Genomic DNA, 115,343 nt, shown 5'->3' with positions numbered 1-115,343 from the left:
TACGGATAATGGACCACTGCAGATCGGGTTTCAGCGTATTCGTGTATCCGCCTCCAACCCGCATCAGCTGTTGGTGCTGATGGTGGCAGTGGGCCTGCTGATGACGGCGGTGGCCTATTTGTTCTTGCGCAATCAGCTGCGCCCCATTCGGCGCTTGGCTTTGGCGGCGGACGCCTTTGGTAAGGGCCGCTCCATCCCATATCGGGTGGCTGGCGCCAGTGAGGTTCGTTCTGCAGGCGCAGCCTTTCTGGACATGCGCAACCGAATTGATCGCCATATTGAACAGCGCACCATGATGTTATCGGCCATCAGCCATGACTTGCGTACACCGTTGACGCGGTTGCGACTGGGCCTGTCGATGTTACCTGTTGATCAAGATGGCCAAGACGATGTCGCGGAAATGGAGCGCGACGTGGATGAAATGGGGCGGTTGATTGACGCATTTCTGGATTTTGCCCACCGTGATGCAACGGCGGCCCCCGCCGAACGCACGGACCTGGCGGAGTTGGTGCGCGCGCAGGTGATACAGGGTGAACGCGTGGGGCAGGCGGTTCAACTGGGGCCATGCCCGGATGCGGGGCTTGTTGTCATACAGTTGCGCCCTGACGATATTCGTCGCGCTGTATCCAACCTGATCGGCAATGCGATCCGTTATGGCTCTCAGGCTGAGGTCTCGGTTTTTCCGGCCGGGCGCACGGTTCGGATCGTGGTGGAGGATGCCGGCCCAGGCATCGCCCCAGAGCGACGTGAAGAAGCAATGCGCCCCTTTACACGGCTGGACCCTGCCCGAAATCAAGATCGGGGGCAGGGCGTTGGGTTGGGTTTGTCGATTTGTGCTGATATCGCGCGCAGCCATGGTGGGCGGCTGCAATTGGGTCAAAGCCCCAGCCTTGGGGGGCTGAAAGCGGAACTTATTTTACCACGGTAAGAACGCGCCTGTCAGCGTAGCAAAGACACCACCGTCATAATCACCGCGACATCTAAAAGAAGTACGGGAGCAATCCACCATCCCGGCGGCAATTGTTGTAATGACTTAGAAACTGAGACCTGACGGGACCCACAAACAGGAATACGCAAGACAGACTGATACCCATCGTTCGATTGAGCGATACGCGAATTTTGATTCTGTTGCATGTCACTTCCTCCCAAGTGTGTGGTCTTTATAGCAGGCTTGTGACGTTTACGCGAAACAATATTGCGCAGTAAAGGAATATTTGCGCATTTTACGAAACGAAGTGACATTTTTGTAAATTATTTCCGGCAGCATCAGCTGGGAATTTTTCCTCTTTCCTCGGTTGTTGGTGATGTTTCCAGGGGGTTAGGCCATACGGCGCTTTAATATGTTCAAGGCTAGATGGTTGAAGCAGCGGCTTTGACCGCCTAAATATTGGTGCATAGGGAAGGGCGAAGCTGCCGAGATCGGGGCCAGCCCCTTTTGCCAAATAAGGAACGAGTATGACCGAAATGTCCCCCAAAACCCATCCGGTCTTGCCATTGCGCGATATCGTCGTATTCCCGCATATGATTGTGCCGCTGTTTGTAGGGCGCGAAAAATCGGTGCGGGCGCTAGAAGAGGTGATGTCAGAGGATCGGCAGATCCTGTTGGCCAGCCAAATTGATCCCTCGGTTGATGAACCCGAAGCAGAGGGCATTTTCCGCACTGGTGTGCTGGCGAATGTGCTGCAATTGCTGAAGCTGCCCGATGGCACTGTAAAGGTGCTCGTCGAGGGTAAGACCCGTGTGCGCATCAGCGAGTTTGTTGAAAATCTTGAATTCTTCGAAGCTCAGGCGATTGAGTTGGAAGAAACCGTCGGTGACGAAGACACGATCCGCGCCTTGTTGCGTTCGGTCGCGGATGAGTTCGAGCGCTACGCAAAGATCAAAAAGAATGTTCCCGAAGAGGCCATGACCGCCATCGCGGAAACGCGCGCGCCAGAAGAGCTGGCCGATTTGGTCTCCGGTCACTTGGGATTGGAAGTCGACCAAAAGCAAGAGCTGCTAGAGACGCTGGACGTGTCCGAACGTCTGGAAAAAGTCTACGGCCTCATGCAGGGCGAAGTTTCGGTTCTGCAGGTCGAGAAAAAGATTAAATCGCGTGTAAAAACGCAGATGGAAAAGACCCAGCGCGAATATTATTTGAATGAGCAGATGAAGGCCATTCAAAAGGAACTTGGCGATGGTGAGGATGGCTCGAATGAGCTGGCCGAGCTGGAGCAAAAGATCGCGGCCACAGACCTGTCAAAAGAGGCCAAGGAAAAGGCCGAAGCCGAGCTGAAAAAGCTCAAGAACATGTCGCCCATGTCCGCTGAAGCCAGCGTTGTGCGCAACTATCTTGACTGGATGCTGTCGATCCCGTGGGGCAAAAAATCCCGCGTGAAGAAAGATCTGGAACGTGCCGAGGCGATCTTGGACGCCGATCACTATGGCCTGGAAAAGGTCAAGGAGCGGATTGTCGAATATCTTGCGGTGCAAGCGCGCAGCCAGAAGCTGAAAGGCCCGATCATGTGCCTTGTTGGCCCGCCCGGTGTTGGTAAAACCTCGCTTGGTCGGTCTGTGGCTAAGGCGACAGGACGTGAATTCATCCGTATCTCACTTGGTGGTGTACGCGACGAATCCGAAATTCGCGGCCACCGCCGCACCTATATCGGATCCATGCCGGGTAAGATTATCCAGGCGTTGAAAAAAGCGAAAACAACCAACCCATTGATTTTGCTTGATGAAATCGACAAGATGGGACAAGATTTCCGTGGCGATCCGGCCTCGGCAATGTTGGAGGTCCTGGACCCAGAGCAAAACGGCACTTTTGTTGATCACTATCTTGAGGTCGAATATGACCTGTCGAACGTGATGTTTTTGACAACGGCCAACAGCTATAACATGCCCGGCCCGTTGCTGGATCGGATGGAGATCATCTCATTGTCGGGCTATACCGAGGATGAGAAAACCGAAATCGCGCGTCAGCATCTGATCACCAAACAGATGAAGGCGCATGGGTTGAAGAAATCCGAATTCGACATCACGGATGAGGCAATTTCGGACGTGCTGCGCTACTACACCCGCGAAGCCGGTGTTCGTAACCTTGAACGGGAATTGGCGAAACTGTCGCGTAAGGCCGTGACAGAGATCATCAAATCCAAAGGTCAGGTGAAGCATATCACGGTGGATTCCGCCAAGGTGAACGAATATCTGGGTGTGAAACGCCACCGTTATGGTCTGGCCGAGATGGAAGATCAGGTCGGTGTGGTCACGGGGCTTGCCTGGACCCAGGTTGGCGGGGATTTGCTGCATATCGAAGCATTGCGTTTGCCGGGCAAGGGCCGGATGAAAACCACCGGGAAACTGGGCGATGTGATGAAAGAATCCATCGACGCAGCTTCCAGCTATGTGCGGTCAGTCGCGCCAGAGATCGGAGTGAAGCCCCCTCGGTTTGAGAAGTGGGACATTCACGTTCACGTCCCCGATGGGGCGACCCCCAAGGACGGGCCTTCAGCCGGTCTTGCGATGGTCACATCCATCGTGTCGGTCCTGACCGGGATTCCGGTGCGCAAAGATATCGCAATGACGGGCGAAGTTTCGTTGCGCGGAAATGCGATGCCGATCGGTGGATTGAAAGAAAAGCTGCTTGCAGCGCTGCGTGGTGGCATCAAGACGGTGTTCATTCCTCAAGAGAATGAAAAGGACTTGTCCGAGATTCCGGACAATGTGAAACAAGGTCTTGAAATCGTTCCTGTCACCCATGTGACCGATGTTCTTAAACGCGCACTTGTGCGGCAGCCAGAGCCGATCGAATGGGATGAAGAGGCAGAAGAGGCTGCCGCCGCAGCCGCAGCGGCCAAAAAATCTGAAGGGCTTGGTGCAACCGCACATTAATGCCCTTGGGCCAATCAACGAAAAGGCGCGCCTTCGGGGGCGCCTTTTTTGCGTTTTTGACGGGGATGTGGTGATTTTTTGCACAACCGACGCGTGCTACGCGTAAATTACCTTCATATCCAATCGTGAACGGGTCATCAGCACGATATGGCAAAACGACGCTTTCACGCGATACGGTGTCGGCATAGTCTGGTGGTAACGTTTCCCTTTGTCATAAGGGGAAATATCTATGAACAAGGGATTATACATGACCACCTCTATACATGCCGACACAGCCACTGATTTAACCGACGCACCGGTGGATGAGGCGGCAATGGTCCCGCCTGACGCCAAGCTGATCACGCGCAAGAAAGACTTTCTGGACCGTGCGACGGCACGCTCTAGCCTGAAACGCTCAGAGATGAAGCAGGCGCTCGACGCGATACTGGAGGAGCTGGGCGAAGCGCTTTCAGCAGAGGAATCTCTGGCTTTGCCGCCTTTGGGCAAGCTTCGTGTGGGACGCCGGGAAGAAAAGCCTGATGGGGAGCTGCTGATCGTACGGATGCGCCGCAAGACACCCTCTGCCAATGCGCCCGACGCGGCGGCTGATACGCCCGCAGAAGACGAGTATGACGAGAACTAAACCCGTTTTTATGCCCAATTAGGGCCGATGATCACGTTCAGAATGGGCGGGGGCGCAGTTCGCTGCATATCCGCCCGTTTTGCAGGAATAATCTTTGATAAAATGTGTTTGCCCCCTTGAACGCCTTGAACAGCAAAGCTACAAGGCACGCCATGGAAGGGCGATTAGCTCAGTGGTAGAGCGCATCGTTCACATCGATGATGTCGGGGGTTCAAATCCCTCATCGCCCACCATAAACTTTTACATGAAATTCGCCTTCCAACAAATTGATATTACGTCATAATTTCAAATATAAACGTGATCAATTTCGCATACGCCTTGGCCAGACATAAATCAGCCCAAGCGCCAAAGGTGCAAACGCGATACTGTCATGGAACATCCCCTTATCGCGCCATGTCAGCGCCACTAACACCATCCACAGCAATGGCACGATCATAAATTTCCAAACGCGCGACCGACAAATTTGCAGCAAGACTCCGATGGTGAACATCATCGTCGGAACAGGTTGAATACCCAAAAACGCGATCCGCGGCCAATGGTAGCCTGCCCAGCTGCCCAAAAAAGGATACAGGCACAGCACCACAAGCATGATCGTCAATCCCGCTATGGAATACCAACTGCTTGAAAAACGCGGTTGCGGCGGCGGATCGCAGCCTACTGCGACCAGCAAAAACGCGGTGCCTTGTATGACCGACATCAATGTCAGAAAGGGGGCTAGCGCTAAGGCCCCATGTAACTGCGAAGTGAAAATCGCGGATACCATACACATCCCGGCCAAAATCCCGAAAATCAGCCGTGCGGTTTGAAAGCGATGCGCGATACAGGCGACAACAACAACCAGCCCCGCCACATTGGTCACCAGCGGCAGTGGCCAAGACATCAGGTTAAACGCCCCCATCGCATCAAGCAGAATTTTTTGATCGGGCTCCATTCGCACGTCTCATCGAAAGGTCAGCTAAAAAACACGGGGAAACTCATTACGGCCCGCAGAAAACATTACGGCCTCTCCTGGTGTTATTTAGTAAATCCTTTGATAAATCAAGGAATTTAGGAAGAGGTATTGTAAACGCACAGGCTTTGGCCGGGAATATCTTCGACAGGTTGCGCCAAACGATCCAGCTTGATCGGGTCACGGCTGGTATCAATGATCTGATGCCAGGCTACCCCCGATGGGATCTTATCGGCGGCGGCTGGTGCCTGTGCCGGGGCCATTGGGTCGGCCGGAGGCAGGGTAAATTGCCCATCGTCGGCGGCGTTCAAAACGATCAATAATTGTGTTGTGGGGTCTTTGCCATCGGGCGAGGGCGCGTCCTTAGAGAATGGCGCAATCCGCAAACCAATGCAGCCCAATGCCGCGTCAGACCATTCCTCTTCGGTCATGGGGTGGCCTGCAGGATGCCACCATTCGATCTGCGTACGTTGTGGCCCAGCGCCGTCACCTGGCGCACGCGAAAACCGCAGCGGCGCAAGCCAATCACGCCAGTCCCGGCGCAGCTGCGACAAGGCGGACACTGCGTCGATCAGGGTTGGGTCAGCCGTATCCCAATCAATCCAGCTGACCTCATTATCTTGACAATAGGCGTTGTTATTTCCGTTTTGTGTATTGCCCAGTTCATCACCGGCCAGCATCATCGGCACGCCTTGGCTGACAAATAAAGAGCCCAGCATCGCCTTGATACGGCGTGCGCGCGCGGCAGTGATCTGCCTATCCTGCGTGTTCCCCTCGGCCCCCATATTATCCGAGATATTATGATCATGACCGTCGCGACCATCTTCGCCATTGGCCATATTATGTTTGTCATTATAGCTGACCGTATCCATCAGCGTGAACCCATCATGCGCGGCCAGAAAATTGACCGAGCTGGTCGCAGGGCGCCGTGAATGGTCAAACTGCGTCGGAGAGCCCAAAAGTCGCTGACTCACCCGACCAATTTGCCCCGGATCGCGGCGCCAAAACGCGCGCAAATCATCGCGAAACTTGTCGTTCCATTCACGGAAGGGCCAGGGGAATCCCCCCACCTGATACCCACCATCGCCAACATCCCAGGGCTCTGCGATCAATTTCACAGCCGATAAAACCGGATCCTGACGCAGCGCGTTGAAAAAGGCGCCTTCGCGTTCAAAACCATCAGGTTCACGCCCCAAGGTGGATGCCAGATCAAAGCGAAACCCGTCGACATGCATCGCCTCGACCCAGTAACGAAGCGAATCCATCACCATGCGCAATACCATCGGATGCGCCATATTCAACGTGTTCCCTGTGCCGGTTGTATCATAGCCATAGCGTGGGTTTTCCGCACTCAGCAAATAATAAGACGCGTTGTCGATGCCTTTGAACGACAGGGTCGGGCCCATATGGTTCCCCTCGGCCGTGTGGTTATACACCACATCCAAGATCACCTCGATCCCGGCTTTGTGCAGCCGTTTGATCACCTGTTTCAGCTCTGCGATTTTTTCACCGCGAAGATAGGCACGATTGGGGGCGAAAAATCCTATAGAATTATATCCCCAGTAATTGGACAGGCCCTTTTCGGTCAGGTGGTTGTCATGAACCATCGCATGAATTGGCAGCAGCTCTATCGCCGTTACCCCGATTTTTAACAGGTGCTCAATCACGGCCTCAGATCCCAACCCCGCAAATGTGCCACGATCAGCTTGTGCAACCCCGGGGTGGCGTTGGGTCAGCCCTTTCACATGCGCCTCATAGATAAGGGTGGATGACCAACCCGTGTCCAAGGCACGATCTGCATCCCAATCAAAGGTCGGGTCCGTTACCACGGCTTTGGGCACAAAAGGGGCGGAATCGCGCGTATCCATCACCAGATCATCGCCGCCCATGGGATAGCCAAAGACCGCTTCGTTCCAATTCCAATACCCACGCATTTCCATCGCATAGGGATCAAGAAGCAATTTGGATGGGTTAAACCGGTGGCCCTGTTCGGGCGCCCAGGGGCCATGCACACGGTAGCCATAGGCCTGACCGGGGCGCAGCCCGGGCAAATAGCCATACCAAATACCGCCCTCCATCTGCGGCAAGGCCATGCGGGCCGTTTCATTCTGCCCGCTATCGTCAAACAAACACAGCTCTACCCGTGTGGCATGATCTGAGAAGAGCGCGAAATTCGTGCCCTCCCCATCATAGCGCGCGCCCAATTGGGTGGGGCGCGCGGCGGTCAGGTCAAACTGGCCATGGGTGACGGTATTTCTGGGCATGGGAAAACGCCTTATTGAGGGGAATACGGCAGTCAGATCAGTGGATTACAAAACAACCCGCAACGGCCAATGAGCACGGGTGGCTACCCCGACACAGGGAAAATCAGTTGTGGTTTGGTAGCGGCACTCAGGTCTTTGGTCATCGGTGCCTCGACCAGATCAAACGGATAGTGATGCCCTGCTGGCAAAAGGCTTGTGCCCGAGATGGGCTGAGGTGCAGACGCAAGGTTTGGGCTGAACCGCAGTTTAATGACATGATCATCCGCCCCACGCTGGCGGGTCAGAACCATGTGATCGGGCGCATCCTGATCCACAGTGATCGACACGTTTGCCATGTCAAAAAACGCCGCCCGGTCGGCACGCAATTGCAGCAGATGGGCGGTCAAAGCCGCCTTTGCACCATCATACCCCGAAAGGGCGGCACCCTGACGCAAACGCGCAAAATCAATCGTTTCGCGGTTGTCAGGATCCGTCAATTGATATGCGCCCAGCTCACACCCCTGATACAGATCTGGCACGCCCGGCATCAGATGTTTCAATGCAACCTGTAACAGGCCCAAGGACTGTGCCAGATCCGTGATCTTTTGCACCTGCGTCGGGACCTGTTTTTGCCACCGCGCAATCAGCGCACGCGCCCCATCAAATACAGCGGTTTCGGCGGTCAGATCAGGATGCATCCAATTGCTGATTTGTTTGCCTTCACGCAGCGCCTTTTCCATATGGGCCGCCAAACGGTCGGCCATGTCATCGCGGCGCGGATCAAACAGCCCCAAAGCCGACTGCACCACATACCAGCCAATATTGGCCTGAACCCCCGGCATTTGCACAAATTCCGCATCAAACAGCTGTGCAAACTCTGCTGGGCAATGCGCTATCGCCAATATACGCATACGTGCATCCTCCGCCCGTTTGGTGTCATGAGAAGAGGTCAATGTCAGCGCGCGTGGCCATTGCGCTTGTCGTGATTGCAGCCAGTTGTTAAATTGCGGCACATCAAGCGTAGCTGCATCAGGTTCTGCACCCACCTCATTGGCGGCCAGAAAGAGGTTGTAACGAAAGAATGCGGTATCCTCTTGGCTTTTGGCAATCAGCGCCCCGGTCACCTGTTCAAATCGCAGCACAAAGGCGCGGCCTGGATCGTCATTGGGGGCAGTCAGGATTGCACCCAACGCCCGCACCACACGGTCAGAACGCACAGCGGCAGCGGCCTGTTGCGTGACATGTTGCATCAGATCGTGATCTCCGGCGATTTCGGGATATTTACTCCCGATATACAACCGATACCGCGGAAAGTGCTGTAAAAGCGCAAGGATAGCTTCGCGCATCGCCTCCGGACCGACCTGATCACCCCATTGCGCGGCAAGGGCCTGATGCCCCAGCGCAATCAGTTGATGCAGCTCTGCCGCCAGTTCCTGCACGATGATTTCGGACTTTGCCTGCATGACGGCGGTATGGAAATCCCCAGTTTCCCCGGTTGCCGCCCGCCAAGCCAAATCAAGGCGCTGCAAGCCGGCCACGGGGGTTAAAATACGGGCGATCTGACGTCCGGCTTCATATCCGGTGGTGCCGTCCACCGGCCATTCTTGTGGTAAGGGTTCATCATCGGTCAGGATCTTTTCAACCCAGATCGGCACATGTTCCCCAACCCGTTCGCGCAGCTTAACGCAATAGGCAGTCGGATCTGCCAGACCGTCGATATGATCCACCCGTAGCCCATGCACCAGCCCTGCATCAATTAGATCAAACGTCAGCGCATGGGCATCGGCGAACACCTGATCATCTTCAACCCGTAGCCCGATCAGCCCGGTGATGTTGAAAAAGCGCCGGTGACTGATCGCGTCACGCTCTTGCTCCCAATATGACAGCTGCCAAATCTGGCGCTGCAATACCGCCAGGATCTGTGACGGGTCGGTCACGGGAGAGGTTGCCAATTGAGGCGCCTCGCACAGCGGCACATCAAAGCCGCCGCCATCCCATACGACACGTAAAACGGGGTGATGATCTGGTGCCATGGTCACAGAAAAATTGCCGCCATGCAGCATATCTTCAAATGGCATCGGCAAGAATGGCAGCACAAGCTTACGCGACCAATCAATATCAAAATGCCTGTAGTAGCGCGAGGCAGCGCCATTGCGTAGCACATCGTGCAACCAAGGCGTCTGCAAACCAAAGGCCATGTGATTGGGCACGATGTCGATAATCACCGATAGGCCAAGCCGTTGTGCATGTTGCGACAGCTGCGTGAACCCCGCGCGCCCACCCAAGCTGGGATCGATCTGCGCCGGGTCGGTCACATCATACCCATGGGTTGACCCGGTCTGCGCAGTGAAAATCGGGGATAGATACAGATGTGACACACCCAAGCCGGCAATATAATCAAGCTGCTGACAGGCGGCAGAAAAATCCATCCCATTCCGCAGTTGCAACCGATATGTTCCCGTCAATGGACGCAGGCCAGATAAGATCATTCGCAAGGCTCCAGATAAACGGCTAAGGCATAGAGATTGCGTTGAAAATCCCCAATCGAAAGGGCCGGCACACAGCGGCTGATTGGGTCAGGCAGGTAGGTTAGGGAATCCTGTGCCTCTTCACCATTGGTCAGCTGCGCCAATTTCATCGCAATGATCAACTGCTCGGACACGCCTGACCAACGCGCAATCACAGTCTGAGCATCTGGCCGCGTCACGCTGGCATTCGTCAGACCTGAGCGGATCAAGGGAAGGATGCGCGTGCGCCGCAGGGTCAGCGCGCGCCGTGTCAGCTCTTGCATTCGTCCTGCGCGTTCGGGCGATTGGCCGCGGAACGGATGGCACAGGGCCATCACATCTGCCGCATTTGGATCGGAGATCTGGTCGGGTGGAATGCCGATCAGGCCCAGCTCTCTTTTACGGCCCTCTCGGATGGCTTCAGCCAGATCGCCTGAAAAATCACAAAAGAATTGGAATGGCGCGGTGGAGCCGACCTCTTCGCCCATGAACAGCATCGGGATAAATGGCGCACATAAAAGCGCAGCATGGATCACCGGGATGGATTGGGCGGGGGCCAGACAGGTCAGCCGGTCACCCAGCGCACGATTGCCAATTTGGTCATGTGTCTGGTTGGAGTTCACGAAACAGCTGGGCGGCAGATGCCCGCTGGGCGCTCCGCGCGGTGTGGCGCCTGCAGGGCGCGGCTGTCCCTGATCAACATGTCCCTGCGCCCAGGATTTCGCCAGATCGCCAAGCGGATCAACTGCATAGGGCGCGTAATAGCCCTGATTTTCCCCGGTGAGCGCACAATGAATCGCATGGTGATAATCATCGTTCCATTCGGCATCAAACCCGGCTTCGCGCAGATCGGGCAGGTTGCGTTCATCTTCGGTGATCAGATGGATCGGCCGGCCCCAATCAATCGAGCGGCTCGTCTCACACAGGTCGATAAGGAAATGGTGCGGCGATGGATCGCAAATCTGATGCACCGCATCCAGGCGCAGCCCATCAAAGCCATAATCCGCGATCCAACCCAGCGCAGCCTGCATGAAAAACGCCCGAACCTGCGGGGCCGAAAAATCAATCGCTGCCCCCCACGGGGTTTGCCGATCGGGTTCAAAAAACTCCTGGCAATAGGAGGGCAGGTAATTCCCGTCAGGGCCAAAATGGTTCATCACCAGGTCCAAAATGACGGATATACCCAGGCGATGCGCCTGTGCGATCAGGGCGCGCAGCTCCTCCGGGGTGCCATAGGAAGGATGAGGGGCTGCGATTAACACCCCATCATAGCCCCATCCACGTGCCCCTGCGAATTGCGAAAGCGGCATAAGCTCTATCGCGGTGATGCCCAGATCCGCCAAACGGGGCAATTCACGCGCACAGGCAGCATAGGTTCCCTCCGCCGTGAAGCTGCCAATATGAAGTTCATAAATTACTGTTTCTTGCCATGACCTTCCGCCCCAATCTTGAACCATTTTTGCAGGTGGAAGGAGCTTTGATGGGCCATGAACATCGCCCATTTGCGCCCGTGCCGCCGGATCAGGGCGGCGCACGCCGTCGATCTCAAAACAATAGGGCATGCGGGGCTCTGCTGCGGTGACCAAGGTAAACCAACCATCGGCGCATGTCATCTCAAACACGGCATCTGCAAGCCACAGCCGAACCAATGCGGCATTGGGCGCCCAGATTGAAAACTGCACGATACCGGGGGTGTCGGGCAACCAACGCGCCCCCCAGTGCGGCGGGTTAGGCAGGTTCGGCACGGCAGGCGGACGCTGAGGCATAGCAATGTCTTTCGGGCGGACATCGTTAAAACGTCTAACTATTTTAACGGTTCCCGGTCATCAGACGCATATTTTTCTGCATGTGCAAGATAAACCAATTTTACCAGCACGGATAATCATTACAATCTGGCCAAAGTCCTGCGGTCTAACGCTGCTCAACGACGGTATCTGACCATAGCAAGCAGCCTTGCCTTCGCTGCCGTTGCATCGTTAATGTGTGACCAATTCACATGGGGGGATAGGATGACTGGGTTGACAGTGGCCTGTATTGGCGAAGCGATGATCGAATTGAACGTTGATCGCGCGGACCAACAGATTGGTTTTGCAGGCGATACATTCAACACGGCAGTATATTTGGCGCGTGCGCTAGGGCAGGCTGGAACGGTCGAATTCGTCACGGTGCTGGGGCAAGACGGGCTGTCGGATCGGATGATCAACTTTTTCAACACGCAATCCGTCGCAACCGCGCGCATCACACGTCATGACACACGACTGCCCGGAATTTACGCAATTTCGGTCGATGATATGGGGGAGCGGAGCTTTTCTTATTGGCGCGACCAATCGGCGGCGCGCATGTTGTTTGAGCATGGCTTTGATCAGCTTGATGGCTGTGACGTGCTATATTTCTCAGGCATCACATTGGCGATCTTGCCGCCGGCTGTGCGTCAGGCGTTTTTGGATTACGCGGCAAAATCTTCGGCCAAGGTGGTATTTGACAGCAATTACCGCCCGCGGCTTTGGGAAGATCAGGCGACCGCCCAAAAGGTGATGGAGGCCGCCTGGCGTATCACCGATATCGGTCTGCCATCCGTGGATGATGAAATGATGCTATTTGGCGACGCAACGGTGCAAGATGTGTTGGCGCGGTTGCGCGGCTGGGGACTGCGCGACGGTGCATTGAAACAAGGGGCCGGCGGGCCACTTCCTTTGGATCCAGATGTACCGCTGGGCCAATTTCAGGCTGTGGACAAGGTTGTGGACACAACCGCTGCAGGCGATAGTTTTAACGGCGGGTATCTGGGCGCAGCGCTGACCGGGCAGGGCACGCCAGCAGCGATGGCGGCAGGCCACGCGCAGGCCAGTAAAGTAATCTGTCATCCAGGTGCCATCATTCCAGCATAAGCTGAACGCATCGTCGCAGATTTGCTTGGGCCGAGCAGATCTTGCACGACAGAAGGGATGTCGGGGGGCGTAAGATCTAACGTTTTCCCCGACCTCCTTCGATCTTCAACCCATCCCCAATCCGCATTTTCTGCCGCAATCCGCGTGACAGCGTATCTACGACCCATGTCAGCAAGATCGATACGATCAGCAACATCACAACTCGATCAAGCCGCAGCTCTTGCACATTTTTTTGAATGTAAAACCCTAATGTGCCGAGGCCGAGCATCCCCATAATTGCGCTTTCACGTAAAATGATTTCCCATCGATACAGGCATAGGGCCCAGAAATTTCCGGCCAATCGCGGCATCAGCTCCCACCCCCATAGGGTCAGGCCGCGTGGCGCATCATGGCGCAGGCGAATATCGTGCGCGTGACGGCCCAAAAGATGCGCAACAATGGCGCCGTTATGCACTGCCAGCGCTAATATGGCGGGCAACATCGACGGGCCCAGCCACTGCAACAGAATAAATGCCAGCATATATTCCGGCGTGGACCGTATCATAACCAAAACACCATGGCCCAAAAGGGCGCCGATCCGGCCCGCAACGCGTGGTACGATCATCGGAAAGGCTAAGGCCGCAAACACTGTCGCCACCGCCAGTGCCACCTGTGACATGATGATCGTGCTCCACACACCCGGGGCGGCCTGTTCAATAAAGATTTTGCTTAGCCAACTGCTCCACTGGGCGTCGGTTCGCATGGGGGCGGGCACAATATCGTGTATAAACCGCCAGACCGCGCCGCCCCCCATTGGCGGCACCGTGATCTGTGCCAGTATCACCACGCTTGCGATCCAAAACAGTGGCACCAGCCGCCAACGCATCCAATATCGCATTGGCAAGATCAGTGCGAAAAACAAGGCCAGCACAACAACAGCCTGATCGTAATGGGCTTGTTTGAAGCTGCTTTCCAATTGAAATCCCAGCGTCGGAAGACCGATGAACCCCAATACAGCCGAGGACCGAATGCCGCATTCCAGACGATATAACAGATAGCTGCGGATCTGCGGAACGCATTGCGGCAATCGCATCCATATCAGCTGCGTCACAGGGCTAAGGCCCTGCGGCAGCGCGCGTATGGGGCTTGGGTCTGTTTCTTCAAGATATTCTGCAAAGACCTTGGCGAAGATCCCGGCATAGGGCAGGCCAATCGACAGAACACCTGTAAGGGGTGACAGACCTGTCAGGTTCAACAAAACAAGCGCCCAAAATAGTTCATGCACCGCACGCAAAGATACACACAGCGCGCGTATGATGGCCAACCGATAAAATGGCGCAAGAAACAGCCCGATCAGTGCGCCTAAACTGACGCCGGCAAAGGCAAACGCCAGCGTCAGCGCGGTTGCATAAAGCAGGCCGGGCAGGACGCTGAAATCAGGTGACATAATCCCAGAGGCCATCGCCTGCATCATGACCCATGGATCCGGGCGCGGCGCAGACAGATCAGCACATATCATGGCTGCAACGCTTATGCTTGCGAAGCCGATGAATGCCATTGAACGGCTGAGCTTCATTCGTAAAGGCGCATCAATTGCGCGGTATCGGTTTGGTCAACAGAACAATCCAGCACGATCTGCCCTTGTTTCAGCCCGATTATTCGTGTGGCGAAGGCCTACGCCTGCGATACATCATGTAAGGCCAGAATGCAGGTGTGAAACCGGGTTTGCAGCGCAGCCAGCAAATTACGTCCCTGGCTTGGATCCAAGGCGGAGACGGGTTCATCCGCCAACACAACATCGCCGCCCCGCATCAAGGCGCGCGCCAAGGCGACACGTTGCTTTTGTCCCCCGGAGAGGTCTTGAACCTTTTTCTTTGAAATACCGGTCAAGCCTACGGAATTTAAATAATTTTCGGCTCGTTCGCGTTCACGCCGCAAAGGCCACAATAGCACCCGAAGATTATGACATGTGCCGTGACGATCCAGCTGCCCCATCCAAGTATTGTGAAAGGCAGATAGCGGACCAACCAGTCCATGATCTTGGGCGACAACACTTATTGTATTGGGTGTAAAACATCCAATAAATGACTGTAAAAGTGTTGATTTTCCTGCTCCAGACCGCCCCAAAAACACAATACGTTCGCCCGGTGATATCGTCAGATTAATATTGGACAGGACATGCGTATCCCCCCAACCCAATTGCGTCTGACGCAATGTCACCGGTGCGCGCATCAATCGATCAGATCCAATTCGCGGGCTGTATCCGCAATCGGTTGATACAGCGCGTTATCGGCTTCGATAAAGGCCGAGCGTGGAAAGCTGTCCAACAACGCCGGGTCGGTCATTCCGATCAATGCAGCTTGAACCTTTTGCGTGAAACCCTCACCGAAACGCGCATCAACATCGCCGCGGATCGTCCAGTTGTAATCGGGATAGGGCGGCGTTTTCCAGATGACGACCGCCGTATCAACCTCTGGCGCGCCATCGGCCTTGGCCATATCATAAACGGTATAGTTCAACGCACCAACCTGATAGGCACCCGACGCGACGAGGCGCAGTGTTTGCCCGTGATCGCCCGAAAACCCAACATCCGAGAACAGCTCTCGTGGGGTTTGCCCTGTTTTTTCGTGAATCCAATATTCCGGCATCAAACGGCCAGAGGTTGAAGTCTGCGCCCCGAAGGTGAAACTGTAACCCGACAGATCCGGAAACTCAGTGGACAAGGTCAGGCCGGTGTCGCTATTGGCGATGAAATAGGTGATAAAATTTTCATCTTCGGCCCCTTGTGCGATGGCCTGCGAGCTAGGCACCAACATCCGCGCCTGAACACCGGACAGCCCGCCAAACCATGCCAACTGGATCTGATCGTTGCGAAAAGCGGTGACGGCGGCGGCATAATCCTTGACCGGGATATATTTGACATCCGTTTCAAGGACGTCCGACAGATACTGCGCCACATTGCCGAACCGTTCCACCAGCTTGGTTTCATCATCATCAGGGATGGCGCTGAAATATAATGTCTCGGCCCAGGTTGGTGTGGCCGTCAGAAGAAGCGCGGTTAAGATTGGGCGGAGCATGAAATGACCTTGCAAAGAGGGTGTCTGGCTTGACTTTAACCTGTATTAAATGCTGGTTCCAGATATGACGGCGGGCTTGGTTCCCTTTGCTGTGCGCTTGGCGTATTGCAAGGGGGCGCGTGCCACAGGAGGGATTTCATGCAAGCCTCAGTGCCCTTGGTCAAAGATATAGTGCTGATCGGGGGCGGTCATACCCATGTGCTGGTCGCGCAGATGTGGGGCATGTTGCCGGTGCACGGTGCGCGACTAACCTTGATCAATCCCGGCCCCTGCGCGGCCTATTCCGGGATGCTGCCCGGGCATGTTGCAGGGCATTACAGCCGTGAAACGCTGGATATTGATCTGGTGCGGCTGGCCCAATTTGCCAAAGCGCGGCTAATACTGGGCGCGATGGAGGGGCTGGATCCCGTCGCGCAGACGGTGACGGTTAATGGGCGTAAAATCGCCTATGATTTCGCGTCAATCGACATTGGCATCCATTCGCAAATGAATGAGCTAGAGGGATTTTCTGAATTTGGCGTTGCGGTGAAACCCCTTGATAGTTTCGCCGATCGCTGGGCATCATTTCGGGCAGATGTGGGTGCCGGCACCGCTCCGGTTGCCGTGATTGGCGCAGGTGTCGCGGGGGTAGAGCTTGCCTTGGCGATGGATCACGCTCTGCGCCACCAAGGGGCAACGCCAAAAATCACCGTGCTAGAACGCGGTCCAAAGATTGTCGCAGCAACACCTAATGCCCATGCAACGCTGTCACATGCGTTGCGTGCAGCCCGAATAGATATTGTGACCAATGCCAATGTCGTCAAGGTGCGGCCAGACGCCGTGCACCTGTCTAATGGGCAGCGCATTGAAAGCCGGTTCACACTGGGGGTTACAGGTGCACGTGCGCATCACATATTACGCGACTGCGCGCTGCCGCTGACTGATGATGGTTTTATCCGCACCCAGCCCAACCTGATGGTGGAGGGATTTTCGACCCTATTCGCCGTGGGGGATTGCGCGCATCTGTCACATGCCCCGCGCCCAAAGGCGGGCGTATTTGCTGTGCGCGCAGCGCCGATCTTGTTGGCCAATCTGCAGGCGTCACTGTCAGGCGGCAAACCGCGCCGTTTTGATCCGCAAGGAGATTACCTAAAGCTGATCACTTTGGGGGGCAAACGCGCGGTGGCGCAAAAATGGGGACACAGCATTGCAGGCCCAGGGCTATGGCGCTGGAAAGACCGTATTGACCGCAAGTTCATGCGCAAATTCACCCACCTACCGCAGATGCCTGTGGCGACGCCTAAGGGATTGATAGCCGATGGCGCGTTGAACGTCACGAAAGGCGGGGCGCAACCTTTATGCGGCGGGTGCGGGTCCAAAGTGGGGGCGGGGGCCTTGTCCGCGGCACTCGCCGGCTTGCCCATGATCAGGCGACCGGATGTGCTGGCTGGGGCGGGCGATGATGCGGCGGTATTGCGCATTGGTGGTCACACGCAGGTTCTGACCACTGATCACCTGCGCGCCTTTTGGGATGATCCTATGCTTATGACACGGATCACGGCCGTGCATGCGCTTGGCGATATCTGGGCAATGGGTGCCAAACCCCAATCGGTGCTGGTGCAAGTGATCTTACCAAGGATGAGCGCGCAGCTTCAGGAACGCACAATGACCGAGATCATGACCGAGGCCGCATGTGTTTTTGGCCGCCATGGCTGCGAGATTGTGGGGGGTCATACCACGATGGGGGCAGAGTTCACGCTTGGGTTCACGGTAACAGGTTTGGCGCAGGGGCGGGTGATCTCTCTTCGTGGCGCTCAGCCCGGCGATAGCTTGGTTTTGACCAAACCGATTGGGACGGGAACGATTATGGCGGCGCAGATGCAAGGCCGCGCCCAAGGCTGCGACGTGGCTGCGATGCTGGACATCATGGCACAGCCCCAAGCCGAGGCTGCCGAAATATTGAACCATGCCAACGCGATGACCGATGTAACCGGGTTTGGTCTGGCAGGGCACCTTATGGCGATGTGCCGATCCTCTGGGGTAGGTGCGGAACTGGCGCTGGCGAAAGTGCCGCTGTATTCAGGTGCGTTGGGATTGGCGCAAAGCGGCCTGCATTCAACAATTTATCCCGACAATATGCGCGCCCATCCGTTAGAGGACATGCCACATGATCAGTGCGACGCGGCGCGCGCGGCCCTGATGCATGATCCACAAACCGCCGGTGGCCTACTGGCAGCCATTGCCCCGCACAGCGCCAAGGACGTGGTGAGCGCATTGCGCATTGCAGGGTTTCACGCCGCTGTCATTGGCAAAATCACCAAGGGCCTGCCCGCAATCCATTGCGTTTAATGTGGGATATACCCGTCGGCCTGCTGGATCAAGTTCAGGGCGCAGCTGCGAAGGGTTGCATCCTCCAGATCGGGCAGGGCGATCGGCGCACCCTCCGATTTTGAAACACGCTCATAGCGCGGATCATAATGCACATTGATCAGCTCTTGTGTCAGCTGCGCAAAAGCACCTGCCCCCGCCAATGCACGCCAGGAATTCACCTGCTCATGCCCGTGATAGCGCACCAATTTCGACAAAAGCACATCGAGGCGCGCAGGGTCTGCGATCAGGTCGGCATAGTCATCAAGCAGATGGTCGACCCGTGCCGAAATCGGTGCGGTAATGAAAACACGCGATGCGACGATCATCTTCTGCCAAAGCGACGGCGGCACGATCAGCCGACCGATTTTTGAGCATTCGGCCTCAACAAACACAGGGCGTGCCGGATCAAGGCGCACAACGTCATGGGCCAACCTGCTTTCAAACATCTTTTGTTTCGGCTGGCGCGTATTGGTCGGGCCAAAGATGGACCCGCGATGCTCTGCCAAACCTTCAAGGTCCAACACCTGCGCACCGCATTCTTTCAGATGATACAATAGCCGGGTTTTCGCCGTGCCGGTATTCCCGTCGATTAAAACAACTTTGGGCAAAAATTCTGTTTTATACAAGAGATTTGCAACCATTTCACGGTAGCTTTTGTAGCCGCCTTCGACAGTCTCGGCGCGCCACCCGATCTGCTGTAAGATCACATTGAATGAGCCTGACCGCTGCCCGCCGCGCCAGCAATAAACCAAAGGCTTCCAGCTGCCGGGCTTATCGGCCAGGGTGGTTTGCAATGCGGTTGCAGCATTTTGAGCAACATATGCCGCACCGATTTTGCGCGCCTTGAAACGGTCTTCTTGCACATAGATCGTGCCAACTTCGGCGCGTTGGGCATTGTTCAGCGCCGGACAATTGATCGCACCGGGAATGTGATCCTCTGCAAATTCCGCCGGAGATCGCACGTCAATCAGCGTATCAAACGGCAGGTCAGCAAGCTGGTCAACAGAGGTCAGCGTGAAGGGCATTGGTTCCATTCCAGATCAGCGGCCCTGGGGCATCAAGGCCGTGCATCATCTAACCTGCCACGCCAAAGGGGTCCAGCCCTGCGCGATGCGATGACCCTATGCGCTGGCGCGGCCTGACTGTTGAAACGGTGCAATATGTGGTATCACATGGCTGGATTTCTGCGCCGTGGGCGTCACTGCGCATCGTAGATCAAGCATGTCGACACAACTTACAACTGTCTCACGCGCCTGCGCCCATCTCTGATTTGCCGGACCAATGAGTTGACGATCTAATGCGCACATGATCGCACCATGCACCGTAAACCACATCAAACGCGCCAATTGATGCACTGACCCGCGTATGGTCTGATTGGTACAATCCAAAGCCGCCAATTCATGCGAAATAGCGGCCAACAGGCTGGCATTGAGATCAATCTTTGGTTCAGGAATGTCATGCTCTGGCGCGAAAATAAGCCGATACAGAGCGGGCCGATCTTCGGCAAAATCCACCATCGCCAGCCCGGCCCGATGCAGTCGGGTTAACGGATTTTGTGCGCCGTCATCCATTTTCTCCAGGTACTGCGCGATCAAATCGGCATAGGCGCGAGCGCGCAATTGTTCCAGCAAATCATCGCGCCCATTGAAATACGCATAAAGGGCAGGGGCAGAGCATCCGATCCGTCGTGCAAGCTCCAGCAAGGACAAACGATCGGGCGAGGTACTAAGCATATCCATCGCGATTTCCATCGCACGCCCTTTGATATCAATAGCATTCTCTTTGCGCGGTCTGGCCATGCTGCTCTCCGAATAAATGTCTTTAACAAAAAAGTTTTAAAATTGGACAGGCAGACCTGTCTAAAAGTTAGGTTACTGTGGTTGTAAAAGCTGTGTCAATCAACCCCTGCGCATACTTATTCCATTCCAGCAAAAGGCGACTGGGACTGCGAACTTATGTGGCATAAATGTTGAAGCTTTCAGCGGATATGAGGCGACATCACCGGAAATAAAAAAGCCTGACACGCGAAATATGCGCATCAGGCCCACGCCGGCATCCCGGCAAGAGGGGAGGCATCACCGGAAGAATAGTCGGGTCAACCTATGTCTCTGTGTTCCTGGCCAAAGCCACCACTCACGGAACAGTTGTAGAAAACTTAATTTCAGTAGATTCTGCCAGTAGGGAATTCCTGACCTTTTAGACATGTTCTGCGATTCGAAATCTAAATACTGTTAATATTGTCGCGAAAATTTCAAAAAGTTGATGCATTACGTAATATTACGAGGCCTTCGCGGCCTGCGTACTTAGAAAGATTTGCTTCTGTAGTGACGCCTTCAAAACGGCTTGCGCGGTGGTTTCAACCTCCAAGGCCTCACGCGCCAGCCGCAGGTGTTTTTCCACCGTTGCGACGGTCAATCCCATCAACATCGCAACATCAGCGGTTGTTTTCCCATCAGCCACCCATTCAAGCGATTCCCGCTGGCGCGGTGTCAACGCCCGCCGTGATGTCGCATGGGGCATTTGAGAGATGCGCATATGAGCCAATGAATTTAAAATCATCAGCTCACGTCCATTGCGCTCCCATATATCGTCAACTTCTGCTTGTGAAATGCCGGCAGCAGCGCATAGACCAATGCCACCACGCGCACGGCTGGATGCATCAGGAAAAGAGATCGAGACACCGGCCAAAACTCCGTGTTGGCGATTGATTTCCCAAACACGTTTCGCACCGGGGCCCATTTTTCCTTCGGTTGCAAGCGTGCTGACCGTCCCCCAGGAACAAGCGCCTTCATGATCAAGCATCCATTTCACCATAGGCGCATCATGGTATAGCCCGTTAATGAATTGATCCAAATAGGCTTTGCTGTGGTTGGACAACAACATGATGTCATCAATGCTACCAATGCTGTGCACCGTGGAAAATCGGCTAAACCCGTACAACAAGCGATCAAACCCGAATTCCGCCATTTTGACGCAATGCAGGTCCCACACTTCTTCCACTGTAGGCGCGTTCACCAATTTCTCAAGATAACTAATCATAATACCTTATAGGCACCGTCCCGAATGGTTATCCGGACGCCTTGCCAACCCTAGATCACAGATAGTTTACTTCTTTTTTGTGCTATTAATCAAGTTAAGCACTACATGAAAAATCTTTGATTTTAGGATAGGCAGTAATAAATTTCGTTCAAAGTTTTGATTAATGTGAAATATGCATCACACCTTAATTAAGTATTTGAATTAATTTATTTATTTTTGGTTACTTTTGCTTATGTGCGGCGTAGCTGGTCAACAACGGCGCCATCGGTGCAAGGTCATATCCGACGGCCGCGCCCGCAGCGACAATGCTTTCAATCGGATCCGTGCCTGCGCGACTCATCGCCCACAGATGTGAACTGCGTGTGCCTGAGCGACAATAGGCGAAGATTGGCGTCTGCGCCTGGGCGACAACAGCTTCAAAAGCTTGCACAAGATCTTGCGTCATTTCACCAGGGTAAAACGGCAGGTAATGCACGGATAAACCCGCGGACTTGGCAGCATCCGCAACCGCATCGCATTGCTGATCAGGCAGGATTTCTTCGTCGGGACGATTGATGATGACAGTCCGAAACCCTTCAGACACCAATCTATCAATATCGCTCGGATCGATCTGCGGTGACACCGCGAATTGTGACGAAAGATACCGGATGTCCATCTTCTACTCCTACGTGCGCCGCGATGACACGACGGGCCGGGCAGGGGCCCGGTCTGGCAAATTTGGCCGACGCCCTGCGACAATCGGCCTCTTATTTGGCCCAAGCGAGGGGGGCGCTGCAAGCGTGGAATGTGACTTTCCGTGAAAACTTACATGGCTTTGACCATATGATCGATGATGCCGGGGAACATCCGCCAATCCGAAAAGGCCACATCGTGGGGCAGATCATGAACCGGTCTGTGGCAGTAGCCCTCGGTATACAGAACAAAGGGGCAGCCTGCGGCTTGCGCAGTTTGTGCATCCACCTCGGAATCGCCAATATAAATCAGCGAGCCACCGCCAAGATCCGTATGCGCCTTACGCAATATTGCAGGATCGGGTTTGCGGGTTTGTAAACTATCGCCACCGATCACCACATCAAATACATCCAATAACCCAACATGTTCCAGTGCAGCCATCGCCGGCACATAGGGTTTATTGGTGCAAATCGCCATGCGATAGCCCTGCATCACAAGCGCATCTAATGCGGTGCGCACATGCGGATATTGATGATTTCCGTCCAAATCAATCGCATAGCGTTCTACGAAACGGGAGTGCATCTTATCAAATAATACGCCATCAGTGGGTTGGCCTGCCGTTTTCAGCACACATGCCACAAGATGCCCGGTCCCACGCCCAATGAAACTGCGCGTCTGGGACAAGGTGATCATGGGATACCCCATTTCACCCAAAACGTAATTTGTCACCGAATGAATGGCAGGTGCGGAATCGATCAAGGTACCGTCCAGATCAAAAATCAATGCAGGTTTCATACGGTTTTCCATTTGATTGAACATCCCATCGACGCGATCTGATTGCGGGGGCCTTGCCCGGTCGTGGCCACCAAAACCATCGCTTCAAACAGCTCTCGCTTCGCGTTCGCTGGGCCGGGCGCACGTCCAGATGCGTCCAGACGCCCCCGATATTGCAACTGATCTTGCGCGTTAAAACCGAAAAAATCCGGTGTGCACGCCGCGTCATAAGCCTGTGCAACCGTTTGGCTTTCATCGTGAAGATAGGGAAAGTTGAACCCTTTATCCTGGGCCAAGATTTTCATATTTGCAAAACTATCGTCAGGATAGCGATCCGCATCATTTGCACAGATCGCGGCAACACCAATACCCGCATCCATCAACGCGTTCGCATCGCGCAAGATCCGGTCGAGCACCGACAAAACATAAGGGCAATGATTACAGATAAACATTATCAACGTCCCATTCGGACCGCGGATCGCGTCCAATGTCCACATCTGATCATCTGTTCCGGGCAGGGCGAAAGGCGGTGCCTTCCAGCCGAACTCACATACCGGAGGTGTCACTGCCATCGTTAGCCCCTGTCATGTCGTGATTCAAAGCAACCTCTGGTAGTTTTAGTGAAAAAACAAGAGGAAACCCAAGATAGCGAAATAGAATTGATCCACTGTGAACGGAAATAAACAAGCCCCTCCAATATGTTGAAGGGACTTGTTCAAATTCAGCATGGGCTTTTGCCCTTATTGTGCGTCTTGTGCGTCTTGTGCGGCCTTGCGGATCGCGGCGATATTCTGCCCATAGACGTCGGGTTGCGACACCGAGCCACCTTTGAACACGGCCGATCCGGCAACCAAGACATCCGCGCCAGCCGCCGCCATCAACGGGGCTGTTTCCGGCGTCATGCCACCATCAATCTCAATATGGATTTCACGATCACCAATCATTGCGCGCAGCTTGCGCACTTTGTCGATCTGGCTGGCAATGAATTTCTGCCCGCCAAAGCCTGGGTTTACAGTCATGACACAAATCAGATCCAACTGATCCATAAGATATTCGATTTGGTCAAGGCCCGTGCCGGGATTCAACGCCAAGCCGGCCTTGCAACCCGCGCCACGAATGGCCTGTAACGTACGGTGAATATGCGGGCCGGCCTCCAAATGCGCCGTGATCACATCCGCGCCTGCATCAGCATAGGCGTCAATATAGGCATCCACCGGAGAGATCATCAGATGCACATCCATCACCGTTTTAATATGCGGACGGATCGCTTTGCACAAAGGTGGACCAAATGTCAGGTTCGGAACGAAATGCCCATCCATCACATCAACATGCACCCAGTCGGCGCCTTGATCTTCGATCGCACGAATTTCTTGGCCAAAATTGGCGAAATCTGCCGAAAGGATGGACGGGGCGATTTTGATGCTGCGGTCAAAGGTCATATAGTAAGTCCTATGCGTGAGATGGCTGACCCCGTCATACGCAAAGCCAACGCAGCGGTCCACAGCACAGTGCCAAGCCATGCCAATTTTTGACAACCTATTTGCATTACATAATCATGGTTATTGGATATAATTTTAGGTGCTAAATTGGCGCCTAATTTTAAAAATAACAATTAAAATACAGTACATTACAGAGAGTTCTTACGGATCTTGTGAAGATGGCGTATCGCGGGGAATACGCCATGCCTTCGTTATTCAGCAACACGCAGCGCGGGGGTTGGACGTGTTTCTTTTGGAACCTTACGGCGCACGTCTTCAACCAAGGCCGTTCCCACCTCTGCCAAGATCGTTGCAACCTTAGCAAACCATTCACTGTCATCAGCGACGTCTTTGCGCCGAACCAGACGAATTTGGCGCGAAGGTTCCTCGTTAAAGCGCGCCAGCGCCATAGTCGGTGCCGCCAATGTTTCGGTCAGCGTCGCAAGCTCTGGCACCAAGGTCAGACCCATTCCTTCGCCAACCAGCCCACACAGGGTTGCCAATGAAGAAGCGCCAAGATCGACGGATTGCGTTGCGCGTGTCGTGCCGCATAGCGCAAGCGCCTGATCTGCAAGGCAATGCCCTTCGTCCAACAACAGTAAATCACCAGGGTCCAGCGCATCTGGCGCCAGACCATAATTGGCCGCAAGCGCCTGCTGCGTGCCCGCCAAAAGGAACCTGTCTTCAAATAACAACCGGGTTTCCATATCCGCCGCAGGTGTTGCAATAACAACCGCGTCCAGTTTGCCCGACATCAGCTCTTCCAGAAGCACCTCAGTGCGGGCTTCGCGCAGGCGCAAACCCGATTGCAATTCACGCAAACGTGGCAAGGCACGCGGCATTAAATATGGCGCAATGGTGGGAATGACACCCAAATTGATCTGTCCCTGACCCCGGCGCAGCTCTGCCTCAAGCGATTTTAGCTCGGCTTGGATACGGCGCGCATGTTCCAGCACCATCCGCCCTGCCCGCGTCAATCGAATATCGCGCGGGCGTCGTTCAATCAACGTCAGTCCAAGGCTTTGTTCTAGCTCACGTATTTGCATGGACAAAGCAGGCTGGGTCACATGAACCGCTTCGGCAGCACGCGAAAAATTACGGTGCTGTTCCAGCGACAGGAGGTAGGTCAATTGACGGAGTGTGATATTCATAAGACCAGCTTATCCCAATGGTAAATATTTACGATTTCCTTTTATTACGGATGTCCTAGATATTTCCGTCGAAAGCAATCCAGCAATCCATGCCAGATGGAGGAACACTATGGCTGATAAAACCACACTGACGACGAGCGCCGGCGCACCGGTGCCCAGCAACAATACATCCGAAACTGCGGGTGCCCGCGGTCCGGTCCTGCTGCAAGATTATCAGCTGCTAGAGAAATTGGCGCATCAAAACCGTGAACGGATTCCAGAACGTACGGTTCACGCCAAAGGCTGGGGTGCGCAGGGTAAATTTACCGTAACCCATGATATCAGCGAATATACCTGTGCTGATTTGTTCTCAAAAGTTGGCAATACATGCGAGATTTTGTCGCGCTGGTCCACCGTTGCGGGTGAACTGGGTGCCGCCGATGCGGAACGCGACGTGCGCGGTTTCTCCATTAAATTCTACACGGACCAAGGCAATTGGGATGTCGTCGGTAATAATACACCGATCTTCTTCGTCCGCGACGCATATAAATTCCCGGATTTCATCCATACTCAAAAACGCCACCCAAAGACCAATCTGCGTTCCCCTGAAGCGATGTTCGATTTCTGGGCGGCACAGCCCGAATGCGTTCATCAGGTGACGATTTTGATGTCAGATCGCGGCATTCCGGTGAACCCGATGCATATGCATGGCTACGGCAGCCATACATATTCAATGTGGAACGCAAAGGGCGAACGCGTCTGGGTGAAATTCCACTTCCGTTGCCAGCAAGACATTAAGAACTATACCAATGATCAGGCCGAAGAACTGATCGGCAAATCGCGCGAAACATACCAAGAAGATCTATATTCCGCGATCGAAAATGGTGACTTCCCGAAATGGGAGCTAAACATTCAGGTCATGCCCGAAGCCGATGCAGAAGGACTGGACTTTAATCCGTTCGATCTGACCAAAGTCTGGTCGCACAAGGATTACCCGCTGATCCCCGTTGGTATGCTAGAGTTCAACAAGAATCCTGAAAACTACTTTCAGATGATTGAAAACGCAGCATTTTCACCGTCAAACAAAGTTCCGGGTATCGGGTTCTCTCCGGATAAGATGTTGCAAGCACGGGTGTTTTCCTATGCGGATGCGCACCGCTACCGTTTGGGCACCCATTACGAGGCCCTGCCCGCCAACGCGCCAAAATGCCCAGTGCATCACTATCACAAAGATGGTGGCATGCGCTTCTTCCCACAAGAAACCGGTCATCCCGACGCCTATTACGAGCCCAACCAATATGGCGACAGTGCGAAGGCAGATCCATCGGTTGCTGAGCCTCCGCTGAAAATTAACGGCGACGCAGATCGCTATGTTCAAGAGAATGCGGACGCGGATTACGTTCAGCCGCGCGCGCTGTATACTCAAGTGTTTGGCGATGCCGAACGTGACCGCTTGCACCATAACATGGCCGCGGCGATGGGCCCATGCTCTTCCTCCGTGACGGAGCGTTGGCTCGCCGTATTACACCGTGTCCACCCTGATTATGCTGCAGGCGTGCGCGCGGCATTGGCTGAAGGATCCGACGTCAACGCGGTTCCGGTCACAGATGACACGCCGGTTCCAACGAAATAATCGCTTGATAAAAGTTGGGGTTGCGATCACGCCGGGAACCTGATCGCAGCTTTGGGTCGCCAAGGGTTAACCCCTTTGGCGACCTGTTTATATTCACCTTGGTTTCGGAAATATTTCAGCCGATCAACGGATGCTCGCCACCGTATTTTTCCTGATAGTGCCGATGCAACCGCTGCAAGGCGATGCGCAGCACAATCTTTCCCGAGCGCGCGGACCACCCCAGTCGTTTTTCGGCCGCCTCCAGGCCCTCTAGATAGCAACAGCAGCGTAGCGCCATATCGCCTAGCCCCGGCCCCAGATCCGCAAGCGCCGCAGCAACCCGTTCGCGCGCATGTTCTGACCCGCCACCAAGCGACGCATTTGGGTTATAGCCACTGCGATCACCCACGGTCAAAAAACGATCCCAATTCTGCGTGACACGCGGCCCCATCTGCGCCAGTTCAAAATCCTCGCGCAGCCGTTCGCCCGCGGTGACCATTGCCGGTGTTAGAAAGGGGTCGCCATTTTTGTCACGACGCCGCGACAACACACCAATTGGGCTTTCATACAGGTTGTTGCGCGGCCCATGTGGCTTTTGGGGTGATACCTTATCAAAAGCGCGATGCTGGTCGGCAAATCTCTTTTTTGTCCCTTCGGGCGTTTGCGCGGCAACCAATCGTTTCAGCGCTGCACGCCCCGCCATCGTGATTTCATAGCTGACAACGCGGCCCGTATGTTTGACCGAGATCCAATCCTGAACAGCAAAGGCCTGCGCCACATCGCGTTCCAAAACCGCAATTCGCACGGTGCCGCGCAAAATCACTGCCTTATCCATATCGGTGGCGACGATCATCAACGCCCCCGGTTCAATCAATCGGCGCAGAATACGGCGGGCTTCTTGCTGCAGTCGTGCCTCGGTAATCGTTATCTGCGCACCCTGCCCCAGCTCCCCTTGCCTGTGCATTGCCCCGGCGGAGTGTTTTGGCGCATTTGGTCGGCGCAGTTTTTCCAACATCTGATCCACTAAAGGATCATCGCGCTGTTCCTCGATCCGGCGTATCCGGCGTAATATGGTGGAGGGATGGCAGCCCTCATCTCGGGCCAGCGCGCGTAACGACACGCCCTCATCGATGTGACGAACATATAACCGTGCGTGACCGGGCAGCCAGGTCGGCAGTATCTCCTTCGTCAGAATTGTAGTCATGGATCTCTCCTGATGGCAGCGATCAAAATCGCATGAATGGCGTCCCCTTGGGATCAGCCGTGGGTTGCTTTGGTTACCCGAAAATTAACAAGAAACTGTGGATAGAATTTGGCCATCATCGCTAAACAAATGAAATCGCAACGTTCGCGCCTGTGGATAAAAGCGCAACACCCGCAAGAGTTGTGATACGGCCTGCATCGGGATGCCCTGAAGGCCCCATGCAAAATGCATTTTACGGACCTGTTCGCCCGCAAAATATTTGACAAAAATTTAGACTTCGATGCGACGAGTCAGCGCGATTTAAACAGCGACCCCAAAACGCCGCGCACCAAGGCTTGGCCGGTTTTCGTGCCCAATTGTCGGGCGAAACTTTTGCCAAAAGCCTGCATAACGCTGTCAGACCGACTGCTCCGGCTTTTGCTCGTTTTGACCTTTGATGCGGAAACCGTGTTGGGCTCAAACCTGCGCGCGCGGTTGAATTCGCGTAGCTTTAACGAACGCTCGGGCATTTCGGCTGCATCTTGTTCAACACGCGCAACCTCTGCTGCGGCCATATCAGCCCGTTTTTGCAAGATTTCTTGTGCGGATTCGCGATCAACACGCAGGTTGTATTTTGCACCCATCGCATTGTCTTGCATGATCTTCTGGCGCTCTGCCAAAGTGATCGGCCCCAACTGTGAACATGGTGGGCGGATCAATGTACGTTCAACCATTCCTGGCACGCCTTTGCGCTCAAGGAATGATGTTACCGCCTCCCCCGTGCCGACTTCTTTGATCGCATCTTCTGTCGCGAAACGGGGATTGGGCCGATAGTTTTCCGCCGCGCGTTTCAGATCGCGTTGATCACGCGCAGTAAAGGCCCGCAACGCATGCTGCACCCGGTTGCCCAACTGCCCCAGGATATCATCAGGCACATCCGCCGGGTTTTGCGTGATAAAGTAGATCCCCACACCTTTGGACCGGATCAACCTCGCCACCTGCTCCACTTTGTTCAACAATGCTTTGGGCGCGTCCTCAAACAGCAGATGGGCCTCATCAAAGAAAAATACGAATTTCGGCCTGTCGGGGTTGCCCACCTCTGGCAAGGTCTCGAACAATTCAGACATTAGCCACAACAAGAATGTTGCATATAGGCGCGGGCTGTTCATCAGCACATTGGCCGCCAGGATGTTGATTTGCCCCTGCCCATTCGCATCAACAGACATCATGTCGATCAGATCCAACGCCGGTTCCCCAAAGAAATCCGCCGCACCCTGATTTTCCAACACTAATAACGCGCGCTGAATGGCCCCGATAGAGCGCGCATCGACATTCCCATAGCGCAACGACAGTTCGTCGGCGCGCTCCCCTACATGTACCAGCATCGCACGTAGGTCACCAAGGTCCAACAGTGCCAAACCTTCACTATCAGCCAGATGGAACGCGATATTCAACACGCCTTCTTGCGCATCGGTCAGCTCTAGCAACCGCGCCAAAAGCAGCGGACCCATTTCAGAAATCGTGGTGCGTACCGGATGGCCTTGCTGCCCGAATACATCCCAAAATGTAACAGGAAAGGCGCGATAGCTTAGATCAAAACCAATGGTTTGTGACCTTTTGTTAAACGCATCATGCAACTTTCCTTCGGCACTGCCAGCTTTGGCCAAACCTGATAGATCGCCTTTGATATCGGCCATGAACACCGGCACGCCCGCCGCCGAGAATGCCTCGGCCATGATCTGCAATGTTACGGTTTTTCCTGTGCCGGTGGCGCCGGCGATCAACCCATGACGATTAGCGTATTCCAACAACATGTTTTGCGCGACATCATAGCCGTCATCACCGCCGCCGATAAAGATGCCGCTCTCGCTCAACACGCCTGTCATGTTCCTGCCCCTGTCTTGTTCAATTCCGGGTTAATTGCACCGACCTGAGCGAACAATAACTATTTAACCATTTGCTGCAATTGTAGATCATATTCAACCCGAGCGGGTAGCCCAGGTTGAAACTTCCTCCCTGTTGAACTTGCCGCATCCTTCGGGGTGCGGCATTTTTTCTGCCCTCATCACAGCCATGATCACTAGAATATGTCGCAAAGCGCGGGAACTTTTTGCCTGCTATCTCCTTAGTTTCCCATAAGATCGGGCAGCACAGCGTTTCACCTGCCCAACACGAACAGCGCGACAGCGAAGCGCGTGATATAAAGGAGGGCTACACGATGAAGTGGCAGCATATTGAACAAAATTGGTCAGCTTTCTACGAAGCGATTTTGGAACGCTGGGACGGCACCGATGCTGACGGCCTGGACGATGTTGATGGTGATCAAAAAGCCTTTATCGCCTATATTGCCAAAGTCACAGAGATCGAACCAATTGATGCGCGCGATGAAATCCGCGACTGGATGGCCGGCGAACTCCCCTCCGATGTCGTGATGGACCCATCGCATGACGATCATTCGCTCCAAAATAGCGCAAAATATGTGAACGAGGGCGAAGATGAATATGATGACGATGCGGCGTTTGGCGACGACAATGCAGCCGAAAACCCTGTTGGCCGCGAAGCCTCTTGATCGTAAAGGCTGCATTGCATACTCCGGTCGGACAGGGGAGAACCATCCATGTCCGACCATTTCAACCTGACCGCCCATGTTTTGGCACGCGCCGTAGATCTGGAAGATAAATCTGCGTTACAGATCCTGAAACCCTCCGGTGCGGAGCGGTGGCAATATGGTCGCCTATTGTCCGCCGTACGCGGTGCAGGCGCTGGTTTTCTTGCAGCGGGTTTGATGCCGGGCGACAGGGTGCTTTTGCGTCTTGGTAATACAACTGATTTTCCTATCGCATTTTTGGGCGCCATCGCCGTCGGGATAATTCCGGTTCCAACATCTGCGCAGTTGACCGGACCAGAAATCACCAAGATGGCGCAGCAGCTGGATATCACGGCCACGGTCGCCCAGGACGGAGTCGCCCTGCCCGACCAGCCCGGAATTCTGATTTCGACCGAAGAGTTGCGCGGGTTCGAGGCACTGCCGCCTTGCGATTATGCCTATGGCTCATCAGACCGGCTTGCCTATATCATCTTTACATCCGGGTCGGCCGGCTTGCCACGCGCCGTATGCCACGCACACCGCGCCATTTTGGCCCGGCACGCGATGTATGATGGCTGGTATGGATTGCGCGAAACAGACAGGCTTCTTCACGCCGGTGCGTTCAATTGGACCTATACTCTGGGCACGGGATTGTTGGACCCATGGACGATGGGTGCGACCGCACTAATCCCATCTGCCGCCGTTCGTCCAGATCAAATTCCACTCTTGCTTAAGCGCGTAGACGCCACGATTTTTGCAGCTGTTCCAGGTGTTTATCGGCAGATATTAAAAGCACACAGCAGCTTGGCCTTGCCTAAATTACGCCACGGGCTGTCAGCTGGAGAAAAATTGCCAACTGCACTGCGCAGCGCATGGCACGATGCCACCGGAACGCCGATACACGAGGCGTTTGGCATGTCCGAATGTTCGACATTCATTTCGGGTTCTCCCATACGGCCATCCCCAGAAGATACATTGGGTTTCATTCAGCCAGATCGCAAAGTCAGGATTGCACCGCAAGGATCTGACAACGATGGTGAAATTCAAATTCACCGCGACGAGCCGGGGCTATTTCTTGGATATTGGGGTGCAAAAGACGAGACCACTGCCCGCTTCGACGGTGATTGGTTTCGCACTGGGGATATGGCGCGCATGGATGCCGCTGGCGCTGTGCACTATCTTGGCCGCAATGATGATATGATGAATGCAGGCGGGTTCCGTGTGTCACCAATTGAGGTTGAGAACGCGCTCCAACACATTGACGACATTGGTGATATTGCTGCAATTGAAGTGCCGGTTAAACCCGGTGTAACCGTGATCGCCTTGGCCTACAGTGGTGGGGTTGACGAGACTGTTTTGATCGCCCATGCACAAGAAACCTTGGCACGTTATAAACAGCCGCGGATCTATCGCCAAATCTTGACCCTGCCGCGCAATGCAAACGGGAAGATAGACCGGCGAAAACTGCGTCAGGATTGGGCCGCAAGCCACTGATTGGAAACAGATATGACCACACTTGATATTTTTGCTGATCCCGTTTGCCCATGGTGTCTGATCGGTTGGGCGCGGTTGGAAAAAGCCTTGGCAAAACGGCCTGATCATCCCTTCCAATTGGCCTGGCAACCGTTTCAACTGAACCCGACACTGCCGCGCGAAGGAATGTCGCGTGCTGATTACCTGCAGGCCAAATTCGGCCAGGATGGCGCTGTAAAGATGATGACGCAAATTCTTGAAATCACACAAGAAGAAGGGATCGAATTCGATCCAATGTCCGCATTACATCAGCCCAACACATTGGACGCGCATCGGCTTGTCCACTGGGCAGGATTAGAGGAATGCGCGACCCCTGTGATGATGGCACTGCTGCGCGCTCATTGGGTAGAAGCGCGCGATATTGGCGATGGTAAGACCCTGACAGACATCGCCGCACAGGCAGGCATGTCGCGTGAAGCGGTGCAGCGCCTATTGGCAACCGATGCCGACCGCGATACCGTCTTGCAACGTGACGCCCACGCGCGTGAACGCGGCATCACCGCCGTTCCCACCTATGTAATCGGCAATCTTCACGCTGTATCTGGCGCCCAGCCCACTCAGCTGTGGCTAGATGTTATTGATGAGCTGTTGGCCGGCCCTCCTAAAGATACACTACATTAATGCCCACAGAACAATCGGACTGAGCGTCACTGCACATACCCTTGTGCTGGTGTTTTAAACCGTTCTGTCTGTTTTTTTCCTGGTATGACTGGCCAAATAAGCCAGCTTACTATTATCTGCTGCAAAATCCCTTTTAGACTCTTGGAAGCCTGATGTCTCAAACAGACCATATTGACCCGGTCCATACCGAGTCCCTCTCGCTAAGAGAGTTCACGATTATGCTGGCGTCGTTAATCGCGACGGTAGCATTTTCCATTGACGCAATGCTGCCCGCCCTTCCGGAAATCGCCCGCACAATGAGCCCCGGCGATGTAAATAAGGCACAGCTGGTCCTGACCTCATTCGTATTTGGCATGGGCGCCGGTACATTATTCGTCGGCCCGATTTCCGATGCGATTGGCCGTAAAATGACGATCTTGTATGGGGTTGGCATCTACATGATTGGCTCGTTCATCGCCGCCCATGCGCAATCGCTTGAAATGTTGTTGATTTCACGTTTCATTCAGGGCTTGGGGGCCGCCTCGCCACGGATCATCCCGATGGCGATGGTGCGTGACAAATATGCCGGTCGCGAAATGGCGAAGGTCACCTCTATTATCATGATGATCTTTATCATCGTTCCGGCAATGGCCCCATCCATCGGTGCTGTGATCATTGATATCGCCGGATGGCGCGGTGTGTTCTATGCGTTCATCTTGTTCGGTACGATCGGCGTGACATGGATGTTCTTACGGCAGCCAGAAACCTTAACGGCAGACAAGCGGCGCCCGCTGCAATTTGCGCGGCTGTGGAATGGCGTGAAAGAGGTACTGTCGGATCGTCAGGTGCTTTTGTATATTGTCATCATCACGCTTGGATTTGGGCAAATGTTTGCCGCGCTCAGCTCTGCGCAGCAGCTTTATGAAACCTATGGTGTCACCGATAATTTCCCGAAATGGTTTGCAGGTGGCGCACTTTTGGCCGGTGCTGCCTCCTTCTTGAACTCACGAATTGTGGTTCGGTATGGCATGCGCCGTATCGTCATCGCCTCTTACCTAATGCAGGTCATCGCCTCGATCCTGGTACTTGGGTTGATGTTTGCAGGCATGCCACAATCGGGGTGGGGGTTTGCTGTGTTCTTTTTATGGTTCGTGTCAATCTTCTCTATGGCCGGCCTGACCTTCGGCAATTTGAACGCACTTGCGATGCAGAAAATGGGCCATATGGCAGGGCTTGCAGCGTCGATCATCACGGCCATCTCAACCGTTGGGTCGGTGATGTTGGCCGCTCCCGTCGGTCTGGCATTCAATGGCACGGCCTTGCCATTGGCCTTTACCACACTGACCTGCTCTGCCGTTGCCTATGTGTTGATGCGCGGCACACTAAAAGAAGAATAAGATCGAAACAAAACGACGAAGGGCCGGTATGTTACCGGCCCTTTTTCATGTCTTTCTTCGCATCCAGCACCTTGGCTGCCAAATCCCGGGCGATGGCAAAAGCCCCTTTGACCTTGTCAGAATCCCTGGCCCAATCGCGGCGAATAATCAGCTTATTATCCTTCACCTTCGCCAGATCGCGTTCGGCAGTCAGATAATCAACCAACCCTGCTGGGTTGGGGAATTTATCATCATGGAATTGCACGGTTGCCCCTTTGGGACCCGCATCCAAACGCGAGATATGCGCACGTTTGCACATCGCTTTGATGCGAACAACAAGCAGCAATGAATTGATTTCTTTTGGCAATTGGCCAAAGCGATCGATCAGCTCTGCGGCAAAGCCTTCCAATTCCACCTTTGTGGTCAAGCTGGACAAACGCCGATACAACCCAAGCCGCAAGTCCAGATCCGGGACATAGCTTTCTGGAATGATGACTGGGACGCCCAGATTGATCTGCGGCGACCATTCACCATCCGAGACATCTTCACCCAGCTCCCCTGACTTCAGCTTGGCAATCGTTTCCTCAAGCATCGCTTGATACAGCTCATATCCGACCTCTTTAACATGGCCTGATTGCTCCTCACCCAGCAAGTTACCAGCGCCGCGTAAGTCCATATCATGGCTAGCCAAATTGAATCCAGCACCAAGGCTGTCCATACTGCCAAGCAACCGCAAGCGCTTGGTGGCCTGCGCGGTCAGCGGCGCGCGTGGCTTCGTCGTCAAATAGCAATATGCCCGCATCTTGGACCGCCCCACGCGCCCGCGGATCTGATACAGTTGGCTAAGCCCGAACATGTCGGCCCGGTGGATCACCATCGTATTCGCCGTGGGAATATCCAGACCAGATTCCACGATTGTTGTTGCCAAAAGCACATCGAACTTACCATCGTAAAACGCGTTCATCCGATCGTCCAACTCGCCCGCGGCCATCTGTCCATGAGCGGTCAAAAAACTGACCTCTGGCACGTGTTCGCGCAGGAAGCTCTCAATCTCGGGCAGGTCCGTGATGCGCGGAACAACGTAGAAACTTTGCCCCCCGCGATAATGTTCGCGCAGCAGCGCCTCTCGAATGGTCACTGCATCAAACTCTGACACATAGGTGCGGATTGCCAGACGGTCGACTGGCGGTGTACCAATTATCGAGAGATCCCGGACACCTGTAAGCGAAAGTTGAAGTGTTCTGGGAATGGGCGTAGCCGTCAATGTCAGCACATGGATGTCAGAGCGCATCTGCTTTAGCCGCTCTTTATGCTGCACCCCAAAATGTTGCTCTTCATCAATCACCAACAACCCCAGATTGGCAAAACGCACCGTCTTTGCCAGCACAGCATGGGTGCCAATCACGATATCAACCGTCCCGTCCGCCAAACCTTGCCGCGTGGCCGATGCCTCTTTCGCCGAGACAAATCGCGACAAGGGCCGCACATTGATTGCCGTGCCACGGAAACGGTCTTCAAAGGTCTTGTAATGTTGCCGCGCCAAAAGCGTCGTTGGCGCAATGACTGCAACCTGCACACCAGAAGCGGCCGCTACAAAGGCGGCGCGCATTGCAACCTCGGTCTTGCCAAAGCCCACATCGCCAACCACCAGGCGGTCCATCGGGGTGCCCGACTTCAGATCGCCAATAGCATCGTCAATCGCCGCCATCTGGTCGTCGGTTTCCGAATACGGGAAACGCGCGGCAAAGCTCTCCCATTCATGATGCTCCACCTCCAATATCGGTGCTTTGCGCAAATATCGTTCTGCAGCGACGCGCATCAACTTATCCGCAATTTGGCGAATACGTTCTTTCAGCTTGGCCTTCTTCGCCTGCCATGCCCCACCGCCCAGCTTATCCAACAGCCCGTCTTCATGGCCATAGCGGCTAAGCAATTCGATATTGACCACCGGTAGGAATAACCGATCACCACCGGCATATTCCAACAACACGCAATCCAATGGTTTTCCTTGGGCTTCAAGGGTTTGCAGCCCTTTGTATCGCCCGACCCCATGGTCGACATGCACAACCAAATCCCCCGGGGACAGTGATTGCGCTTCGGTCAGGAAATTGTCGGCCTTCCGCTTTTTCTTCGGTTTCCGGATCAGCCGATCACCCAAAACATCTTGTTCTGAGATGACGGTGATCGCGGGATCATCGCCCTTTGCTAGCGCCTCGAACCCCTGATCCAACATCCAGATTGTTAGGTTCAACCCCGGCCCAATGTCGCGCGCGTCACCAATCAACCGTGCGCCCGTAAGGCCCTCATCTTCCATCAGGCCTTTAAGCCGTTCACGCGCCCCTTCCGACCAGGACGCAATCACCACAGGTCCAACCTTCAACCGGGCCTGAACATGATCTTTTAATGAACTGAAAAGGCTTACGTTTTCTTGTTGGCGCTCAGGCGCAAAACTACGTCCCAACCGCGCCTGCGCATCCAAAATTCCCGGACCGGGTGGTGCCGATAGCACCTGCAGATTGACAACACGCCGGGTGTTTAATGCCGCAGCCCATGCGGCTGTGTCCAAATACATCAACCTCGGCGCTGCCGGTTTATAAACGCTATCCACGCGATCGCGGCGGGACATTGCTTCGCGCCGGGTGTCATATTGGTCTGCGATCTGCACCCATCGCGCTTCGCGCTGCGGTTCGATCTGATCATCCAACATGACAGAAGATGTTGGCATATAATCAAAAATTGTCTCAAGATCGGTTTGGAAAAATCCCAGCCAATGCTCCATACCCGCATGTTTACGCCCGGCAGATACGGCCTCATACAGCGGGTCTTCGGCACCGCCTGCACCAAATTCAATGCGGTAATTTTGCCGAAATCGTGTGATCGACTCCTCATCCAAAATCACTTCGGACACGGGTGCCAGATCAATTATCTTTAGCGTTTCATTGGTACGCTGTGTTGCGGGATCAAATCGACGCGCCCCATCCAAAACATCCCCAAACAGATCCAAACGCACCGGACCGGATTCGCCGGGCGGATAGATGTCAATAATACCACCACGCACGGCATAATCGCCCGGCTCTCGCACCGTTGAAACAAGCGAAAATCCCATCCGCGCCAAGAAATTCCGCAGTTGGTCTTCATGTATCCGACCACCCACTTTGGCGGTGAAGGAACTCTTCGCAAGCAGCTGACGAGAAGGCACTTTCTGCATTGCTGCCGATAGGGTCGTCAGCAAAACAAAAGGCCCCGAAAGCCCGGCCTGTAAGGTGGCCAATGTCGCCATGCGTGCGGCGGAAATCTCTGGGTTGGGCGACACCCGGTCATAGGGCAAGCAATCCCATGACGGGAATTCCAGGACCACTGCAGCAGGGGCAAAAAACGCCAACGCCGCGCGCATCGCCTCCAACCTGCGCCCGTCACGCGCCACATGAATAACCGATTGGCCACGCGCCAATTCGCGGGCCAACAGTTTTGCGTCATAGCCCTCGGGGGCACCAGAAAGAAGGAAATGTTCCATAAGTTATGGAGGTAAAGACCGCACCGCCGGTGTCAAGCCTTGGCGTTGCGCAATCAGAAGCCAATCACAAATTGCGTCTTAAAGTTAAACAACATTCCCCAAAGTGCGGTCACCAACATAGCGAAAATGCCGATCGCCTGCACCTTTAGACGGTGCTTCGACAGGGCACGCGCCACTTGTTCGGGATCCGATGTTTCGATCACTGGCCAAATTCGGGCGGCTGCGCGCAGTGTCATTATCATAGTAAGCACAAGTGGAAAGGCTACCAGAAACACGGCCTGCGCCAGTTCATAGCCATAGCCGAATCCCAAAACCGCCAGCATGGTCAGTCCAAACGGCACGATCACCGCCAGAACCACCCCTGCATCCTGTCCTATCATCCGATAGCGATGCACATTCACCCGTGCCAAAAGCACTAGGTTTTCAGCGGCTTCGTCCTTATTTCGACGCGCGCGTAACACTGCATCATAGGGCACCCCAATCACCCAATGCGACACAGATGACCAGATCGCTGCAAGCGCCACCCAATACCACAGGCTGGAAAAGCTGCGCACGGAAATCGTGCTAAAGATCAGGTCGGTTACCGTCACACAGGGCCTCTTTGGCTGTTGTTGCCCGGAAAATCCGAGCTCAATTTTGCGCGACGATAGGCCCAAACAACAGCAGAGAAAACCATCTTTCCCACAAACAAAGCGTTTCTGACCTTTTCGGACCTATTGCCTTGGGGCTATAGGTCATGTCAGGTCAGAATAAGCCAAGTGGAGAGCCGCCATGACCCCGATCCTTCCGCCGTTTCCAACCACCCGCATGCGTCGCCTGCGCCGGACAAGCGCACTGCGTGATCTGGCCCAGGAATATCGGCTTAGCGTGAAGGATCTGATCTGGCCGATTTTTATCACTGACGTGCCGGGCGCAGATGTAGAGGTATCGTCCATGCCCGGGGTGTTTCGGCGCACTTTGGACGGCGCGATCGCCGCCGCGGAAGAGGCCGCAAGCCTTGGCATTCCGGCCCTTTGCCTGTTCCCCTTTACCGATCCTTCGGTAAAAACCGTGGCCTGCCAAGAAGCCTGGAACCCTGACAACATCACAAATCGCGTGATCCGCGCGATCAAGGAACGCGTGCCTGAAATCGCGATCATGACTGATATCGCCTTGGATCCCTATAATGCCAATGGGCACGATGGGTTGGTAAGAGATGGGATTATTCTCAACGACGAAACCGTTGAATGTCTTGTGAAAATGGCAATCGCACAGGCTGATGCCGGAGCCGATATTTTGGGTCCATCCGATATGATGGACGGACGTATCGGCGCGATGCGCACGGCGCTTGAGGCACAGGGGCACGGACAAGTGTCAATTCTGAGCTACTCTGCGAAATACGCTAGTGGGTTTTACAGCCCGTTTCGCGATGCCGTTGGCGCGTCTGGCGCACTTAAGGGTGATAAGAAAACCTATCAGATGGATCCTGGAAACTCCGAAGAAGCGTTGCGTCTGGTTGCGCGCGATCTGCATGAGGGGGCCGATATGGTCATGGTCAAACCCGGCATGCCCTATCTGGATATTTGCCGCCGTGTCAAAGATGCATTTGGCGTTCCTACTTATGCGTATCAGGTTTCAGGCGAATATGCGATGGCGATGGCGGCTGTACAAAATGGCTGGCTGGATCATGAAAAAGTTATGCTTGAAAGTCTAATGGCGTTTCGCCGTTCCGGGTGTGATGGGGTCTTGACCTACTTTGCCCCCGCTGCCGCACGGGCCTTGGCGGCAGGTTAAGATCGGCGTGTTTCTGCTTGTCTTTGTTGGACTTTCTGAATAGATTCATCAGCAGGTGACAAAGGGTTCCATCTGCCGTAAACTTACAGAAAATGGGTCAGAACCTAACTGGCCGTTGATCTGAGCAAGAGGCAGTAAACATGATTTCCCGACGGACTCTTTTGGCGATGGGTGGGGCCGGCCTTGGGCTGGCGGCCTGTGGAAACGGTGTTGGATCCAACGGCGGCGCACAGCTTGATGCCCGCGTGGATGCAACCGAAAACTATCTGGTTCGCACCTATCCCGGCACACAAGATTTGATCAACAAGGCCGTCGGCGTTCTATATATGCCCCTGATGACAGAGGCAGGTTTTGGAATCGGCGGGTCCTTCGGGCGCGGTGCACTTCGGATCAACAATGTTACAGTAGATTACTACGCGGCCACCTCTGCCTCCGTCGGTTTCCAGATTGGTGCGCAGCAATATGCCCATGCCTTGTTCTTTATGACACAAGAAGCCCTGTCGGATTTCCGTCACGCCGATGGCTGGCAAATGGGCGCGGATGCGCGCTATGCGTTGCCCGATCGTGGTGGCTCACTTGGGACCGATACGCTGACATCACGAGAACCGGTCATTGCATTGGTCTTCGGCCAGGCTGGATTGATCGCCGGTGCCACCTTGGCGGGCACGAAATACACGCGTATCATTCCGTGACATACCCTCGGCAAAGCGTAATTTATGCGCTTTGCCAACACCCTATAGAACGATCTTAATGTTGCGCCTTAGCCGCCCAAAATTACTTTGACGTAATTTTTTGTCTCAGCATAGGGTGGAACGCCACCATATTTTTGCACTGCACCCGGCCCGGCATTATAGGCGGCCAACGCATGACGCCAGTTCCCGAACTGATCATACATCATACGCAAATACCGCGCGCCACCTTCCAGGTTCTGACCCGGATCATTGGGATTAACACCCAGCTTCGCCGCTGTCGCAGGCATCAGCTGCGCCAAGCCTTGTGCCCCGGCATGGCTGACAGCCGACGGGTTCCAGCCGCTTTCTTGTTGCACCAACCGTAAGAACAGGTCCTGTGGGACGCCATGTTTGGTGGCTGCGGCCCGTGCAACGGGTAAATATTTGCCTTTGTAATTTCCACGATACCGCGGAATGGCGCCTGTGTTGTCAAATGTGGCCACATCAGATTTTGGCCGCAACCGGGTTGAATTGGAATATTGCGACGAAGCGCGGCTATCTAACAAGCGGGTCTGATTACGAAACAACTGACTGCGATTGGACGAAGACGCCCCCGACAGGGACAGGCCATCGCCAAAGGCCATCGTTGCCTGCCCGGATGTCAGCCCAAGTGCTGCGATCAAAATCGCTGTGCCTGTGATGTTTTGCATCCATTATCCTAAATATTCGTCCAACCGTCGGGACTATAGCCAGAGAAAAAATATCTGAAAACCCATTCAATTTTACCATTCGGGCGCTATCGGCGGGATATGCCACCATCCTGACCCGATAAAAAATTAACTATAATCGCCAAAGCCAAATAAATCCTTACCTGAAATGCGGTAAATCCGCCTGACCGTTGAGCTGAAGCGGCGCGCGCCCTATCCTCCACGCTGGTGCTGGTTTATAGAAGCCAAACCCCGGTCAGAATCAGACCTTGGGACAGGAATTATCGGAGGTCACATGGCAGGTAGTGTCAACAAAGTCATCATTGTGGGCAATTTGGGCCGTGATCCCGAAGTGCGCACTTTCGCGAACGGCGGCAAGGTGTGTAACCTGCGCATTGCCACATCTGAAACATGGCGCGATCGCAATTCGGGGGAGCGAAAAGAGCGCACCGAATGGCATTCGGTTGCGATTTTCTCAGAACCCTTGGCGAAAATTGCCGAGCAATATCTACGCAAAGGCTCCACTGTTTATATTGAGGGCCAATTAGAGACCCGCAAATGGCAGGATCAATCCGGTCAGGACCGGTATTCGACCGAGGTCGTTTTGCGTCCTTACCGCAGCGAACTGACCCTGTTGGGCGGTCGCAATGATGGTGGCAATAGCGGCACCGGCTATGCAGGTGGTCAATCATCCGGCGGCACTTACGGTGGTCCATCGGGCGGCTATGATGATGGCGGCGCCGGTGGTGGCTATGGCGGCGGATCCTCTTCTGGTGGTGGGGCCCCATCGGGTGGTGGCCGCCCGGATTTTGATGACGAAATCCCGTTCTGATCGTCACTAAAGACAATGCCATAATGATTGAAGGGGACGCATCTACGCGCCCCCTTTTTTATGGACTGGCGGCGCGAAATGCCACCAGCACATTGCTACGGTTTCGGGGTGTTTGGGAAAAGCAATGTCGCACGCAGCCCCGGCCCACCGTCACGCAACATCAGCCGCGCGCCATGCATCTGCGCAATCGCGGTGACCAGTGCCAAGCCCAGCCCGGTGCCCTTTGTGCCACGGCTTTTGTCCAGCCGAACGAACCGTTCGCATACCCGCTCGCGTTGTGCGATGGGAATGCCCGGTCCGGTGTCGCGCACCTCCAGCACCGCGCCTTCGGGTTGGACCGAGGCCATTAGGGTGACAACCGTTCCGCTGGGCGAATGGCGCAGTGCATTTTCCAGCAAATTGACACAGGCTTGTTGAATGAGCTGCGGATCCGCATCGATCATCACCGGCCCATCAAACGCTGCCAACACCAGCTGATGGCCTGAATCCTCTGCCACGGGCATAAAAATCTCATGCAACGACTGCGCAAGCGCGGTCAGGTCCACAGGTTTCGCGCACAGCTCAACCATCCCTGCTTGCAGCCGCGATAAGCGCAAGATCGCATCAAATGTTGCAGAGATCCCATCCAGCTCTGCCAACGCCGCCCCCACCGATTGCCGTTGCGCATCGCTAAGGTTAAAATCCAGTGCCAGCGGCTCTAGCTTTAGGCGTAACCGCGACAGCGGCGCCCGCAGGTCATGGGCGACATCGGTCGACACTTGCCGGATCGCGGTTATCCCTGTTTCTAGCTGCTCTAATGTGGCATCCATTTGGCCTGCCAAGCGCGCCAAATCGTCGTGGCCATCTTCGCCTATACGCAAAGCGTGATCGCCGCGTCCAACGGTTTCCAACACCTGTTCCATCCGCGCGATACGGCGATCTGTGCGTTTGGCAATCCACAACGCGATGCCAATTGACAGCAACAACGCCAGTCCCAGCCCGACCGACATTGAACTGAACAAGATCTCTTGCGTTTCCACCATCCATTCATTGTCACGGGCCACCACCAGCCACCCGCTGTCCACCTGCGCCATTTCCACCCAATATGCATGTGGTTCATCGTCGTCACGATGCTTGGCGGGCGCATCAGCAGGCGTCAGCCAGCGCGCCCCCTCATCCAAATGCCTGGGGGCAAAATTCCCCGCCAAAATCGCGCCGTCCTGATCCAGATATCCCACCAGAACAGAACCATCCTTGGATGCATCCGCCATAGCATTGGCCTGGTCGCGCACATCTTGCAAATCGCCTTGCCCCTCAATCTGCAACAGACTTTCTAGGCTATGGGTGACATCGGTGCGCAGCCTTTCACCCATCTCTTGCGATTGCAAAACATAGGACAGCACACCCGCCAAACACGCCGCCAGCGTGAACACGGCCGACACACCGATCGCCAAGCGAATAGAGGAGGAAATATTACGAAACATCTGTGCGTTCCCTAGGGTTGAAACACATATCCAACGCCGTGCAATGTTCGCAGATATTGGGTTTTGAATGGTTTGTCGATCTTGCCACGTAACCGGCTGATATGGGTTTCTACAACGCTGGTTTTGGGATCAAAATGCACATCCCAAATAGATTCCAGTAAAATCGTGCGGGTTTGCACGCGGCCCGGACGCTCCATAAAATGACGCAACAGCATAAATTCGCGTGGTTGCAGATCGATACGTTGGCCATCGCGCCAAACCTCCCGGGTTAGAAGATCCAACCTGATCTCCCCTAGGGTGATTTCTGTCACCTCATCTTTCAGCGCGGGTCTGCGTGCGATCGTGTCAATACGTGCCAGAAGCTCCACGAATGCGAAGGGTTTGACCATGTAATCATCCGCGCCCGCCCGCAACCCGGCCACTTTGTCTTCCACACTGCCCATTGCTGTCAGCAAAATCGCCGGCGTATGAATTTGTGCGGTGCGCAACGCCTTGAGGATCGATAGCCCATCCAAGCCCGGCATCATCCGATCAAGGATCAGCAGATCATAGGTTTGCATCGTGCCTTGTGTCAGCGCCTCACGGCCATTTTTGAACAGATCAACGCTATGGCCCTCGGTTATCAAGCTACGACTTAGATAGTCGCCGGTTTCTACATCATCTTCTGCAATCAAGATCTTCATCGCATTGTCCTTTGGCTGTGGTCTGTGATGTGCCACAGGCGACCGTGCCGTCAATTGCGCCGATGTTACGAATTTGTAAGAAAGCCACAAACTCGGTCCTGTGCACCCTATGTAGGGGTGTCAGTGCCAAATCTGGCACAGTATCGATATGTAAGAGGCCCATTTTATGACCACAATTCTCAGCCAAGTTCTTCCTGCCCTATCGTCCTTGGGCGTGGTTGGGTATTGGATCATCGGGGCCTGCGCTGCATTAGAGGCATTTGCCCCCACTGGTGTCTTTTTCCCAGGCACACTGATTGTCGATGCAGGCGGTGTGCTGGTCCATCAAGGGCTACTGGATTTCTTTGATCTGGTCTGGTTTGTGGCCTTTGGTGCCATATTGGGCGGTGAAGCCACATTTGCCTTGGGACGTGCAATTGGTCATGGTCGGCATATGCGCAGTTTTCAGGGCAGCCGCGCCTATACCAAGGCAGAGCGGCTGTTTGCACGCTATGGCGGGTTGGCGCTGGTATTCGGGCGGTTCTTGGGTCCCGTGTCATCGCTGGCCCCATTGGCCGCTGCGCTGGCCAACATGCCACCGCGCCTGTTTCGGATCTGGAACTTTCTCAGCGCATTCCCTTTCGCGCTGGTGCATGTGTCCATTGGATATAGCGTTGCTAATATCCTCCGCAGGCTAAGCCCGGATTTAACGAAAGAGGTCCTGGTCAGCGCCGGCATTGCATTGATCATCGGTGTGTTCTTCCTGATCGCGCGGCGGGTGGAACGCTATTTGCCATTCTTGGGGCAGTTGACCCAACGTGTCATCGCGGCGGTGCTGGCCCATCCAAAGGCTGCGACTTGGCTGGCCCACCATCCCAAAATCACATCAGCACTCGCGCGCCGCTTTGATCGCACTGTCCTATCAGGATGGCCCGCCACGGTGTTGATCTGCGCGGCAAGCGCATTGCTGATCACCATGTTCGTCCTCAGCTTTGATGTGCTGCGCTCTGCCCCGATTGTGGGGCTGGATATGCGACTGGCGGCGATATTGCATGTAGTCTGGAGCCCGGCACTGCTGACCGCATTTTCGCATCTGACGGCATTGGGTGACCCGCGTGCCATCGCTTGTTTTGCCGCTGCCGCATTGGCCGCATTTTGGGCGTTGGGACGGCGCGATCTGTGTTTGGGAATTGTGGTGGCCTTGATCACAGATATCATGGTGGTTGCCACGCTGAAGGCGGCCTTCGGACGGCCACGCTCGCTCTATGGTTATTTCACAGAAACCTCAGGCAGCTTCCCTTCGGGCCATGCGGCGATCTCTATCGCGTTTTGGGGCATGCTGGCCTATGCGCTGTGGCGGATTGGACGGCTTGGGCCATTGGTGGCCACATGGCTAGCCTGTGTGATGGCAGCGGGGATTGGTGGCAGCCGGATCTATCTGGTCGAACATTACCTAAGTGACGTTCTAGGGGGCTGGATCATCGGCGCCTTGGCGATGCTGGCCGGAGTTACCTTTGCGGAATGGTCCTATCGCACCCATATTGCGCGACCCGCGCGCCCGAAGCTGCAACGCATGACGGCAGGCCTTTGTGCGGTGCTTGTCGGTTTGGCCTTGCTGCGGGTCGTGCAATATGATCATCCGCGCAATCTGGCCCCTGTCGCCGGTGCAGATAGTCAGATCGCGCAGCCCCTGGATAAGTTTGCAACGGCCGATCTGCCCACAGCGGTGACCGATATCACCGGAGAGATCGACGCCAAGCTCTCTTTTGTGATCCTTTCACCCGATGCGAAAACCCTGCAGGACGCGCTGCAAAAGCAGGGCTGGACCAAAGTTCCACAGATGTCACCAATGCAGTTGTTGGATATTGGTGCAACGCGCCTGTTGAACCGCGCCCGTGCGCAACCATCCGCCGTGCCGCTGTTTTGGTCGGGCGTGCCAAATGATATGATTTTCACCCGCCCCGCCACGGATAGCGGACAAGATCAGTCGGCGCACGCGATGGCGCAACATTTGCGGCTATGGCGCAGCACACGTGTCACACCACAAGGTCAGCGTTTATGGTTGGCCAATCTACGCATAGATCGCGGCCTGGACCCGGAGAAATCCATATCCGCCAGATCTGCGATCACTGCCTTTGTTAATCAGCAATCTGATCAGTCGGGTGCGGACCTCAAGATCCCAGTGATCACCCTGCCCTAATGCCACGGCCCGTGCCGGCTTTTACAAACTGACACGGGCCGGCGACGGCAGATCACCCGCAAGATTTTTGGTGATCTGGCCAAATATTACAACAATTTAAAACCTCTGCGAAGCAAGCGACAAACACAAACGCGATCTTCCCCCTATGCATAGCGCCGCGTGGTGTTGCGGCCTTACTGGAGGGATCGTTTTGATCTTATTTAAGAAATTTTCGCCTGACTCCCAAAATCCCTGCCAAGCCGATCTGCAAGATGGTCACGCCAGCCGCTTTGGCAAATGGCAAGCCACCTCCGCGCAATGCCGCAATGTAATTTGGGTCAGCCTGTATCTGACCTTGATCTTCGTTGCCCTCTTTAGCGCCTTTCCACGGCTGGACCTTACGATCAATGCGATGTTCGTTTCCGCCCAACATCCGTTTGCCATTCAATTCAACCCGTATTGGAAAGCCGTGCGCGCCACCATGATTGCCCTGACCGATGGCGTGATGACCTGTCTGCTGATGTGGTGGATCGCTGGTATGATCTGGCCCAGGGTGCAACGCGTTCGGCAATCGGTTTTGGGCTTTATGATCGGCTGCTACATCGCCGTTCCGGGGCTGATCGTAAACCTTGGCCTGAAACATCATTGGGGCCGTGCACGTCCGCGCAATATCACGGAATATGGCGGTGGTGCATCTTTCACACCGCCGCTGCAATTGGCCGATCAATGTCACGGCAGCTGTAGCTTTGTATCAGGCGAGGCAAGCGCGCTTTTCACTGTTGGCACTTTGGTGATTTTACTTGTGGTCCCGGCCTTGGCTCCGCGCCTTCGCCTGCCTGCAATCTGCGCGACCGTCGCCATTGCCGTGTTTGGATCAGCCCTGCGCGTCGCATTTGGTGGCCATTTCGCAAGCGATGTGATCTTTGCCGCCTTGCTGTCCGTGTGCTTGACTGTCGGGCTGTATCAACTGTCCGGGCTGGGCCAGCGGGCCCCTTCGCTTCCACTGCGTCGCCCGATCGCCCGAAAATCCACCACAGCTACAGTTTTCGATTAAATAACGGCATCAAGATGCAACTTTAAGTTGCCAACCGCTTAGCCTCCTCTCCCATTAACCAAGTTTTAATGCTTTGGCGCGCCAACATTAAAAATCACATCTGCACGCAATGCACAGGGGTAGGAGAAACACATATGGATGGTGATTTTAATGCCTTCGGGGACACCCAGTTGAAGGCAATATCGCTTGCAGGGTTTTGTAACGGGCTGCGCGCAGTGGAAGCGGCCTATGGCCCGCTGCAAAACCACTTGGCCGAAGACGGCTTCAAATCGCTTCTGCGCCAACTGTCTTACAGTATCAATGACCTACGCGATAAACGCCCCAACCCTACACGACTGCCGATTGATTGCGATCTGTATTCGCAGCTTGCAACGCTGCGCAGCTATCTCCGGTTCTATGCCCGCTATATGCCACGCAACACAGGCACAAATCTACTGCCCGCGCTTTCGCACGGATCAGAGGCTGGGCGCGCGATCGCCGGTCTGACGCTACAGGCACAGCCAACGCTTTATATTCCGGGGATGGAAGCCCTGCGCCTGTCCGCCCAAACCGCAACCGGGCACAGCGCACTGATCTATTGCAAAACCACACCTGCCATTCACGTGGATCTGTTCCACATCACCCGCGATGTAAAAACAGTGGCAACAGCAGCGCAGCAAATGCCGGAATCGATTGTGATCGCCCCCGGCTTTGACGCCCGCCTTGTGGCACAATCACGGCTGGTGTTAGGCTTGGCATTGAAACGCAGCCAACCACAGGACTTCTCATGCCCGTCCACCTTAGCGGCATATTGATTTGTCAGACCAAGGAAGATGCTGCCCGCGTGCGCGTGATGTTGCCCGACCATATCCGCGCGACATTGGCAGAGCCGGGCTGCTTGATGTTTGAGGTCACGCAAATGCCGGACGCACCGCTGCAGTTTCGCGTCACCGAAAGCTTTCTGGATGAGGCAAGCTTTCAAGCCCATCAACAACGCACCCACAACAGCCCATGGGGTCAATCGACCGCGCATATGGAACGCCGATATCATATCACCCAAAGCGACGTTCTGGTCTGACCACCCGCCCGTATCTGCGAAAATTCAAGATGGAATTACACCGGTTGTCACCCCCGGTATCATGATCCAAAAAAACCTTAGAAAAATTTGATTTTTGGGCTTGCCCTTACTGCGTTCTCGCCATATTAGATCCCGCGATGGGGGCGGTTAGCTCAGTTGGTAGAGCGTTTCGTTTACACCGAAAATGTCGGGGGTTCGAGCCCCTCACCGCCCACCATCCTAATTTCAAAACAACAGAATATCATTTAAATGTGGCGCCTTAAGCGCCTAACTTCATATGCGATATGAAGTTTACTTCGTATAAATTCGCCGTAGCATCCTATCTGGTCCCCGTGTCAGAATATGATGTCAGATCATGAAAAAGGCGCCATCCGAAGATGACGCCCAATTCGTAAATTTCTGGCAGAAAATTATGCGCCAGCTGCGGTCTTTGCGACCTCGGCTGCGAAATCTTCTTCTTTCTTTTCTATGCCTTCGCCGACTTCGACGCGTGCAAAGGACAGAATCTCAACGCCAGCATCTTTCGCGGCCTGACCAACGGTCACATCCGGGTTGATGACGAATGCTTGGTTGACCAGCGTGATCTCTTGCAGGAATTTCTTCATGCGGCCGACGATCATCTTGTCAATCACAGCATCCGGCTTGCCGGATTCTTTTGCGATATCAATCTGCACTTGCTTTTCTTTTTCAACGATGGATTGATCAAGATCAGCTTCCGACAGCGATGCCGGGTTTGTCGCCGCGATATGCATCGCGATCTGTTTACCCAGGGCCTCGTTGTCGCCTTTCAGTGCAACCAGAACACCGATCTTGCCCATGCCCTCTGCCGCAGCATTGTGGACATAAGACACAACCGTGTCACCAGTAACCGATTGCATACGGCGGATCGTCATGTTCTCACCGATTTTCGCAATCGCGTTGGTGACAACTTCGGACACTTTCTTGCCGTTGATTTCGGCGTCATTCAACGCTTCAACCGTGTCGACCGTCAAAGCCGTTGTTGCAATACCCGACACCATCGCTTGGAATTCGGCGTTTTTACCAACAAAGTCGGTTTCCGAGTTCACCTCAACGGCAACGCCTTTGCCTGCCTCTACGGCAACAGCAACAAGACCTTCGGCAGCCACACGGCCCGATTTCTTGGCCGCTTTCGCCAAACCTTTGGTACGCAGCCAATCAACAGCGGCTTCCATATCACCATCGGTTTCGGTCAGCGCTTTTTTCGCGTCCATCATGCCTGCGCCAGTGCTTTCGCGCAGTTCTTTCACCATTGCTGCGGTGATCGCCATGGTCGGATCTCCTGTCAAATTGTGTCAGGGCGGGGTTACCCCCGCCCGATGTCATTTTAATGACGAAACTTACGCTTCGGCTTCGGCTTCTGCGACGGCGTCTTCCATTGGAACATCTTCCAATGCACCCAGATCAACGCCAGCGGCGCCCATCTGTGCGGTCATACCGTCGAGTGCCGCGCGCGACACCAGGTCACAATACAGCGTGATGGCGCGGGCCGCGTCATCGTTGCCAGGAATGATGTAATCAATCCCTTTGGGCGAGCAGTTCGTGTCAACAACGCCAACAACCGGGATACCCAGCTTTTTCGCTTCAAGGATCGCCAGATCTTCTTTTTTCACGTCGATGACGAACAGCAGGTCTGGCAGGCCGCCCATTTCGCGGATACCGCCCAGCGATGCTTGCAGTTTTGTCTGCTCGCGTTCCATGCCCAGACGCTCTTTCTTGGTCAGGCCTTCTGCGCCTGCGCCAAGCTGCTCGTCAATGGCGTTCAAACGCTGGATCGACTGGGAAACAGTTTTCCAGTTGGTCAGCGTGCCACCCAACCAACGGTGGTTCATGTAATACTGTGCGCATTTTTCTGCAGCATCTGCGACAGGTTTTGCAGCCTGACGCTTGGTGCCGACGAACAACACACGGCCGCCTTTTGCAACGGTGTCACGAACAACCTGCAAAGCCGCGTCCAACATCGGAACGGTTTGGGTCAAATCCATGATGTGGATGCCGTTACGCTCACCGTAGATGAACTCGCCCATACGGGGGTTCCAACGCTGAGTTTGGTGACCAAAGTGAACGCCAGCTTCTAGCAGCTGACGCATTGAAAAATCGGGAAGCGCCATGTCCATTTCCTTTTCCGGTTTGCGCCTGAGCGAAGGTTTCGAGATCCGGGCAAACGCCCGTCCCAACCGGTGGACCTGTCCGGGATGTCTCCCCGGTAGGCCCGCCTTCGCCTGTGAAGTGCGCGCCTCATAACCGGAAAAACCAAACCGCACAAGGATGAACTTCACAAAAACGCCAGCCGGATCTGTTTGGTCCGTTCTATAAGGCAATTGCGCGCCTTACTTGGCTGGAACACAGGACATACGCGGATATTTTTGTTCGACTGGTCAAATCGTCTGTAGAATGTGAAAAGATAGCGCGGCATGCGACTCGCCGCGATGTCACCTGTAATGTGAGGGCTTGGTTTGGCACATTCTGATATCTTATGCATTGGTTCGGTGCTGTGGGACATTATCGGACGTGCACCGGTGCATGTGCGCATGGGTGCGGATGTGCCCGGGCGGATCACCCGCATTCCGGGCGGCGTTGCTATGAATATCGCCATGGTGCTGCGCCGCTTTGGCTTGACACCCGCGGTTCTGACCGCCGTCGGATCCGACACCCAAGGCGATGAATTGATCGCCGATGCACAGCGTCTGGGCATCAATTGCGACTATCTTTACCGGTCCAGAGATCTGCCGACCGATCGTTATATGGCGATTGAAGGGGCGAATGGTTTGGTGGCTGCCGTGGCAGATGCACATTCACTTGAGGCCGCGGGTGATAAAATTCTGCGCCCATTATACGATGGGCGCTTGGGTCACAGCGATGCGCCCTGGACCGGCTGTATCGCGCTGGACGGCAATCTGACCGAGCAGTTGCTAAGCGAGATCGCGCGCGCCCCCGCCTTTGCCAAGGCCGATCTGCGGGTTGCGCCTGCCAGCCCAGGCAAGGCAGAGCGCCTGCGCCCCTTGTTGGGACATCACGGTGCAACGCTTTATGTGAATTTGGAAGAAGCTGGTATTTTATGCCAGTCGCAGTTTACCGATGCTGCAACCGCCGCGCATGCGCTGCTGGAACGCGGGGCACAGCGCGTGCTTGTCACCGCAGGCGGTGACGCCGCAGCCGACGCAATGGCCGGACAACCGGTTCTACAACGCCAACCGCCACAGGTTCTGGTCACACGCGTGACCGGAGCAGGTGATACGTTTCTTGCGGCCCATCTGGTCGCTGAACGCCGATCTGCGTCACGTCAAGACGCGCTTGATGCCGCCCTAACTGCCGCAGCCCGGCACGTCTCAGGAGATATTCCCGCATGACCACCCTGCCCCTTTGCATGACAGCCGAGGTCCAAACCGCTTTGGATACCCGCCAGCCCGTTGTTGCGCTGGAATCCACGATCATCACGCATGGCATGCCTTTTCCGCAAAATATTGAAACCGCCCGCCGGGTTGAGGCCGAGATCCGCGCCGCCGGTGCAGTGCCTGCAACTATCGCCGTGATGGATGGGGTGATCCATATCGGTTTGAATGACGCGGATCTGGATCGTCTGGCACAGGCGAAAGACGTGATGAAAGTCAGCCGCGCGGATTTGCCCGTGTGTCTGGCGCGTGGGGCCTTTGGCGCCACCACGGTGGCTGCAACAATGATCTGCGCATCTCTGGCGGGCATTCGCACATTTGCCACCGGCGGGATCGGCGGCGTGCATCGTGGTGCCGAAGACAGTTTCGACATTTCCGCCGATCTGGCGGAGCTGGGCCAGACCCCCGTAACCGTGGTTGCTGCGGGGGCAAAAGCCATCCTTGATTTGCCGAAAACATTTGAGGTTCTGGAAACCTCCGGTGTGCCTGTCTTTGCCTATGGTCAAGATGAGCTACCGGCGTTTTGGTCGCGCCAAAGCGGTTTGAAAGCGCCGCTGCGCGCCGATACCGCAGCAGAGATCGCCGCGGCGGGCTTGATGCGCGCACAAATGGGCCTGACCGGTGGCCAGCTGGTCGCCAATCCGATCCCTGTCGAATTTGAAATCCCCAGCCAGGTCATCACCCCAGTGATTGAACAGGCGCTGACAGAGGCACAAGAAGCAAAGATCGCCGCGAAAGAGGTCACGCCTTTCTTGCTGCAGCGGATTTTTGAACTGACCGAAGGGCGCTCGCTTGAGGCAAATATCGCCCTGGTGTTGAACAATGCGCGGCTGGCATCCCAAATTGCCACACAATTCGTCACGCAATCGGCGTAGTAGATATTGTGACCGGCGCGTTGTCTGCCTAACTACAAGGCAACCGCCCCTTACCTCCGGACCATTGCGTATGACCGATCAGCCACCGTCCACCCGCCGCCGTCCGTTTGCGGCGCTGCGGGCCTCATTTTTGACCGGACTGGTCGTCGTGGCCCCGATTGGATTGACCGCCTATTTGATTTGGACGGTCGCCGGTTGGGTCGATGGCTGGGTCTTGCCAATGGTCCCACATGAATTGCGGCCAGAGCATTATATCGGCGTGAACCTGCGCGGCATCGGTGTGCTGATTTTTTTGCTGTTTACGCTGATCGTTGGCTGGCTGGCCAAAGGATTCTTTGGCCGCGCCTTGCTGCGTATGGGCGAGGCGATCGTGGACCGAATGCCCATCGTGCGTTCAATCTATTCCGGCATCAAGCAGATTGCAGAAACGGTATTTTCTCAAGGCGAAGACAAATTTGACCGCGCCTGTATGATCGAATATCCACGGCCCGGGCTACAGGCCATTGCGTTCATTTCTTCCACCGCCAAAGGGGAAATTGCCGCGCAAGGCGATGCCGATGATCCGCTAATTTCGGTGTTCCTGCCCACAACACCTAATCCGACCTCTGGTTTTTTGCTGTTCGTTCCACGCTCGCAGATCACCTATCTGGACATGTCGGTAGAAGATGCCGCCAAGCTGATCATCTCGGCCGGTTTGGTCTATCCGGCGGATAAAACCAAATCGCCCGGCACCGCGCCTGCCTCCTTGCGCGCAGCGCGCTAAATGCGGCTGCGTGAAAGGAACAAAGCAGTTCAGCCACAAGCTTGCACTTACTGAAACAACGTTCGCAGATCGACAGAAGACCGGTGGCCCAGATCTCCACCTGAATTGTCCAGGAAAGTTTGTGCCGCAACCCGTCCAGCCTGTTTCAGCATGGCCAGCGTACCCTTGCCCGGCGTTACCTTTGACGCAGCCCCCAATTCCAGCATCACCTTGTCATCTGCCACCATATGGATCAGCACATCCTTCATAGATCCTTCAGGCAGACGTTTTTTAGAAATCAGATCACGTACGAATTGAATGGCGCGCAATTCCCGCAGCAATGAAGAGTTGAACGAGATTTCATTGATCCGCTCTTCGATCTGATCGGGAGTGTGGGGCACGTCATCACGCAGAAGCGGGTTGATATTGACGATAACCACATCACGCGGGAATTGCGGCTCAAACAATGGGAACAACGCAGGATTGCCGGTGTAGCCGCCATCCCAAAATGCCTCTAGCTTGCCAGTTTTTGGATCCTCGAATTCGATCGCACGAAACAGATTGGGCAAACAGGCGGAGGCCAGGATTGCCTGTGGCGTGACCTCGTCCCCCGCAAAGACACGGATTTTACCACTGCGCACATTGGTAGCAGAAACGAAAAACGCCGGGCCATCTTGTGCGCAAATATCGTTATATTCAAACCGGTTCACGATCCGCTCTAGGGGGTTGGTGTAGAATGGACCGGTGTCATAGGGGGACACAAGACGCGTCCATTGTTCAACCATTGCCGCAGGGGTGAAGGCTTCGACCCAGCGGTTTATCGTATCGGGAACAGGAAAAAGCGAAGAGACCCAGCGGCTGAGCCTGAGGTCGTTGACCTCGGACACTTGGGACCAAAGCCAATCCAGATTTTCCTTTGCTGCCTCGCGCCCGATGTGCCCTGCCCCTTTGGCCAGCCCCGATTTCAGCGCAGCGCCATTGAGTGCGCCGGCGGATGTGCCTGAGACCGCAGCAATCTCTAACCCGTCTTCTTCCAGAAATCGATCAAGAACGCCCCATGTGAAAGCGCCATGTGCGCCACCGCCTTGCAGGGCCAGGTTTATCCGTTTGGGCGTCATACAATGTCCTTTCACGCGGGGAGCGTGGGAAAGAGGGGCTCTGCCCCCGCCTCCCGAATGGGAGGCGTCCCCGGGATATTTCATGCAAGATGAAACTGTTGTGAACTTTCGTTCAAGTTATGGCGAATTGGGACTAGGTCAACGGGGTGGAGGTATGTCACGCATGGATGTGAACGGGCGCGATGGGATATTCCTCTAGATTTGGGCCAGCGCCAATCCTGTCGACCACGGCAAAAAGGCCAGGGTCGGCAAGCGGGGTCAGCACGCCGTGCCAGATATTGCGGTGAAAGTTAATCGCTTGATGGCCATTGGTGAGGAAAGCCTGCGGCGTGCCGGGAGTGTTTGCACTGTCAGGGGCGACGATGATCAAGAATGGGTCATTGCTCATGGGGATAAAGGCCTGACTGCCATTGGGATGGCGTTCGAGCAAAGTGCAGCTGTACGGCAGGCTGCGCGCATCGGCTTTGAACAAAGAAATTCCGAGGCGGCCGTCTTGCGCGCTGAGCTGCGCGAGATCATGAAACCGGCCACATTTCCCCTGATTGATGATTTTATCGGGATCGCCGCGGACCTCTAACACATCGCCAAAAGGTGCGAATGCGGTGGCGGTGAGGGGAGAGGCTGTAATATCCATGGGCAAGTCTTGTGCTAAGGCGGTGAACCCTATCAAGACCCCAGCACGGCAGGCCGTGCAAGACCCAAGGTGGTGATTGAACCGAATAATCCCTGTATTATCCTTGGCCTGACAAGAAACGCGACAAATCATCCGCTGGGATCGGTTTATGTAGTACATTGATCTGATGGGTGGCCGCCAGAAGGTGCAGAGCCTCGCTGCGGTTGGCGGTGACCAGACGCACACTGACATCCCCCATCGTCACGCGCAGTTTCAAGATCAGTTCGATACCATCCATCCCATCGCCCAGCTGATAATCGACGAGATAGAAATCTGGCTCGATTCCAGTTTCGCTAAGCAGCTCCAGCGCGTCTTCGGCGGAGGGGACATCGAACACATCAAGCCCCCATTTCTCTAGGAGCTGTACCATCGCGCGCGACAGGTCGGAATCATTTTCCACCAAAAGCACGGTACGATCATGGGTTTGCGGCTCGGTTGATGGGGGGTGGCCGATGTCATCAAAGGGAACAGCGGGCAGACGTGGTGCAGGCTGCAGACCCACGCTGAATGTGGAGCCCCGCCCGGGCGCGGAACGCAATTCCAGTGGGTGGTTCAGCACGGCCGCCGCGCGTTCAACAATGGCAAGACCCAGCCCCATCCCCTCGGACGCGGAGGCGCGGGCATTGACCCGGTGAAATTCGCGGAAAATCAGGTCTTGGTCCTCTTCGGCAATGCCGGGGCCACTATCACGTACCTGCAACGTCAGCCGCCCGGCACGTTTGCGCAACACCACAAGAATGCGCCCGGTCTGGGTGTAGCGAATTGCGTTTGAGATCAGGTTTTGCAAGATCCGGCGCAGATAGCTGCGATCAGAAACAACCACCTCGTCACATGGTTTTACGCATAGTTGCAACCCTTTAAGCCGTGCGATGGGGGTGAATTCATCGCGCAATGCCGCCAGCATCGGCGCCAGGGCGACAGGGCCGGGTTCTACCGAAACCTTACCCGATTCAAGGCGCGAAATATCGAGCAATGCGCCCAAAATCCCTTCGACCGAGCCAAGCGCATTTTGCGCCTTTTCCAATGTTGTGGCGGCCTGCGGACTTGTGACCTCATCAGACAGGGAAGCCATATAAAGCTTGGCGGCGGAAAGCGGCTGCAACAGATCATGACTGGCGGCTGCCACGAAGCGCGCCCGGGACGCATTGGCGCGTTCGGCCCGGGCCAGCGCATCTTCCAGCTCTAATGTGCGGTCCAGAACGCGTGCCTCCAGCGTGTCTTTGGCGCGCGACAGTTCCATCATCGCATGACGTTCAGACGTGACATCGGAAAGCGACATGACAAAGCCGCCGTCAGGCAGCTCTTGTGCGAAGATTTCGTAAATTTGACCGCCTTCGCGGCTGACTTCCATCTGGAAATTATCGCGCCGGCGCACGCGGCGCACCCAATCTGCCAACCGATAGGCCGATAGGCCATGCGGAAAGACGAATTGATCGCGCACCTGCTCCAGCAACGCATCAAAATGCATCCCCATCCGCAACCGGTTGCGCGGCAGCAGCAAGAAATCCGACAGGAGCGCATTCCAACCCAGCAATTGCAACCGGGCATCAAAAATACAGACGCCCAATTTCAAATGTTCCAATGTAGCGCGCAAGATCTTGGCCTGATCATCGAGCAGCCGACCACGCTCTTCGCGTTCCCGGCGCAAAAGATCCGTGACCTCGGTTTGCAAGATCACCGTGCCGCCGTCTTGGGTGCGATGTTCCGAGACCTGAATCCAGCGATCATCGCCCATATGCTGATTGAAGATGAAATGATGCTCTTCATGGCGGCGTTTGCGCATATCCACCCAATCAGCGCGCGACATCCCTTCAGGCATATGCAAGAAATCCGATTGCGACACGCATTGCAGATAGGCCGCAAAGCTGAGGCCCGGTTGTAATTGTGCGCGCACGTCGGTCAGCAAGGCATTAAAGCGCGAATTGCACATCACCAGCACGTCATTGGCATCAAATAAGGCAAAGCCTTCGCGCACCGTTTCAATCGCAGAGGCCAGGTTCTGTCGCGCTGTTTCCGTTTCACGCGATGCATCGGCAAGTCGGGCGTTGGACGCGTTAAGCAGATCAAGCGCGCGTTCCAGATCGCGGGTGCGTTCGCGCACCTGTTCTTCCAGCATCGCAGCGCGCTGAAACTGTGCGTAGCCCTCTGCCCCTTCGGTTGAGAGCGATTCCGAATGCCGGATCAGCGAGCTGGCAATCGCCAGCAGCTTTTCGTTTTGTCGTTCCAGACTGTCTTCAGGGGCCAGAAAAGACCGCATCAGCTCATTGCGAAATTGCATTATGCCTCCTGCTCAGGCGGGTAAAAGGCGATGCCGGTCAGGGTTTGGTTGACATGCATCGCGCCGATCTGTTCGCCATAGGTGGAAAAACCTCGAACATTGTGATGGGCTAAAATTTCGGACACTTCGCGGGATTTTTGCCGGCCTTCGGCCTCTATCCTGCGGAAAATACAATCAAATCCCAAGATCGCGGTCGGCGGCACCGGGCGCGACAACCGTGTCAGTTCGGATTCTAGATGTGCGGCCATATCCTGGGGCTCTGACAGGGTCAGGATCAGCCCTTCGTCGATCACTGCGAAAAAGATCAGCGATTCATCCGGCCCAACCTCCCGGATTGCACGGGCATGATGGCGCCCCCCTGCCTGCACCAATAACGGTCGGGACGCAAAGGTGAATGACGTCAGCTCGGACACCGTCATGCCAAGCTGGCGGGCATATTCACGCGCTGCGGGTTCGTCATTTATCCGCAGCGCCGCCCGCGCCGCGGTATCTGCGCGTGTCACGACCATGCGCTGTTTTGACGGGCGCATATGATCCAAAGAGAAGATCCGCACCGGGCAGCTGGATCGGACCAATGTCACAATCGCCGCGCGCTCCGATACCCGGCCATCCAACGACACCTGCGCATTGCGAAACCGTTCTCCATCCCCCGCTGATCCGCCAAAAACCGGCATTGGGCCAAGCCCACCTGCAATCGCCGCCACCAGCGCATCTTCTTGCCCAGACAGCCCATCGGCCATCAGAATGGCAAATTCCTGCTCCATCGTTCCGGCCCTCCGCGCAAGGGCCTGTCTTGAATGCACAAGCCGTTCGATCAGCCGGCGCGCATTCAGACGATCAATGTTTTCTATCAGCACAGTTTCGGTTTCAAACCCTGCAACGGGTAAGGCAAAGGCCACAACGCTGCCCTGTGCATATCCGTTGCTGCCGATTTCCCCCGCCGTCGAACATCCCGCGATCACTGCACCGGGGCAATGCCGCCGCAAGGTTCGTGTTAAAATGCCCAAATCCAGATCTGGGCTGGCAAATACAAAAACCTGCGCAAACAGGTCTTTACCAAGCTGCTCGGCCAATGCCGCCGCAGGGTTGGCAACATCACCCGTAACGCTTGCGCTGGCAGGGCTGCACGCACCTTGGCGCGCCGCACGAAGATCCGGCTCGTTCATTGTCATCTCACTCCTCCCGGAGCGATCTTAGCTTGGTCGCCAGCCCTCCGGCAATGGCGTTGTGGATTGCGCTTCACGGGCCAAAAGCACGGCCTGCGTGCGCGAATACACACCAAGTTTGCGCATGATTGCCGTGACATGCGCCTTCACTGTTGTTTCTGCGATCGACAAATCATAGGCGATTTGCTTATTCATCTTTCCTTCGCAGATCTGCTCCAAGATCCGCGCCTGCTGCCGCGTCAACTGACTAAGGCGGCGAATGGCCTCATCTTGCGGATTCAAGTTTGGACTTTCGTTCAATGCCTCTTCCCCCGTGGATTCAGGCATGAATGTCTCACCACGGGAGATGGTGTTAAACGCCACACGGAACAGCTCTCGTCTGGAGTGTTTGGGAACAAACCCAGCCGCCCCGGCAAGGATGGTAGAGCGGATCACGCGCGGCTCATCAATCGAAGACACAACGACAATCGGCAGATCCGGCGCGGCCTGTCGCAGGCGCATCAACCCGTCCAACCCATTCACATCAGGTAGATTCAGATCTAAAACGATCACGTCGGGCCGAGGGCTGCGAGATAAATTGTCCAAAGCAGCGGCGATGGTTTCGGCATGCACAACGGTTTCAATTCCGGCAACCGATTGCAACGTCATCGCCAGCGCATCACAAAACAGCGGATGGTCTTCGACAATCATGGCCGATCGAAAGTCGGCTTTGGAACAAGCCGGTCTAGGGTCGGGCATAAGGGTCATCACATTACTCTCCGCTAAGGGCTCAGCCCAACCCTAGCAGGGGAGCACTGGACCGCACTACTGCCAAAAGGTCTTGGTTTGCGAAAAGGCCCTGCGCCCGGCATAATACACCATACCGGGCGCAAGCTTTATCTTAGACCCAGCCGCCATTGCGGAACACCGCGACACGGGTTCCATCTGCGCGAATGCCGTCAATATCCGTCTGTGGGCCGCCGATCATCCAATCCACATGGATCATAGAGGTATTGCCACCTTTTTCCGCGATCTCTTCTTCGCTTAGGCTGGCACCGTTCAGGAAGCATTTTGAATAACATTGCCCCAGGGCGATATGGCACGCGGCATTTTCGTCAAACAATGTGTTGAAAAACAACAACCCGGAATCCGAGATCGGAGAGCGATGCGGCACCAAAGCCACCTCCCCCAGCCGGTTCGCGCCCGGATCGGTCTTGATCAGCTCTTGCAATACGGCCTCGCCACGGGTTGCGCGTGCCTCTATCGCCTGCCCATCCTTAAAGGTCATTTCGATATTCTCGATCAAGCTCCCCTGATGGGACAATGGCTTGGTCGCACGCACCGTGCCATTGATCCTGACTGCATGGGGGGTGGTGAACACTTCTTCTGTGGGCATATTCGGATTGCAGGTCACACCGTTTTGCGCCATCGATGCGCCGCCGTGCCATTCGTGATCATCCGCCAAGCCAACGGTCAAATCTGTGCCCGGGCCGGTGAAATGCAATGCCGAGAAGCGCTCATCATTGAGCCATCTTGCCTTGGCATGCAGTGTCGCGTTATGCTCTGCCCAGGCGGCAACAGGATCAGGCGTATCAACCCGGCTTGCCGAGAAAATCGCATCAGCCAGCTTTTTGACCGCGGCGGTATCGTCCAACTCCGGAAACATACGCTTGGCCCAGGCCACTGTAGGATAGCTGACGATGGTCCAATTGATCTGGAATGTCGAAATCTTCTCCAACGCGGGTTTATAGGCAATGGAATTCGCCTTCCCTGCCCGCGCGACCTTTGCCGGATCGCACTCAGACAACAGCATCGGATCTTCGCCCACGATGGCCATGCGCGCGGCATTGCCCTCATAGGCTTTGGCCATGCCCTGATACAGCCAATCCGCAGCCTTATCAAAGCTGTCATCGTTGGCGTTTTCATAACGTGCAATCGCGCATTGCCCATCCGACAGAAGCGGCGTGACAAGTCCCGCCCCCGCGCGATAAGCCACGGCCACAATGCGGCGTACCAGCGGCAACGCCTCTACTGGGGCGGTGATGATCAGATCCTGACCAGGTTGCAAATTGACCCCGGTTTTCACAGCCGCCTCCGCAAGGCGGTCAAGATGGGCGCTATCAAATGGCAAATCGGTCATCGGCTTCTCCTTTGGTCTTTGCGCGCCACGTTCTGCTTTGGCACCAAAACAGTCAAGCCGATGAGAAACGTTATCCGTAAGAATGTTACCGCCTTTTTCATGCATCTCTGCCGAAATGGCGCAACCTAACGGACGCCACAATCGCGTTTGGCGTCCATTCCGGTATGATCAGGCTGTCACTGACGGCATTAATATATAGCCATTTCCGGTATACGCCGCCCGGCAGCGCCGGGGGCGAACACAGGGTCCTATGTCAACGGAAAACACCCTATCATAGGGATGTCAGGATTTGTCAGACAACGCCACCTTGCGCCGCGATTTTCGCGAGGACATCCATACCCCACACAGCAACGCCCCGCCCAGCAATGGCAAGGTTGCCGGCACTGGCACAGGTGGTAATGGCGAATAATCGGGATCAGAGGTAATCACTAATTTGGCGTAATCAATCGCATAACCATCTGATCCACTTGTGGTGTCGGGCATATAGGTCAAAAGAAAGCTATCTGATCCCCCCAGATATGACAGGTCGACATCGAAACGGTTCAATGCCGTTGTGAAAACCGCATCCAGCGGAGAGGTGATCGACCCGATCGAGGCCCCGTTCACCCCAACATCCCATCGTCCAAACCCATCTGCCATGCCACTTGTCATGATCTCAAAATATGCCGAGGTCGCGTCAGTTGGTAAAAGATTCCCAAACCCGAAAGATAGCGCGGATGTGGAGGCCCCTGGGGTGTTGGTGATGAGCCATTGATCCGTATAGGCCGGGTCAGACGCCGATGCGGCATTGAAAGAATACCCGGTGCTTTCGCCCACGGCGCCGGGCACCGTGCGCCCACCAAACCCATCAATATCACCATATAGATAGCTGACCATCGTGGCCGATTGCGCTGCAGTTACTGACATTACAAAACACGTCACACAGGCCGAAACTTTCACCAAGTTGTTCATTATGTCTCTCCCTAACGCGATTCACGTTGAGGTTGAGCATTCTCCTAACAAGGTTAATTTAATGATAATTATTCCTGATTGAGCCGGGAAATTTCTCGCCCGTTGCCGCCCACAGACCCCAGTGGATACGCAAGGTTGCCAACGGTCAAAGGCGCAGGCCACACAGGACCACGCCTGGATACCTCGATAGGAACAAGTTTCCCTACACCCTGTCGGGCAAACAGGTTAGGAATGGCAATCAAATGGCCATCACCTTTAAATTGCTGCACAAAACATTCTTCAGCCAACCACAAAAGCCCGTTCGATCAAGAAAGACTGAACCATGCGCGCATTGCACACAGCCGACTGGCATATTGGCCAGACCCTAAATGGTTGGTCCCGCGAGGCGGAGCACAGCCGGTTTTTCACCGCGTTGACGCAGGTGTTGGTAGATGAACACATTGACCTGATGCTGGTCGCTGGCGATATTTTCGACACAACCAACCCATCGGGCGAAAGCCAGCGGCTGTTTTATCGCACGATGGCCGCAATCAAGACGCGGCTTCCGAAATTGAAGATCATTTTGACCGGAGGAAATCACGATCCTGCGCTGCGCCTGGAAGCGCCCAGTGACCTGTTAGACAGTTTTGATATCCATACCATCGGCACGGTACATCGCCGCGACGGGCTGCCCGACCTTGACCGTCATCTGATCCCCGTGCCCGGCCCCGATGGGGCGCCCGCGCTTTATGTCCTTGCCATACCGTTCTTACGTGCCGCGGATCTGACCGGCCTGCGCTTTACCAATGACGCAGGCGATGGAACTGTGATTGATGCCGCGCGCCAGTTCCATACACAGCTGACAGCTGCAGCACTGGCGCGTGTGGGAGCGTTGCCGCTGATCGCAATGGGGCATTTGCATTGCACGGGCGGGCTGGAATCAGAAGGGGCAGAACGGCGCATCCTGATCGGGGGATCCCATGCTGTGCCGCCCGATATCTATCCGCCACGCATTGATTATGTGGCGCTGGGCCATCTGCATGGGCCGCAATCGCTTGATGGCGGTCGTGTGCGTTACAGCGGGTCATGTTTCCCGCTATCAGCATCGGAAATTCGCTATGACCATGGGGTGACGATCCTTGATATCGATGGGCGCTCGCTTTGTGCCACGCATCATCCCATGCCTCTGCCTGCGCCGGTGCTGCGCCTCCCTACCAATGGGGCGATGACGCTTGCGCAGCTACACACCGCCTTAGCGCAGATTGAACCGGTTGAAGATGTCAATCTGCGCCCGCTTGTCTATGTGGAGCTGCTGGCAGAAGACGCTCCGGCGGTGATGATGGGGCGCGCAGAAGCTGCTTTGCGCGACGCGCCGGTACGCACGGCTGGGATCCGCATTCACCGCCCTACAGGTGACGACACCGACGCCACACCCGCCCCGTGCATGTCGCTGGCACAGACTACGCCAGAGGCGTTGTTCACCCGTGCCTTTGAAACAAAAAACGGTTTTCCCCCCGAAGATCGCCACCTTGCGGCCTTTCGCGATGTTCTGGCAGAGGTGTAACTGATGCAAATCCTGACCATTCGGGGCGAAAATATCGCCAGCCTTGCAAAGCCCTTTGAAATTCAACTGGATGAAGGACCGCTTGCAAGTGCCGGTTTTTTCGCAATTACCGGTGAAACCGGCGCAGGGAAATCCAGCCTTTTGGACGCGATGTGCCTGGCGCTTTATGGCGATTGTCCGCGCCTGTCGGGCAGTGGCACCCGCGAGGCAGTGGACGATATAGACGGCACGGCGCTGCGTGCAACCGATGCGCGGATGGTTCTGCGCCGTGGGGCTGCGCGGGGCATGGCCGAAGTGCGTTTTCGCGCGGTCGATGGGCAGATCTATACTGCGGGCTGGGCCGCCCGGCGCGCCCGAGACCGAATTGATGGGCGCCTGCAGGCGGTGGATCGCAGCCTGATCCGCGACAGCGACGGCGCAGTGTTGGAAAGCCAATTGTCCAGGGTCAATGACCGCGTGACCGAGCTGACCGGCCTGACCTATGACGAATTTCGTCGCACAGTATTGCTGGCCCAAGGGGATTTTGACGCCTTCCTATCCGCCCAGACAGGTGAACGTGCGGCGATCTTAGAGAAAGTGACCGGCACCCAGATCTATCGCGACATTTCACGCCGGATTTATGACCGCAACGCCGCCGCGCAAACCGCGCTGACCACGTTAGAAACCCGACACGGCGAACATCGCCTGCTGACACCGCAAGAACGCGAAGTCCTCAGCCATGACACCGAAACGCTGCGCCAAGATCAGACCCATGTGGCCACAGATATGACACAGGTGGCTGCGGACCTGGCCTGTTACACTGCGCAAGACGCTGCCCGCATGGCCCATGAGCGTGCACAGGCACGGGTTATACAGGCCAAGGCCACGGTGGATGGGCTGGCGGATCAGCAGACCTGGCTGGCCGAATGGGACCGCGCCCAGACCCTGCGCGGAGAGCTGCGCGAAGATCACGCAGCCAAAACGGCCTTGCAGGAGGCAACCCAGGCCTACGCCAGTCAAGCCGCATCCCATAATCGGCAGCACGAAACACAACAGGCTATGGCGGAACAAGCCCGCATAGCGCAGCTTCGGCTGGATCAACTGGAAGAACAGTTCAAGGCGCTCGGCCCCGATTGGACCAAGGCAGAACAGCTTGACAGTCAGTTGAGCGTCGCAAATGACGAGGTCTTGCGCGCAAAGAACGATGTCGCCCAGTGCAAACTGACAGCGCAAAAATCACAAGGCGCGCTAAACACACTGGAGGCCGAAAACAGTGAACTGGATAACACTGTGCGTCGCGCGCGGCAGAATTTGCACAGCATCCCAGGTTACGATGTCTTATTGTCAACATGGAACACGTTAGAAGACAGGTTAACAACCCGTATTGACGCCATCGACCGGCGTGACCATGCCATGAAACAGCGTACGACACTGTTGGCCGACAATGATACCCAAAGCCGCGCGCGCGATCAGGCCCAAAAAGAGGTCGAAGACATTAAACAGCGCCGGGAAGGTTTTCGGCGCCAACTGGCTAGGCAACAACCGGAACGTCTGCGACTACAGGCGAGCGCACCGGCGCAGGCTCTGGCGGCCCTGACGCAGCAGATGATGGATCTGCGCAGCCTGAAACAAACCGTCGACCAACTGCGCGCGGCCGATCGCGACTTGGCTGACAGCACGCAGCGCCAAACCGCCGCACAGCAGGCACGGGCAGCAGCCGAAGCAGATCACCAACGCCAGACCACCGCATTCAATCGCTCCGAGCACCAGATTGAGGCGCTGACCCAACCGGTTGCCTCTGCTGACGCCGCAGTGAGCCAAGAGGCCGACCGGCTGCGTCAACATCTGCATCCCGGCGCCCCCTGCCCGGTTTGCCACGCGACCGACCATCCCGTTCAAGATGATACCGCGCTGTCGCGCCTTGCCCAAGAGCTGCGCGATAAGATGCAGGCGGCCAAAACAGCGCAGAACATGGCGCAAAACGCGTTACATGACGCCCATGCACGGTGCCAAGAGGCTGCAACCATTTTGTCGCGCGAACAGGCGCTGTTACCAGAGCTGAAGGCAAAAATCACTGCCCTTGAACAAGAGCACGCCGACCAAATTGAACAGCTTCGAGGCGTGGCGCTGTCCGATTTGCCGCGGGATCCGCGCGTCCCTGATGCGGCCTTCACAGCCTTGTTTGCCGCTCTGCAACACCGACGCCCCGCGCTGGAGGCCGATCTTGATCTCTTGAATCAGCTGGACGCGGCCCATCACGAACTGAACGCCAAGAATGACACCGCGGCCGCACGACAAGCGGAACTCGCAGATCAAATTACTTCATTGACCGCGAAACTGGCTGAATATGAGGCGCAAGCCGACACATTGGCGCGTGACCGTGACACGGCCGAACGTGACATTCAGGCGCAAACACCCCGTCTGACCCCCGACCTAAAAGCACTTGGCTTGACCCCACAGGCCTTTGATGCCGATGGGACCGCTCATCTTGACGCGCTGCGCAAAACTGCCCGTAAAGCCGTGCATTTGCAGCGTGAGATCACCCAGACCGAACAGGCGCGCACTGATCTTTTGCCACAGCTTAGTCAGGCCCGAAGCAACGCCCAGACATTGGCCGAACAGGTGCACCAGGCACAGGAATTGCGCGACGCGCGCGCCGCCGCCCGTGACGATGTGCGAGACCAACGCACCGTATTACTGGATGGGGAGGCAACCGGGCCACATCGCACCCGCCATAACGAGGCCCGCAAAACCGCCCAGAGCGAAAATGCGCAAGCGCAGAAAAACCATGCGCAGGCACAGGCTGACCTGGCGCAATTGGCGGGCGGGCTGACGGCTGCGCAAACCACATTGACCCGCTCCACCAAGCGCCAAACTGATGCCGCGGCCGCTCTGTCACACGCCTGCTCTGGTGCCGGGTTAGAGCTGGCGAACGTTCTTGCATTGCACAGTATAGATGCTGATGTCGTCACCAGCCGCCGCAACGCATTGAAGGCCGCAGAAAGCGAGTATGTCGCAGCCCGTGGCGCCCAAGACGAAAGACAGCAAGAGCTTACGGCCCTTCAGGACGCCGGCCTTCCACAGATCCCGCGCGACGACCTGATCACGCGGAAAGCTGAATTGGAACAGCACGCCGCTGATTTGAACCAAAAGCTGGGCCGCTTAACAGAGCGACGCGAGGCAGATGAACACGCGCGCAAGGCACTGTCCGGTTTGGAAGAGCAGATTGATGCGGCGCGCAAGCTGGCCGACACCTGGACCGCGATCAATGACTCTATCGGCTCTGCCCGCGGGGACCGTTTTGCGCAGATCGCCCAAGCCGTCACACTGTCGATGCTGGTGGAACGGGCCAACCTCCATCTTGACCAGTTAAAGCCGCGATATCAGCTTGCCGTTGCCGATCAGGATTTGGCCCTTCATGTGATTGACCGCGATATGGCGGGCGATATCCGCCCCAGTCGATTGCTCTCCGGCGGGGAACGGTTCCTTGTGTCCTTATCGCTTGCACTGGCGTTATCGGGCATGGGCACGCGCGGTGCACTGGCTGGCACATTGTTCATCGATGAAGGGTTTGGCAGCCTTGATGCGGAATCGCTCGATCTGGCGATTGACGCGCTGGAACGGCTGCAGGCACAAGGCCGCACAATCGGCGTGATTAGCCATGTTCAGGCGATGAAAGACCGGATCCCGGTGCAACTGCAAGTTACTAAATCCGGTGGTGGCGCAAGTGAAATCGCACTTCGTATCGTTTAGACGCCAACGGCCCTATCTGGGCCAAACTTAGGTATGTAAAGATTGTTGACGCTTCTGTGAAACCGGATTAGCATTTGTTCCAATAATGATCGGCAAGTCCGACAGGGGTAATACAGGAAAAGCTGCGCCAACGCGCGGCTTTTTCTTTGCACAGCGAGTTATTTTTTGCCTGCTATCGCGCCATGATGCCCAGGATATGCGAGACAGCTTTCACAAAAAATTGGGTACTGGCCCGGCGAAACTACGCATGAACAAAGGTTTTCGCCGCTGACACGCGCTGTGCCGCATGTTAAACGTTGCCGCGACGGCCCCATTTCGGGCCATAGAAGGACAAAGGTGCCATGACTGATCTGACGAAACCTCTTTCCCTCGTGTTAGCCCTCGGCCTGACAGCCAGCACGGCCTTTGCGCAAGATAGCGCGACCCCTGACGCCCCGGCAGCGCAAGCCCCAGCGGCCGAAGCTCCAGCACCTGCAGATGATGCGGCGCAGGCAACATCTGGCGAAACACCCGCCGCAGATACGAATACGCCGACTGAGGATGGTCCTGGAACCACTTATGAAGGTGAGACATTTGGCGATTGGGGCCTGCAATGCATGCGCACCGAAGGCGGGACCGATCCGTGCCAAATGTATCAGCTTTTGAAAGATCAGAACGGCAATAGCATCGCAGATATCTCGTTGTTCCCACTGCCCGAAGGTGGCCAGGCCGTGACCGGAGCAACGGTGATGGTGCCGCTTGAAACGCTGTTGACGCAGAACCTTGTGATGCAGGTCGATAGCTCTGAGCCGCGCATCTACCCCTATACATTCTGTGCACGCAACGGCTGCTACGCCCGTATCGGCCTAACCGCAGCAGAGCTGGCCGGGCTGAAACGTGGAAATAAAGCAACGTTGACATTGGTTCCCGTGCAAGCGCCTGACCAAAAAGTCACCGCGACTGTGTCACTGACCGGGTTTACGGCAGCTTATGATGCCGTCACCGCTTCAGCGGCAAAATAATCATAGTATAATGCAAAAAGCCGCCCTGAATTAAGGGCGGCTTTTCAGTGTCTTATGACCCGTATCTAATGTCAGATATCACCCAAAACGACGCAGGGCCAAAACAGCATTCATCCCGCCAAAAGCAAAGGCATTGGACAAAACCACATCTACCTTTGCGTCACGCGCCGTATTGGGAACCACATCCAGATTACATTCCGGATCCGCCAAGTCATAGCCGATTGTCGGCGCAATAACCCCATCACGCAACGCCATGATGCATGCCAGCAGCTCCACCGCGCCTGTGCCACCAATACAATGCCCATGCATCGCCTTGGTTGAGGACACCATCACATGATCGGCTGCGCCGCCCAATGCACTGCGAATTGCAGCACATTCGGTGCGATCATTCGCAGCCGTCGCCGTGCCATGTGCGTTGATATAGCCCACCTGATCGGGCGAGACGCCGCCATCGCCCATCGCCCCGATCATAGCACGCGCCGCACCATCCGCGGATGGCATCACAATGTCACCTGCGTCAGAGCTCATTGAAAAACCAATGATTTCGGCAAGAATTTCGGCCCCGCGCGCGGTCGCATGCTCCAAGGTTTCCAGCACAAAAACACCAGCGCCCTCGCCCTGAACCATCCCATCACGGGATTTGGCAAAGGGACGACAGCCGGTTTTGGACATCACACGCAGCCCTTCCCAGGCCTTTAGCCCGCCAAAGTTGAGCATAGAGTCCGATCCGCCTGTCAGCATCCCATCCGCCATGCCAGAACGGATCATCTGAAACGCCAACCCAATCGCATGGTTAGAGCTGGCACAGGCGGTCGCCACTGCAAAGCTGGGCCCCTGCAACCCCCATTCCATAGACAGATGCGACGCGGCCGCATTGTTCATCAACCGCGGAACCGTGAACGGGTGAACCCGGTTTTTCCCGTCTTCGAACACCGTCTTAAACGCATCATTTATCGTGCTATTTCCGCCGCCCGCTGTGCCCATAATGGCGCCCCAGCGGGTCGGATCGCCCGGTATCTGGGTCATGCCGGCCTGCGCCATCGCTTGGCGCCCGGCGACCAGCGCGAATTGCGCGAACGGGTCCAGCAAAGGCAATTTTCCACGCTCAAAATGTGCGGCCGCTTCAAAGCCATGCACCTGCCCGCCGATCCCAATCTGCAACCGGTCAGCGTCTGGAAAGGTCAATGGGGTCAGCCCGCAAACACCATTGGCCATCGCAGTCAACGTCGAAGCCACATCGGCACCTAGCGCATTGACCGTTCCTGCCCCGGTGATGACAACGCGCCGCATAGGTTAAGCTAATGCCTCGCGTGGTTCGCCGCAAATCATCCGCTCTACCGCGCGCACAATTGCGCCCACGGAAGAGGTATCGAAATCCGTCTGTGTCGGCTCATTTGCATTGAAAGGCACTGAAATATCAAAGGCTTCTTCGATGGCAAAGATCATCTCGACAAGCCCAAGACTGTCCAGCCCCAGCTCATCAAGTGTCATATCCGGTGTCACTTCACCCGGTTCAAGAACCGCCTCACGGGCGATGATCGAAATGATTTGTTCCTGCACGTCCAACCTCATCGGTCTATTGCTCCGTGCCATCCTTTTGCGCCAACTCTGCAACAGTTTTACGAAGCTCTGCAAGTTGTGCAAACATTCTTGGAAGGCGACGAATATTTTTTCGCGCTTCGACCTCGGTCTCCATTTTCACGGCCGGGCTCCCCCAAACCGTGCGCCCATCGGGAACGCGCGAATAGATATTGGTCCCACCTGCGGCAATCACATCATTGCCCACGGTGATGTTGTCGCTCACGCCCACCTTGCCCGCCAATACAACGCGGTCACCAATCACAGAGGAGCCGGCCACACCGGATTGACCGCATAGCAGGCAATCCTCGCCAATGCGTACATTATGTCCGATATGTACCAGATTGTCGATTTTCGTGCCACGTCCAACCTGCGTGGCCCGCACGGTGCCCCGGTCAACCGTGGCATTCGCACCGATTTCCACGTCATCTGCAATTTCCACGGTGCCCAAAGAGTGAATTCGCACCCATGATTGTTCACGGATTTCTTCACGTTTCCCAAGACTTGCACGGATTTCTTCTACCCCGGACTGCTCGGGCGTGACATAGGAGAACCCGTCGGCACCAATGACCGCATTCGCATGGCATGTGAACCGATCACCGATCACCACGCCCGCGCCAATCCGCGCCCCTTGATAGATCAGGGCATCGGCCCCAATGTGCGCGCCTTCTGCGATAGAAACATGTGATAAAACACGGGCTTGCGGGCCTATCTTTACATCACGTCCGATGATCACAAACGGACCGATCGCTGCCCCATCACCCAATATGGCGCTGGGGTCAACGATTGCTGTCGGATGAATGCCCGGTGCAATATCAGGCCCGGGATCGAACGCCTTGGACAGGCCTGCCATCGCCAGTCGCGGGCGCGTCACAAAGATTGCCGCCTTCAGCCCATAGGCCTGCGCATCTGCACCATCCCACAGGATCGCAGCGCGCGCCTGGCCCTTGGCCAGACCATCTGCATATTTCGGATCCATCGCCAAGGCGATCTGATCTACCCGCGCCGTTGAGGGCTCTGACGCGCCGGACACAACAATCGACACATCCCCAACAGCGCGCGCCTGCAGCGCTGTTGCAATCATTTCAACGGTAACCTGCGCCATAGCTATGCCTTTCGGATCGTTTGGCGCACGGTGGCACCCATACCCGATTTAATTCGACAAGGCGGCAGTTTCCACCCCGGCCTTTATCAAACCATCATAAAGCGCCGCATCACGGCCATAGACATCGCGACGATATTCCATCTTACCACGCGCTGTTGGCCATGCTGTGAAATACACCAAATGAACGGGAATGGGATTTTCAAGAAAAACAGTGGCTTCTTTGCCAGTCTTCAGAATACGCTGGAACTCTGCCTTGGGGTCATCGCTTTGCGGCGCCAAAAGTGCATAAGCAAATTCAAACGGTTTTCCAACTCGCACACACCCATGGCTGAACGCGCGAACTTCTTTGTTAAACAAGGATTTCGACGGCGTATCATGCAGATAGATGTTGTATTTATTCGGGAACAGGAATTTCACCAAACCAAGCGCATTCCGATCACTTGGCGGTTGTTTCATCGAATATGGGAAGTTTCGTGCGTTATATTGCGCAAAATTCACTGAGGCTCGCGGAACGACTCGCCCACGACTGTCCAGCAGGTCCAACTGCCCCGCCGCATTGCGATTCTTCTGCATCATCGGCAGATATTCTTTGGTCACGATAGAGCGCGGCACATACCAGCTTGGATTGATGACCATCTTCTCCATCGTGTCCGAAAACTCGGGCGTGCGGCGGTCGGGAACATCTTGCCCCACCACCGTGACCGATTGAAAGCTGGTCTTGCCATCATCAATGATCCGAACCGAAAAATCCGCGATATTCACCCAGATATGGCGCTGGCCCAGCTCCAGCCCATTCAGCCAGCGCAGGCGTTCCAACGCGACAAGGATGGATTTCATTCGCGCGTCGGGGCTTTGGTTGATCTCTGCCAGGGTGCTGGTACCGGCCACACCATCTGCGATCAGCCCCAAATCAATCTGATATTGCTGTACCGCTTTTTGCATCGCGTCATCATAGCTGGCCGTCGCGCTGCGGTTCAAATACCCCATGCGCTGCAAACGGTCGCGCAATGCAATCACTTGGGTCCCACTGTCACCCGGGGACAGTTTTTTGCCTGGAACCGTTGGCCCCCAGCCGCCCGTTTCAATCTGCGTTTGCAGATCCAGCCTCGCCTTGATCAGCTGCGCATATTGCGGGCTTTTAGGCGCCAAAGAATGCAAGAACTGCATCGGATCGTCAGCATCGGCCAAGGCCGCAATCAAATCCGCGCTGGGGCGGCGGATAATGTCACGCACGATTGTCGGATCAATCTTATGGGGCTCAAGCACCCCATTCGTGACGTCATGTGCATACATCAGATAGGCGCGCGACATCTGCGCCTCTAGCAGCCCGCGTTCACGTTCGGATCGCAGGGCATGAAATTGTGCACGAAGGCCCGCTGCATCATAGCGCGCGCTTGGCAATCCCTGAGACGCGGCCACATCAAGAGCCCGAAACAGCGCGGCCCGGCGCGCAGTATCTGCGCCGCTTGTCCAGAGCGGCGCATAATCGCGTTGGGCATAAAAGTCAGCCAGCGCATCGTCAGATGCCGCCCCCTCTGCCACGGCTTGCACGAATCCGGGCAATAAAACAGCGGGCACGGACATCGCCCCCACGCTGACTTGTCCGCCCATCTCTGGCTGCGCGACGGCCGCCGTTGCTGAAACTAGTAAACTAACCGTTAAAAAATGTGCGGTCACAACCGTTTTAAAATGCGTCGATGTCAGTCTTGTACGTGCCATGACCATTCACCCCGTAAAAATAACGTAATCCCCAATTGCAGAAGTCACCAATTCTGGGCGCAAAGTCCATAGGCCCGCAAGATATAGTGGCGAAACATGGCAGGAATGCCGCAATCCATAAATAAAAGGCATGCAGAACGGGAATTGAGCGAAAAACTGCCGATTTAAGGAAGAAGTCACACTCTCGTGGGAATCTTGGTTGGCTCATTGCCACAGCCGTGCCATAACTCAGTCACCTTCTGGGGATAAGTCTTGGATAAGCCGTCAGTTGAGCGGCACGATAGAACAGCAGAACAGGCAAAAAATGACCGATATGAATCTTACACGTCGCGGTATTTTGGGCGCATTCGCTGCAACAGTGGTCACTGCGGCGCCGACAATGTCAAACGCGTTTGGCATTCTTCGTGGCGCAGGTGATATCCGACGTATCCGAATGTATTCAGGCCGCACCGGGGAGACCATCGATACAATCTATTGGATCGAAGGTGACTATATCGGTGAAGCTTTGGATGAGATTACGCATTTTATGCGCGATTGGCGCACCAATACGCTTAAACCCATTGATCGGCGCACCATCGACATTGCAGCAGCATCGCATAATCTGATGGATGTGCATGAACCCTACATCATGCTATCGGGCTATCGGTCGCCCAAGACCAACGCGATGTTGCGTTCACGGTCTTCCGGCGTTGCGAAACATTCGCTGCATATGGTGGGACAGGCTGCGGATCTTCGGTTGAAATCCCGCTCTGTCAACCAGATGTTCAAGGCGGCAAGCGCCTGCAGCGCCGGTGGCGTTGGCAAATATTCCGGCTCCAATTTTGTGCATATGGATTGCGGTCCAATTCGCACTTGGGGATCGTGATCGCCCTGATCATCCCCGCATCAAACGTGTAAAACAGGCCGCGCCAGATGACGCGGCCGTTTTTGTAACGTTAGGACAATTTGCGAAGCCGCGCGATCAAGGCAGAGGTATCCCAACGCCCGCCATCCATCGCCTGCACATCTTTATAAAACTGATCCACAAGCGCGGTCACTGGCAGGGGCGCACCGATCTCTTCGCCTGTCGTCAGGCAAATATCTAAATCCTTGCGCATCCAATCCACGGCAAAGCCAAAATCAAAGTGGTTTTTTGCCATCGTCTCATGTCGGTTTTGCATCTGCCAACTGCCTGCAGCACCTTGTGAAATCACCTCAACGACCTCTGCAATCGACAACCCGGCTTTTTCAGCAAACAAAAGGGCCTCGGACAGGCCTTGGACCAATCCCGCAATTGCAATCTGATTGGCCGATTTACACAGCTGTCCCGCACCGCTGTCACCCAAGCGGCGGCATATTTTTGCATAAGCATCGATCACCGGGGCGGCCGCGTCAAAATCCTTCTCCGCCCCGCCGCACATCACTGACAGCACACCGTTTTCCGCCCCCGCCTGACCGCCCGAAATCGGCGCATCCACAAAGCCCAGTCCCAGGCCCTTCGCCGTTTTTGCGAGCTCTCGGGTCACCATCGCGGAAACGGTTGTGTGATCGACCAAAATCGCGCCCGGTTTCATGCCGTCAAACGCGCCGGCGGGACCGGCGCACACCGCGCGCAAATCGTCGTCATTGCCCACACAGGTCATCACGAAATCCGCATCCTGTGCCGCCTCGGACGGCGTGGTGCCAAAACGGCCGCCAAATTCATTCACCCAAGATTCGGCCTTGGCCGTGGTGCGGTTATAGACAGACAGATCATGTCCGGCTTTGACCAAGTGCCCAGCCATCGAATAGCCCATCACGCCCAGTCCCAAAAATGCTACCTTTGCCATGCTGTCTTCTCCATGTCTCGCGCAAACGCGCGTTGAACCCACGTCGTCATTGACTTAGTAAATCGCTCAATCGTGGCGTCAACAGCCAGACCCAATTCACAATCGTCGGAGCCCGCATGTTTTCAGTATTCCGTTGGATGGTCCGACTGATCTCCGTGGCGTTGATGGCGCTAATGCTTGCAGGGATCGGCGTATGGTATTTCGGTTCACGGTCTTTGCCCGATTATGATGCCAATTACACCGTCAGCGGTATTTCAGCCCCGGTAGAAATCGTGCGATCCACTGAAGATGTGCCGCATATTTTCGGCAAAACGGATGCGGATGTGTATTTCGCACTTGGATTGGCCCATGCGCAAGATCGCTTGTGGCAGATGACAATGCTGCGCCGCACAGTGCAAGGTCGCCTGTCCGAGGTTTTTGGCCAGGAAACCCTGAAAACGGATGAGCTGATGCGCCGTCTGGATCTGTATTCCGCTGCTGCTGCTTCTGTCGCGGCACAAGACCCACAGACCCGCACTGCATTGGAGGCCTATTCCGCTGGCGTCAATCAATGGATTTCTCTGGTAAATGACGGCGCAATGGGGCGCGGCGCACCGGAATTTTTTCTTTTCGACAACACGGTCTCCTATTGGAGCCCGGCGGATTCCATCGCGATCCTAAAGCTGATGGCGGTGCAACTGAATACACAGATTTCTCGCGAAGTTTTGCGCGCGCGCGTGTCATTGCTTGATAAAGCCTGGCCCTCAGATCTGTTGCCCGAGATGCCCGGACAGGGGGTGATCGCCCTGCCCGATTACGCGCAAATGTTCCCACAGGTGCCACGGATCAGCCGCTCTGCTACCATGGTACCGGCTTTGTCACCCTTTGCGCCCAATGGCTTGGCCGGAGCATCCAACGCCTGGGCTGCCGCGCCATCGCGGTCAGCTGCCGGTGGGTCGCTTTTGGCCAATGATCCCCATCTGGCGCTTAGCGCGCCCTCCATCTGGTATCTGGCCCGCTTACAATTGCAATCTGGCGGGGTGATCGGCGGTACAATCCCCGGTGTTCCAGTGGTGATTACCGGACGCAATGCGCAGCTGGGCTGGGGCGTCACATCGGCTTATGTTGATGATCTGGACCTGCATATTGAGGAGCTGAACCCCGGACAAAAGGACCGCTACCGCACGCATGACGGGTGGAAAGATTTCAAAACCCGGCGTGAAATCATTCGCATCAAAGATGCCGAACCGGTTACGATCACCTTACGTTGGACGGATAACGGACCGGTTTTGACTGGCGGGCATTTCAACCTGGCCACGGTAACGCCGCCCGGCTCAGTAATTTCGGCCAACTGGACCGCGCTGGACCGCGCCGACACCTCGCTTAGCGCGGCCATGAAGCTGATGCAGGCAGGCACGATTGATCAGGCCGTTGCCGCTGGCGCTGAATATATCGCGCCAGCGCAGAACCTGATTTTGGCGGATCAGACGACCGTTGCGATGGTCACGATCGGAGCGATCCCGAAGCGTGATCCAAACCACCAGACCAAAGGCATGATGCCCAGCCCCGGCTGGCAAAGCGAAAACAAATGGCAAGGGTATATGCCTTATAGCAGCAACCCGCGGGTGGAACGCCCAGAAGGTGGTATTGTCATGAATACAAACAACAAAACCATTGATCGCCCTTTCCCCAACCACGTCAGCTATGATTGGGGTGACAGTCAGCGCGTGCTGCGTCTAAGCCGCCTGATGGGCCAACGAGAGGTGCATTCACGCGAAAGCTTTATCGCGGCGCAATTGGATGATGTCTCACCCGCTGCGCGTGGATTGCTGCCGCTTGTAGGGGCGAATTTGTGGTTCACGGGGCAGCCTGCGCCGGATGGCACACCAGAGCGGCTGCGCCAACGCGCATTGGAATTGCTGGCCGCCTGGGATGGAGAAATGTCGGAGCATTTGCCAGAGCCGCTGATCTATGCCGCTTGGATGCGTGCCTTGCAAAATCGCCTGATCCGCGATGAGTTGGGACCGTTGGCCACGGAATTCACCCGGCTGGAACCGCTGTTCATCGAACGCGTGTTCCGCAACACTCAAGGGGCGGCGCATTGGTGCGATGTGATCCAATCCGCGCCTAAAGAAAGCTGTTCAGACATCGCGCGGATCGCGCTGGACGACGCGTTGCTGACGCTGGAAGAGCGGTATGGCCGTAATGTTGAAAGCTGGCGCTGGGGGGATGCCCATGAAGCGCTGCAAGATCATCCGGTGCTAGGCCGTGTCCCGTTGGTCCGATGGTTGGTCAATATTCATCAATCGACCTCGGGCGGGGATTTCACATTGATGCGTGGCGCAACGCAAGGTCGCGGCCCGAACCCGTTTGCGAATGTCCATGCTGCAGGATATCGCGGCGTTTATGATTTTGCTGATCCTGATAGCTCGGTCTTTGTGATTGCGACGGGCCAATCGGGCCACCCGTTCTCACGCCATTATGACGATCTGTCAGAGCTGTGGCGGCGCGGCGAATATATCCCGATGTCATTGGATCCCCAATTGGCGCGGGCCGCAGCCGCCGGCATCACCACACTGACACCCGCGCCCTGATCCCAGCGTATCAAGGCCAACGGGTTTAGCATAAAACATGCCGCCCCTTGTCCGGGCAGCATGTTTTTATTTTCGTCAATAATAACAGCGCATTATAATGCGGTAAAACGGGCCTTCTGCGTCGGCGTCCAATTCACATCTAAACGCCAGCCGGTTTTTGTCTGACTTTCGTTACGCACCACATTTTGGGCATGAAGCCACGCATGGCCTCGCCCATTTGCAAAAGGCAATTCCAGGGTCTCATCCAGACGCTCTTCGCCCAAACGCTCTTCGATCTCGGTCAAAAGCGCCTCAAACCCATCCCCTGTCAGGGCAGAAATCGCGCGGATATGCTCATGGCGCGTGGCTTGCAACTGCACTGCCTCACGCTCACTTTCAGGCAGCTGATCGATTTTGTTCCACACCTCGATCGACGGAACATCCTCATCAATACCCAGCTTGCTAAGGATCTCTTCGACATCTGCGGATTGCGCATCGGTTTCCGGGTGCGAAATATCGCGCACATGCAAGATCAGATCAGCTTCCAGCACCTCTTCCAGGGTTGCGCGAAACGCCGCAACAAGCTCTGTCGGCAAGTCCGAGATAAATCCAACCGTATCAGACAAGATCACCTTGCGCCCTGATGTAAGCGTAATGCCGCGCATCGTCGGATCCAATGTGGCAAACAGCATGTCTTTCGCCATCACCTCTGCCCCGGTCATCTTATTGAACAGAGTGGATTTTCCAGCGTTAGTATAGCCAACCAGCGCAACAATGGGGAACGGAACCTTACGCCGTGCCGCCCTGTGCAATTCGCGTGTTTTTACAACCTTGGCCAATTGTCGGCGGATACGCACGATCTGGTCATCAATCGCGCGGCGGTCGGCCTCAATCTGGGTTTCGCCGGGTCCACCAACAAAACCAAGGCCACCACGCTGACGTTCCAAATGTGTCCATGCTCGCACAAGCCGTGTGCGCTGATAGCTTAGCGCAGCAAGCTCCACTTGCAGCACACCTTCACGGGTGCGGGCACGATCGGCAAAAATCTCAAGAATCAACCCGGTTCGGTCAAGCAGCTTAACGCCCCATTCCTTTTCCAGATTGCGCTGCTGCACCGGGGTGACGGATCCGTCTACCAACACAAGGCCGATCTCGGCCTCCTGCAACCGCAGCCGCAGCTCCTCCATTTTGCCAGTGCCGAACAGATGGCCCGGATGGGGCTTGGGCAAGCGCACCACCTCAGAACCGATCACATCAAGACCAGGCAATGCCGCCGCAAGCGATACCGCCTCAGCCAAGCCATGTTCGGGCAAACGCCGACCGCCCGCACCCCGTGTCATATCGGGATGCAGGACCCAAGCGCGCGTTAGCGCCGTTTCCGTAGAAAGTGTTTCACTCACAGCGGGTTACTCAATCGTCGCCTTCATATAGCGAAATCGGCTGACCCGGCATGATGGTCGAAATTGCATGTTTATACACCAGCTGGCTTTGACCATCGCGACGCAAAAGCACGCAAAAATTGTCAAACCAGGTGATAACACCTTGCAATTTAACCCCGTTAATCAGGAAAATAGTGACCGGTACTTTGGTCTTGCGAACATGATTCAGAAATGCGTCTTGCAGGTTCTGTTTATCGGCAGCCATATTATTCTTGCCTTTATTCTTGTGCGTCCGGGGCGTTATTCGCCCTCTGCCACCAGTATGGGCGAATTATCAGGAGATTCCAGCCCCAAAATCAGGCAGCTGCAGCGGATGCGCAAAAGCCACAGGTTTCAGAGGATCACGCGCGCCAAAATTCAGGGTTGAATAAGGCGATAATTGCCAAAGTTTCGATCCGCCCCAAGATCATGGCAACCGCCAAAATTGTTTTCACCGGCGTGCTCAGCGCGCCCCAATCCAACGGAAAATCACCTGCAATGGCGGTCAATGGGCCGGTATTGGACAGCGCCGAGACGGTAAAGATCGTAGCCGGTTCAAAATCCAACCCATAAAAGCTGATCGTGGTGATGATAACCGCAATAGAAATCGCGAAAAGCATAAAGAAGATCCACGCAGCAAAGGCACCTTGTCTGCGCAGCTTTCGCGCAGATGCACCGCCGCCACCAACCGAGGCCGGATGGACAAGGCGGTCCAGCTCTCTCTCGCCATGCCGAATCAGCGCATAAACACGCAACAGGCGCACCCCACCCGCCGTGGTGGCAATCCCGCCACCTGTCACCGCAAGCCCGGCCAAAATAAGGCCCGGCGTGCCAAGGCCCGACCAGCTACGCGCGTCTTCCCAAAATGCGCTTTCAAAGCCGGTTGTCGTCAGAAAGCTGAGGGCTGTGAACATCGTCCCCCACAGGGATGAGATAATTGGAAAAAATGCGGTTTCGGTATGAACCTCGAACGCCCCGATCCAATGGCGGATGAACAGGCCTGCCATAACCAGAAACACCAAAAATAGTGCCAGCCGTAGCTCTGGGTCGCGCGATAATTTTTGCGTTGCGCGCAGCTCTTTCGCACCTGGCCAGAACCGGCGCGACAATGCGGGGAACAAGAAGAGAAAGATTAAAATCTCCCCCCAGATGCCCGAGCCAGAGGCCGCCAACCCGTTATTGGGTGAAATGCCAGAGGTAGAGATGACCGACATCGCATAGATCACTGCTGTCAGCGCGCCGTCACCGCAAATCAACAGCCCGATCCAAAGCGTGAAAGTCAACGCAAGATAAATTGGCAAAAGCTGTGCGGCATAATCAGCGATCCGTTCGGCAGAGGCGACATTGGCGCGGCGGTTGATCCCAAAAGCCGCGCTATCGGCCACGCCATCCGGCCCACCCGAAAAGAACACCTCAAACCCGCCCAAACGCAACGGTGCCAAGACCGCAATCGCCATCACCAGCATGAAATAACCGCCCATCCAACCGACGATGGCACGCCACAAATGCAAGCTGGGCGCCAAACGCGCGGGATCATAAAGCGACCCGCCTGTCGTGGTCAGGGCCGACACCATTTCCCACCAGCTGTTGAACAGGTTGGTGGATGGCAAGGCCTCGCGGAATGGGATCGCAAGGATGATCGGCAAAACGGTAAACATGCCGACAATCGACAGCAAATGCGACCTATCCCGATTGCCCCGTTTATTCGCGCCCATCGCCAGTACCAGCAACACGACGACAAACATTAACATTGTACCAGTGTATAAAAATGGCCGCGAAACATCGTAATCGCTGCGACTAAAGGCGTGAATCGCGGGCACAAACATTGCAAGCCCTGCGATACCGATCAACGTTACGAAAAGCGGTGTATTCCGCAGCCCTGTGAACATCGTTCAGGCCCTAAAAATAATCGATGGAGACCTGCAGCAGGCGCTCCACTTCGGGCACATCATCGGCCAGCGCAAAGAGGACAATTACATCGCCTTCCTCAATGCGCGTGCTGGCCTTGGGACGGATAATAATATCATTGCCTTTGCGCAAAGCCCCGATCAACACGCCTTCAGGGAAAGGCACGTCACGCATTGCCTTGCCCGAAATCGGAGAAGTGCCAAGCACTTGCGCCTCGATCACCTCGGCATCAGCATCCCCGATGGAATAGATAGACCGTACGCGACCATGACGAATATGGCGCAAAATCGACGACACGGTTGTGGCGCGCGGGTTGATATGCGCATCAATGCCCAGGGGCGCCATCATCGGCACCAATGTCGGATCGTTCACAAGACTGATCACCATTGGACATCCGGCCTGTTTCGCCCGCACAGCGGCCAAGATATTGGTTTTATCGTCATCGGTCACAGCCAGCACCGCATCGACCGAGCCAACGTTGGCCTCTTCCAGCAGTTCAATCGACATGCCATCGCCGTTCAAAACAATAGTGCGGTCCAGTGTATCAGCGGCTTTTTCCGCCTGTGCACGCGAACGTTCAATGATCTTTGCGCGCACACGCTCGGTGCGGCTTTCCAACGCCTTTGCGACAGCAAGGCCTACATTACCACCGCCGATAATCAAGATACGTTCTTGTTTCTTGGTGGTTTTTCCAAAAATCTCCAAAGTTCGCGTAATATCTTCAACGTGGCTGAAGACATAAATTTCATCCCCGACGAACAACTGATCCCCGGGATCAGGCGCGAACAGGCGGCCGTCACGGCGCACCCCCACAACAATCGCGCGCAGGGTTGAGAACAGCTCGGTCAGCTGCCGCAGTGGCGTGTCGATCACTGGACAGTGCTCTCCAATCGCGATGCCCAGCAATTGCGCATCACCGGCAAGAAAGCTTTCGGTATCAAAGGTTGCTGGGGCCGCCAAGCGCTGCAATGCGGCTTCAGCGACCTCACGTTCCGGGCTGATGATCACATCGATAGGCAGCTGATCGCGGCGGTAGATATCGGCATATTCCGGGTTCAAATAGCTTTGCGCCCGGATGCGTGCAATTTTCCGCGTGATCCCAAAGACCGACTGCGCCACCTGACAGGTCACCATATTGACCTCATCCGAATGGGTGGCTGCGATAATGAGATCACAATCCCGCGCTCCGGCCTGTTCCAATGTAGAGGGATGAGATGCGAACCCAACTGTCCCCTGCACGTCCAACATATCGGACGCGCGTCGTACCAGCTCTGGGTTGGAATCCACCACTGTCACATCGTTGCTTTCGCCCGATAGGTGTCGCGCGATCTGCCAGCCAACCTGACCCGCCCCGCAAATGATAACCTTCATGCACATCCTCCGTGCCGTATCTGCACGGTTCTATGCCGCAGGACAGTCATGGTCAATCCACGCCAGTTTCGCTGACCTCTTCGATCCGCGCGATCCGCGCCCCAGCTTTGGCCGAGGTCACAACGCCCAGGCTTTTCAATTTGCGATGCAATGCAGATCGCTCCATCCCGACAAAGCTGGCTGTGCGTGAAATATTGCCACCGAAGCGGTTGATTTGGGTCAGTAAATACTCACGTTCGAACAGCTCGCGGGCTTCACGTAACGGCAAAGTTGCCAGTTGCCCTGACAGCACGACGCGCCCCTCTTCGGTCTGTGCCGGGCCATCCCCATCCAGATCTTTCGCCGTGATCAGATCGGTCCCCTCACCAAGGATCAGCACCCGCTCCACCAGATTCCGCAATTGGCGAATGTTGCCAGGCCAGCTCATTGTTTGCATCAAGGATGCAGCATCCTCTGAAATATCGCGCAGTGGCAAACCCTGTGTTTCGTTCAATTGCGCGATAAAGTGCTGTGCCAAAAGCGGCAAATCTTCGCGCCGATCCACCAACGCTGGCACCAGAATTGGTACCACATTCAGCCGGTCATACAGTTCCTGACGGAAACGCCCCGATGCAATTTCTACCGACAGGTCGCGCGTGGTCGATGAAATGACACGCAGGTCCACACGCACCTTATCCGAGCCACCAACGCGTAAGAATTGCTGATCTGTCAATACGCGCAGAATTTTTGCTTGCGTTCCAAGCGGCATTTCCGCGACCTCGTCAAAATAGACAACGCCTCCATGCGCCTGTTCCAACAGACCTTTTTCGATTCCGCGCTCTGCGGATTCGCGGCCAAACAAAACATCTTCCATCCGCTCTGGCTCAATCGTGGCAGAGTTCACGGTGACAAAGGGCGCAGAGGCCCGGGCCGAAAATTGGTGGATATAGCGCGCTGCGGTTTCTTTGCCCGATCCGGGTTCGCCCGTCAGCATGACCCGCCCATTCGATTTCGTTACCTTATCAAGCTGATCTTTCAGCTTTCTAAAGGCCGGGCTTTCGCCCAGCATCTCCCCCACCGACCCTTCGCGCCGCTTTAGGCTGGAATTTTCGCGCCGCAGACGCGAAGTTTCCATCGCGCGTGAAATCACGACCAAAAGCTGATCAATATTGAACGGTTTTTCGATGAAATCATAGGCGCCTTGTTTGATCGCAGCGACCGCAATTTCAACATTCCCATGCCCGGAAATGATGATGATCGGAACATCTGGATTGTCGCGCTTGGTCGTTTTCAAAATGTCGATCCCATCCATCCGGCTATCTTTCAACCAAATATCCAGGATCATCAGCGCAGGCGGCTCGGCGTTCACCGCATCCATACATTCATCGGAATTGGCGGCGGTGCGCGTCGCAAACCCCTCATCTTCGAGAATCTCCGAAATCAAATCCCGAATGTCTTTTTCGTCATCGACGATCAAAATATCGCTCATGTCTCTTCCCGATCCTTAATGGCGCGCAAAGCCGCACGGGCGCGCGGCAGGCGAATTTCGGCCATGGCGCCGGAATGGGCGCCGGGTTCAAATGGCGGTGCATCCGTCAGCACCAATGTTCCGCCATGTTCTTCAATGATCTTCTTCACGATCGGCAGGCCCAATCCGGTTCCTTTTGATCGCGTCGTTACATAGGGTTCGAACAACCTTGAACGGTCTTCGGGCAGCCCAACCCCATTATCCGTGATACGAATAGTCACCTGTTCTGGTGCATCTTCCATCATCACACGCACCCGCGGTTCATAGCCCTCTGGTGCGCCTTTTTCTGCCAATGTTTCAATGGCTTCTCCGGCATTCTTGACAAGGTTTGTCAAGGCCTGCCCAATCATCGTGGCGTCCAGCTCCACAATAACCGGGGTGGCGGAAACATCGGCCTCAATCGTGGCCCCATGCAATGCCCCTTCTTGCAGCGCCACGATGTCGCGCATCAAAGCGGCAAGATCATGGTTACGCCGATCCGGTTCGGGCATGCGGGCAAATTTGGAAAACTCGTCAATAATACGGCGCAAGTCGTTGGTTTGCCGAATGATTACACCGGTTAGCTGTTCCAAAACCGCTTCATCGTCACCGGCAGTCTTGCGGAATTTCCGTTTGATCCGCTCTGCCGACAGCTGAATCGGGGTCAGCGGGTTTTTGATCTCATGCGCGATGCGACGGGCCACATCCCCCCATGCGGCCATACGCTGTGCCGACACCAGTTCCGTGACATCCTCGAACGCAATCACATAACCCTCCGGGTGGCCGTCATCGGCACGGCGCACCGCGATACGCACCAACAGGCTTTCCAACTTACCATGACGCGAAACGCGAATTTCTTCTTGCAAAACCTCATGAACAGAGCCATGCAATTTGTTGAAAAGTGTTGAGAATTCCGGAACCGCTTGTGCCAGGTTACGTTGATAATCACCTTGATCATCAATCTCTAAAAGCCGCATCGCAGAACGGTTCACAAAGTCCAGACGCCCCTCGGCGTCCAACCCCATTACACCTGATGTCACTGATGACAAAACGGAATCAAATAAACGACGACGTTCTTCAGTAACATCATGTGAGGCCAGCAAAGCCTCGCGCTGTTCTTTAAGTTGTTGTGTCATCTTATTGAAAGATCGACCCAATTGCGCAATTTCGTCCCGGTCCTCGCCGGCTTCTTCGCGCACATGGGCGGTGAAATCGCCCCCGCCCACGCGCACTGCCGCCTCTGCCATCTGTCCAATCGGACGCGACAGGCGTTCTGCAAACCACAGCCCCAACCAGACAGCGGCCAAAATCATGATCAGGGCAAACCCCAGGTACACAAGGCCGAATTCAAAAATCACCCGGCCGCGTGTCTGCTCTAATTGCTGATACAGGTTCACCGTTTCGCGCGTATCATCAAGCAAAGACAAGATCGAACCATCAACGGTGCGCGAGACATAAAGATATCTATCAACAAAGGCATCTAAACGTTTGAGAGCGTGGAATTCATCGATATCCCAATCTTCAATCGCAATGGTGCCGCCGCGCTGTGCCTGAACAATATCCTCTGCGGCAGGTTTTTCAAAATCGAAGAGATAGCTGCGCTCACCACGCGCGATAATCTCACCGGTGCCGTCGATAACATAGGCCTCTTTCAGCCCACGCTGAATACCACTTTGCCCCGATACAAGAAGTTCGCGCAACTCCCCATCCGACATGAATGTCGCGGCCTGCCGGCGAATATTCAAAAACCCGGCCAGCGCATCTGCGTCCTGAATCAAATCATGGCGGTGTTCATCCTGATAGGCCTCGGCGGCCTGCAATGAGGTCCCTACAACTTCCCGCACCCGGTCGGAAAACCATCCTTCCAACCCGATATTCACCGTTAAACCCGCAAATAATGCGACAAGGATCGTAGGCACCAAGGCAATGAAGGCAAATATCCCCGTAAGCCTTAACGTTAATCGCGACCCCGCAGAGCGTTTGCGCCGCGCAGCAAGAACCTGCGCCAATCGCATAACGATTAATCCGGCCAACAGCAGGAAATACACAAAATCGGCCAGCAATACGAAACGCAAAGCGTTGCTATCGGCGCCCTGCCCCATTGGGCCCAACACAAAGAACGTGCAGACCGCCAAGGCAGGGCCCAGAACAACAAGCCCTAGGGTTACGACATTCCTGTACCGTCTCTGGCGACGCAATCGTGCCAGACGGTCCCATGCTTTGCTATGTGTCGCGCTGCCCAGCACGCCTCATCTCCGGTCAAATAGGCGGCAAATCCTTCTTGCGGGAATGCCTCACCCTATGTTGCCGTTTTACATCAGTTTGCGACGTCTTGTCACCTGAATATCGAGGTCTGTGATCTTTTTTCTCAAGGTATTGCGGTTGATGCCAAGAAGATCGGCACATCTCGCCTGATTTCCGCCCGTTGCATCCAACGCGATTTCAATCAGCGGGGCCTCCATCTCTTTCAGGATGCGATCGTATAGCCCCGGCGCGGGCAGGTTGCCGCCGTGCAAATCAAAATAGCGCCGCAGATGGCGCCCGATCGCAGCCGACAGTTTTTCACCCTCCCCGCCAGAGCGCAGCGGCTCAATCGCGGGCTGATTGCCCAACACAAATTCCACCTCAGTGCGGGAAATATCTTCCTCTGACGAGGTCACAACCAAACGGCGGATGGTGTTTTCCAACTGGCGCACATTGCCTGGCCAAGCATAGGCACGCACCAGCGTCATCGCCTCGGCAGAGAAGCGACGCAGGCCAAGCCCATCACGCTCTGCCCGTGTTAAGAAATGGTCCGACAGATGTGGAATATCTTCCACCCGCTCGCGCAATGCCGGCACGGCCAAGGTAACACCGCCCAAACGGTAATACAGATCCTGACGGAATTTATCCGCCTCCATCAAGGCGGAAAGATCGACCTGCGTTGTCGCCATAATCCGCGGCGCAGGGTCGGGCAACGCATCCAACATGCGCACAATCCGCCCCTGAGTTTCATCGTCGTAATCACCGACCTCATCGAACACCAAGCTGCCGCCGCGCGCCTTGGCCAGCAAAGAGGTCGGACCATCAGCGCCTTGCAAATCAGCGGCCTGCGCCACAATGAACGGCTGTGTTCGACGGTCCGAGAAATCATGAATTGCGCGCGCGATCAGTGACTTACCCGTTCCGCTTTCGCCAAGGATCAGCACTGGCAAGTCAGCATTCATCACCCGAGCAACCAAACGATACAGCTCTTGCATGGCTTGGGTGCGGCCCACCAGCGGCAAATCACCGGCGGTTTCACGGGTCTCAATTTCCAACACTTTGGGCGGTGCAACCTGCGCCCGGCGTTTTTGCTCCAACGCCTTTTGTGCCCGCTTCATCAGGTCAGGCAGGTCAAAAGGTTTGGGCAGGTAATCATATGCTTCGGCTTCCGCTGCCTGGATCGCCGTCATGATCGTGTTTTGCGCGGAAATCACGATGACCGGCATGCCGGGGCGCAATTGCCCAATTTTGGGCAGAGCTTCCAGCCCGTTTCCGTCAGGCATCATCACATCCGAAATCACCAGATCGCCTTTGCCCTCCTCGACCCAGCGCATCAACGTCATCAGCGATGCTGTCGCATGCACTTTACATCCGGCACGTGTCAGGGCCTGTGTCAGAACAGTGCGGATGGTGCGATCATCGTCAGCGACTAGAACGGTTCCGTCCATAATTACTTCTCCTCTCGGGCGACTGGCAGGGAAATGCGGAAAACTGTGCGGCCTGGAACGGAGTCCAAATTGATCCAGCCGCCATGTTCAGAAATGATTTTAGAGACCAGGGCCAGCCCCAAACCGGTTCCGTTTTCGCGCCCTGAGACAAAGGGTTCAAAAACATTCTCGGCGATATCGGGCGGGATGCCGGGCCCATTGTCAATAATTTCAACCTGAAGCGGCAAGGCCAGAACTTTGCCCGCCTTTGTGCGAACGCGTAGCTTATGCTCGTAAAACGTGCGGATTTTCAGCTCGCCTTCAGATTTGCACGCCTCGGATGCGTTCTTCAGAAGGTTCAGAAACACCTGCGTTAACTGATCCGCATCGCCCAATGTCGGCGGCAAAGACGGATCGTAATCGTCACGGATAACCATATGCGCGCCATAGCCCACTTCGGCTGATTTGCGCGCACGGTCCAAAATATCATGAATATTGACGGGCTTGGCGACAGGTGGACGGACATTGCCAAATTGTTCGACCTGCTCCAGCAATTTCACGACACGCCGGGTTTCATCCACGATCAGATCGGTCAATTCCAGATCTTCGCCCTTTAACCCCATCGACAAAAGCTGCGCCGCCCCAGAAATCCCGGCCAGCGGGTTCTTGATTTCATGGGCCAGCATTTCGGCCATACCAATCGCAGAGCGCGCGGCAGATTTCACCGCATCCGCCCGTCCCAACCGATCCGAGATTTCACGCGGCGCGATCAGGAACAAGATCCGATCCGGGTCATCGCCCAAAGGTGCGGCTTGCAGGTTACATTGCACCGGGGCACGTTCGCCCGTTGTCACCTCGACATCATTGACGAACAGGCTGGCACGGTTCTTGCGCGCCCGTGCAAAAACCTCCTCCAGCGGCGCATTAATCGCCAACCGCTCAAATATCGACTTCCCCGAAAGCGCTTTGGCTGACAGATTCAGGAACAATTCTGCGGCCGGGTTGACCTCATCCACGCAATCATTGGCATCCACCAAAAGCGCCGGAATGGGCAAAGAATTCCAGATAATACCTGGGGCTGGCAGCGTCATGCGGCGGACCTTTCACCAAATGCGGCCCGGATCAACGCGAAGGTTGCCTCCGGTGTCTGGCTGCGCATCATCTCGGCGCGCAGCGGTGCGCCCAGCTCATCACAATACCATCCCAGATGTTTCCGCGCGAGCCGCAGCCCGACATCACTGCCGTAAAACCGCAATATCTCATCATAATGCGCCGAGATCAGATCGACCAAAGCAGCGCCTTGCGGGATAACAGGTGCAGGCGCGCCATAAATAGCATGGGCAATCTGCGCCAGTCGCCACGGCGCCCCCTGCGCCCCGCGTCCAACCATGACACCCGCCGCGCCGCTGTCTTGCAATGCTTGTGCGGCACTGCGCGCATCGACAATATCGCCATTGGCCACCACCGGGATCGAAACCGCATCGACGATCTCACGGATGGCGGCCCAATCAGCCTGTCCTTTGTAAAACTGCATCCGGGTACGACCGTGGATGACGATCATTCTTACCCCGGCATTTTCCGCGAGTTTGGCAATATCGGCCGCATTACGACTGTCATCACACCAGCCAAGACGCATTTTCAGCGTCACCGGCACATCGACTGCGGCGACGACGGCATCCACCAAACGCAGCGCGTGATCTGGGTCACGCATCAATGCCGAACCAGAGGCGCCGCCTGTGACTTTTTTCGCCGGGCAGCCCATATTGATATCAATGATTTTTGCGCCCATCTGCGCGACCATCCGTGCGGCCTGCGCCATTGGCTCTGGCGCACGTCCTGCAAGTTGCACAGACGATGGCTGATCAAGCGACATATCCGCACGCGCCTTGGCCCGAACAGAGGGTTTCGTTGTCAGCATTTCGCCCGAGGCGACCATTTCCGACACGACCAGACCCGCCCCGAATTGCGCAACAATCCGGCGAAACGGCACATCTGTGATCCCAGCCATAGGGGCCAGCAACACCGGCGGATCAATATGATGCGGGCTTAAATCTATCGTCACGGGTGACCAACTTTGTTTCTTATGTTGTGTTTTGCTACCCCCTGCATGGATGATTCACAATCTATCTAAGGTAGCACCGGCGGGAAAAAATGGCACATGCCTAAAATTTAATCGACTACCTGTTGGAAATCTCTGCATTCTCGCAAAGCCTGTTGTGATTGCACGCAGCCGCGCCTTCGCCTAAGCCTTTGGCACATACGCCATTGTGATATGGCATCGCACGGGAGGGATCATGACAACCGCAGTGATCATCGTCGCCGCAGGACGTGGCACACGCGCCGGGGGCGGATTGCCCAAACAATGGCGCGATCTGGCTGGGCTTCCGGTTTTGGCCCATACGGTAGCGGCCTTCGCGCCGCTGAAACCTGCGCGGATTGTGGTTGTCCTGCACCCGGATGATATGTTGCGTGGCCTGGATCTTTTCAACGGTGCCGTTACCCTGATCAGCGGCGGTGACAGCCGCGATCTATCTGTTCAAAGCGCTTTGGAGGCCCTTGCTGGAACCGACGTGACCAAAGTGCTCATTCACGATGGTGCGCGGCCTTTGGTGCCGTTTTCTGTCATCCAAAGCGTTTTGGATGCCTTGGACACCCATGTCGCCGCAGCCCCGGCCCTGCCGGTGACGGATGCGCTGTGGCATGGTGCGGGGGGCTATGTCACCGGCACCCGAGACCGCAGCACATTATATCGGGCGCAAACCCCACAGGGTTTTCACTTTGACACTATTTTGAACGCACACCGCGCCCATCCAGGCGGCGCGGCCGATGATGTGGCCGTGGCGCGCGATGCGGGCCATCAGGTTGCGATCACGCCCGGCTCTGAAGATAATATAAAACTGACATATCCTGATGACTTTGCGCGGGCAGAGGCGTTGATCAGGGGGCAAGCAAAGGAACACAACATGGATATCCGCTTGGGAAATGGCTATGATGTGCATGCGTTTACATCGGGGGATGCCGTCATTTTATGCGGTGTGTCGATCCCACATGACAAAGCATTGCTGGGCCATTCCGACGCCGATGTTGGTATGCATGCGTTGACGGATGCAATTTATGGCGCGTTGGCGCAGGGCGATATTGGTCGCCATTTCCCACCAAGCGATCCACAATGGAAAGGTGCGGCCAGCTGGATCTTTTTGGACCATGCAGCCAAGCTGGCGCGGTCCAAAGGGTTTCGGATTGGCAATGTTGATGTAACATTGATCTGCGAGCGCCCCAAAATTGGCCCACATGCCCCGGCAATGATGGCCGAGCTGGCGCGGATTATAGATACACCGGTCGACCGGGTCTCGGTCAAGGCAACCACATCAGAACAGCTTGGCTTCACTGGCCGTGAAGAAGGCATTGCCGCCATCGCCACCGTTACGCTGATTCAGAGTTGATCGGCACCACCGCGCCCAATTGATGGACCAAAGGAATTCCATGATGTCACCTGCCACGCTGCGTCTGATCAACACGTTTTTCTATTCCGGCCTGCTGAAACCGGCACCGGGCACATGGGGGTCGCTTACGGCATTGCTTGTCGGGTGGACAATTGAGCATTACCTTGGGTTTTGGCCACTGGTTGCGGCGATGCTTATTGCGACATTCGTGGGCTTTTATACCATTGCCGAAGCGCTGAAAGACACACCGACCGAAGACCCGTCCGAGATTGTCATTGACGAGGTTGCCGGTCTTTGGCTTGCGATGCTATTCCCGGCCTTCGGGTTCTGGATGCGTGATATGTCAATGGTATGGCCCGGCCCCGTGGCCGCGTTTTTGCTGTTCCGCTTGTTCGATATTTGGAAGCCGTGGCTGGTGGGCCGCGCAGATCGCCGCCATGATCCCAAAGGCGTTATGCTGGACGATTTATGGGCGGGCCTATTTGCCGGGATCTGCACGGTCATTCTTGCCGCAGTTTATCACATCATCATTTTGGGGTGACTATGTCAGATCATGCGCGGGCCGTTTTTGATGCAGCTCATGCCAGGGGGCTGATGATTGCAACGGCCGAAAGCTGCACCGGCGGGATGGTTGCGGCGGCCTTAACGGATTTGGCAGGATCTTCTGCCATTTTTGACCGTGGGTTCATTACCTATTCCAATGCCGCGAAGATTGAGATGCTGGATGTAGATCCGGCCTTAATCGAAACCTTTGGCGCCGTATCGGAAGAGGTCGCCGCGGCGATGGCCATCGGGGCTGTCGCACATAGCCGGGCGCAGATCGCCGTGTCCATTTCAGGCATTGCCGGGCCCGGCGGGTCAGAATTCAAACCAGAGGGTCGTGTGTGCTTTGGCGTCGCCTGCGAATGGGATGTTGTGACAACCGAAACCGTCGAATTTGGCGCTTTGGGTCGTGGTCTTGTCCGGCTGTCCGCGCGCGAACATGCGCTGACGAAATTGCTGCATGCGCTGGGTCAATGATTTATTTTTGATTAATAATTACCCAATCATCCCAAAATAATGTTCAAAATAACGGCAGTTTTCAAAAGGCACATATATTAATCGACACGTTATGCATTTAGACTGTTCCATTCTGTTTTAGACTCGTTACCCAGCACTCCGAATTGATCAGTCGGAGGGTAAACATATGAATGGGGCGGATACAGCCTGGGTCATGGTAGCAACCGCATTGGTGCTGTTTATGACATTGCCAGGGCTTGCACTTTTTTACGGCGGTCTTGTCCGGGCACGCAATGTTCTATCCGTTTTCATGCAATGTTTTGCTGTTGCCGCATTGATGAGCATTGTTTGGCTGGTCGCAGGGTATTCTATCGCCTTTGGCGAGGGGAACGCTGTCTGGGGCGGGCTGTCCAAAGCATTCCTGTTTGGCATTGGCCCTGACACATTGGCCGGCACCATCCCCGAGATCTGCTTCTTTGCCTTTCAAATGACATTCGCAGTGATCACCCCCGCGCTGATCCTTGGCGCCTTCGTCGAGCGGATCAGTTTTGGCTTTGTGCTGACTTTCTGTGCGATCTGGCTGTTGGCCGTGTATGCGCCGGTGACACACTGGATTTGGGGCGGCGGTATGATGTCCGATGGCGGCATTTTTGGTGACACCGGAACGCGTGATTTCGCAGGTGGTATCGTGGTGCATGAAACTGCAGCGCTTGCGGCTTTGGTTCTGGCGATCATGATCGGGCCACGGCACAAGAAATCTGTGCCACCGCACAACCCAGGCATGGTTGCAATGGGTGCAGGTATGCTGTGGGTCGGCTGGTTCGGTTTTAACGGCGGGTCACAATTGGCCGCGGATGGTGGTGCCGCGATGGCAATTACCGTCACGCATATCTCTGCCGCCGCGGCGTCACTGACATGGGCGATGTGGGAGCGGATCAAATTTGGGAAATCCTCCCTTGTGGGTTTGGTCACAGGCACGATTGCGGGTCTGGCGTCGATCACCCCGGCCTCTGGCTTTGTTGGCCCGATCGAAGCCCTGGCGATTGGCTGCGTTGCAGGCATCTTATGCCAAGAGGCCGTGGTGCTGGTGCGCGAAAAAATTGGCATTGACGATACGCTGGATGTCTTTGCTGTGCATGGTGTCGGCGGAATTTTCGGCACGATCATGATCGCGGTCTTTGGTCAGGGCACTGCAGTGGCACAATTTGGCGCCTTGGCAATCGTTGGCGTCTACACCGTGGTGCTGACCTGGATCATTGCCCGCGTTGTTATGGTGCTGTTCCCGATCCGCGTGTCGGCAGAACATGAAACCAACGGTCTGGACCTGTCGACACATGGCGAGCGCGCCTATGACATGACCTCATAAAATTTTCCACTCACGGAAAACACGGCGAAAAGGCCGCCCCATATTCAGGGGTGGCCTTTTCTACATCATCAATCGGCGATCCTTGCGCGGGCTAACCCTGCGCCACCGCATAGCCTTGCGGGAATTCATCCACTGTCAGAACCCGGCCTACGCCCTGCACAATCGCAATCGGCGCCCCAAGATCCCCCAGCAGAAGATCGCCATCATCGGTCACGCTTTGGCTGATAGGATCGGTATGGCCATCAGTATCCGCGCTTTCTACTCCGTCCCAAATAAGCGAAATTTGCTCTCCAGCTTCAAAATCTGCAATGACGATCGGGCCTGGATCAACGTCCTGCGCATCCTCATCCACGGTGCCCGCCTCCGTAGCGATGTCGATGGTGAAGCTATCTGTTCCTGCCCCGCCGGTCAGCGTGTCACCCGCAGTCCCTGTCAGCGCGTCATCGCCCTGTGTTGTCAATTGCGCCAGCTGATCGGAGGTGGCCAACAGATCTGCCAAGGGTGTTCCTGCAAGGCCCGTGAATGTCGCCACCACCTCTTCGCCCGACAACAGTAGCAGATCTTCACCATCATCTTGCGCCGACAGCTCGTCTGGCAATTCTTCAAAGGACAGCGCATCTTCGCCAGGCACAAACCCGTTGATGATATTGGAAGAGCCACCGAATTCGATTTCATCGCTGGCCGCATCGCTATCGGTCAGATCAATCGTAATCCCATCACTATGGGTCACGATTTGGTCGGCCCCCTCGCCCGCGATCACAGTGGCGTTGCCAGTCACATCGATCAGATCCTTACCCGCGCCGCCATCAAACACCGCGCCATTTCCAATGATCGTGTCATTCCCGTCGCCGCCGTAATACAGGGTCTCATCGGTGGCATTAGCGCCCTCTAGAAGATCATTGCCATCGTCACCAAAAAGCGTATCGGCATCAGCCTGTGGGCCTGCATCGGCACCGTTCGACGCACGACCCACCGCAGACAGGCTGTCATTTCCATCGCCGCCGCGAAGCATATCACCGCCCGCATTTCCGTTCAGTTGATCTGCGCCCTCGGACCCGATCAGCGTATCACTTCCATCACCGCCAAACAGCACATCCTTGGCTGAACCGCCATAGATCAGGTCATCACCCGCCTGCCCGTCAATATCATCGCCGCCTTCACCACCGCGCAAAATATCATTTCCATCGCCGCCGCGAATGTAATCGTCGGCACCATCGCCATAGATCGTGTCATCACCGGTGCCACCATAAAGCTGATCTTCGCCCCAACCGCCGGTGATGGAGTCATCCCCCGCCAAACCGGATACAAGGTCAAAGCCAATGCCGCCATCCATCGTGTCATCGCCATCTTGCCCGAACAGCCGATCTGCGCCCCGGCCACCGTCAACAACATCATCGCCCGCTCCGGCCCATACCTCATCAGGGCCGGCCCCGGCATCGATCGTGTCGGCCAAATCATCACCGACAATCGTGTCGTTAAAATCCGTGCCGGTCAGCAAATCACCGGTGGGCGGCGTGACATCGACATTATTGTCAACCGTCTCACCGCTGTCATCATCATCCGTTGCACCGATTTCATTCAACGCAACGGCAAAGGGCACCAGCCCCATCAAAAATAAACTAAAAAACATCTCAGCCCCCAGCCGGAAAATCTGGCTCAGGGTGAGAAAATGTTAACCTTAAGTCAACCTAAGACTGCATTTCAGACCGTTGCGGGTCCGTATAAAGACTGTGCACGATCTTGAAACGCCTTGACGATCCGGCGCATCGCCTCATTGAACACAGCGCCGACAACGCCTTGTAAAATAGGGTTTTTAAATTCAAAATCTACAAAGAAATCAACCTGGCAACCGCCATCGACATCTTTGAAATCCCAAGTGCTTTTCAGATATTTAAACGGCCCGTCCAGATATTCAGTATCCACATGTTTGCGTTCGGGCCATAGAACCACGCGCGACCCGAAACGTTCACGGAACACTTTGAAAGAAATCACCAAATCGGCCAGCATAACGGTTGATCCATCGGGCATTTCATCGCGCGAACGAATACGCGCTGCGGCGTTCCAGGGCAGGAATTCAGGATATCTTTGCACATCTGCCACCAGATCATACATCTGCTGAGCGGTATAGGGCATCACGCGGCTGTCGGATTGCTTGGGCATCGGGTCTCCGGGCGTCTTTTCGTTGCGGATCAACACTTGTCATTGACGCCCCTTACTTGCGATAAACCGGGCAAAGATCAAGGGCGGCCGTATGGCGTCGCCATCCCTGAAGGAGACCGCATGTCTGACCGTGCCTATGAAATCACGCCATTTATCACCGCCAAGCAGATTGCTGCGCGGGTCGAAGAACTGGGGCGTGAGATTTCGCAAAGCTTCGCTGGTACAGAGAAGCTGGTGGTTGTGGGGCTGCTACGCGGCAGTTTTGTCTTTATCGCTGACCTGATCCGCGAAATCGACCTGCCCTGCGAGGTCGATTTTCTGGAAGCCTCCAGCTATGGCAATGATACGACATCGTCGCGCGAAGTGCGGATCATGAAAGATTTACGCGGCAATATCGGCGGGCGCGACGTCCTGGTTGTGGAAGATATTGTCGACACCGGCCATACGATTTCCAAAGTAATGGAGATGCTCAAGGCACGCGGCCCGCGCCGGATTGAATGCTGTGCGATGCTTGATAAACCCTCGCGGCGCGAAGTCGAGGCAAAGGCAAGCTGGACCGGATTTGAGATCCCCGATAAATTCGTCATCGGTTATGGATTGGATTTTGCCCAAAGCCACCGCAACCTGCCCTATATCGGCACGGTAAAGTTCACGGACGAATGAATCTCATCTGGCTGATCCGTGCGTCACGCTGGGTGCGCAATCCCCCCTCGCCGCAGCGGGTCAAGCTGGTGTTTGCGGCGATTGTGATTGCGCTGCTGGTTGTGGGAATTGAATGGATGGGATGGTGGCCCGAATGGGCCGCTGTTGATCCAAAGTCAATGCGCGGGCCACCCCGCATCCCCTAAAAAATTAACGGTTTGCTGCGCGCAACTCACCGACCAGCGGCACGCCGCAAGCCTGCGACACTATTTTGCGGTAGGCAGCAACCTGCGGCGGGATGTCCAGATCCTGTAACATCGACAGGGAACGCAGCACCGGGAACAGGTGTATATCATCTATGCTCGGCGCCTCTGCCTTTGGCAACATCGGTACAAGCGCGCGCAGCCCCTGTTCCATCTGCGCAAAAAGCGTGTCGCTTTGCGCCAGCAATGCGTCGAATTGCACGCCCATTGACTGCTGCTTTTTCTGGGTAAAATAGGCCCGAGCAGAAGCGGTTTCAAATTCCGGATAAATTGGTTCTGGCGTGCGCGGGATTGTTAGCTTGGCAATCAGGGGCGACATATCCGACAGCCATTGCGCCAGCCCTGACGAAACCGTGCCGCCAAAGATCGGCCGATCGTCCAGCGCGTCAAGATAAGCAACAATATCAAGGCTTTCACCCATATACCCATCGCCGGTTTCCAAAATTGGCACCATCTTCGCGCCCACCATCGAAATCGGCGTGGCCTCATCATCATTGGCTAAAATTTGTAATTCCAATGGTATGTTTTTTAACCCAAACGGCATGCGGGCGCGGGTGCAAAACGGGCAATGATCATAAACAAACAATTTCATCGACGCAGTCCTATATAACTGTGGCACAGGGAAAGTTGGCCTGTCCATGTTGCAATACGCCACAGCCAAACAGGGTCATGCGTGATGTGCAAGCCCGCTCACACAGGCGTTACTGTGCGTCCAGAAGTGGGCGCAACTGGCTGTCGATCACACGCTGTGTCACCGGCCCGGCAAAGCGGAACAGCACCGTGCCGTTACCATCCACAACAAAGGTTTCAGGCACACCGTAAACGCCCCAATCCAATGCCATTCGGCCTGTCGTATCTGCACCGATTTTGGCGTATGGGTTGCCCAGCTCCTGCAAAAAGCCCTGCGCTTTAACCGGATCATCTTTGTAATTCACGCCGTAAATCGACAAACCCTCATCGGCCAAAGCGCTCAGATTGGGATGTTCGACACGGCAGGGCGCACACCAAGACGCCCAGAAATTCACCAATTTCAACTGTCCGTCTTGCAGATCGGCAGCCGTGAACTCTGGCTGATCATCAAAGGGTTGCAGGGCAATCGCCGGGGCAACCTTACCAGCAAATGCTGTGGGCAGCTGATCGGGATTGTCCCGCGCCATGCCCCAAACGAACATCCCCGCCAGCCCAAAGAAAATGACCGGCGGCAGCAGCATAAGCGGTTTAACCATTGTCAGCCCTCATCCGAATCTCTTGTGCCTGCAAGGCCCGTTTCACCCTCGCACTACGCCATAGGGTCGCTGCGACCAATGCTGCCAGCAGCACCAAAGTCACCCCCCAGCTGATCAACACGGTATTCGCGTATTTGTCCAACTCTGGCATCATTGCATCCGCTCCCGTAACTGTAGGGCACGCAGCCGGCGCATGCGAATTTCTGTTCGCGTGCGCACCAGCACCAGCGTGACAAACAAAAGGCCAAACCCGACCATCGTAATCACCAAAGGCACCCAATAGACATTCGCAATATGTTGCTCTTTGTCCAACGACAATGTCGCGCCCTGATGCAGCCCTTGGTTCCAGAAATTCACCGCATAGCGCGACAGCAGCGCAAAGACAGAGCCAACAAGGCACAATACTCCGGTCAAATCCGCCGCCGTATCCGGATCATCAATCGCGGACCACAGCGCCATATAACCAATGTAGAACAGGAATAAGATCAGGAATGACGTTAGGCGTGGGTCCCATTCCCACCATGTGCCCCACATCGGTTGCCCCCAGACGGCACCTGTGATCAGCGCGATCACCGTCATCACCATGCCAACCGGTGCAGCCGCCTTGGCCGCCAGTGCCGACACATGATGACGGCGCACAATCCAGATCAACGACGCCACCAACATCATCACCCAAATATTAATTGCCATCATCGCCGCAGGCACATGCACATAGATCACCTTGACAGAGGATCCGAAATTATCCGCCGCAGGTGTGAAGGAAAAGCCCCAGATCAAGCCAATGGCCAATGTCACTGCGGTCGCGACTGTGACAAAGGGCAATAGTTTGCCAGATGTCTTCATGAATTTTACCGGGTTGGCATATTCCCAAATCGACATCTGACCTCATTACCCTGCTGGCGCTTAGCGCTGTCTATCATTTAACCGAACCGATGGTGAAACACCAATTGGTCTGCCTTGACCAAGGTCAATTCATAGCGCAACTCACCGAAGATTGACCCGGATTGCTGCTGCGCTGGCAAATGGCACCAATGCAATCACCGCAGCTGTGATCCCGACCAACATCATCAGCGGCGTTTGCACCGACATGCCTTGTGCGCCGCGCCGGATCAGCTCTGCGCCAAAAATCAGTGTTGGAATATAAAGCGGCAGAACCAAAAGCGACAGCAACAGCCCGCCGCGCTTCAACCCAACCGTCAACGCCGCGCCAAATGTGCCCAGCACCGACAGCGCAGGCGTGCCGATCAGCAATGAAATCACCAACCAGCGATAGGCCTGCATATCCAGATGCAACAACACCCCAAAGACCGGTGCGGCCACCACCAGCGGCAATCCCGTCGTGACCCAATGCGCCAAAGCCTTCATCGTCACCACCCCCTCCATCGGAATCGGTGCCGTGGCCAGCAGATCAAGCGAACCATCCTCAAAGTCCAAAGCGAAGATCCGGTCCAGCGACAGCAAACAGGCCAGCAACGCGCCCAGCCATAGGACCCCCGGTGCGATACGGGCCAGAATATCGCCTTGCGGCCCCACGCCAAAAGGCACCAACGTCACCACGATCAGGAAAAATGCCAACCCAAGGCCAAACCCGCCCCCGGCCCGCACCGCCAATCGCAAATCACGGATCAACAGCGCAATCATAAAAAGGCCCCGAAATCATCGTCGCCGTGATCACCGCGCCCGGCCCCAAACCCCGATGGGTCGGCGGCACCGTTGTGCAGACTGGCACGATAGGCTGACAGGTCCAGCACGCGCGCCTCTGTCAGGCCCAGATCAATGTGGGTAGCCATTAACGCCGCCCCGCCTTGTGCCAGATGCGCCCGCACGGTTTGTGCAAACAGCGCAACAGACTCCGTATCAAGCGACACCGTCGGTTCATCCAAAACCCAAACCGGCCGCCGCGTCACCAGCAAACGCGCCAAGCCCAACCGCCGTTTTTGCCCGGCGGATAAGGTGGCTGCAGGACGTTGCGCAAGACCGGTCAAATTCATCTGCAATAAGGCTGGGGCGATATCACTTCCGCCATAGGTCGCCGCCCAAAACGACAGGTTTTCAACCACGCTGAGCATGGATTTCAACCCGTCCGCATGGGCTGCGTAGGCGATGCTATCCTCAGGTGCGTGGATCTTACCTGCCATCGCTGGCTGCAACCCTGCCACCGTGCGCAATAGCGTGGTTTTGCCCAGCCCGTTTGGCCCGCGCAGCACAAGCACCTGCCCCGCCGCCAGCGAGAAGCTGAGACCGTGCAACACCGGCACACCGCCACGCGCGACGGTAAGATTTTCAGCGCTGAGTATTGTCATAGGACTGGTGTAGTGGATCACACCCCGCTGCGAAAGATCGCATATGCGGGTTGCGACCAAAGGCCTTAGGCTGTCTCGGGCATTACCAAAAGGGCAACGGCCACGCGTCGCCCCTCTGACAACAAAACATTGTAGCTGCGCGCCGCAGATGGGGTTGCCATCGCCTCGCACATGATACCGATGGCCTCCAATGGCTCAATCAGCGATTTCGGAGCAAAGGCAATCTCTGGCCCGGTGCCAATGAACAGCACGTCGATTTGATCCGCCAAGGTTCTTGGCGCATCAATATCCGTATACCCGCCCCATGGTATCACACCTTGAGGATGGACCAAGACATTGCCACGGTGGATCTGCCCACCGACCCGAAAGAACCCCGGACCGTAGCCATCCACCGGAACCTGCCCTGCGAAATCAGCCTCAAGGATCAACATCAGGCGCCCTCATTCCACGGTTTCGATTTGCCCGGCTTGGCCGATTTATCGAAAAATTTATCTGCCGGATCGACCTTTTTCTTATCACGGTCCACGCCCAGGAACAAAACGATATTCTTGGCCACGAACACCGATGAATAGGTGCCGATCACAACACCCCATGTCATGGCGAACACAAAGCCGCGGATCACGTCACCGCCCAGAACCAGCAGCGCGATCAAGGCGATCAATGTGGTCCCAGATGTCATCACCGTGCGTGACAGCGTTTCATTGACCGAGATATTCATCACGTCTTTCAACGGCATCGTCTTATATTTTATGAGGTTTTCACGCAGGCGATCAAACACAACCACCGTATCATTGATCGAGTAACCCAAGATCGTCAGCAAAGCCGCAATGATCGTCAAATCGAATTTGATCTGGAACAGCGCGAAAATGCCCACCGTTACGGTGACATCATGGATCAGCGCGGCCACCGCACCGACCGAAAATTGCCATTCAAACCGCAGCCAAATATATGCCAAGATCGCCAAGGTTGCCGCCAGAACCGAAAGAAGCGCAGTTTCGATCAGCTCCCCTGATACTTTAGGGCCAACCGATTCAGTCGAGGTGAACTTGACCGATGGCACCACTGTTTGCAGTGCAGCCTCAACGGCGTTGATCGTATCAGACGACACCGCTTCAGTGCCATCTTGTGCCTGAATGCGGACCTCTGCGACGTGGTGATCCGCGGCAAATGTTGGATCGAACACTTCGGTAATCACCACATCACCCAGCCCTAGCGGGGCAATGGAATCCCGCCATGAGGCGATATCCACACTTTCATTGGTTTGTGCGCGGATTGTTGTGCCACCGCGAAAATCGATGCCATAATTCAACCCCATCACCGCAACGGCAATGATAGAGGCAATCACCAGCATGACCGAGAACCCGAAGGTCAGCGTCTGGTGGCGGAAAAAATCCCAAGAGGTTTGCTCGGGAACGAGTCTAAGACGGAATGCCATGAATATCGCTCCTTCAAACGGTCAGGGTCTTGGGGCGGCGCAATGCGAACCAGCCAACGACCATCAGCCGTGTGACCCAGATCGCAGTGAAAACAGAAGTAATAATACCGACAATCAACGTCACGGCAAAACCGCGCACCGGACCTGCCCCAAGCACGAACAAAATCAATGCCGTAAGGAATGTGGTGACATTGGCATCCACAATCGCAGACATCGCCTTTTCATAGCCAAGCTCAATCGCGCGGGCCGGACCTTTGGCGTTTTTCAGCTCCTCTCGGATCCGTTCAAACACCAGAACATTCGCATCGACAGCCATACCGATCGTCAGCACGATCCCGGCGATGCCTGGCAATGTCAGCGTCGCGCCGATCATCGACATGATGCCGAAGACAAGGCCGATATTGATCACTAGTGCGGCTGCTGCAAACGCGCCGAACAAGCCATAGCTCGCAACCATGAAGATCAACACCGCGGCCAGGCCCACGACGGCTGCGCGCGATCCTGCCGCAATGGAATCTGCGCCCAGCTCTGGCCCGATCGTGCGTTCTTCCAGGAATGTCATACCTGCGGGCAATGCCCCGGCGCGCAGCAACAGCGCCAGATCCGTCGCCTCTTGCACTGTGAAATCGCCCGTGATGATCCCTGACCCGCCCGCAATATGGGATTGAATGACAGGCGCGGAAATCACCTGATTGTCCAGGACAATCGCGAAGGGCTCACCGATATGGGCGGCCGTGTAATCCCCGAATTGCCGCGCACCGGTGGTGTTGAACCGGAAGCTGACGGCCGCGCGTCCGTTGGTATCTGTATCGGGGCGGGCATCTGTCAGTTCATCCCCGGTGACAACGGGCACATCCGCCACAGCATAATAACGGCCTTCAACATTGGCATCTGGCAACAGATCATTGCCAACGCCTGGATTGGCATCCCCATTGGAGGTCGTCGAAATAACCTGATTGAAGCTCAGCTTGGCAGTCGTTCCGATCAACGCCTTGAGATCCTCGGCAGAGCCGATACCGGGCACTTCGATCAAGATGCGGTCGCTGCCTTGGCGCGCAATGGTCGGCTCGCGGGTCCCGGCGGCATCCACACGGCGGCGCACGATTTCCAGCGATTGCTGCATGGTGCGATTGTCGGTGGCAGTCTTTTCAGCGTCCGATAAGGTGACGGTAATCGTGTTCCCTGCCCCGCTGATGGCCAAATCATCCTGACCTACGCCGGTCAATGTCACAACAGGTGTGGCAAGGGATTTCACGATTTCAACGGCTTGCGCGATCTGATCGGCATTACCTATCTGAATCTTCAGCTCTCCATCCGGGCTGTCAACGCGGCGCACGGCACCAATGGTGGCGCGCTGTGCGGCCAGGGCGCTGCGGGCTTCGGGCCACAAGGCATCCATACGCGCCTTGTAAACCTCACCCAGGTGGACCTCGGCAAGAAGATGCGCACCACCGCGCAAATCAAGCCCCAGATTCACCAGGCTGGAGGGCAGAAAATCAGGCCAGCCTGCACGGGCGGTGACCTGTTCATCTGTCAATGCGCCGGTTTTCTCCAGCGCTGCAATCGCATCATTATGTAATTCAACACGATTGTAGAAAAGGTTCGGCACCGCCATTGCAAGCCCAGCAAGACATAGGGCGATAATGACGACACGCTTCCAAAGCGGGATCTGCAGCATAGCGGTGCCTTTTTGGTCTTACTTCGATTCGACAGCAGGTTCCGTCTTCGACAGAACTTGAACGATCGTGGACTTGACCACGCGGACTTTTACACCGGTCGCAATTTCGACTTCCAGCTCACCGTCGTCGCGCACATGTGTCACCTTGGCGATGATACCGCCTTGCGTAATGACCTGATCGCCACGGCGCACAGCTTCGACCATTGCTTTGTGCTGCTTCACTTTCTTTTGCTGCGGACGGATCAGCAGGAAATACATGATCACAAAGATCAGAATAAGCGGCAAAAATTGACCAAGCTGGCCCATCGGGCCGGCGGCGCCAGCGGCTTGCGCATAAGCGGGGGTTGCGAACATTTTCAAAGGGTCCTCTTTGTTAGGGCCATGCGGGAGTCCGCGACAACGGATCCCATATATCGGCGCGCACACTAGACGCCCCCCCCCATATTGGCAAGCAGCCGCAGCCCATCAAACAAGGCCCATTGGCCCAACTGACGCGGTTTCACGGCCTTGTCAGAACATGTTGGGGCTAATCCATGAAAAACCCGTGCGGTGGCCACCGCACGGGTTCGTAGAATCGGCACAGGCCTGAACAGCCTGCCCCGCAAGTGCCACAGTGCATCGGGACCTTCTGGTCCGCCCGATATCGGTCACGTCTGGCGTGCGATAGGGTGCGCGTGGCCTATGGGTATTCAGCGCAGAACGGGTGCCGCGCTCGCAGCTGTGCGGCGCGCTTTCTGGCGTTCATCGCTAAGCATGGTATTTGCGCTGATTTCAGCGATATCGGCGCATTCCTCAATCATGAAGGCAAAGAAATCGGCCTCAAATTCCACCCCATCCACGACCAAGCGGGAAATAAAGCGCAGCTTGGCCAATGCTTCTGGCATATTGGTCGGCTCTGTCTCGTAGATCACGCTTTCCAGCGTTTCCAACTGATAGCGATAGATGCGGATCTCGGTTTCCAGCTCTTCGATCTCGGCCAGCTTGGTCATCGACACAGGCACAGCATCGGCCTGACCATCTTCATTGCGCATCATCTGCTTCAGATTGTCTTCGCTGACACGTTGCTGATGCGCGTTGATTGCGGCCTGTTGTTCAGAGATCACACGGTCACACAGATCTTCCATATAGTCATAGCGGCGGATCAACTCCCCCAATGGCAGCTGGTCAACGGGGTTGGGTTTCGCCGGCGCCGTCAGAACCGGTTGAGGACGCAGCCCCGCTTCAGCCGGACGGGATTTCTGGGCTAGTTTTTTGAACACGCTATGCATCTTGTATCTCCACTCTGCTCGCTTGCTGCCTGCAGCCCTTCCTGCCGGCCGATGACTATAATTAACCAGCACGGCAGGGCATAATGAGGGAGGAAGTCAGGCATTGTTTCCCAATTGGTTATCAAGCGGTTAACGGAAATTTTGTTGATATTAATGATGGTTCACAAAAGGTTTATAAAAATAATCATTCAAATTCAGCACCTTGATTAATTTTCGTTGATATTTTTTAAATTCAACGAAAGCATTAATCAAATTTGAGTGTAAAATTTAATGGATACTTAACCAATCCGACCGAAATGCGTCACCGTCTTTTATGAAACGGACCAAAACGAGGAATAAATTCTTCGCCATGCTGTGGATGAAACGACTCATGCGATTCTGCGCGGTTTGGCGCCCTGTCGTCATCTGCGAAATGAAAAAGGCCAGGGCGCGTTTTGCACCCTGGCCATCCGATAGAAAGATTACCATACAGGATCAGCCGATACGGTAGTTCGGGCTTTCGCGGGTGATCTGCACGTCGTGCACATGGCTTTCTTTCAGCCCTGCCCCCGTGATGCGCACAAATTCGCAACCACCGCGCATATCGGCAACCGTTGCCGATCCGGTATAGCCCATCGCCGCACGCAGACCACCAACCAGCTGATGAATGACCGCGCCAGCCGGGCCTTTATATGGCACCTGACCTTCGATCCCCTCGGGCACCAGCTTGTCGGATGCCGCATCCTTTTGGAAATAGCGATCCGCGGATCCGCGTGCCATCGCGCCCAGCGATCCCATCCCACGATAGGATTTGTAGGACCGGCCCTGATACAGGATTACTTCACCCGGTGATTCATCGGTGCCTGCAATTGCAGACCCCACCATCGCGCAGCTTGCACCGCCTGCAATCGCCTTGGCAAAATCGCCCGACAGCTTGATCCCGCCATCTGCTATGATTGGCACATCGCCTGCGCCCGAACATGCATCCATGATTGCTGTCAATTGTGGCACACCAACGCCTGCCACGATACGGGTGGTGCAGATCGACCCTGGTCCAATCCCGACTTTAACCGCATCAGCGCCGGCATCAATCAACGCTTTGGTTGCGCTTGCGGTGGCAACATTGCCTGCCACAACCTGCACATCGCCGCGATAGGCTTTGACCCGTTCTACGGCCTTGGCAACCCCGGCAGAATGGCCATGCGCCGTGTCGATCACGATCAAATCACAGCCCGCGTCGATCAATGCGATGGAGCGTTCATATCCCGCATCGCCAACAGTTGAGGCCGCAGCAACTCGCAGACGCCCCTTGCTATCTTTACATGCCAGTGGGTTTAGCACGGCCTTTTCGCTGTCTTTCAGCGTCAGCAAACCGGTCAAATGCCCCTTTGCATCCGTCACCAACAGCTTTTCAATACGCCGTTCTTGCATCAGCATCCGGGCCTGATCCCGGTCTGCCGGCTCTTGCAACATGGCCAGATTGTCTTTGGTCATCATCGCTGACACGGGTGTGTTCGCATCAGAGGCAAAACGCATATCGCGGTTTGTCACAATCCCAACAACGCGGCCATCGCCATCCACCACCGGGAAACCCGAGACATTATAGCGGGCCACCAATTTCTGTGCATCGGCAAGCGTTTGATCCGCAGTCAACGTGATGGGGCTGTAAACAATACCAGATTCAAACCGCTTCACGCGGCTGACTTCTGCGGCCTGTTCATCCAGCGACAGGTTGCGATGAATCACACCCATACCGCCGGCCTGCGCCATCGCAATCGCCATACGGGATTCCGTGACCGTATCCATAGCCGAAGATAAAAGCGGGATATTCAAACGGATCGACTTGGTCACAAAGGTCGATACATCGGCCTCCGACGGCAGCACCGAAGATGCTGCTGGAACAAGTAGGACGTCGTCGAAAGTGAGCGCCTCGCGAATCTGCATAACCGGGTCTCCGTGGCAGGGAACGTTTGGCAATTTTCTGTTTCACTTTAACGCAGTCTTGGCAACCCCAAGCGCACAGAATTCACTGTAATGTCGCACAAGCATTTGTGTTAAAGCGTAAGAACCCCCTCAACATGCTCTGTTTTGGGTGATCAGGCGATGGCTGCATTGGTATTATGCGCCAAACGGCCATAAAGCCATTCACGCAGCATGCGCAACGAAATGGGAAGCGCAACCAAAGTTGCAACCGCCAGCAGCCCCGCACCGGGAAGTGCCCATATGCCCGCCATCAGCAGCCAGAACCCAGCGGTTGTGGCCAATGGAAAGATCAATGCCCCCCATAGCGCCGTTGCGCCTGCGCGTGCCATCCAGCGGCCACGCAACACCAGCAAAATCACACCTAGGACGGTCATTAACCCAAAGGCTTGTGACATCCCTTCCGCATGGAATTGCGTAGAGACGATGCCAAGGCAGGCAGCGGGCGCAAGATGCAGCGCCAGGATTGGACGCAACGCCGCCGTCACCGTGTCACGCGACATTTGCTGCAATGTAATCACCCAGATCGATACGCAGGTCAGTAACGCGCCCCAAAACAACAATGCCGCAACCCATGTCATCCCAAGATGATGCGCTGTCGCCGCGCCAACGATCCAGCCGCCAAACGCAAGATGCCAGATCGCGTCAACGCGCCGCTGCTCGGACGGTCCAGTGACGAACCCAAAGATCAACGCACCGTTGAACGCCGCTTGCACAACCATCGCCAAAACCAAGATCAGCACAGCCTGCACCGGCGCATAGGGGGCAATAACCAACGACAACAGATATGGCAGCAAGACTGCGCAAGACATCCCCAAACGCCCCGGTAGCACCGCCAAATCCTCTAATACCACAGAAGGGCGTTGCGCAAATTTCACGACATAGGCCAGCAAGGCCGCAATCGCCAACACCGTAAGCGCGCCCAGCACAATCGCGGGCACCGCATTGGGCACACCAAAATTCTGCGCCGCCTGCTTCCATGCGAAGCCCAAGCCCATCAATCCCAAAATTACTGGAAAAATTGCAGGAGGCATATGTTGGCACATATCTTTGGGTGCGTATTTCAAAATCTGAAACGCCATAAGCCTTGCCTCTTTTTCAAACTACTGCCCGAATTACGCAGGTTTTCTGTTTCATCATCGGCCGCAATTGAACCGTTTCGAATGAATTACCTGGCAATGCGGGAAAAGCTGAGGAGAAAACACGGTGAAACTAAGGCGGCTTACTATTTTATCAGAAAACCTGATGGTGGCTTAACCGGGCAAAACAAGAACTGTTGCGCCAAGCTGCTGTGCCTGCGCGCCGGTTCCCAATTTGAAGCGCATCAACCCTTCGCCCTCCTCCGAGTTGATATCGCCCAGATCAAGCCAGCGTAGCCCCTGCGCCTTTAGTGCAAGCGCCACCTGCCACAGCAGCAGGTTATGCGCACCAACCGCCCGGCCCTCTTCACCAGACCAGCCAACCTGATAGCTTGCACCATTGCCGTGATATAGAAACACAACGCCGGCCAAAGCATCACCGCGATCATTCTTTGCCGATAGGGTCAATACCCCGCCAGGGCGCACAAATTCCCAGGCCTGCACGAATTCCGCCGGAAGTGATTTATAGCCGCGTAATTTGCGCTGTGCAGTCTCTGCTTGCAGTAACCATTTGGGATCGTCTTCCAGGGCAATGCCGATCCCCTTACGCTCTGCCGCGGCAAGACGGTTGCGCCACTTCCCGGCCATTCCCTCACGCAGGGTTTTTCCTGCAGGCCCAAGCGCCCAGATCGCATGATGTCGCGGTGTTACAAGCGGGATCAATCCACGGCCCGAAATCAGGGTTTCAGGGGTTGCAATCAGAACGCCGCGCAGATGTCGGGCAATTTTGCGCAGCACCAGCCTGTGATCAAGCGTGACACCTTGGCGACACACCGGGCCACGGCCCAGCCACCACAGCCCGGCGCGGCCGATCAGCTGCGCCATTGCGATCCGTTCCCCACCGCGCGAAAGGATCAAGCGTAAAACACGCCGACCACCCATTGCAGCAATGTCTCCGTAGGGACCCGATTGCTGCAATGCTGGCAAAACAGCACTATCAAGCGCTGCAAGCGCAAGATCCCAATCATCGCCGCTCAGGGCTGATTCCAAGATGGTTATCTGTTCCATATCTTCGTTAAGCACGGCGTTGCCTAACGTCTCTTTAACGCGTTGGTGACAATATGATCGGGTGGCATCTTTTATCGCGGCCACATCCCCAAACGCATCAAAAAGGCGCGGATATGCCAAATTCATCCGAAAAAAAGGCCACAAAAACCACACCGGCCCGCTCAGTGCCCTACATTCCCGCGCCACGCTATACGTTGTGGCTGCCAAGCCTGCTTGCAATCACGCTATCAGTGGTTTGGTTGGGCGCCATCGGCGCAATCAATTTGGCGCAGAAAATACTGTAAGCCCGCTTAATTTATCAATAAATTATGGCGTTCCTGCACCAGTTCGATCCGACATTTCAGTTTTATTTACCCCTTCGACACAGTTTCAATTGACAGGTTTATCAGCCAACCGCCAAGAGACGCCACGTCACAAATCAGCTCAATTGATTCACATTGGCGTCATGCTAGGCTCAATCCCTAGCTTTGGGAGAAGACTGGGAGGAAAGCTCATGAAAGCAGTTATTACTGGCGCCACATGGCTTGCATTAACAGCAAGCACGGCACTGGCGGGCGGCATCGAACGTTCGTCACAATCTGTTGGAATTCTGTTCGAAGACGGCAATTATGCTGAATTCAGCATGGGCCGCGTGCAGCCCAAAGTATCCGGAACACAACAAGATATCACCTTTGGTAATACGCCAATTGTGGTGTTGCCGGGCGGCGGATCATCGGGGGATGTTGCGCCCGATTACAATACCTATGGTTTGTCGGTGAAAACCGAGATCACCGAAGGACTGCATTTTGCAATGATCCTGGATGAAGCGATCGGCGCAGATGTGTCCTATACCAACCCGGCCTATCTGTATGGCGGTCAAGCGGCACTGGGCTTGGGGATCCCCGGCGGGACCGTCTCGGCGGCCGATATCAATTCAATCGCCTCTACCGCGTTGCTTCGCTATGAATTGCCAAATAATTTCAGCGTTATCGGCGGGGTTCGCGCAATCCGCACCAAGGGCACCGTGTCGCTGTTCAACGGCTATGGTATGACAACGAATGACGCGACTGACTTTGGCTATGTCTTGGGTGTCGCCTGGGAAAAGCCCGAAATCGCAGCCCGCGTCGCACTGACCTATAATTCCGCAGTCACGCATGATTTCGACACCACCGAGTCTATCAATGGCAGCACCATTTTGGTGGATAAGATGGAAGTAGAAATCCCGCAATCGGTCAATCTGGAGGCCCAAACTGGGATTATGGCGGATACATTGCTATTTGGCTCTGTCAAATGGGCGCAATGGTCGAAATTTGAGATTGCTCCACCTGCCTATATGAACATCTCTAACCCCTACCAAGAGCCTTTGGTATCACATGATGAAGACAGCTGGACCTATACGCTGGGCGTCGGGCGCAAATTCAATGACACATGGTCGGGCGCGGCCTTTGTCAGCCATGAAACCGGCGAAAGCGGTTATTCAGGCAACCTGGGGCCGACCGATGGAAATACATCCCTTGGGTTGGCGGCGACATGGCAAAAAGACAATGTCAAAATCACCGGCGGCGTGCGCTATGTCATGATTGGTGACGCAGAAACCGAGGTTCCGGCAGCGATTGGCAATGGCACTGGCAATTGCACCGCCACGCAGCGCGATTGCGGCACCTTGGGGAAATTTCGTGACAACCATGCCGTCGCCTTTGGTCTGCGCATCGGCTTTAACTTCTGATCCAGCCTTCAAATCACGATTTCAAAACGGTCCGCCCCAATGGCGGGCCGTTTTGTATTTCACCGTGACAAAGGGGCGTGACGGCGACACCAAGGCGCGATACACCCAAGCCAGAGCAAAACACCAAATAAAGGGCCGCGCGATGATCTATCCAACCCGTGCCAACTGGCTGGCAGCACAGAAAAAACATGTGCTTCTGTTTGGCATGTCCGGGCTTGGAAAAACCTATGTGTCGAACATGTTGCGCGATTCCGGTTGGTTTCACTACTCTATCGATTACCGCATTGGTACACGCTATATGGGGGAATATATTGCGGATAATTTCAAACGCGAGGCGATGAAAATTCCGCTGCTGCGTGAATTGCTGTTGCAAGATGCGGTGGAGCTGCGCTCGAACATCAGCTTTGATAACCTTGCGCCGCTATCGACCTATCTGGGAAAACCTGGTTCACCGATGAAAGGCGGCTTGCCCTTTGCCGATTACATGGTGCGCCAAAATCAGCATCGCCGTGCGGAAACCCAAGCGCTGCTGGACAGTGAATATTTCATTCGCCGCTCTGCCGAGATTTACGGTATCGGCGATTTTGTCTGCGATACTGGTGGCTCTATCTGTGAAGTGGTGGATCCCGATGACCCCAATGACCCGATCCTGACCGCATTGTCGTCGAAGATGTTGATGGTTTGGATTGAAGGGTCTGATGCCCATACAGAAGAGCTTGTCCGCCGTTTTGATCGCGCGCCCAAGCCCATGTATTACCAGCCCGAATTTCTGGAACGCAAATGGGTGGAATATCGTGTCGAACGCGGCCTGCGCGAAGAAGAGGTCAACCCGGATGATTTCGTGCGCTGGACCTATGCGCAGGCACTGGCGCACCGCCAACCCCGCTATGATGCGATGGCGCGCAACTGGGGGATCACGGTCAAAGCCGAAGATGTGGCCCTTGTGCGCGACAAAAAAGATTTTACATCCCTGATCGCGCAGGCCATGCCCGCCTAACTGACATTAGCACTTCTTACAGTTTCATACGCCAAGACCAAAAGACCGGGCACCATGCCCATGCAGTAGGACGAAACCGATGCCGATTACTTTGCCGCAATCCCTGCCCGCCTTTGACATTTTGTCGAAAGAGGGTGTGATGGTGATTTCGCCAGGCCGTGCGGCAACGCAGGATATTCGCCCGATCCGCATCGGTTTATTGAACCTAATGCCTAAAAAGATCCAAACTGAAAACCAATTTGGCCGCTTGATCGGCGCAACCCCCTTGCAGATAGATTTTCAGCTGATCCGTATGAGCGAACATCAGGCGAAAAATACCGCCGCCGACCATATGGAACAATTCTATCGCCCCTTCACGGAAGTAGAGGCGTCGGGCGAGAAATTCGACGGGCTGATCATCACCGGCGCACCGATTGAACATCTGCCGTTTGAAGATGTGACCTACTGGGACGAATTGCAGCGCGTGTTTGAATGGACACGCACGCATGTATTTTCGACCTTTGGCGTGTGCTGGGGTGGTATGGCGATGGCCTATCATTTCCACGGCATCGCCAAACATATCCTGACGGAAAAGCAGTTTGGCTGCTTCCGGCATCGCAATTGTCAGCCCGCTTCGCCCTATTTGCGTGGGTTTTCAGATGATTGCCTTGTGCCTGTTTCGCGCTGGACAGAGATGCGCCGCTCCGAGATGGAGGCAGCCGGCCTGACCATGCTGCTTGACAGCGACACTACCGGCCCATGTTTGGTGCAAGATGTGGCAGCGCGTGCGCTTTATGTATTCAATCATTTTGAATATGATAGCACGACGTTGAAAGACGAATATGATCGTGATGTATTGGCCGGAAAGCCGGTCACCGTGCCAGAAAATTACTACCCTGATGATGATCCAAACCAAGCACCGCTGAACCGCTGGCGCAGTCATGCGCATCTTCTATATGGCAATTGGATTAATGAAATTTACCAGGGCACACCCTATGACATCATGTCCATCGGTAAGTAATATCGCCAGCAGATGGGGCGCGGCTTAGCGCCCCCCATCGCCATCTGCCCCGCCAGAATCTGCTGGACTGTCTTGCAGCCCTTCGCCCGGCGCAGGTGTGCCCAGCTTATGCGGCTGATCATCCAGCTTTGGCTCGGGCGGTTTGGGCTGGGGCTGGCGCCCGGTCAAAACCTCTGCGTTACGCAGCCACAAATCACGTTGGGCAAAGGGAATTTCAATCCCTTCTTCGCGGAACCTTGCGTTAATCTGATGGTTCATTTCCGACATTACGCGCAGCTTGAAATTCACGTCAGACAAGATCACACGGGCTTCAAAATTCATGCTGTCGGCCCCGAAACTGGTGAAGACCACCTGTGGTTCGGGGTTCAGCATGACGGTTGGCTGGGCCTCGGCGATTTCCAGCAAAATCTGCTCCACCTTGCGGGTATCGGTGCCATATGCCACGCCCACGGGCACGATAAGACGCCCGGTCATATTCCCTCGGGTCCAGTTCGTTACCTGATTGGCAATCAAATCAGCATTGGGGACAATAACTTCGGTCCGGTCGAATGTTTCAATTCGGGTGGAGCGAACCGAGATCGCCTTCACCACCCCCATTTGCCCCCCGACTTCAATCCAATCGCCTTCGGAAATCGGGCGTTCCACCAACAAAATAATCCCAGAGACAAAGTTCTGGACGATAGTTTGCAGGCCAAACCCCACGCCGACCGAAAGCGCGCCTGCGACAATCGCCAATGACGACAGGTTGATCCCAGCCGCCGAAATGCCCATCAATGCTGCCAGGAATACCCCAAGGTAGCCCACACCGGACACGATGGCATTTTGCCCGCCCTTGTCGATCGTCGTTTTTGGCAAGATGGTTGTGCGCAGCGCACCTTGCAAAATTCGGGTTGCCATATAGCCGATGGTGAAAACCGCGGCCAATGTCATGAAGACAGCGGGCGAAATCTGCACACCGCCAAGGTCAATTCCCTGCCGGAACGCCGTCCAAACCTCCAGCAGTCCTTCAACCCGCGCGCCCCAGATCAGTGCAAGCACAGGTAGTGATAGCAAGCCCAGTAAAAAACCCGCCAGAACGGGGATCAAACTGTCACGCCCGTCATCCTCACGTTTGGTGACAACTACATACATTTCGGCCAGGAAATGCTGCAAAATCAGCACTACACCGGCCAGCATGAGCGAAAGAATAGTTGACCAAATCAGTCCGTTTGCCGCATTCACATAGCCGATCCCCCCCAGCACAGGGCTGACAATCGACACAGCGAGGATCAATGTCGCGATCAAACGGATCAGCGTGTTGCGAAATGCACCAGCATCATCGGTGTTATCAGAATTATGCACATGGCGGCGCAGCAATTGCCCCAATCGGAACAAAGCCATGCAGGCCGCGACCTGCAGCGGAAACACCAAAACGGCAAGCCCGCCATCAATACGCGTGGCCGCATCGCTGGCTGCCTGCGCCGTTTGCCCCCCACCGAGCATCAGCGGATCTGCTTGGGCGATGATCCAATCACCCAATTGTTGTTTGATTGCCAGCAGCACACCCAAAATCAGGGTCAACAGACGGCCTTCGGCGCGACGCTCTGCCAATAGTGTGAAGGGAGAATCCGCACGGTCGCGCGACGGAAAAATCCGTCCTGCCAGCCAGGCGGAAAACAAGATGATCAGCGCGATGCCGCCAACGACGGCAATCAAGCCTTTCCACAGGCTGCCAAACAGATCAGTTTCCACAAGGGCCGTCAAAAACAGCGTTGTGCCAATCATCGGCACGATGATTTGACCAATCGACACGACGGTTTCGATCACCATGCGCGCGCGCAAAGATGACCTATCCAACAGCTTTACCGAGACGCGCTGCATGAAACTGCGCCCGCGCCATAGCAAGATCACCGACACAAAGAACAGGCCCGCGATGACCGGACCATTGTCTTTCATCGCCTCAAACCGCTGTGTGTCTTGGGCGCGTTCGGCCGTCTCTGAATAGAGATTGGTCACAAGGCTGGAAGTCAAAGTCAGCGCGGACGCCCAATTGATCGGGTTTAGCGGCGATGGCGACAAGCGCAGCAATTTATCGGTAGACCGTGTACGCAGCTCTGCATCGATAGCGCGCACCAATCCGTCCGCCCGGGTCGAGGCTTCGGTGGCAGTAATCCCGGGCGCTTGCAGCTTGCCCAGTTGATCATTCAGATCCTTGCGCCGTGCCGCAATCGCCTCATCTTCCGTATCGCCCTCCGCCGGGGCAGGTCCAAGCGCATCGATCTGATCGCGTAACGTCTGGATTTGGTTGGCATTCGCGTCACGGGCACTGTGAAATTCGGACCGGAGCGACACGATATTCTGGCGGAGAGCTTCCAGCTCGGAATCGCTGGCTTTTCCCTCATCCAGCGTGGTCTGCGCCTGATCGGCAAAGCTTTGCCATGCCTGGTAATCGGGCAGTGAACTATCCTGCGCCGCAGCAAGCCCAGCATATGCAAGGCAGGTGACGAACGCCAAAAGGCGCAGGATAGATCGGATCATTCGGCATAGACCTCGGGCAGATCGCGTGGTTCACGGTCCAGCCATTCAGGCACCGGCAAGCCCTTTTCCTTCAAGAACTCTGGGTTGAACAGCTTTGACTGATATCGATTACCATAGTCACATAGCACAGTGACGATCGTATGGCCCGGGCCCAAATCCTTGGCCATTCGCATCGCACCAGCGATATTGATCCCTGAGGACCCGCCCAGCACCAGCCCCTCTTCCTGAACCAGATCAAACACAATCGGCAGCGCCTCTGCATCTGGCACATTATATGAGAAATCAGGCGTAAACCCTTCAAGATTTGCGGTAATGCGACCCTGGCCGATACCTTCGCTGATTGATGATCCTTCGGCCTTCAGTTCACCGGTGGTGTAAAAACTGTGCAACGCTGCGCCATCGGGATCGGCCAACGCGACCTTTACACCCTTGGGCTGCAACACCATCCCGGTGCCGGCAAATGTTCCGCCCGACCCGACAGAGCAGACAAAACCATCAACCTTGCCACCTGTTTGATCCCAGATTTCCGGTCCAGTGGTCTGAATATGGGCTTCACGGTTGGCTGTGTTGTCAAACTGATTGGCCCAGATCACGCCGTTAGGGTCGGTCTTGGCCAGTTCTTTGGCCAAACGTTCCGAGTAGCGGACATAATTATTTGGGTTTTTATAGGGCGCTGCGGGCACCTGCACCAGCTCTGCGCCTGCCAGGCGGATCATGTCTTTCTTTTCCTGGCTTTGGGTTTCGGGGATCACAATAACCGTGCGGAAGCCCATTGACGCGCCCACCAGCGCAAGGCCGATACCGGTGTTGCCGGCAGTGCCCTCAACAATCGTGCCACCCGGTTTCAGCTGCCCCTTGGCAATCGCATCGCGAATGATGAACAACGCAGCACGATCCTTGATCGACTGACCGGGGTTCATGAATTCAGCCTTGCCGAGGATGTTGCACCCGGTCAGCTCCGACGCTTTTTTCAGCTTGATCAGGGGCGTATTGCCCACTGTCGCCGCGAGATCGTCGCAAACCCTCATGATCCTCTCCTTAGCATTTGGCATATCTTTGGACTACAGACTTAGGCTGCGCGCGTCGCCGCCTCAAGTCATATCCGAAGGATTGAAAGCATTCGCCCTGTCAACACGACGAAAATCTGACCAACATCGGTCAGATTGGCATAACGCCTGTCCTAATATCGCCCGGTTCCACGAAAACAGCCGCCCAAATATCTGCGCAGATCCGGGATTTACGCCTAATATCATTTGGATGGGCTCGTTGCCGCCTGGGCACGCAGATCCGCCCGCGCCCGCAACAATGCGAAGGCACAGATCAACGCCGGACCATTGTTCAACTCTCCACTGTCGACCAGCGCCATCAATTCGTCAAAACTGATAAGATGAGGGCGAATATCCTCTCCTTCGTCTTCAAGGCCACCGGCCTGTGCAGCCCCATCGGGCAAATCCGCAATGCCGATATAACAATAGACATATTCCGACTTCGCACCCGGTGACGGATAAAAATCTGGCGCGGCCACAAGACGGTCGATCACAACGCCCGCCTCCTCTGCCCCTTCGCGCAATGCGGCCTGTTCAGGTGTCTCGCCCGGATCAATTCGCCCGGCAATCGCCTCCAACAGCCAT

The 115,343-nt window shown here is 55.5% G+C and carries 100 protein-coding genes and 2 tRNA genes (2 of these 102 cut by a window edge); 37 read left to right on the top strand and 65 right to left on the bottom strand.

Annotated elements, in window-relative coordinates; translation table 11 throughout:
- Positions 1 to 928: the 3' portion of an ATP-binding protein gene (locus BFP70_RS13315; RefSeq protein ID WP_066012136.1), read on the top strand. Its footprint begins 422 nt before the window's first position; the window shows 928 of its 1,350 coding nt (coding positions 423-1,350); its start codon lies off the left edge, out of view; its stop codon occupies positions 926 to 928.
- An 11-nt stretch (positions 929 to 939) separates the two neighbouring features.
- Here the strand turns inward: BFP70_RS13315 and BFP70_RS20735 are convergent, their stop codons facing one another.
- Positions 940 to 1,242, bottom strand: a complete 303-nt coding sequence (locus BFP70_RS20735; protein ID WP_141693198.1) for a hypothetical protein — start codon at positions 1,240 to 1,242, stop codon at positions 940 to 942.
- A 213-nt stretch (positions 1,243 to 1,455) separates the two neighbouring features.
- Here BFP70_RS20735 and lon point away from each other — a divergent pair, with 213 nt between their 5' ends.
- The 3 genes from lon (at position 1,456) to BFP70_RS13300 (ending at position 4,725) form a co-directional block, all read left to right on the top strand.
- Positions 1,456 to 3,870, top strand: a complete 2,415-nt coding sequence (gene lon, locus BFP70_RS13310) for an endopeptidase La (RefSeq protein ID WP_066012135.1) — start codon at positions 1,456 to 1,458, stop codon at positions 3,868 to 3,870.
- A gap of 247 nt (positions 3,871 to 4,117) precedes the next feature.
- Complete coding sequence (locus BFP70_RS13305; RefSeq protein ID WP_176715570.1) at positions 4,118 to 4,492, top strand: HU family DNA-binding protein; 375 nt, start codon at positions 4,118 to 4,120, stop codon at positions 4,490 to 4,492.
- A 158-nt stretch (positions 4,493 to 4,650) separates the two neighbouring features.
- Positions 4,651 to 4,725: transfer RNA gene (locus BFP70_RS13300), tRNA-Val, on the top strand.
- 68 nt (positions 4,726 to 4,793) lie between these two features.
- On the opposite strand, the gene BFP70_RS13295 is transcribed toward BFP70_RS13300, so the two are convergent.
- From BFP70_RS13295 to treZ, 4 genes are all read right to left on the bottom strand, one after another.
- Positions 4,794 to 5,423: a DUF6064 family protein gene (locus tag BFP70_RS13295; RefSeq protein WP_066012134.1), complete on the bottom strand. Its 630-nt coding sequence runs from the start codon at positions 5,421 to 5,423 to the stop codon at positions 4,794 to 4,796.
- A 116-nt stretch (positions 5,424 to 5,539) separates the two neighbouring features.
- The gene (gene glgX, locus BFP70_RS13290; RefSeq protein ID WP_066012133.1) at positions 5,540 to 7,705 is read right to left on the bottom strand and encodes a glycogen debranching protein GlgX; all 2,166 of its coding nucleotides are present in this window, start codon (positions 7,703 to 7,705) and stop codon (positions 5,540 to 5,542) included.
- 83 nt (positions 7,706 to 7,788) lie between these two features.
- A complete protein-coding gene (treY, locus tag BFP70_RS13285) occupies positions 7,789 to 10,173 on the bottom strand; it encodes a malto-oligosyltrehalose synthase (RefSeq protein ID WP_066012132.1) in 2,385 nt (794 codons plus the stop codon).
- A complete protein-coding gene (gene treZ / locus BFP70_RS13280) occupies positions 10,170 to 11,957 on the bottom strand; it encodes a malto-oligosyltrehalose trehalohydrolase (RefSeq protein ID WP_066012131.1) in 1,788 nt (595 codons plus the stop codon). The genes treY and treZ overlap by 4 nt, the downstream gene beginning before the upstream one ends.
- A 243-nt stretch (positions 11,958 to 12,200) precedes the next feature.
- Here treZ and BFP70_RS13275 point away from each other — a divergent pair, with 243 nt between their 5' ends.
- Entirely contained in the window at positions 12,201 to 13,079 is an 879-nt protein-coding gene (locus tag BFP70_RS13275) for a sugar kinase (RefSeq protein ID WP_066012130.1), read from the top strand.
- Positions 13,080 to 13,155: 76 nt separating this feature from the next.
- Here the strand turns inward: BFP70_RS13275 and BFP70_RS13270 are convergent, their stop codons facing one another.
- The 3 genes from BFP70_RS13270 to BFP70_RS13260 form a co-directional block, all read right to left on the bottom strand.
- Positions 13,156 to 14,616 (bottom strand): ABC transporter permease, encoded by a 1,461-nt coding sequence (locus BFP70_RS13270; protein ID WP_083217501.1) that lies wholly within the window; start codon positions 14,614 to 14,616, stop codon positions 13,156 to 13,158.
- Positions 14,617 to 14,732: 116 nt separating this feature from the next.
- Positions 14,733 to 15,290 (bottom strand): ATP-binding cassette domain-containing protein, encoded by a 558-nt coding sequence (locus BFP70_RS13265; RefSeq protein ID WP_083217500.1) that lies wholly within the window; start codon positions 15,288 to 15,290, stop codon positions 14,733 to 14,735.
- A complete protein-coding gene (locus tag BFP70_RS13260; protein WP_066012128.1) occupies positions 15,290 to 16,135 on the bottom strand; it encodes a putative selenate ABC transporter substrate-binding protein in 846 nt (281 codons plus the stop codon). Before BFP70_RS13260 ends, BFP70_RS13265 begins: the two co-directional genes overlap by 1 nt.
- Positions 16,136 to 16,273: 138 nt before the next feature.
- Here BFP70_RS13260 and selD point away from each other — a divergent pair, with 138 nt between their 5' ends.
- Complete coding sequence (gene selD, locus BFP70_RS13255; RefSeq protein WP_066012127.1) at positions 16,274 to 18,463, top strand: selenide, water dikinase SelD; 2,190 nt, start codon at positions 16,274 to 16,276, stop codon at positions 18,461 to 18,463.
- Here selD and mnmH read toward each other — a convergent pair.
- The 8 genes from mnmH to BFP70_RS13215 all read right to left on the bottom strand — a co-directional run bounded on the left by mnmH (position 18,460) and on the right by BFP70_RS13215 (position 25,598).
- Positions 18,460 to 19,509: a tRNA 2-selenouridine(34) synthase MnmH gene (gene mnmH / locus BFP70_RS13250; RefSeq protein ID WP_066012126.1), complete on the bottom strand. Its 1,050-nt coding sequence runs from the start codon at positions 19,507 to 19,509 to the stop codon at positions 18,460 to 18,462. The genes selD and mnmH overlap by 4 nt on opposite strands.
- Positions 19,510 to 19,605: 96 nt before the next feature.
- A complete protein-coding gene (locus tag BFP70_RS13245) occupies positions 19,606 to 20,283 on the bottom strand; it encodes a TetR/AcrR family transcriptional regulator (protein WP_066012125.1) in 678 nt (225 codons plus the stop codon).
- 478 nt (positions 20,284 to 20,761) lie between these two features.
- Positions 20,762 to 21,523, bottom strand: coding sequence for a LuxR family transcriptional regulator (locus BFP70_RS13240; RefSeq protein WP_066012124.1), 762 nt, complete (start codon positions 21,521 to 21,523; stop codon positions 20,762 to 20,764).
- 220 nt (positions 21,524 to 21,743) lie between these two features.
- Positions 21,744 to 22,178, bottom strand: coding sequence for a TIGR01244 family sulfur transferase (locus BFP70_RS13235; protein ID WP_066012123.1), 435 nt, complete (start codon positions 22,176 to 22,178; stop codon positions 21,744 to 21,746).
- 149 nt (positions 22,179 to 22,327) lie between these two features.
- Positions 22,328 to 22,990, bottom strand: a complete 663-nt coding sequence (gph, locus tag BFP70_RS13230; RefSeq protein ID WP_066012122.1) for a phosphoglycolate phosphatase — start codon at positions 22,988 to 22,990, stop codon at positions 22,328 to 22,330.
- Positions 22,987 to 23,541 (bottom strand): thioredoxin family protein, encoded by a 555-nt coding sequence (locus BFP70_RS13225; RefSeq protein WP_066012121.1) that lies wholly within the window; start codon positions 23,539 to 23,541, stop codon positions 22,987 to 22,989. Before BFP70_RS13225 ends, gph begins: the two co-directional genes overlap by 4 nt.
- A 168-nt stretch (positions 23,542 to 23,709) precedes the next feature.
- Complete coding sequence (gene rpe / locus BFP70_RS13220; protein WP_066012120.1) at positions 23,710 to 24,408, bottom strand: ribulose-phosphate 3-epimerase; 699 nt, start codon at positions 24,406 to 24,408, stop codon at positions 23,710 to 23,712.
- 251 nt (positions 24,409 to 24,659) lie between these two features.
- The gene (locus tag BFP70_RS13215; protein ID WP_066012119.1) at positions 24,660 to 25,598 is read right to left on the bottom strand and encodes a LysR substrate-binding domain-containing protein; all 939 of its coding nucleotides are present in this window, start codon (positions 25,596 to 25,598) and stop codon (positions 24,660 to 24,662) included.
- A 109-nt stretch (positions 25,599 to 25,707) separates the two neighbouring features.
- Between BFP70_RS13215 and BFP70_RS13210 the strand changes: the two genes are divergently transcribed.
- Entirely contained in the window at positions 25,708 to 27,210 is a 1,503-nt protein-coding gene (locus BFP70_RS13210) for a catalase (protein WP_066012118.1), read from the top strand.
- 115 nt (positions 27,211 to 27,325) lie between these two features.
- Here BFP70_RS13210 and BFP70_RS13205 read toward each other — a convergent pair whose 3' ends face one another.
- Both BFP70_RS13205 and BFP70_RS13200 read right to left on the bottom strand, forming a co-directional pair.
- Positions 27,326 to 28,393 (bottom strand): DUF6456 domain-containing protein, encoded by a 1,068-nt coding sequence (locus BFP70_RS13205; protein ID WP_066012117.1) that lies wholly within the window; start codon positions 28,391 to 28,393, stop codon positions 27,326 to 27,328.
- Between the two features lie 290 nt (positions 28,394 to 28,683).
- A complete protein-coding gene (locus BFP70_RS13200; protein WP_066012116.1) occupies positions 28,684 to 30,258 on the bottom strand; it encodes a helicase HerA-like domain-containing protein in 1,575 nt (524 codons plus the stop codon).
- Positions 30,259 to 30,590: 332 nt separating this feature from the next.
- Here BFP70_RS13200 and BFP70_RS13195 point away from each other — a divergent pair, with 332 nt between their 5' ends.
- From BFP70_RS13195 to BFP70_RS13180, 4 genes are all read left to right on the top strand, one after another.
- Positions 30,591 to 30,941: a hypothetical protein gene (locus BFP70_RS13195; RefSeq protein ID WP_066012115.1), complete on the top strand. Its 351-nt coding sequence runs from the start codon at positions 30,591 to 30,593 to the stop codon at positions 30,939 to 30,941.
- Positions 30,942 to 30,989: 48 nt separating this feature from the next.
- The gene (locus BFP70_RS13190) at positions 30,990 to 32,453 is read left to right on the top strand and encodes a class I adenylate-forming enzyme family protein (RefSeq protein ID WP_066012114.1); all 1,464 of its coding nucleotides are present in this window, start codon (positions 30,990 to 30,992) and stop codon (positions 32,451 to 32,453) included.
- 12 nt (positions 32,454 to 32,465) lie between these two features.
- A complete protein-coding gene (locus BFP70_RS13185; protein ID WP_066012113.1) occupies positions 32,466 to 33,113 on the top strand; it encodes a DsbA family protein in 648 nt (215 codons plus the stop codon).
- A gap of 152 nt (positions 33,114 to 33,265) precedes the next feature.
- Entirely contained in the window at positions 33,266 to 34,489 is a 1,224-nt protein-coding gene (locus tag BFP70_RS13180) for a multidrug effflux MFS transporter (RefSeq protein WP_066012112.1), read from the top strand.
- 31 nt (positions 34,490 to 34,520) lie between these two features.
- On the opposite strand, the gene mfd is transcribed toward BFP70_RS13180, so the two are convergent.
- Positions 34,521 to 37,982 carry a transcription-repair coupling factor gene (mfd, locus tag BFP70_RS13175; RefSeq protein ID WP_066012111.1) on the bottom strand — a complete coding sequence of 1,154 codons (3,462 nt, stop codon included), beginning with the start codon at positions 37,980 to 37,982 and terminating at the stop codon, positions 34,521 to 34,523.
- Positions 37,983 to 38,035: 53 nt separating this feature from the next.
- On the bottom strand, positions 38,036 to 38,572 hold the full coding sequence (locus tag BFP70_RS13170) for a hypothetical protein (RefSeq protein ID WP_066012110.1): 537 nt from the start codon (positions 38,570 to 38,572) through the stop codon (positions 38,036 to 38,038).
- A gap of 181 nt (positions 38,573 to 38,753) precedes the next feature.
- On the opposite strand from BFP70_RS13170, the gene hemB reads away from it, so the two are divergent.
- Together hemB and BFP70_RS13160 are read left to right on the top strand one after the other, a co-directional pair.
- Positions 38,754 to 39,755, top strand: a complete 1,002-nt coding sequence (hemB, locus tag BFP70_RS13165; RefSeq protein ID WP_066012109.1) for a porphobilinogen synthase — start codon at positions 38,754 to 38,756, stop codon at positions 39,753 to 39,755.
- Positions 39,756 to 39,895: 140 nt separating this feature from the next.
- Positions 39,896 to 40,447 carry a YSC84-related protein gene (locus tag BFP70_RS13160; protein WP_066012108.1) on the top strand — a complete coding sequence of 184 codons (552 nt, stop codon included), beginning with the start codon at positions 39,896 to 39,898 and terminating at the stop codon, positions 40,445 to 40,447.
- A gap of 68 nt (positions 40,448 to 40,515) precedes the next feature.
- On the opposite strand, the gene BFP70_RS13155 is transcribed toward BFP70_RS13160, so the two are convergent.
- Entirely contained in the window at positions 40,516 to 41,136 is a 621-nt protein-coding gene (locus tag BFP70_RS13155) for a lytic transglycosylase domain-containing protein (RefSeq protein ID WP_066012107.1), read from the bottom strand.
- A gap of 292 nt (positions 41,137 to 41,428) precedes the next feature.
- On the opposite strand from BFP70_RS13155, the gene ssb reads away from it, so the two are divergent.
- The gene (gene ssb, locus BFP70_RS13150) at positions 41,429 to 41,965 is read left to right on the top strand and encodes a single-stranded DNA-binding protein (protein WP_066012106.1); all 537 of its coding nucleotides are present in this window, start codon (positions 41,429 to 41,431) and stop codon (positions 41,963 to 41,965) included.
- A gap of 95 nt (positions 41,966 to 42,060) precedes the next feature.
- Here the strand turns inward: ssb and BFP70_RS13145 are convergent, their stop codons facing one another.
- Together BFP70_RS13145 and BFP70_RS13140 are read right to left on the bottom strand one after the other, a co-directional pair.
- Positions 42,061 to 43,428 carry a HAMP domain-containing sensor histidine kinase gene (locus tag BFP70_RS13145; RefSeq protein WP_066012105.1) on the bottom strand — a complete coding sequence of 456 codons (1,368 nt, stop codon included), beginning with the start codon at positions 43,426 to 43,428 and terminating at the stop codon, positions 42,061 to 42,063.
- An 11-nt stretch (positions 43,429 to 43,439) separates the two neighbouring features.
- Positions 43,440 to 44,111, bottom strand: a complete 672-nt coding sequence (locus BFP70_RS13140; RefSeq protein ID WP_066012104.1) for a response regulator transcription factor — start codon at positions 44,109 to 44,111, stop codon at positions 43,440 to 43,442.
- A gap of 166 nt (positions 44,112 to 44,277) precedes the next feature.
- Here BFP70_RS13140 and BFP70_RS13135 point away from each other — a divergent pair, with 166 nt between their 5' ends.
- The 5 genes from BFP70_RS13135 to BFP70_RS13115 all read left to right on the top strand — a co-directional run bounded on the left by BFP70_RS13135 (position 44,278) and on the right by BFP70_RS13115 (position 48,597).
- Positions 44,278 to 46,290, top strand: coding sequence for a bifunctional DedA family/phosphatase PAP2 family protein (locus BFP70_RS13135; RefSeq protein ID WP_066012103.1), 2,013 nt, complete (start codon positions 44,278 to 44,280; stop codon positions 46,288 to 46,290).
- A gap of 190 nt (positions 46,291 to 46,480) precedes the next feature.
- Positions 46,481 to 47,323, top strand: coding sequence for a phosphatase PAP2 family protein (locus tag BFP70_RS13130; RefSeq protein WP_066012102.1), 843 nt, complete (start codon positions 46,481 to 46,483; stop codon positions 47,321 to 47,323).
- A gap of 134 nt (positions 47,324 to 47,457) precedes the next feature.
- A complete protein-coding gene (locus tag BFP70_RS13125; RefSeq protein WP_066012101.1) occupies positions 47,458 to 48,117 on the top strand; it encodes a hypothetical protein in 660 nt (219 codons plus the stop codon).
- On the top strand, positions 48,090 to 48,380 hold the full coding sequence (locus BFP70_RS13120; protein WP_066012100.1) for a putative quinol monooxygenase: 291 nt from the start codon (positions 48,090 to 48,092) through the stop codon (positions 48,378 to 48,380). The genes BFP70_RS13125 and BFP70_RS13120 overlap by 28 nt, the downstream gene beginning before the upstream one ends.
- Positions 48,381 to 48,521: 141 nt before the next feature.
- Positions 48,522 to 48,597, top strand: a tRNA-Val gene (locus BFP70_RS13115).
- 193 nt (positions 48,598 to 48,790) lie between these two features.
- Here the strand turns inward: BFP70_RS13115 and tsf are convergent.
- Positions 48,791 to 49,669, bottom strand: coding sequence for a translation elongation factor Ts (gene tsf / locus BFP70_RS13110; protein ID WP_066012099.1), 879 nt, complete (start codon positions 49,667 to 49,669; stop codon positions 48,791 to 48,793).
- A gap of 69 nt (positions 49,670 to 49,738) precedes the next feature.
- Positions 49,739 to 50,509, bottom strand: coding sequence for a 30S ribosomal protein S2 (rpsB, locus tag BFP70_RS13105; RefSeq protein WP_066012098.1), 771 nt, complete (start codon positions 50,507 to 50,509; stop codon positions 49,739 to 49,741).
- 345 nt (positions 50,510 to 50,854) lie between these two features.
- Here rpsB and BFP70_RS13100 point away from each other — a divergent pair, with 345 nt between their 5' ends.
- The 3 genes from BFP70_RS13100 to BFP70_RS13090 all read left to right on the top strand — a co-directional run bounded on the left by BFP70_RS13100 (position 50,855) and on the right by BFP70_RS13090 (position 53,428).
- Positions 50,855 to 51,748, top strand: coding sequence for a PfkB family carbohydrate kinase (locus BFP70_RS13100; protein ID WP_066012097.1), 894 nt, complete (start codon positions 50,855 to 50,857; stop codon positions 51,746 to 51,748).
- Complete coding sequence (locus tag BFP70_RS13095) at positions 51,745 to 52,665, top strand: pseudouridine-5'-phosphate glycosidase (protein ID WP_066012096.1); 921 nt, start codon at positions 51,745 to 51,747, stop codon at positions 52,663 to 52,665. The genes BFP70_RS13100 and BFP70_RS13095 overlap by 4 nt, the downstream gene beginning before the upstream one ends.
- A gap of 70 nt (positions 52,666 to 52,735) precedes the next feature.
- Complete coding sequence (locus BFP70_RS13090) at positions 52,736 to 53,428, top strand: DUF502 domain-containing protein (protein WP_066012095.1); 693 nt, start codon at positions 52,736 to 52,738, stop codon at positions 53,426 to 53,428.
- Between the two features lie 47 nt (positions 53,429 to 53,475).
- Here the strand turns inward: BFP70_RS13090 and BFP70_RS13085 are convergent, their stop codons facing one another.
- The 7 genes from BFP70_RS13085 to BFP70_RS13055 all read right to left on the bottom strand — a co-directional run bounded on the left by BFP70_RS13085 (position 53,476) and on the right by BFP70_RS13055 (position 61,712).
- Positions 53,476 to 54,525, bottom strand: coding sequence for a patatin-like phospholipase family protein (locus BFP70_RS13085; protein WP_066012094.1), 1,050 nt, complete (start codon positions 54,523 to 54,525; stop codon positions 53,476 to 53,478).
- A gap of 157 nt (positions 54,526 to 54,682) precedes the next feature.
- Positions 54,683 to 55,159 (bottom strand): ureidoglycolate lyase, encoded by a 477-nt coding sequence (locus BFP70_RS13080; RefSeq protein WP_066012093.1) that lies wholly within the window; start codon positions 55,157 to 55,159, stop codon positions 54,683 to 54,685.
- A 97-nt stretch (positions 55,160 to 55,256) separates the two neighbouring features.
- Complete coding sequence (locus BFP70_RS13075) at positions 55,257 to 57,476, bottom strand: PAS-domain containing protein (protein ID WP_255356705.1); 2,220 nt, start codon at positions 57,474 to 57,476, stop codon at positions 55,257 to 55,259.
- Positions 57,476 to 58,642, bottom strand: coding sequence for an FIST N-terminal domain-containing protein (locus BFP70_RS13070; protein ID WP_066012168.1), 1,167 nt, complete (start codon positions 58,640 to 58,642; stop codon positions 57,476 to 57,478). Before BFP70_RS13070 ends, BFP70_RS13075 begins: the two co-directional genes overlap by 1 nt.
- A 27-nt stretch (positions 58,643 to 58,669) precedes the next feature.
- Entirely contained in the window at positions 58,670 to 59,332 is a 663-nt protein-coding gene (locus tag BFP70_RS13065; protein ID WP_176715569.1) for a response regulator transcription factor, read from the bottom strand.
- 190 nt (positions 59,333 to 59,522) lie between these two features.
- Positions 59,523 to 60,761 (bottom strand): aminopeptidase, encoded by a 1,239-nt coding sequence (locus tag BFP70_RS13060; RefSeq protein WP_066012092.1) that lies wholly within the window; start codon positions 60,759 to 60,761, stop codon positions 59,523 to 59,525.
- Between the two features lie 282 nt (positions 60,762 to 61,043).
- Positions 61,044 to 61,712: a PEP-CTERM sorting domain-containing protein gene (locus BFP70_RS13055; RefSeq protein ID WP_066012091.1), complete on the bottom strand. Its 669-nt coding sequence runs from the start codon at positions 61,710 to 61,712 to the stop codon at positions 61,044 to 61,046.
- A gap of 322 nt (positions 61,713 to 62,034) precedes the next feature.
- Between BFP70_RS13055 and BFP70_RS13050 the strand changes: the two genes are divergently transcribed.
- From BFP70_RS13050 to BFP70_RS13040, 3 genes are all read left to right on the top strand, one after another.
- Complete coding sequence (locus BFP70_RS13050; protein WP_066012090.1) at positions 62,035 to 63,255, top strand: exonuclease SbcCD subunit D; 1,221 nt, start codon at positions 62,035 to 62,037, stop codon at positions 63,253 to 63,255.
- Between the two features lie 3 nt (positions 63,256 to 63,258).
- Entirely contained in the window at positions 63,259 to 66,987 is a 3,729-nt protein-coding gene (locus BFP70_RS13045; RefSeq protein ID WP_066012089.1) for an AAA family ATPase, read from the top strand.
- Positions 66,988 to 67,328: 341 nt separating this feature from the next.
- Positions 67,329 to 67,988, top strand: a complete 660-nt coding sequence (locus tag BFP70_RS13040; protein WP_066012088.1) for an invasion associated locus B family protein — start codon at positions 67,329 to 67,331, stop codon at positions 67,986 to 67,988.
- A 78-nt stretch (positions 67,989 to 68,066) separates the two neighbouring features.
- On the opposite strand, the gene BFP70_RS13035 is transcribed toward BFP70_RS13040, so the two are convergent.
- From BFP70_RS13035 to BFP70_RS13020, 4 genes are read right to left on the bottom strand one after another with little or no spacing between them, the layout of a single operon-like run.
- Positions 68,067 to 69,278 carry a beta-ketoacyl synthase gene (locus tag BFP70_RS13035; RefSeq protein WP_066012087.1) on the bottom strand — a complete coding sequence of 404 codons (1,212 nt, stop codon included), beginning with the start codon at positions 69,276 to 69,278 and terminating at the stop codon, positions 68,067 to 68,069.
- A gap of 3 nt (positions 69,279 to 69,281) precedes the next feature.
- Positions 69,282 to 69,560, bottom strand: a complete 279-nt coding sequence (locus tag BFP70_RS13030) for an acyl carrier protein (RefSeq protein ID WP_176715568.1) — start codon at positions 69,558 to 69,560, stop codon at positions 69,282 to 69,284.
- Positions 69,561 to 69,564: 4 nt separating this feature from the next.
- Positions 69,565 to 70,671 carry a UDP-3-O-(3-hydroxymyristoyl)glucosamine N-acyltransferase gene (locus tag BFP70_RS13025; protein ID WP_066012086.1) on the bottom strand — a complete coding sequence of 369 codons (1,107 nt, stop codon included), beginning with the start codon at positions 70,669 to 70,671 and terminating at the stop codon, positions 69,565 to 69,567.
- Between the two features lie 48 nt (positions 70,672 to 70,719).
- A complete protein-coding gene (locus BFP70_RS13020; RefSeq protein WP_255356704.1) occupies positions 70,720 to 72,390 on the bottom strand; it encodes a murein L,D-transpeptidase in 1,671 nt (556 codons plus the stop codon).
- Between the two features lie 304 nt (positions 72,391 to 72,694).
- Here BFP70_RS13020 and BFP70_RS13015 point away from each other — a divergent pair, with 304 nt between their 5' ends.
- Complete coding sequence (locus BFP70_RS13015; protein ID WP_066012085.1) at positions 72,695 to 73,255, top strand: DUF882 domain-containing protein; 561 nt, start codon at positions 72,695 to 72,697, stop codon at positions 73,253 to 73,255.
- Between the two features lie 70 nt (positions 73,256 to 73,325).
- Here BFP70_RS13015 and BFP70_RS13010 read toward each other — a convergent pair whose 3' ends face one another.
- Complete coding sequence (locus BFP70_RS13010) at positions 73,326 to 74,198, bottom strand: NAD(P)-dependent oxidoreductase (RefSeq protein ID WP_066012084.1); 873 nt, start codon at positions 74,196 to 74,198, stop codon at positions 73,326 to 73,328.
- 116 nt (positions 74,199 to 74,314) lie between these two features.
- Between BFP70_RS13010 and BFP70_RS13005 the strand changes: the two genes are divergently transcribed.
- The gene (locus BFP70_RS13005) at positions 74,315 to 76,771 is read left to right on the top strand and encodes a penicillin acylase family protein (protein ID WP_066012083.1); all 2,457 of its coding nucleotides are present in this window, start codon (positions 74,315 to 74,317) and stop codon (positions 76,769 to 76,771) included.
- 92 nt (positions 76,772 to 76,863) lie between these two features.
- Here BFP70_RS13005 and hflX read toward each other — a convergent pair whose 3' ends face one another.
- The 9 genes from hflX to dusB all read right to left on the bottom strand — a co-directional run bounded on the left by hflX (position 76,864) and on the right by dusB (position 88,666).
- A complete protein-coding gene (gene hflX, locus BFP70_RS13000) occupies positions 76,864 to 78,090 on the bottom strand; it encodes a GTPase HflX (protein WP_066012164.1) in 1,227 nt (408 codons plus the stop codon).
- A 70-nt stretch (positions 78,091 to 78,160) separates the two neighbouring features.
- Positions 78,161 to 78,394 carry an RNA chaperone Hfq gene (gene hfq / locus BFP70_RS12995; protein ID WP_066012082.1) on the bottom strand — a complete coding sequence of 78 codons (234 nt, stop codon included), beginning with the start codon at positions 78,392 to 78,394 and terminating at the stop codon, positions 78,161 to 78,163.
- Positions 78,395 to 78,530: 136 nt separating this feature from the next.
- Positions 78,531 to 80,057, bottom strand: a complete 1,527-nt coding sequence (locus BFP70_RS12990; protein WP_066012081.1) for a TrkH family potassium uptake protein — start codon at positions 80,055 to 80,057, stop codon at positions 78,531 to 78,533.
- A 10-nt stretch (positions 80,058 to 80,067) separates the two neighbouring features.
- Positions 80,068 to 81,447, bottom strand: a complete 1,380-nt coding sequence (gene trkA / locus BFP70_RS12985; RefSeq protein ID WP_066012080.1) for a Trk system potassium transporter TrkA — start codon at positions 81,445 to 81,447, stop codon at positions 80,068 to 80,070.
- 52 nt (positions 81,448 to 81,499) lie between these two features.
- The gene (locus tag BFP70_RS12980) at positions 81,500 to 82,915 is read right to left on the bottom strand and encodes a sigma-54 dependent transcriptional regulator (RefSeq protein WP_066012079.1); all 1,416 of its coding nucleotides are present in this window, start codon (positions 82,913 to 82,915) and stop codon (positions 81,500 to 81,502) included.
- A complete protein-coding gene (locus BFP70_RS12975) occupies positions 82,912 to 85,176 on the bottom strand; it encodes a PAS domain-containing sensor histidine kinase (protein ID WP_066012163.1) in 2,265 nt (754 codons plus the stop codon). Before BFP70_RS12975 ends, BFP70_RS12980 begins: the two co-directional genes overlap by 4 nt.
- A 69-nt stretch (positions 85,177 to 85,245) precedes the next feature.
- On the bottom strand, positions 85,246 to 86,625 hold the full coding sequence (locus BFP70_RS12970) for a response regulator (protein ID WP_066012078.1): 1,380 nt from the start codon (positions 86,623 to 86,625) through the stop codon (positions 85,246 to 85,248).
- Positions 86,626 to 86,627: 2 nt separating this feature from the next.
- Positions 86,628 to 87,695, bottom strand: a complete 1,068-nt coding sequence (locus BFP70_RS12965; protein ID WP_066012077.1) for a nitrogen regulation protein NR(II) — start codon at positions 87,693 to 87,695, stop codon at positions 86,628 to 86,630.
- On the bottom strand, positions 87,692 to 88,666 hold the full coding sequence (gene dusB / locus BFP70_RS12960; protein ID WP_066012076.1) for a tRNA dihydrouridine synthase DusB: 975 nt from the start codon (positions 88,664 to 88,666) through the stop codon (positions 87,692 to 87,694). Before dusB ends, BFP70_RS12965 begins: the two co-directional genes overlap by 4 nt.
- Before the next feature lie 232 nt (positions 88,667 to 88,898).
- Here dusB and BFP70_RS12955 point away from each other — a divergent pair, with 232 nt between their 5' ends.
- From BFP70_RS12955 to BFP70_RS12940, 4 genes are all read left to right on the top strand, one after another.
- Entirely contained in the window at positions 88,899 to 90,047 is a 1,149-nt protein-coding gene (locus tag BFP70_RS12955) for a bifunctional 2-C-methyl-D-erythritol 4-phosphate cytidylyltransferase/2-C-methyl-D-erythritol 2,4-cyclodiphosphate synthase (RefSeq protein ID WP_066012075.1), read from the top strand.
- 43 nt (positions 90,048 to 90,090) lie between these two features.
- Entirely contained in the window at positions 90,091 to 90,588 is a 498-nt protein-coding gene (locus tag BFP70_RS12950; RefSeq protein ID WP_066012074.1) for a phosphatidylglycerophosphatase A, read from the top strand.
- Between the two features lie 2 nt (positions 90,589 to 90,590).
- On the top strand, positions 90,591 to 91,067 hold the full coding sequence (locus BFP70_RS12945) for a CinA family protein (protein WP_066012073.1): 477 nt from the start codon (positions 90,591 to 90,593) through the stop codon (positions 91,065 to 91,067).
- Between the two features lie 166 nt (positions 91,068 to 91,233).
- Positions 91,234 to 92,412, top strand: coding sequence for an ammonium transporter (locus tag BFP70_RS12940; RefSeq protein WP_066012072.1), 1,179 nt, complete (start codon positions 91,234 to 91,236; stop codon positions 92,410 to 92,412).
- A gap of 91 nt (positions 92,413 to 92,503) precedes the next feature.
- On the opposite strand, the gene BFP70_RS12935 is transcribed toward BFP70_RS12940, so the two are convergent.
- Positions 92,504 to 94,042, bottom strand: coding sequence for a calcium-binding protein (locus tag BFP70_RS12935; protein ID WP_066012071.1), 1,539 nt, complete (start codon positions 94,040 to 94,042; stop codon positions 92,504 to 92,506).
- 71 nt (positions 94,043 to 94,113) lie between these two features.
- Complete coding sequence (locus BFP70_RS12930; protein ID WP_066012162.1) at positions 94,114 to 94,572, bottom strand: type II toxin-antitoxin system RatA family toxin; 459 nt, start codon at positions 94,570 to 94,572, stop codon at positions 94,114 to 94,116.
- A 120-nt stretch (positions 94,573 to 94,692) separates the two neighbouring features.
- Here BFP70_RS12930 and hpt point away from each other — a divergent pair, with 120 nt between their 5' ends.
- Entirely contained in the window at positions 94,693 to 95,235 is a 543-nt protein-coding gene (gene hpt / locus BFP70_RS12925; RefSeq protein WP_066012070.1) for a hypoxanthine phosphoribosyltransferase, read from the top strand.
- Complete coding sequence (locus BFP70_RS12920; protein ID WP_066012069.1) at positions 95,232 to 95,420, top strand: hypothetical protein; 189 nt, start codon at positions 95,232 to 95,234, stop codon at positions 95,418 to 95,420. Before hpt ends, BFP70_RS12920 begins: the two co-directional genes overlap by 4 nt.
- Positions 95,421 to 95,424: 4 nt before the next feature.
- Here the strand turns inward: BFP70_RS12920 and grxB are convergent, their stop codons facing one another.
- From grxB to BFP70_RS12845, 14 genes are all read right to left on the bottom strand, one after another.
- Complete coding sequence (grxB, locus tag BFP70_RS12915) at positions 95,425 to 96,069, bottom strand: glutaredoxin 2 (RefSeq protein WP_066012068.1); 645 nt, start codon at positions 96,067 to 96,069, stop codon at positions 95,425 to 95,427.
- Between the two features lie 109 nt (positions 96,070 to 96,178).
- On the bottom strand, positions 96,179 to 96,703 hold the full coding sequence (locus tag BFP70_RS12910) for a DsbE family thiol:disulfide interchange protein (protein ID WP_255356702.1): 525 nt from the start codon (positions 96,701 to 96,703) through the stop codon (positions 96,179 to 96,181).
- Positions 96,696 to 96,857, bottom strand: a complete 162-nt coding sequence (gene ccmD, locus BFP70_RS12905) for a heme exporter protein CcmD (protein ID WP_066012067.1) — start codon at positions 96,855 to 96,857, stop codon at positions 96,696 to 96,698. Before ccmD ends, BFP70_RS12910 begins: the two co-directional genes overlap by 8 nt.
- Positions 96,854 to 97,582 carry a heme ABC transporter permease gene (locus BFP70_RS12900; RefSeq protein WP_066012066.1) on the bottom strand — a complete coding sequence of 243 codons (729 nt, stop codon included), beginning with the start codon at positions 97,580 to 97,582 and terminating at the stop codon, positions 96,854 to 96,856. Before BFP70_RS12900 ends, ccmD begins: the two co-directional genes overlap by 4 nt.
- Positions 97,583 to 97,687: 105 nt before the next feature.
- A complete protein-coding gene (ccmB, locus tag BFP70_RS12895) occupies positions 97,688 to 98,344 on the bottom strand; it encodes a heme exporter protein CcmB (RefSeq protein WP_066012065.1) in 657 nt (218 codons plus the stop codon).
- Entirely contained in the window at positions 98,341 to 99,006 is a 666-nt protein-coding gene (gene ccmA, locus BFP70_RS12890; RefSeq protein ID WP_066012064.1) for a heme ABC exporter ATP-binding protein CcmA, read from the bottom strand. Before ccmA ends, ccmB begins: the two co-directional genes overlap by 4 nt.
- Before the next feature lie 65 nt (positions 99,007 to 99,071).
- Positions 99,072 to 99,437, bottom strand: coding sequence for an Mth938-like domain-containing protein (locus BFP70_RS12885; protein WP_066012063.1), 366 nt, complete (start codon positions 99,435 to 99,437; stop codon positions 99,072 to 99,074).
- The gene (gene secF, locus BFP70_RS12880; protein ID WP_066012062.1) at positions 99,437 to 100,441 is read right to left on the bottom strand and encodes a protein translocase subunit SecF; all 1,005 of its coding nucleotides are present in this window, start codon (positions 100,439 to 100,441) and stop codon (positions 99,437 to 99,439) included. Before secF ends, BFP70_RS12885 begins: the two co-directional genes overlap by 1 nt.
- A 13-nt stretch (positions 100,442 to 100,454) precedes the next feature.
- Entirely contained in the window at positions 100,455 to 102,119 is a 1,665-nt protein-coding gene (gene secD, locus BFP70_RS12875) for a protein translocase subunit SecD (protein ID WP_066012061.1), read from the bottom strand.
- Between the two features lie 18 nt (positions 102,120 to 102,137).
- Entirely contained in the window at positions 102,138 to 102,473 is a 336-nt protein-coding gene (yajC, locus tag BFP70_RS12870) for a preprotein translocase subunit YajC (RefSeq protein WP_066012060.1), read from the bottom strand.
- 335 nt (positions 102,474 to 102,808) lie between these two features.
- Entirely contained in the window at positions 102,809 to 103,387 is a 579-nt protein-coding gene (locus BFP70_RS12865) for a hypothetical protein (protein WP_066012059.1), read from the bottom strand.
- 474 nt (positions 103,388 to 103,861) lie between these two features.
- Positions 103,862 to 105,310 carry an IMP dehydrogenase gene (gene guaB, locus BFP70_RS12855; RefSeq protein ID WP_066012057.1) on the bottom strand — a complete coding sequence of 483 codons (1,449 nt, stop codon included), beginning with the start codon at positions 105,308 to 105,310 and terminating at the stop codon, positions 103,862 to 103,864.
- A gap of 152 nt (positions 105,311 to 105,462) precedes the next feature.
- Positions 105,463 to 106,380: a tellurium resistance protein gene (locus tag BFP70_RS12850; RefSeq protein WP_176715567.1), complete on the bottom strand. Its 918-nt coding sequence runs from the start codon at positions 106,378 to 106,380 to the stop codon at positions 105,463 to 105,465.
- 219 nt (positions 106,381 to 106,599) lie between these two features.
- Positions 106,600 to 107,493: a GNAT family N-acetyltransferase gene (locus tag BFP70_RS12845; RefSeq protein ID WP_176715566.1), complete on the bottom strand. Its 894-nt coding sequence runs from the start codon at positions 107,491 to 107,493 to the stop codon at positions 106,600 to 106,602.
- 113 nt (positions 107,494 to 107,606) lie between these two features.
- On the opposite strand from BFP70_RS12845, the gene BFP70_RS21080 reads away from it, so the two are divergent.
- The 4 genes from BFP70_RS21080 (at position 107,607) to metA (ending at position 111,195) form a co-directional block, all read left to right on the top strand.
- Positions 107,607 to 107,777, top strand: a complete 171-nt coding sequence (locus BFP70_RS21080) for a hypothetical protein (protein WP_176715565.1) — start codon at positions 107,607 to 107,609, stop codon at positions 107,775 to 107,777.
- Between the two features lie 209 nt (positions 107,778 to 107,986).
- Complete coding sequence (locus tag BFP70_RS12840; protein ID WP_066012054.1) at positions 107,987 to 109,198, top strand: outer membrane protein transport protein; 1,212 nt, start codon at positions 107,987 to 107,989, stop codon at positions 109,196 to 109,198.
- Positions 109,199 to 109,340: 142 nt separating this feature from the next.
- Complete coding sequence (locus BFP70_RS12835) at positions 109,341 to 110,195, top strand: ATPase (RefSeq protein WP_066012053.1); 855 nt, start codon at positions 109,341 to 109,343, stop codon at positions 110,193 to 110,195.
- 79 nt (positions 110,196 to 110,274) lie between these two features.
- Positions 110,275 to 111,195: a homoserine O-succinyltransferase gene (gene metA, locus BFP70_RS12830; RefSeq protein WP_066012052.1), complete on the top strand. Its 921-nt coding sequence runs from the start codon at positions 110,275 to 110,277 to the stop codon at positions 111,193 to 111,195.
- 24 nt (positions 111,196 to 111,219) lie between these two features.
- On the opposite strand, the gene BFP70_RS12825 is transcribed toward metA, so the two are convergent.
- The 3 genes from BFP70_RS12825 to BFP70_RS12815 all read right to left on the bottom strand — a co-directional run.
- Entirely contained in the window at positions 111,220 to 113,712 is a 2,493-nt protein-coding gene (locus tag BFP70_RS12825; protein WP_066012051.1) for a DUF3772 domain-containing protein, read from the bottom strand.
- The gene (locus tag BFP70_RS12820; RefSeq protein ID WP_066012050.1) at positions 113,709 to 114,740 is read right to left on the bottom strand and encodes a cysteine synthase A; all 1,032 of its coding nucleotides are present in this window, start codon (positions 114,738 to 114,740) and stop codon (positions 113,709 to 113,711) included. Before BFP70_RS12820 ends, BFP70_RS12825 begins: the two co-directional genes overlap by 4 nt.
- 221 nt (positions 114,741 to 114,961) lie before the next feature.
- A protein-coding gene (locus tag BFP70_RS12815) for an NUDIX domain-containing protein (RefSeq protein WP_176715564.1) crosses the window boundary here: on the bottom strand, positions 114,962 to 115,343 show its 3' end. Its footprint extends 773 nt past the window's final position; the window shows 382 of its 1,155 coding nt (coding positions 774-1,155); the start codon falls outside the window, past its right edge — the gene reads right to left on this strand; its stop codon occupies positions 114,962 to 114,964.

The organism is Thioclava sp. SK-1 (assembly GCF_001705665.1).
In the GTDB taxonomy this organism is placed as follows: Bacteria; Pseudomonadota; Alphaproteobacteria; order Rhodobacterales; family Rhodobacteraceae; genus Thioclava.
This window is presented reverse-complemented; position numbering and strand designations above follow the sequence as displayed.

What these genes read in the sequence shown, in the direction of transcription:
- BFP70_RS20735 (WP_141693198.1), bottom strand. Translation starts at nt 1,242, where the DNA reads ATGTCACTTCGTTTCGTAAAATGCGCAAATATTCCTTTACTGCGCAAT.
- lon (WP_066012135.1), top strand. Translation starts at nt 1,456, where the DNA reads ATGACCGAAATGTCCCCCAAAACCCATCCGGTCTTGCCATTGCGCGAT.
- BFP70_RS13305 (WP_176715570.1), top strand. Translation starts at nt 4,118, where the DNA reads ATGACCACCTCTATACATGCCGACACAGCCACTGATTTAACCGACGCA.
- BFP70_RS13295 (WP_066012134.1), bottom strand. Translation starts at nt 5,423, where the DNA reads ATGGAGCCCGATCAAAAAATTCTGCTTGATGCGATGGGGGCGTTTAAC.
- glgX (WP_066012133.1), bottom strand. Translation starts at nt 7,705, where the DNA reads ATGCCCAGAAATACCGTCACCCATGGCCAGTTTGACCTGACCGCCGCG.
- treY (WP_066012132.1), bottom strand. Translation starts at nt 10,173, where the DNA reads ATGATCTTATCTGGCCTGCGTCCATTGACGGGAACATATCGGTTGCAA.
- treZ (WP_066012131.1), bottom strand. Translation starts at nt 11,957, where the DNA reads ATGCCTCAGCGTCCGCCTGCCGTGCCGAACCTGCCTAACCCGCCGCAC.
- BFP70_RS13275 (WP_066012130.1), top strand. Translation starts at nt 12,201, where the DNA reads ATGACTGGGTTGACAGTGGCCTGTATTGGCGAAGCGATGATCGAATTG.
- BFP70_RS13270 (WP_083217501.1), bottom strand. Translation starts at nt 14,616, where the DNA reads ATGGCATTCATCGGCTTCGCAAGCATAAGCGTTGCAGCCATGATATGT.
- BFP70_RS13265 (WP_083217500.1), bottom strand. Translation starts at nt 15,290, where the DNA reads ATGCGCGCACCGGTGACATTGCGTCAGACGCAATTGGGTTGGGGGGAT.
- BFP70_RS13260 (WP_066012128.1), bottom strand. Translation starts at nt 16,135, where the DNA reads ATGCTCCGCCCAATCTTAACCGCGCTTCTTCTGACGGCCACACCAACC.
- selD (WP_066012127.1), top strand. Translation starts at nt 16,274, where the DNA reads ATGCAAGCCTCAGTGCCCTTGGTCAAAGATATAGTGCTGATCGGGGGC.
- mnmH (WP_066012126.1), bottom strand. Translation starts at nt 19,509, where the DNA reads ATGCCCTTCACGCTGACCTCTGTTGACCAGCTTGCTGACCTGCCGTTT.
- BFP70_RS13245 (WP_066012125.1), bottom strand. Translation starts at nt 20,283, where the DNA reads ATGGCCAGACCGCGCAAAGAGAATGCTATTGATATCAAAGGGCGTGCG.
- BFP70_RS13240 (WP_066012124.1), bottom strand. Translation starts at nt 21,523, where the DNA reads ATGATTAGTTATCTTGAGAAATTGGTGAACGCGCCTACAGTGGAAGAA.
- BFP70_RS13235 (WP_066012123.1), bottom strand. Translation starts at nt 22,178, where the DNA reads ATGGACATCCGGTATCTTTCGTCACAATTCGCGGTGTCACCGCAGATC.
- gph (WP_066012122.1), bottom strand. Translation starts at nt 22,990, where the DNA reads ATGAAACCTGCATTGATTTTTGATCTGGACGGTACCTTGATCGATTCC.
- BFP70_RS13225 (WP_066012121.1), bottom strand. Translation starts at nt 23,541, where the DNA reads ATGGCAGTGACACCTCCGGTATGTGAGTTCGGCTGGAAGGCACCGCCT.
- rpe (WP_066012120.1), bottom strand. Translation starts at nt 24,408, where the DNA reads ATGACCTTTGACCGCAGCATCAAAATCGCCCCGTCCATCCTTTCGGCA.
- BFP70_RS13215 (WP_066012119.1), bottom strand. Translation starts at nt 25,598, where the DNA reads ATGAATATCACACTCCGTCAATTGACCTACCTCCTGTCGCTGGAACAG.
- BFP70_RS13210 (WP_066012118.1), top strand. Translation starts at nt 25,708, where the DNA reads ATGGCTGATAAAACCACACTGACGACGAGCGCCGGCGCACCGGTGCCC.
- BFP70_RS13205 (WP_066012117.1), bottom strand. Translation starts at nt 28,393, where the DNA reads ATGACTACAATTCTGACGAAGGAGATACTGCCGACCTGGCTGCCCGGT.
- BFP70_RS13200 (WP_066012116.1), bottom strand. Translation starts at nt 30,258, where the DNA reads ATGACAGGCGTGTTGAGCGAGAGCGGCATCTTTATCGGCGGCGGTGAT.
- BFP70_RS13195 (WP_066012115.1), top strand. Translation starts at nt 30,591, where the DNA reads ATGAAGTGGCAGCATATTGAACAAAATTGGTCAGCTTTCTACGAAGCG.
- BFP70_RS13190 (WP_066012114.1), top strand. Translation starts at nt 30,990, where the DNA reads ATGTCCGACCATTTCAACCTGACCGCCCATGTTTTGGCACGCGCCGTA.
- BFP70_RS13185 (WP_066012113.1), top strand. Translation starts at nt 32,466, where the DNA reads ATGACCACACTTGATATTTTTGCTGATCCCGTTTGCCCATGGTGTCTG.
- BFP70_RS13180 (WP_066012112.1), top strand. Translation starts at nt 33,266, where the DNA reads ATGTCTCAAACAGACCATATTGACCCGGTCCATACCGAGTCCCTCTCG.
- mfd (WP_066012111.1), bottom strand. Translation starts at nt 37,982, where the DNA reads ATGGAACATTTCCTTCTTTCTGGTGCCCCCGAGGGCTATGACGCAAAA.
- hemB (WP_066012109.1), top strand. Translation starts at nt 38,754, where the DNA reads ATGACCCCGATCCTTCCGCCGTTTCCAACCACCCGCATGCGTCGCCTG.
- BFP70_RS13160 (WP_066012108.1), top strand. Translation starts at nt 39,896, where the DNA reads ATGATTTCCCGACGGACTCTTTTGGCGATGGGTGGGGCCGGCCTTGGG.
- BFP70_RS13155 (WP_066012107.1), bottom strand. Translation starts at nt 41,136, where the DNA reads ATGCAAAACATCACAGGCACAGCGATTTTGATCGCAGCACTTGGGCTG.
- ssb (WP_066012106.1), top strand. Translation starts at nt 41,429, where the DNA reads ATGGCAGGTAGTGTCAACAAAGTCATCATTGTGGGCAATTTGGGCCGT.
- BFP70_RS13145 (WP_066012105.1), bottom strand. Translation starts at nt 43,428, where the DNA reads ATGTTTCGTAATATTTCCTCCTCTATTCGCTTGGCGATCGGTGTGTCG.
- BFP70_RS13140 (WP_066012104.1), bottom strand. Translation starts at nt 44,111, where the DNA reads ATGAAGATCTTGATTGCAGAAGATGATGTAGAAACCGGCGACTATCTA.
- BFP70_RS13135 (WP_066012103.1), top strand. Translation starts at nt 44,278, where the DNA reads ATGACCACAATTCTCAGCCAAGTTCTTCCTGCCCTATCGTCCTTGGGC.
- BFP70_RS13125 (WP_066012101.1), top strand. Translation starts at nt 47,458, where the DNA reads ATGGATGGTGATTTTAATGCCTTCGGGGACACCCAGTTGAAGGCAATA.
- BFP70_RS13120 (WP_066012100.1), top strand. Translation starts at nt 48,090, where the DNA reads ATGCCCGTCCACCTTAGCGGCATATTGATTTGTCAGACCAAGGAAGAT.
- tsf (WP_066012099.1), bottom strand. Translation starts at nt 49,669, where the DNA reads ATGGCGATCACCGCAGCAATGGTGAAAGAACTGCGCGAAAGCACTGGC.
- rpsB (WP_066012098.1), bottom strand. Translation starts at nt 50,509, where the DNA reads ATGGCGCTTCCCGATTTTTCAATGCGTCAGCTGCTAGAAGCTGGCGTT.
- BFP70_RS13095 (WP_066012096.1), top strand. Translation starts at nt 51,745, where the DNA reads ATGACCACCCTGCCCCTTTGCATGACAGCCGAGGTCCAAACCGCTTTG.
- BFP70_RS13090 (WP_066012095.1), top strand. Translation starts at nt 52,736, where the DNA reads ATGACCGATCAGCCACCGTCCACCCGCCGCCGTCCGTTTGCGGCGCTG.
- BFP70_RS13085 (WP_066012094.1), bottom strand. Translation starts at nt 54,525, where the DNA reads ATGACGCCCAAACGGATAAACCTGGCCCTGCAAGGCGGTGGCGCACAT.
- BFP70_RS13080 (WP_066012093.1), bottom strand. Translation starts at nt 55,159, where the DNA reads ATGGATATTACAGCCTCTCCCCTCACCGCCACCGCATTCGCACCTTTT.
- BFP70_RS13075 (WP_255356705.1), bottom strand. Translation starts at nt 57,476, where the DNA reads ATGCAATTTCGCAATGAGCTGATGCGGTCTTTTCTGGCCCCTGAAGAC.
- BFP70_RS13070 (WP_066012168.1), bottom strand. Translation starts at nt 58,642, where the DNA reads ATGAACGAGCCGGATCTTCGTGCGGCGCGCCAAGGTGCGTGCAGCCCT.
- BFP70_RS13065 (WP_176715569.1), bottom strand. Translation starts at nt 59,332, where the DNA reads ATGATTGTCGAAGACCATCCGCTGTTTTGTGATGCGCTGGCGATGACG.
- BFP70_RS13060 (WP_066012092.1), bottom strand. Translation starts at nt 60,761, where the DNA reads ATGACCGATTTGCCATTTGATAGCGCCCATCTTGACCGCCTTGCGGAG.
- BFP70_RS13055 (WP_066012091.1), bottom strand. Translation starts at nt 61,712, where the DNA reads ATGAACAACTTGGTGAAAGTTTCGGCCTGTGTGACGTGTTTTGTAATG.
- BFP70_RS13050 (WP_066012090.1), top strand. Translation starts at nt 62,035, where the DNA reads ATGCGCGCATTGCACACAGCCGACTGGCATATTGGCCAGACCCTAAAT.
- BFP70_RS13045 (WP_066012089.1), top strand. Translation starts at nt 63,259, where the DNA reads ATGCAAATCCTGACCATTCGGGGCGAAAATATCGCCAGCCTTGCAAAG.
- BFP70_RS13040 (WP_066012088.1), top strand. Translation starts at nt 67,329, where the DNA reads ATGACTGATCTGACGAAACCTCTTTCCCTCGTGTTAGCCCTCGGCCTG.
- BFP70_RS13035 (WP_066012087.1), bottom strand. Translation starts at nt 69,278, where the DNA reads ATGCGGCGCGTTGTCATCACCGGGGCAGGAACGGTCAATGCGCTAGGT.
- BFP70_RS13030 (WP_176715568.1), bottom strand. Translation starts at nt 69,560, where the DNA reads ATGAGGTTGGACGTGCAGGAACAAATCATTTCGATCATCGCCCGTGAG.
- BFP70_RS13025 (WP_066012086.1), bottom strand. Translation starts at nt 70,671, where the DNA reads ATGGCGCAGGTTACCGTTGAAATGATTGCAACAGCGCTGCAGGCGCGC.
- BFP70_RS13020 (WP_255356704.1), bottom strand. Translation starts at nt 72,390, where the DNA reads ATGGCACGTACAAGACTGACATCGACGCATTTTAAAACGGTTGTGACC.
- BFP70_RS13015 (WP_066012085.1), top strand. Translation starts at nt 72,695, where the DNA reads ATGACCGATATGAATCTTACACGTCGCGGTATTTTGGGCGCATTCGCT.
- BFP70_RS13010 (WP_066012084.1), bottom strand. Translation starts at nt 74,198, where the DNA reads ATGGCAAAGGTAGCATTTTTGGGACTGGGCGTGATGGGCTATTCGATG.
- BFP70_RS13005 (WP_066012083.1), top strand. Translation starts at nt 74,315, where the DNA reads ATGTTTTCAGTATTCCGTTGGATGGTCCGACTGATCTCCGTGGCGTTG.
- hflX (WP_066012164.1), bottom strand. Translation starts at nt 78,090, where the DNA reads ATGACACGGGGTGCGGGCGGTCGGCGTTTGCCCGAACATGGCTTGGCT.
- hfq (WP_066012082.1), bottom strand. Translation starts at nt 78,394, where the DNA reads ATGGCTGCCGATAAACAGAACCTGCAAGACGCATTTCTGAATCATGTT.
- BFP70_RS12990 (WP_066012081.1), bottom strand. Translation starts at nt 80,057, where the DNA reads ATGTTCACAGGGCTGCGGAATACACCGCTTTTCGTAACGTTGATCGGT.
- trkA (WP_066012080.1), bottom strand. Translation starts at nt 81,447, where the DNA reads ATGAAGGTTATCATTTGCGGGGCGGGTCAGGTTGGCTGGCAGATCGCG.
- BFP70_RS12980 (WP_066012079.1), bottom strand. Translation starts at nt 82,915, where the DNA reads ATGAGCGATATTTTGATCGTCGATGACGAAAAAGACATTCGGGATTTG.
- BFP70_RS12970 (WP_066012078.1), bottom strand. Translation starts at nt 86,625, where the DNA reads ATGGACGGAACCGTTCTAGTCGCTGACGATGATCGCACCATCCGCACT.
- BFP70_RS12965 (WP_066012077.1), bottom strand. Translation starts at nt 87,695, where the DNA reads ATGACGCTGCCAGCCCCAGGTATTATCTGGAATTCTTTGCCCATTCCG.
- BFP70_RS12955 (WP_066012075.1), top strand. Translation starts at nt 88,899, where the DNA reads ATGACAACCGCAGTGATCATCGTCGCCGCAGGACGTGGCACACGCGCC.
- BFP70_RS12950 (WP_066012074.1), top strand. Translation starts at nt 90,091, where the DNA reads ATGTCACCTGCCACGCTGCGTCTGATCAACACGTTTTTCTATTCCGGC.
- BFP70_RS12945 (WP_066012073.1), top strand. Translation starts at nt 90,591, where the DNA reads ATGTCAGATCATGCGCGGGCCGTTTTTGATGCAGCTCATGCCAGGGGG.
- BFP70_RS12940 (WP_066012072.1), top strand. Translation starts at nt 91,234, where the DNA reads ATGAATGGGGCGGATACAGCCTGGGTCATGGTAGCAACCGCATTGGTG.
- BFP70_RS12935 (WP_066012071.1), bottom strand. Translation starts at nt 94,042, where the DNA reads ATGTTTTTTAGTTTATTTTTGATGGGGCTGGTGCCCTTTGCCGTTGCG.
- BFP70_RS12930 (WP_066012162.1), bottom strand. Translation starts at nt 94,572, where the DNA reads ATGCCCAAGCAATCCGACAGCCGCGTGATGCCCTATACCGCTCAGCAG.
- hpt (WP_066012070.1), top strand. Translation starts at nt 94,693, where the DNA reads ATGTCTGACCGTGCCTATGAAATCACGCCATTTATCACCGCCAAGCAG.
- BFP70_RS12920 (WP_066012069.1), top strand. Translation starts at nt 95,232, where the DNA reads ATGAATCTCATCTGGCTGATCCGTGCGTCACGCTGGGTGCGCAATCCC.
- grxB (WP_066012068.1), bottom strand. Translation starts at nt 96,069, where the DNA reads ATGAAATTGTTTGTTTATGATCATTGCCCGTTTTGCACCCGCGCCCGC.
- BFP70_RS12910 (WP_255356702.1), bottom strand. Translation starts at nt 96,703, where the DNA reads ATGGTTAAACCGCTTATGCTGCTGCCGCCGGTCATTTTCTTTGGGCTG.
- ccmD (WP_066012067.1), bottom strand. Translation starts at nt 96,857, where the DNA reads ATGATGCCAGAGTTGGACAAATACGCGAATACCGTGTTGATCAGCTGG.
- BFP70_RS12900 (WP_066012066.1), bottom strand. Translation starts at nt 97,582, where the DNA reads ATGTCGATTTGGGAATATGCCAACCCGGTAAAATTCATGAAGACATCT.
- ccmB (WP_066012065.1), bottom strand. Translation starts at nt 98,344, where the DNA reads ATGATTGCGCTGTTGATCCGTGATTTGCGATTGGCGGTGCGGGCCGGG.
- ccmA (WP_066012064.1), bottom strand. Translation starts at nt 99,006, where the DNA reads ATGACAATACTCAGCGCTGAAAATCTTACCGTCGCGCGTGGCGGTGTG.
- BFP70_RS12885 (WP_066012063.1), bottom strand. Translation starts at nt 99,437, where the DNA reads ATGTTGATCCTTGAGGCTGATTTCGCAGGGCAGGTTCCGGTGGATGGC.
- secF (WP_066012062.1), bottom strand. Translation starts at nt 100,441, where the DNA reads ATGGCATTCCGTCTTAGACTCGTTCCCGAGCAAACCTCTTGGGATTTT.
- secD (WP_066012061.1), bottom strand. Translation starts at nt 102,119, where the DNA reads ATGCTGCAGATCCCGCTTTGGAAGCGTGTCGTCATTATCGCCCTATGT.
- yajC (WP_066012060.1), bottom strand. Translation starts at nt 102,473, where the DNA reads ATGTTCGCAACCCCCGCTTATGCGCAAGCCGCTGGCGCCGCCGGCCCG.
- BFP70_RS12865 (WP_066012059.1), bottom strand. Translation starts at nt 103,387, where the DNA reads ATGCATAGCGTGTTCAAAAAACTAGCCCAGAAATCCCGTCCGGCTGAA.
- guaB (WP_066012057.1), bottom strand. Translation starts at nt 105,310, where the DNA reads ATGCAGATTCGCGAGGCGCTCACTTTCGACGACGTCCTACTTGTTCCA.
- BFP70_RS12850 (WP_176715567.1), bottom strand. Translation starts at nt 106,380, where the DNA reads ATGCCTCCTGCAATTTTTCCAGTAATTTTGGGATTGATGGGCTTGGGC.
- BFP70_RS12845 (WP_176715566.1), bottom strand. Translation starts at nt 107,493, where the DNA reads ATGGAACAGATAACCATCTTGGAATCAGCCCTGAGCGGCGATGATTGG.
- BFP70_RS21080 (WP_176715565.1), top strand. Translation starts at nt 107,607, where the DNA reads ATGCCAAATTCATCCGAAAAAAAGGCCACAAAAACCACACCGGCCCGC.
- BFP70_RS12840 (WP_066012054.1), top strand. Translation starts at nt 107,987, where the DNA reads ATGAAAGCAGTTATTACTGGCGCCACATGGCTTGCATTAACAGCAAGC.
- BFP70_RS12835 (WP_066012053.1), top strand. Translation starts at nt 109,341, where the DNA reads ATGATCTATCCAACCCGTGCCAACTGGCTGGCAGCACAGAAAAAACAT.
- metA (WP_066012052.1), top strand. Translation starts at nt 110,275, where the DNA reads ATGCCGATTACTTTGCCGCAATCCCTGCCCGCCTTTGACATTTTGTCG.
- BFP70_RS12825 (WP_066012051.1), bottom strand. Translation starts at nt 113,712, where the DNA reads ATGATCCGATCTATCCTGCGCCTTTTGGCGTTCGTCACCTGCCTTGCA.
- BFP70_RS12820 (WP_066012050.1), bottom strand. Translation starts at nt 114,740, where the DNA reads ATGAGGGTTTGCGACGATCTCGCGGCGACAGTGGGCAATACGCCCCTG.